General features: G+C 40.5%; 88 protein-coding genes and 2 tRNA genes (2 of these 90 running past the window's edge). 51 read left to right on the forward strand and 39 right to left on the reverse strand.

Going from position 1 to position 115,343, the window contains the following annotated elements:
* The 8 genes in view from AWN68_RS02715 to AWN68_RS02750 are tightly spaced (at most 6 nt apart) and all read right to left on the reverse strand, a layout consistent with a single transcriptional unit that may run on beyond the window.
* Nucleotides 1–985, reverse strand: partial view of an aldose epimerase family protein gene (locus AWN68_RS02715; RefSeq protein WP_068411098.1) — the 5' portion only. It extends 98 nt beyond the left edge of the window; the window shows 985 of its 1,083 coding nt (coding positions 1–985); its start codon is at nt 983–985; its stop codon lies beyond the left edge, outside the window.
* Nucleotides 979–4,356 (reverse strand): glycoside hydrolase family 2 TIM barrel-domain containing protein, encoded by a 3,378-nt coding sequence (locus AWN68_RS02720; RefSeq protein ID WP_068411100.1) that lies wholly within the window; start codon nt 4,354–4,356, stop codon nt 979–981. Before AWN68_RS02720 ends, AWN68_RS02715 begins: the two co-directional genes overlap by 7 nt.
* Nucleotides 4,353–6,716 (reverse strand): glycoside hydrolase family 95 protein, encoded by a 2,364-nt coding sequence (locus AWN68_RS02725; protein WP_089082086.1) that lies wholly within the window; start codon nt 6,714–6,716, stop codon nt 4,353–4,355. Before AWN68_RS02725 ends, AWN68_RS02720 begins: the two co-directional genes overlap by 4 nt.
* A 1-nt stretch (nt 6,717) precedes the next feature.
* Nucleotides 6,718–8,175, reverse strand: coding sequence for an alpha-L-fucosidase (locus AWN68_RS02730; RefSeq protein WP_068411103.1), 1,458 nt, complete (start codon nt 8,173–8,175; stop codon nt 6,718–6,720).
* A 6-nt stretch (nt 8,176–8,181) separates the two neighbouring features.
* Complete coding sequence (locus AWN68_RS02735) at nt 8,182–9,012, reverse strand: amidohydrolase family protein (RefSeq protein WP_068411105.1); 831 nt, start codon at nt 9,010–9,012, stop codon at nt 8,182–8,184.
* The gene (locus tag AWN68_RS02740) at nt 9,009–9,863 is read right to left on the reverse strand and encodes a fumarylacetoacetate hydrolase family protein (RefSeq protein ID WP_068411108.1); all 855 of its coding nucleotides are present in this window, start codon (nt 9,861–9,863) and stop codon (nt 9,009–9,011) included. The genes AWN68_RS02735 and AWN68_RS02740 overlap by 4 nt, the downstream gene beginning before the upstream one ends.
* Nucleotides 9,864–10,640: an SDR family NAD(P)-dependent oxidoreductase gene (locus tag AWN68_RS02745; RefSeq protein ID WP_068411110.1), complete on the reverse strand. Its 777-nt coding sequence runs from the start codon at nt 10,638–10,640 to the stop codon at nt 9,864–9,866.
* A complete protein-coding gene (locus AWN68_RS02750) occupies nt 10,627–11,946 on the reverse strand; it encodes an L-fuconate dehydratase (protein ID WP_068411112.1) in 1,320 nt (439 codons plus the stop codon). Before AWN68_RS02750 ends, AWN68_RS02745 begins: the two co-directional genes overlap by 14 nt.
* A 135-nt stretch (nt 11,947–12,081) precedes the next feature.
* Between AWN68_RS02750 and AWN68_RS02755 the strand changes: the two genes are divergently transcribed.
* The 5 genes from AWN68_RS02755 (at nt 12,082) to AWN68_RS02775 (ending at nt 15,575) form a co-directional block, all read left to right on the forward strand.
* The gene (locus AWN68_RS02755; protein ID WP_157716046.1) at nt 12,082–12,957 is read left to right on the forward strand and encodes an AraC family transcriptional regulator; all 876 of its coding nucleotides are present in this window, start codon (nt 12,082–12,084) and stop codon (nt 12,955–12,957) included.
* A 45-nt stretch (nt 12,958–13,002) separates the two neighbouring features.
* Complete coding sequence (locus AWN68_RS02760) at nt 13,003–13,491, forward strand: OsmC family protein (RefSeq protein ID WP_068411115.1); 489 nt, start codon at nt 13,003–13,005, stop codon at nt 13,489–13,491.
* A 370-nt stretch (nt 13,492–13,861) separates the two neighbouring features.
* Nucleotides 13,862–14,434 carry a hypothetical protein gene (locus AWN68_RS02765; protein WP_068411117.1) on the forward strand — a complete coding sequence of 191 codons (573 nt, stop codon included), beginning with the start codon at nt 13,862–13,864 and terminating at the stop codon, nt 14,432–14,434.
* 21 nt (nt 14,435–14,455) lie between these two features.
* A complete protein-coding gene (locus AWN68_RS02770; RefSeq protein ID WP_068411119.1) occupies nt 14,456–14,995 on the forward strand; it encodes a hypothetical protein in 540 nt (179 codons plus the stop codon).
* A gap of 13 nt (nt 14,996–15,008) precedes the next feature.
* Nucleotides 15,009–15,575 (forward strand): hypothetical protein, encoded by a 567-nt coding sequence (locus tag AWN68_RS02775; RefSeq protein ID WP_157716047.1) that lies wholly within the window; start codon nt 15,009–15,011, stop codon nt 15,573–15,575.
* A 52-nt stretch (nt 15,576–15,627) separates the two neighbouring features.
* On the opposite strand, the gene AWN68_RS02780 is transcribed toward AWN68_RS02775, so the two are convergent.
* From AWN68_RS02780 to AWN68_RS02790, 3 genes are all read right to left on the reverse strand, one after another.
* Nucleotides 15,628–17,172: a family 20 glycosylhydrolase gene (locus tag AWN68_RS02780; protein WP_068411125.1), complete on the reverse strand. Its 1,545-nt coding sequence runs from the start codon at nt 17,170–17,172 to the stop codon at nt 15,628–15,630.
* 153 nt (nt 17,173–17,325) lie between these two features.
* A tRNA-Leu gene (locus AWN68_RS02785) sits at nt 17,326–17,409 on the reverse strand.
* 338 nt (nt 17,410–17,747) lie between these two features.
* Nucleotides 17,748–17,820 (reverse strand) — tRNA-Gly (locus tag AWN68_RS02790).
* Between the two features lie 237 nt (nt 17,821–18,057).
* Between AWN68_RS02790 and AWN68_RS02795 the strand changes: the two genes are divergently transcribed.
* A complete protein-coding gene (locus AWN68_RS02795; RefSeq protein ID WP_068411128.1) occupies nt 18,058–20,421 on the forward strand; it encodes an ABC transporter permease in 2,364 nt (787 codons plus the stop codon).
* 55 nt (nt 20,422–20,476) lie between these two features.
* Here the strand turns inward: AWN68_RS02795 and AWN68_RS02800 are convergent, their stop codons facing one another.
* A complete protein-coding gene (locus AWN68_RS02800) occupies nt 20,477–20,929 on the reverse strand; it encodes a hypothetical protein (RefSeq protein ID WP_068411129.1) in 453 nt (150 codons plus the stop codon).
* A gap of 138 nt (nt 20,930–21,067) precedes the next feature.
* Between AWN68_RS02800 and AWN68_RS02805 the strand changes: the two genes are divergently transcribed.
* The 4 genes from AWN68_RS02805 to AWN68_RS02820 all read left to right on the forward strand — a co-directional run bounded on the left by AWN68_RS02805 (nt 21,068) and on the right by AWN68_RS02820 (nt 26,096).
* On the forward strand, nt 21,068–21,856 hold the full coding sequence (locus AWN68_RS02805; RefSeq protein ID WP_172796022.1) for a PepSY-like domain-containing protein: 789 nt from the start codon (nt 21,068–21,070) through the stop codon (nt 21,854–21,856).
* Between the two features lie 65 nt (nt 21,857–21,921).
* Nucleotides 21,922–22,458, forward strand: coding sequence for an RNA polymerase sigma factor (locus AWN68_RS02810; protein WP_068411134.1), 537 nt, complete (start codon nt 21,922–21,924; stop codon nt 22,456–22,458).
* A 10-nt stretch (nt 22,459–22,468) separates the two neighbouring features.
* Entirely contained in the window at nt 22,469–23,335 is an 867-nt protein-coding gene (locus tag AWN68_RS02815) for a FecR family protein (protein ID WP_068411137.1), read from the forward strand.
* 67 nt (nt 23,336–23,402) lie between these two features.
* Nucleotides 23,403–26,096, forward strand: a complete 2,694-nt coding sequence (locus AWN68_RS02820) for a carboxypeptidase-like regulatory domain-containing protein (protein WP_084362735.1) — start codon at nt 23,403–23,405, stop codon at nt 26,094–26,096.
* Nucleotides 26,097–26,100: 4 nt separating this feature from the next.
* Here AWN68_RS02820 and AWN68_RS02825 read toward each other — a convergent pair whose 3' ends face one another.
* From AWN68_RS02825 to AWN68_RS02840, 4 genes are all read right to left on the reverse strand, one after another.
* Nucleotides 26,101–26,634: an RNA methyltransferase gene (locus tag AWN68_RS02825; RefSeq protein ID WP_068411145.1), complete on the reverse strand. Its 534-nt coding sequence runs from the start codon at nt 26,632–26,634 to the stop codon at nt 26,101–26,103.
* A 106-nt stretch (nt 26,635–26,740) separates the two neighbouring features.
* On the reverse strand, nt 26,741–27,358 hold the full coding sequence (locus AWN68_RS02830; RefSeq protein ID WP_084362736.1) for a porin family protein: 618 nt from the start codon (nt 27,356–27,358) through the stop codon (nt 26,741–26,743).
* Between the two features lie 99 nt (nt 27,359–27,457).
* Nucleotides 27,458–28,381, reverse strand: coding sequence for a Cbp1 family collagen-binding glycoprotein adhesin (locus AWN68_RS02835; protein WP_068411151.1), 924 nt, complete (start codon nt 28,379–28,381; stop codon nt 27,458–27,460).
* 184 nt (nt 28,382–28,565) lie between these two features.
* Nucleotides 28,566–29,921, reverse strand: a complete 1,356-nt coding sequence (locus AWN68_RS02840) for a sigma-54-dependent transcriptional regulator (protein ID WP_068411152.1) — start codon at nt 29,919–29,921, stop codon at nt 28,566–28,568.
* Between the two features lie 682 nt (nt 29,922–30,603).
* On the opposite strand from AWN68_RS02840, the gene AWN68_RS02845 reads away from it, so the two are divergent.
* Nucleotides 30,604–33,003 (forward strand): ABC transporter permease, encoded by a 2,400-nt coding sequence (locus AWN68_RS02845; protein WP_068411153.1) that lies wholly within the window; start codon nt 30,604–30,606, stop codon nt 33,001–33,003.
* Between the two features lie 2 nt (nt 33,004–33,005).
* Here the strand turns inward: AWN68_RS02845 and AWN68_RS02850 are convergent, their stop codons facing one another.
* The 7 genes from AWN68_RS02850 to AWN68_RS02880 form a co-directional block, all read right to left on the reverse strand.
* Nucleotides 33,006–34,883: a hybrid sensor histidine kinase/response regulator gene (locus AWN68_RS02850; RefSeq protein WP_068411155.1), complete on the reverse strand. Its 1,878-nt coding sequence runs from the start codon at nt 34,881–34,883 to the stop codon at nt 33,006–33,008.
* Nucleotides 34,884–35,360: a Rab family GTPase gene (locus AWN68_RS02855; protein ID WP_068411158.1), complete on the reverse strand. Its 477-nt coding sequence runs from the start codon at nt 35,358–35,360 to the stop codon at nt 34,884–34,886.
* A complete protein-coding gene (locus AWN68_RS02860; protein WP_068411161.1) occupies nt 35,353–36,189 on the reverse strand; it encodes a hypothetical protein in 837 nt (278 codons plus the stop codon). The genes AWN68_RS02855 and AWN68_RS02860 overlap by 8 nt, the downstream gene beginning before the upstream one ends.
* Before the next feature lie 10 nt (nt 36,190–36,199).
* A complete protein-coding gene (locus tag AWN68_RS02865) occupies nt 36,200–36,550 on the reverse strand; it encodes a hypothetical protein (protein ID WP_068411164.1) in 351 nt (116 codons plus the stop codon).
* A gap of 3 nt (nt 36,551–36,553) precedes the next feature.
* The gene (locus tag AWN68_RS19105; protein WP_068411165.1) at nt 36,554–37,183 is read right to left on the reverse strand and encodes a peptidoglycan-binding domain-containing protein; all 630 of its coding nucleotides are present in this window, start codon (nt 37,181–37,183) and stop codon (nt 36,554–36,556) included.
* 189 nt (nt 37,184–37,372) lie between these two features.
* Nucleotides 37,373–40,066 (reverse strand): carboxypeptidase-like regulatory domain-containing protein, encoded by a 2,694-nt coding sequence (locus tag AWN68_RS02875; protein ID WP_068411166.1) that lies wholly within the window; start codon nt 40,064–40,066, stop codon nt 37,373–37,375.
* A 33-nt stretch (nt 40,067–40,099) separates the two neighbouring features.
* Nucleotides 40,100–40,945, reverse strand: coding sequence for a GLPGLI family protein (locus tag AWN68_RS02880; RefSeq protein WP_068411168.1), 846 nt, complete (start codon nt 40,943–40,945; stop codon nt 40,100–40,102).
* A gap of 117 nt (nt 40,946–41,062) precedes the next feature.
* Between AWN68_RS02880 and AWN68_RS02885 the strand changes: the two genes are divergently transcribed.
* Both AWN68_RS02885 and AWN68_RS02890 read left to right on the forward strand, forming a co-directional pair.
* Nucleotides 41,063–42,568: a sensor histidine kinase gene (locus AWN68_RS02885; RefSeq protein WP_068411169.1), complete on the forward strand. Its 1,506-nt coding sequence runs from the start codon at nt 41,063–41,065 to the stop codon at nt 42,566–42,568.
* Nucleotides 42,565–43,245: a response regulator transcription factor gene (locus AWN68_RS02890; RefSeq protein ID WP_068411170.1), complete on the forward strand. Its 681-nt coding sequence runs from the start codon at nt 42,565–42,567 to the stop codon at nt 43,243–43,245. Before AWN68_RS02885 ends, AWN68_RS02890 begins: the two co-directional genes overlap by 4 nt.
* Before the next feature lie 201 nt (nt 43,246–43,446).
* On the opposite strand, the gene AWN68_RS02895 is transcribed toward AWN68_RS02890, so the two are convergent.
* Both AWN68_RS02895 and AWN68_RS02900 read right to left on the reverse strand, forming a co-directional pair.
* Nucleotides 43,447–46,005 (reverse strand): M56 family metallopeptidase, encoded by a 2,559-nt coding sequence (locus AWN68_RS02895; RefSeq protein ID WP_068411171.1) that lies wholly within the window; start codon nt 46,003–46,005, stop codon nt 43,447–43,449.
* A complete protein-coding gene (locus tag AWN68_RS02900; protein ID WP_068411174.1) occupies nt 46,002–46,379 on the reverse strand; it encodes a BlaI/MecI/CopY family transcriptional regulator in 378 nt (125 codons plus the stop codon). The genes AWN68_RS02895 and AWN68_RS02900 overlap by 4 nt, the downstream gene beginning before the upstream one ends.
* Before the next feature lie 281 nt (nt 46,380–46,660).
* Between AWN68_RS02900 and AWN68_RS02905 the strand changes: the two genes are divergently transcribed.
* The gene (locus AWN68_RS02905) at nt 46,661–49,132 is read left to right on the forward strand and encodes a S9 family peptidase (protein WP_068411176.1); all 2,472 of its coding nucleotides are present in this window, start codon (nt 46,661–46,663) and stop codon (nt 49,130–49,132) included.
* A 127-nt stretch (nt 49,133–49,259) separates the two neighbouring features.
* Here the strand turns inward: AWN68_RS02905 and AWN68_RS02910 are convergent, their stop codons facing one another.
* A complete protein-coding gene (locus AWN68_RS02910; protein WP_068411178.1) occupies nt 49,260–50,309 on the reverse strand; it encodes a PA0069 family radical SAM protein in 1,050 nt (349 codons plus the stop codon).
* Between the two features lie 175 nt (nt 50,310–50,484).
* Between AWN68_RS02910 and AWN68_RS02915 the strand changes: the two genes are divergently transcribed.
* Together AWN68_RS02915 and AWN68_RS02920 are read left to right on the forward strand one after the other, a co-directional pair.
* A complete protein-coding gene (locus AWN68_RS02915; protein WP_068411181.1) occupies nt 50,485–51,669 on the forward strand; it encodes a hypothetical protein in 1,185 nt (394 codons plus the stop codon).
* A 135-nt stretch (nt 51,670–51,804) separates the two neighbouring features.
* Complete coding sequence (locus AWN68_RS02920; protein ID WP_157716048.1) at nt 51,805–52,845, forward strand: hypothetical protein; 1,041 nt, start codon at nt 51,805–51,807, stop codon at nt 52,843–52,845.
* 4 nt (nt 52,846–52,849) lie between these two features.
* On the opposite strand, the gene AWN68_RS02925 is transcribed toward AWN68_RS02920, so the two are convergent.
* Together AWN68_RS02925 and glpK are read right to left on the reverse strand one after the other, a co-directional pair.
* Nucleotides 52,850–54,496, reverse strand: a complete 1,647-nt coding sequence (locus AWN68_RS02925; RefSeq protein ID WP_068411186.1) for a glycerol-3-phosphate dehydrogenase/oxidase — start codon at nt 54,494–54,496, stop codon at nt 52,850–52,852.
* Nucleotides 54,497–54,500: 4 nt separating this feature from the next.
* Complete coding sequence (gene glpK, locus AWN68_RS02930; protein WP_068411187.1) at nt 54,501–55,991, reverse strand: glycerol kinase GlpK; 1,491 nt, start codon at nt 55,989–55,991, stop codon at nt 54,501–54,503.
* Nucleotides 55,992–56,191: 200 nt separating this feature from the next.
* Here glpK and AWN68_RS02935 point away from each other — a divergent pair, with 200 nt between their 5' ends.
* The 5 genes from AWN68_RS02935 to AWN68_RS02955 all read left to right on the forward strand — a co-directional run bounded on the left by AWN68_RS02935 (nt 56,192) and on the right by AWN68_RS02955 (nt 66,991).
* The gene (locus AWN68_RS02935) at nt 56,192–57,508 is read left to right on the forward strand and encodes a deoxyguanosinetriphosphate triphosphohydrolase (RefSeq protein ID WP_068411188.1); all 1,317 of its coding nucleotides are present in this window, start codon (nt 56,192–56,194) and stop codon (nt 57,506–57,508) included.
* An 89-nt stretch (nt 57,509–57,597) separates the two neighbouring features.
* Complete coding sequence (locus AWN68_RS02940) at nt 57,598–60,039, forward strand: efflux RND transporter permease subunit (RefSeq protein WP_068411191.1); 2,442 nt, start codon at nt 57,598–57,600, stop codon at nt 60,037–60,039.
* A gap of 38 nt (nt 60,040–60,077) precedes the next feature.
* Complete coding sequence (ileS, locus tag AWN68_RS02945) at nt 60,078–63,383, forward strand: isoleucine--tRNA ligase (protein WP_068411193.1); 3,306 nt, start codon at nt 60,078–60,080, stop codon at nt 63,381–63,383.
* On the forward strand, nt 63,383–64,003 hold the full coding sequence (locus AWN68_RS02950; protein WP_068411196.1) for a lipoprotein signal peptidase: 621 nt from the start codon (nt 63,383–63,385) through the stop codon (nt 64,001–64,003). The genes ileS and AWN68_RS02950 overlap by 1 nt, the downstream gene beginning before the upstream one ends.
* A gap of 135 nt (nt 64,004–64,138) precedes the next feature.
* Nucleotides 64,139–66,991 carry a M16 family metallopeptidase gene (locus tag AWN68_RS02955; protein ID WP_068411199.1) on the forward strand — a complete coding sequence of 951 codons (2,853 nt, stop codon included), beginning with the start codon at nt 64,139–64,141 and terminating at the stop codon, nt 66,989–66,991.
* Between the two features lie 94 nt (nt 66,992–67,085).
* On the opposite strand, the gene AWN68_RS02960 is transcribed toward AWN68_RS02955, so the two are convergent.
* Together AWN68_RS02960 and AWN68_RS02965 are read right to left on the reverse strand one after the other, a co-directional pair.
* Nucleotides 67,086–68,099 (reverse strand): NHL repeat-containing protein, encoded by a 1,014-nt coding sequence (locus AWN68_RS02960; RefSeq protein WP_068411202.1) that lies wholly within the window; start codon nt 68,097–68,099, stop codon nt 67,086–67,088.
* Nucleotides 68,100–68,165: 66 nt separating this feature from the next.
* Nucleotides 68,166–68,483 (reverse strand): DUF721 domain-containing protein, encoded by a 318-nt coding sequence (locus AWN68_RS02965; RefSeq protein WP_068411205.1) that lies wholly within the window; start codon nt 68,481–68,483, stop codon nt 68,166–68,168.
* A 93-nt stretch (nt 68,484–68,576) separates the two neighbouring features.
* Between AWN68_RS02965 and AWN68_RS02970 the strand changes: the two genes are divergently transcribed.
* Nucleotides 68,577–69,359, forward strand: a complete 783-nt coding sequence (locus AWN68_RS02970) for a hypothetical protein (RefSeq protein WP_068411208.1) — start codon at nt 68,577–68,579, stop codon at nt 69,357–69,359.
* Here AWN68_RS02970 and hemW read toward each other — a convergent pair.
* Nucleotides 69,333–70,472, reverse strand: coding sequence for a radical SAM family heme chaperone HemW (hemW, locus tag AWN68_RS02975; RefSeq protein ID WP_068411210.1), 1,140 nt, complete (start codon nt 70,470–70,472; stop codon nt 69,333–69,335). The two genes, AWN68_RS02970 and hemW, sit on opposite strands and share 27 nt — an antisense overlap.
* Before the next feature lie 32 nt (nt 70,473–70,504).
* Between hemW and AWN68_RS02980 the strand changes: the two genes are divergently transcribed.
* The 8 genes from AWN68_RS02980 (at nt 70,505) to AWN68_RS03015 (ending at nt 79,670) form a co-directional block, all read left to right on the forward strand.
* The gene (locus AWN68_RS02980) at nt 70,505–72,256 is read left to right on the forward strand and encodes a BamA/TamA family outer membrane protein (RefSeq protein WP_068411213.1); all 1,752 of its coding nucleotides are present in this window, start codon (nt 70,505–70,507) and stop codon (nt 72,254–72,256) included.
* A 6-nt stretch (nt 72,257–72,262) separates the two neighbouring features.
* Nucleotides 72,263–72,970, forward strand: coding sequence for a DUF4271 domain-containing protein (locus AWN68_RS02985; protein ID WP_068411216.1), 708 nt, complete (start codon nt 72,263–72,265; stop codon nt 72,968–72,970).
* Nucleotides 72,971–72,985: 15 nt separating this feature from the next.
* Nucleotides 72,986–73,765, forward strand: coding sequence for a uroporphyrinogen-III synthase (locus tag AWN68_RS02990; RefSeq protein WP_068411219.1), 780 nt, complete (start codon nt 72,986–72,988; stop codon nt 73,763–73,765).
* Nucleotides 73,766–73,854: 89 nt separating this feature from the next.
* Nucleotides 73,855–74,820, forward strand: coding sequence for a PorP/SprF family type IX secretion system membrane protein (locus AWN68_RS02995; protein ID WP_068411221.1), 966 nt, complete (start codon nt 73,855–73,857; stop codon nt 74,818–74,820).
* Between the two features lie 149 nt (nt 74,821–74,969).
* Nucleotides 74,970–76,232, forward strand: a complete 1,263-nt coding sequence (locus AWN68_RS03000) for an SUMF1/EgtB/PvdO family nonheme iron enzyme (RefSeq protein WP_157716049.1) — start codon at nt 74,970–74,972, stop codon at nt 76,230–76,232.
* Between the two features lie 82 nt (nt 76,233–76,314).
* Nucleotides 76,315–77,085: a type IX secretion system motor protein PorL/GldL gene (gene porL, locus AWN68_RS03005; RefSeq protein WP_245657924.1), complete on the forward strand. Its 771-nt coding sequence runs from the start codon at nt 76,315–76,317 to the stop codon at nt 77,083–77,085.
* Nucleotides 77,086–77,096: 11 nt separating this feature from the next.
* Nucleotides 77,097–78,701 (forward strand): type IX secretion system motor protein PorM/GldM, encoded by a 1,605-nt coding sequence (gene porM, locus AWN68_RS03010; RefSeq protein WP_068411224.1) that lies wholly within the window; start codon nt 77,097–77,099, stop codon nt 78,699–78,701.
* A gap of 6 nt (nt 78,702–78,707) precedes the next feature.
* Entirely contained in the window at nt 78,708–79,670 is a 963-nt protein-coding gene (locus AWN68_RS03015) for a hypothetical protein (protein ID WP_157716050.1), read from the forward strand.
* A 36-nt stretch (nt 79,671–79,706) separates the two neighbouring features.
* On the opposite strand, the gene uvrC is transcribed toward AWN68_RS03015, so the two are convergent.
* From uvrC to porW, 3 genes are read right to left on the reverse strand one after another with little or no spacing between them, the layout of a single operon-like run.
* Nucleotides 79,707–81,512: an excinuclease ABC subunit UvrC gene (uvrC, locus tag AWN68_RS03020; RefSeq protein ID WP_068411228.1), complete on the reverse strand. Its 1,806-nt coding sequence runs from the start codon at nt 81,510–81,512 to the stop codon at nt 79,707–79,709.
* A gap of 8 nt (nt 81,513–81,520) precedes the next feature.
* Nucleotides 81,521–83,848 carry a transglycosylase domain-containing protein gene (locus AWN68_RS03025; protein ID WP_068411229.1) on the reverse strand — a complete coding sequence of 776 codons (2,328 nt, stop codon included), beginning with the start codon at nt 83,846–83,848 and terminating at the stop codon, nt 81,521–81,523.
* A 2-nt stretch (nt 83,849–83,850) separates the two neighbouring features.
* Nucleotides 83,851–86,421 (reverse strand): type IX secretion system periplasmic lipoprotein PorW/SprE, encoded by a 2,571-nt coding sequence (gene porW, locus AWN68_RS03030; protein ID WP_157716051.1) that lies wholly within the window; start codon nt 86,419–86,421, stop codon nt 83,851–83,853.
* Between the two features lie 105 nt (nt 86,422–86,526).
* Here porW and AWN68_RS03035 point away from each other — a divergent pair, with 105 nt between their 5' ends.
* Both AWN68_RS03035 and AWN68_RS03040 read left to right on the forward strand, forming a co-directional pair.
* Nucleotides 86,527–87,384: a M23 family metallopeptidase gene (locus AWN68_RS03035; RefSeq protein ID WP_245657925.1), complete on the forward strand. Its 858-nt coding sequence runs from the start codon at nt 86,527–86,529 to the stop codon at nt 87,382–87,384.
* Between the two features lie 27 nt (nt 87,385–87,411).
* Nucleotides 87,412–87,837, forward strand: coding sequence for a bactofilin family protein (locus AWN68_RS03040; RefSeq protein WP_068411234.1), 426 nt, complete (start codon nt 87,412–87,414; stop codon nt 87,835–87,837).
* Nucleotides 87,838–87,840: 3 nt separating this feature from the next.
* Here AWN68_RS03040 and AWN68_RS03045 read toward each other — a convergent pair whose 3' ends face one another.
* Together AWN68_RS03045 and AWN68_RS03050 are read right to left on the reverse strand one after the other, a co-directional pair.
* Nucleotides 87,841–89,028, reverse strand: coding sequence for a 6-bladed beta-propeller (locus AWN68_RS03045; protein ID WP_068411237.1), 1,188 nt, complete (start codon nt 89,026–89,028; stop codon nt 87,841–87,843).
* 60 nt (nt 89,029–89,088) lie between these two features.
* On the reverse strand, nt 89,089–90,252 hold the full coding sequence (locus AWN68_RS03050; RefSeq protein ID WP_068411239.1) for a DUF4221 family protein: 1,164 nt from the start codon (nt 90,250–90,252) through the stop codon (nt 89,089–89,091).
* Between the two features lie 192 nt (nt 90,253–90,444).
* Here AWN68_RS03050 and AWN68_RS19275 point away from each other — a divergent pair, with 192 nt between their 5' ends.
* From AWN68_RS19275 to AWN68_RS03100, 10 genes are all read left to right on the forward strand, one after another.
* The gene (locus AWN68_RS19275; protein WP_068411242.1) at nt 90,445–90,651 is read left to right on the forward strand and encodes an AtpZ/AtpI family protein; all 207 of its coding nucleotides are present in this window, start codon (nt 90,445–90,447) and stop codon (nt 90,649–90,651) included.
* A 37-nt stretch (nt 90,652–90,688) separates the two neighbouring features.
* On the forward strand, nt 90,689–91,072 hold the full coding sequence (locus tag AWN68_RS03060; protein ID WP_157716052.1) for a hypothetical protein: 384 nt from the start codon (nt 90,689–90,691) through the stop codon (nt 91,070–91,072).
* Between the two features lie 12 nt (nt 91,073–91,084).
* Nucleotides 91,085–92,122, forward strand: a complete 1,038-nt coding sequence (gene atpB, locus AWN68_RS03065; RefSeq protein WP_245657926.1) for a F0F1 ATP synthase subunit A — start codon at nt 91,085–91,087, stop codon at nt 92,120–92,122.
* A gap of 35 nt (nt 92,123–92,157) precedes the next feature.
* Nucleotides 92,158–92,418 (forward strand): ATP synthase F0 subunit C, encoded by a 261-nt coding sequence (gene atpE / locus AWN68_RS03070; protein ID WP_068411247.1) that lies wholly within the window; start codon nt 92,158–92,160, stop codon nt 92,416–92,418.
* A 74-nt stretch (nt 92,419–92,492) separates the two neighbouring features.
* The gene (atpF, locus tag AWN68_RS03075) at nt 92,493–92,987 is read left to right on the forward strand and encodes a F0F1 ATP synthase subunit B (protein WP_068411248.1); all 495 of its coding nucleotides are present in this window, start codon (nt 92,493–92,495) and stop codon (nt 92,985–92,987) included.
* Between the two features lie 6 nt (nt 92,988–92,993).
* The gene (gene atpH / locus AWN68_RS03080; RefSeq protein ID WP_068411249.1) at nt 92,994–93,551 is read left to right on the forward strand and encodes an ATP synthase F1 subunit delta; all 558 of its coding nucleotides are present in this window, start codon (nt 92,994–92,996) and stop codon (nt 93,549–93,551) included.
* Between the two features lie 27 nt (nt 93,552–93,578).
* Nucleotides 93,579–95,153 (forward strand): F0F1 ATP synthase subunit alpha, encoded by a 1,575-nt coding sequence (gene atpA, locus AWN68_RS03085; RefSeq protein ID WP_068411252.1) that lies wholly within the window; start codon nt 93,579–93,581, stop codon nt 95,151–95,153.
* A 25-nt stretch (nt 95,154–95,178) separates the two neighbouring features.
* Entirely contained in the window at nt 95,179–96,054 is an 876-nt protein-coding gene (gene atpG / locus AWN68_RS03090) for an ATP synthase F1 subunit gamma (protein ID WP_068411255.1), read from the forward strand.
* A gap of 99 nt (nt 96,055–96,153) precedes the next feature.
* Complete coding sequence (locus tag AWN68_RS03095) at nt 96,154–96,993, forward strand: hypothetical protein (RefSeq protein ID WP_068411258.1); 840 nt, start codon at nt 96,154–96,156, stop codon at nt 96,991–96,993.
* Nucleotides 96,990–97,613, forward strand: a complete 624-nt coding sequence (locus tag AWN68_RS03100) for a class I SAM-dependent methyltransferase (protein WP_068411260.1) — start codon at nt 96,990–96,992, stop codon at nt 97,611–97,613. Before AWN68_RS03095 ends, AWN68_RS03100 begins: the two co-directional genes overlap by 4 nt.
* Here the strand turns inward: AWN68_RS03100 and AWN68_RS03105 are convergent.
* Nucleotides 97,600–103,143 (reverse strand): beta strand repeat-containing protein, encoded by a 5,544-nt coding sequence (locus AWN68_RS03105; protein WP_157716053.1) that lies wholly within the window; start codon nt 103,141–103,143, stop codon nt 97,600–97,602. The genes AWN68_RS03100 and AWN68_RS03105 overlap by 14 nt on opposite strands.
* A 359-nt stretch (nt 103,144–103,502) precedes the next feature.
* Here AWN68_RS03105 and AWN68_RS03110 point away from each other — a divergent pair, with 359 nt between their 5' ends.
* The 8 genes from AWN68_RS03110 to rodA all read left to right on the forward strand — a co-directional run bounded on the left by AWN68_RS03110 (nt 103,503) and on the right by rodA (nt 112,076).
* A complete protein-coding gene (locus AWN68_RS03110; protein ID WP_245657928.1) occupies nt 103,503–104,309 on the forward strand; it encodes a geranylgeranylglycerol-phosphate geranylgeranyltransferase in 807 nt (268 codons plus the stop codon).
* Nucleotides 104,306–104,884 carry a phosphoribosylglycinamide formyltransferase gene (gene purN, locus AWN68_RS03115; RefSeq protein ID WP_068411266.1) on the forward strand — a complete coding sequence of 193 codons (579 nt, stop codon included), beginning with the start codon at nt 104,306–104,308 and terminating at the stop codon, nt 104,882–104,884. The genes AWN68_RS03110 and purN overlap by 4 nt, the downstream gene beginning before the upstream one ends.
* Before the next feature lie 38 nt (nt 104,885–104,922).
* Nucleotides 104,923–106,452 (forward strand): bifunctional phosphoribosylaminoimidazolecarboxamide formyltransferase/IMP cyclohydrolase, encoded by a 1,530-nt coding sequence (purH, locus tag AWN68_RS03120; RefSeq protein ID WP_068411269.1) that lies wholly within the window; start codon nt 104,923–104,925, stop codon nt 106,450–106,452.
* Between the two features lie 78 nt (nt 106,453–106,530).
* Entirely contained in the window at nt 106,531–107,559 is a 1,029-nt protein-coding gene (locus AWN68_RS03125; RefSeq protein WP_068411272.1) for a rod shape-determining protein, read from the forward strand.
* A 6-nt stretch (nt 107,560–107,565) separates the two neighbouring features.
* Entirely contained in the window at nt 107,566–108,420 is an 855-nt protein-coding gene (gene mreC / locus AWN68_RS03130) for a rod shape-determining protein MreC (protein ID WP_068411273.1), read from the forward strand.
* A complete protein-coding gene (mreD, locus tag AWN68_RS03135) occupies nt 108,413–108,928 on the forward strand; it encodes a rod shape-determining protein MreD (protein WP_068411274.1) in 516 nt (171 codons plus the stop codon). Before mreC ends, mreD begins: the two co-directional genes overlap by 8 nt.
* 59 nt (nt 108,929–108,987) lie before the next feature.
* Entirely contained in the window at nt 108,988–110,808 is a 1,821-nt protein-coding gene (locus AWN68_RS03140; protein WP_317038911.1) for a penicillin-binding transpeptidase domain-containing protein, read from the forward strand.
* On the forward strand, nt 110,805–112,076 hold the full coding sequence (rodA, locus tag AWN68_RS03145; RefSeq protein ID WP_068411276.1) for a rod shape-determining protein RodA: 1,272 nt from the start codon (nt 110,805–110,807) through the stop codon (nt 112,074–112,076). The genes AWN68_RS03140 and rodA overlap by 4 nt, the downstream gene beginning before the upstream one ends.
* A gap of 10 nt (nt 112,077–112,086) precedes the next feature.
* On the opposite strand, the gene AWN68_RS03150 is transcribed toward rodA, so the two are convergent.
* The gene (locus tag AWN68_RS03150; RefSeq protein ID WP_068411278.1) at nt 112,087–113,589 is read right to left on the reverse strand and encodes a TlpA family protein disulfide reductase; all 1,503 of its coding nucleotides are present in this window, start codon (nt 113,587–113,589) and stop codon (nt 112,087–112,089) included.
* A gap of 164 nt (nt 113,590–113,753) precedes the next feature.
* Here AWN68_RS03150 and AWN68_RS03155 point away from each other — a divergent pair, with 164 nt between their 5' ends.
* A complete protein-coding gene (locus AWN68_RS03155) occupies nt 113,754–114,917 on the forward strand; it encodes a hypothetical protein (protein ID WP_068411280.1) in 1,164 nt (387 codons plus the stop codon).
* A gap of 79 nt (nt 114,918–114,996) precedes the next feature.
* On the opposite strand, the gene AWN68_RS03160 is transcribed toward AWN68_RS03155, so the two are convergent.
* Nucleotides 114,997–115,343, reverse strand: the 3' portion of a protein-coding gene (locus AWN68_RS03160) for an amidohydrolase family protein (RefSeq protein WP_068411286.1). Its footprint extends 463 nt past the window's final position; the window shows 347 of its 810 coding nt (coding positions 464–810); its start codon lies off the right edge, out of view — the gene reads right to left on this strand; its stop codon occupies nt 114,997–114,999.

Raw genomic sequence — 115,343 nt, forward strand, 5'->3', positions numbered from 1 at the left:
AGGGGAATGCAGGCTGATTTGGAGTATCTCCGAAGTGCTGCATTTCTAGAGCCACTCCTTTTTTCGGTCCAATGGGCATTCCATTTCTGCCCAATACATTGGGTAAATAATTTCCAGAATACAGGTGGGCAGCTACTTCGGTAGTAGAAATTTCTAACAGCCTTTTGCTTTTGGGCTCATAAAGGGAGGCCGCTTTTATCAACGAATTTCCTGCTTGCAGAAAAAAGGAATGGTCGTAGCCGCCCGCCAATTTTAGCTGCGGGTCTTGATCTGCAATGTCTTTGCCGATGGCTTTGAAGCAACTAAAATCGAAGGGTGTTTCACTTACTTCTTCTAATGTTCCTTGCGGCACAAGCTCAGACTTCATTGGGGCGAAACTTTTGGAATTGATCATCAGCAGGTGATCTAAAATCTCTTCTTTGGCAAAACCAGAAAGGTTGAAATAGGAGTGAGAGGTAAGGTTGATAATGGTTTTCTGATCCGACTTTGCGCTGAAGTCCAGCCTTAATTCACTCTCATTGTTCCAAGTATAAATTAGGCTCACCTCAAGGTTTCCCGGATAACCTTCTTCACCATCTGGAGAGAAGTACGAAAGTGTCAAACGTTCAAAACCTTTGCTGCTTTCTGTTTTACTTTTCCAGACTTTTTTATCGAATCCGTTTGCGCCACCATGCAGGTGATTTCCTTTTTCGTTTTTTGAAAGCTGAATGGTTTTTCCATCCATTTCAAACTTGCCTTCATGAATTCTAGAAGCGTATCGCCCAACGATTGCGCCTAGGTAAGCAGGGTCGTTTTCGTATGCTTCCAGCCGATCATAGGCCAGCACAACATTATCAATTTTTCCAAGACTATCGAGCACATTGATTTCAACAATTCGGGCCCCAAAATCAGTAATGCATACGGAGTGTCCCTGATTGTTGTACAGGTAAAACAGCGTGGATTCTTCTCCGTTTTTGGTGCGGCCAAAAGGTTTACTTTCTACCATCCTAACCCTTGCTCCATTAAGCTTTTACTTTTTCTAATCGCGGCTTCCTTGCTATACTTTGAAAAGGGGAAAAGGTAAAAACCATAGCTCAGTTTTTCATCCGCTTTAATGCGATATTTTTCTTGTGGCATAGCTCCCCAGCTATCATCTCCAGCCACTCCGCGCTGACCCATGTCAATGTTCAATTGCACCAAATCTTTTTCCTTGATGTCGTTGATGTGCTTGCTTGGATTAGCAGGCGAAGCACCTTCCAACTGAAATTCTGGATCGATTTTATCGTTTGCACTATAGGCCAATCCTTCTGTTAAATCAAAATCTTCATTGGGCATGTGCAATGCTGAAAAACCAAGGGATTGATCCGTATAGTCTGTTACAATCATTAAACCCTGACCTTCATTATTGCTCAATGTGGCCCAACGCACATCTGTTTTGTAGCCGTTTTCCTGTGGCCGAACGTAAGGCACATATTGTTCTGAAACGGTAGAGGAATATACATCCACAAAGGCCGAAGCTTTCCGGTCTTGGTAGTTTTCCCAAGGGCCACGGCCATAATAATCAAGGTTGTTATATGCTTTCGGCAGTTGCATGCGCATGCCCATTCTAGGCATGTCGGCTTTGTATTCCGTTGGCTCTATTTCATTAGAAATATGGATCAGCCCATTGCCGCTAATGGTGTAAAAGCTCTTATAATGGGTATTGACGCCAGGTAACACATAAGTGATTTGAAGTTGAATTACATTTTTCTCTAATTCATAAATCTTTGTTTCAATTACTTTAGAAAACAGAGAAGCTTTCTTCCATTCTATATTTCTGTTCTGCATTCTATTGCCCAAATCATTGTCGGTTGGAGCACGCCAAAAATTAGGTTTTGGGCCTTGGCCATCTTTCAGCAATTCATTGCCTTCGAAAACATAAGAAGTGATTTGACCTTGATTTTTATCGAAAACCACTTTCACAATGTCATTCTGAATCGTGATGGTTTGGCCTTGTTCTTTATAATTCAGTGGGTTTCCATCACCTCTTGGTGCGGTTTCTAGAGGTGTATATTTCCCCTCTAAGAATAACTGCTCATGGGCTACTTCGAAACCTTTGGGAAGCAGTCCCCAATCTGTTTTTGTAGTGGCACTGATTTCAACAAAGTATTCTGTTTTAGGTTGATAATCTATTCCCGATAAAGGAATTCGGATCAGTTTTCCCGTATGCGTTTCCACAGATATTTCCTCCAAAGCAATGGTTTTTAATACCCTGCCATCCGCTTTGATTTTCGCTTCAAGATTGAATTGATTGAGGTCGGTGAAGTCATAAAGGTTTTCCACCAAAACTCTCAATTCATCATGTCGGTTAATGCCTTGGTCTTTGAAATTGATGTACTCATGCGCCTTTTTTACTTCGTATAAAGCAGGTTGAGGCGTACGGTCTGGAAACACAATTCCATTGTTCAAGAAGGTATTATCCGTTGGCATGTTTTCGCCATAATCGCCTCCATAGGCATAAAATCGTTCTCCCTTTTCGTTGGTTTTCCAAATGGACTGATCTACCCAATCCCAAATAAAACCACCTTGTAGGTTGTCGTATTTCTCGATGGTGTCCCAATAATCCTGGAAATTACCGGTGCTATTTCCCATGGCGTGGGCATACTCACTTGGAATATAAGGGCGGTCGGTTTTGCTTTGGCCTACTTGCTCGAAGCGCGCTGGTGACGGATATTGGGGAACGATAATGTCCGTGTTCCAATCCATATCATAAAGGCTGCCATCGTAATCTTTGTAAGGGCGCTCATACTGAATCGGACGTTTGGTTTTGTCTAAGGCTTTCATGGCCTTGTAGCCTGCGTAAAAGTTGATGCCATTTCCAGCTTCATTGCCCATGGACCAAATGACCACAGACGGATGGTTTTTATCGCGGGCAACCATGCGCAACATTCTATCCACATGGGCCTTTTCCCAATTCTCCTTTTTGGCCAAGGAGTATTGTCCATAATACATACCATGCGATTCGATATTGGCTTCGTCTACCACATAAATTCCGTGCTCATCGCAGAGTTCGTAAAAGCGCCTGCCTCTTGGGTAATGACTCAAGCGCACCGCATTGATATTATTTTCCTTCCACAAGCGAATGTCTTTCATGATCATTTCTTCGCTCATGACATGACCTGTTTCTGGGTCATTTTCTTGGGTGTTCACTCCCTTCAAAGTAATTCGCTGGCCGTTCACTAAAAGTAAACCCTGCTTAATTTCTACACTTCTAAAACCAATTTTTCGGGAAGTAGCTTCAAGCGTTTTTCCTTTTGAGTCTTCTACTTTTAGTAGCAATGTGTATAAGTTCGGATGCTCTGCACTCCATTGTTTTACTTGGTTGATGGTGGCTTGAAAGTGATGGCTGACTTCCGCGTTTGCTGCTACTGAAAGTGTTTCGGATGAACTTTTTATTTCCTTGCCTTCCGCTGTGATAAGCTTATAACTGAGCTTGAATTTCTGGGACTTCGTACCATGGTTTTTCAAATCAACAGTTAAGTCGAATGCTCCATTTTTGTAAGCACCGTCTAAAATGGATACCACTTCGAAATCCTTGATTCTAAGTTTCGGTTGTGCGTAGAGATAGACGCTGCGTTCAATTCCACTGATGCGCCAAAAATCTTGACCTTCTAAATAAGCGCCATCCGTCCAGCGATAGATTTGTAGGGCGATGGTGTTTTTTCCTGGTTTTACGAATTTGGTTACATCAAATTCTGCTGGCAACTTGCTGCCTTGAGAATAGCCAACGTATTCTCCATTAATCCAGAGAAAGCCGCCAGATTTCATCGCTCCGATGTGCAGAAAAATTTGTTTTCCATCCCAGTCTTTGTCCAAATCGAAATCTCTTCTGTAGGATCCTACTGGGTTATAGTCATGAGGAACTTTACCCGGGTCGGCAGGGTAAACGCGATCCACAAATTTCATTTCCTCAGAAACGGGAGCTTTGTAATCGGCAAAATCGTATTGATGGTTTACATAAATCGGCACTCCGAAACCTTCCACTTCCCAGTTGGCAGGGACTTTAATGTTATCCCAATTGTCAACGCTTTCCGAAGGATTCATAAAAGTGAGCGGCCTGTCTTTTGGCATACGCACCCAGTTAAATTTCCATGTGCCATCTAGCGATTGATAGAATTTGGCCTCTGTGGCTTTTTTGTTTAGCGCATCAGCTTCCGAAGTATATGAGGTGAATGAAGCGTGTGCAGGCGTTTTGTTTTCACTTATGATCTGCTCATTCTCGATGTATTTCCATATTTCGTCTACCCCATTTTGAAATTGGGCGTGGCTTTGTTCAGCAGAGGTCACCCATAAAACTAGTGTGAGGAGGAGGGCGGTGAACTTAGCTGGTTTGTTCATGGAGTTGTCGTTTTTAGTTGTGCGTTGAGGTAATAAGTTTTTCCAGCTTGCATTTCGATTGTTTTTGAAGTGCCCTGATATGCAAATTGATAATTCCCTGAATTTGCAGGTATTACTTTGGCCATGTCAAGTACGCCATCTTTCCATGATAAGTCAATGGTCAGGTTGCCCCTGGCTTTAAGTCCTTTTATATTTCCTGTGGCCCAAGTTTTGGGTAAAGCTGGCAACAGATTAATTTCGTCTGTGTGCGATTGAAGCAGGGCTTCGGCTACACCTGCGGTGAAACCAAAATTACCATCAATTTGGAAAGGAGGGTGCATGTCGAATAAGTTCGGCACAATGGATTTTTGCAAATGAAGTGTCACGTGCTTGTCTACTTCCTCAGCATCCAGAAGTCGAGCGGAAAGGTTGATTAACCAAGCCCTGCTCCAGCCCGTGCCTGCGCCTCCGTTGGCCAATCGGTATTCAGTAGACTTTCGGGCGGCTTTAAAGAGTTCGGGAGTTTTCGAGGTAATGGTGTTTCCCGGATAAATGGCATACAAATGCGACATGTGTCTGTGCCCTTTTTCGGGTTCTTCATAAGGCCGATCCCATTCCAAAATTCGACCATCAGGTCCAATCACGGTCCCCGATCTTAGGTTCGCCAGTTTCTCTTTTACTTCTTTCGTAAAGTCATCTTCAATGCCTAAGTCTTTTGCGGCAGCCAATGCATTGGTGAATACTTCGGCAATAATTTGCTGGTCGATGGCAGTGCCCAAAACAGTGGCCGCAGATTTTCCATCGGCAGCGGTATATGAGTTTTCAGGTGACGTGGAAGGTGCCGAAATCCATTTTCCATCTCGCGGATCTTCCATCAGCCAATCCAAGTAGAATAAGGCAGAAGCCTTAATCGCAGGATAGGCCCGGTCTTTTAAAAACGCCTTGTCTTGGGTGAATTGATAGTGATCCCAGAAGTGCTGTGTCAGCCAACCGCCTCCGCCAATCCAGGCACCCCAGTAGGGCGTTTCTGCGCGCATCCATGCTGGCGCCCAAAAGTCTGTAGCTTGGTGCGCCACAAAACCACGCATGTTGTATTGTTCTTTTGCAGTAATTTTTCCACGTTCGATGAGCCGTTCTGTGAAATCAAAAAGGGGGTCATGCATTTCGCTTAGGTTGGTGACTTCCGCAGGCCAATAGTTCATTTGCAGGTTGATGTTCAAATGATAATCTGCATTCCAAGGGGCTTGAATATGTTCATTCCAAAGGCCTTGAAGGTTGGCGGCATTGGTGCCTTGGCGCGAACTTGCAATCAGCAAATACCTTCCGATTTGGAATTGTTTGGCCACAAAATCTAGGTCCTTTGCCCCAGCTTTAATTCGATCGAGGCGTTCATTAATAGGAATACTGTCCAGTTCGTGGCCACCTAAATCGAACTCAACTCTTTTGAAAAGGCTTTGGTAGTCGGTTACATGGGCTTTAAGAATTTCTTGGAATGAAGTGTTCGAAAGTTGCTGAAGGTCTTGCTCGTTTTTCGTTTCAAAGTCATTCTGGTAATAAGAGGTAGCTGCAACAATGTAAATCGTGGCTTTTTTGACTCCGCTTAATTTTAGTTTTCCTTCTGAAGACGTGATTGTTCCTCTTTCGTTTTCTACTTTCAAACGGGTCTGAAATTTCACACCATAGTCGATGGGTTTTGGTTCCGAAAAGTGCTTGCCTTTGTATTGGGTCACCATGCCGTCCATTTGAATTTCATTTTCCTTTGGGGTGGAAATTGAAACGGTTGGATGTCCATTGTCATCGGGCCTGCTCAATCGAAGGTCTAGATTCAAGCCTGCTTCGTCTGTGGTTTCAAGCTCCAAAACCATGGCATTGTGTGGTTCACTGGCAAACATGCGCTCCGTAAATTTTCCGGTTTTCGTATTATAGCTGACGGTTACTAAAGCGGAATCTAAGTCTAGCTGACGGTGATAGTTGGAAACTTCTCTTTCTTCGAAATCAATGAATAAGTCGCCCATGGTTTGGTGCGAACGAACGATACTTTTATGCGAAAAAGAACCGACCCAAGCTTTGTCGGCTTCATGCACTTTTCCAGCAACCAAAAGCCCTCTTACTTTTTCCAAATCCGCTGGCGTTCCTTGCGCATCTCCCCAATCGGGGGCACCTGGCCACATGGAGTCTTCATTCAATTGAATACGTTCGTGAAGGGGATCACCAAACACCATGGCGCCCATTCTTCCATTGCCAATGGGTAAGGCTTCTTTTGACCAATCTGTTGCGGGCGTATTATACCAGAGGACGTTTCGGGTTTCTTCTTTTGGAGAAGTGCCACAGGCGGAAATTAGTGCCAGCGCAAATAGAATTGATAGAGCCTTTTTCATCATGTTAGTGCTTTACCTTCTCAATTTTGAGCACCCAAGCATCTGAAGCCGGTGGGTTTTTTCTTAGGCTTTCAGGAATAATCACTTCAAAACCATTTCCAACCGCCTCCCATTTCAGGTTTACTTTTGAACCCAACATGGTTACTTTGGTTCCCTTTTCTGGTTGTATTGTGGATAACCATATTTTGGCTGGAGGTTGATTTTCGTTGTCCTCGGGCAGGTAAGCTGCATAAACAACTTTGGTATGTCTGTTTTGTGTCAAGGCTACTTTACCTTCTTTATAAGGTGCAATAGGTCGAGTTTCATAAATGGCCTCACTATTTACGTCCATCCATTGGCCAATACCTTCCAATAATTCATAAGCACCTTCATCAAATTCACCTAGAGGAGAAGGGGCAATATTGAGTAATAGGTTTCCTCCTTTCGAAACAATATCCAGTAGCATATGCACAGCTTTTCGGGTTGAAATGTAGGTTGGTTTTTTGATCCAAGACCAGCTTCCGCCAGCAATCATTGGCGATTCCCATGGGTAAGGAATCATGTGTTCAGGAATTCGGTTTTCTGGGGTTATGTAGTTTTGATAAGGCCCTTCCACTGCTCGGTCAACAACAATAGTTCCTGGCTGCTTTGCTCTTACTTCCTCTACTAACCTTGGCATGTCGATGTCCTGATTCTGAAGATTGACCTGCTTAAAATCCTTTTTCACTTTGTAAGCGAGAATTTCCTCATTGGTATAGGGCTGCACCCAACCGCCATCGAACCAGAGAATATCCACTTTGCCATAATCGCTCATAAGCTCGTTTACTTGGCCATGGGTGAAGTCTTTGAATTTTTCCCAACGATCGGGATAGGTATTTACATTGTAGTTTACGTTTCGATCTGGGGTCGCAAAATTCTTCCACCAATAATAGGGCGAGTGCCAATCAGGTTTAGAAAAATAGGCGCCAATCATAAAGTCTTCAGTTCTGAAGGCGTCAAAAATCTCCTTTGTGATATTGGCTTTTGGGTTGGTGTGAAATGGCGTTTTAGGGTCGGTGATTTTGTAATCCGTGAACTTCGAATCGAACATAGTAAAGCCATCGTGGTGTTTGGTAGTGAATACCATGTATTTCATCCCTGCGCGCTTGGCCGCTTCTGCCCATTTACTTGGGTCGAAGTTTACGGGATTGAAAGTCGTTTGTAGATTTTCATATTCCTGCTTATACAATTCATAATTGTCGTGTGGCCTTGTGCACCATGGCTCGTCTTCGGCACAAATGGACCAAGATTCTACAATGCCCCATTGGCTGTAAGTTCCCCAGTGCATCAACAAACCAAATTTAATGTCTTGCCATTGCTCTAATTTTTCTAAAACTAAAGGGTCAGTCTCTGGAAAGTACTTCTGCTTTTCTTCTTGTGCGTCTGTTAAAAAAGGAAGCGTCAGTAAGAAGGTAAGAACAAATCGTAGGCTTGACTTTTTCATGATTCATCAATTTAGGGTGTAAAATTTTGCCGCATTAATCCCCCAAAACTTGGCCTTGTCTACCTCTGAAAAATCTTTGAGGTACTCTTCCATTAAAACGCAGGTGGTGGTATAATTTCCAGCCAATTTACATACGGGCCAGTCGGAGCCGAACATAAGTCGATCTGTTCCGAAGGCCTCAAAAGCTATGTCTAAATAAGGTCTTATGTCTTCCATTTTCCAATTGTGCCAATTGGCTTCGGTGACTAAACCAGAGACTTTGCAAAACACATTCGGTGCTTTGGCCAGCGCCTGAATTTGTTCTTTCCATGGCGAAAATACTTGTTCTTTGATTTGAGGTTTGGCCAAATGGTCAATAACAAAGGGTTGCTCTGGAAACTGTTTTACCAGCTCCAGAGCAGTACCCAAGTGTTTAGGAAAGATCAGAATATCATAGGTAAGTCGGTATTTAGAAAGAAAGGAAATACCTCTTTTAAAATCATTTTGGAGCATAAAATGCTCGTCTGGTTCGGCCTGAACAATGTGTCTGAGGCCTTTAAGTTTTTCATTTGTGGCGAAGTGAGCTAAGCGATCCTCTGCATTTGCGGCTCGCAAATCTATCCAGCCCACTACTCCCTTGATGAAGGAATTGGATTGTGCCAACTGAAGTAAAAAATTGGTTTCTTCTTCGGATTGATCGGCTTGTACAGTTATACAGCCGTCAATTCCATTGTTGTCCATTTCTTCTTTCAACTCTGATGGAAGAAAATCGCGCATCAGTACAGACATAGAGTTATCTATCCAGGAGTCTCTTACCGGATTGTACTGCCAAAAGTGCTGATGCGCATCGATTTTCATCCGTACTTGATCACATTTTGTTTTGCCACTCCAAGTCCGTCAACGCCCAATTCCATCACATCTCCTTCAACAAGGTACTTTTGCGGATTAAGCCCCAGACCTACTCCAAAAGGAGTTCCGGTAGAAATAATATCCCCGGGTAAAAGCGTCATGAATTGGCTGATATAGCTCACCAATTTTGGAATCTTGAAAACCATATCCGATGTATTGCTGTCTTGCATGGTTTTGCCATTCAATTTCAACCAAAGGTTAAGGTTACTAGGGTCACTTATTTCGTCTCGGGTGGCCAACCAAGGACCAAGGGGAGCGAAGGTATCGTTGCTCTTTCCTTTTACCCATTGCCCTTGCCTTTCCAATTGAAATTCTCTCTCACTGATGTCGTTGTGCAGTACATAGCCTGCGATATATTCTAGCGCATTTTCTTCTTCTATATAAGAGGCTTTTTTACCAATGACCACAGCAAGCTCTACTTCCCAATCAGTTTTCTGGCTTCCTTTTGGAATAATTACATCGTCATCTGGGCCACAAATAGCAGTAGTAGACTTGAAGAAAAGCACGGGTTCCGTTGGCAATTGCATCCCACTTTCTTTTGCATGCTTGGCATAGTTCAATCCCACACAAACGATTTTAGAAGGCCTGCAAAGGGGAGGGCCAAGACGTTCGCTTTCAGGAATTCTTGGACAGTTGTCAATATTTTTTGACAGCCAAGTGATCAATCTTTTGATGCCGTCTGTTTCAAAAAAGGCCTCATTATAGTCTTCTCCAAAGCCAGTTACATTAAGCCTTTGACCATTTTTATTGATGATTCCGGGTTTTTCTTCTCCGGCTTTTCCAAATCGAATTAACTTCATTTATGTGTTGAGTTTTATGAATCCCCCATCAATTGGGTAGTCTGTTCCTGTAATAAATCCCGCCTCATCTGAACATAAGAACAAGGCTAAGTTCGCTATTTCTTCGGGCTGTCCCATTCGACCAATGGGTTGCGTTGCCGAAAGCTTTTCGAACATTTCTTTTTCTTCTCCCGGATAATTCTTGGCGATAAAACCGTCCACAAATGGCGTATGCACTCTTCCTGGCGATATGCAATTGCAACGAATACCTTCCTTCACGTAGTCTTTGGCTACAGAAAGTGTCATGGTGAGTACGGCTCCTTTGCTCATTGAATAGGCAAAGCGATCGGCAATACCGACAGCCGAAGCCACCGAGGCCATGTTCAGAATAACACCGCCCGATTTCTTCATGTATGGGACGCAGGCCAACATACCGTTGTAAACCCCCTTTACATTGACAGCATAAATTCGATCCAAATCCGCTTCTGTTGTGCCTTCCAAATTACCCACATGGGCAATGCCCGCATTATTCACCAGAATATCTATTGTGTGATTTTCTGCAATCGCATCAATCACCTTTTTTACTTCGGTTTGATTAGACACATCGCAAGCATGGCTTTGGGCAGTTCCACCAGCAGCTTCAATTTCAAGTACTACTTCATTGGCCGCCTCTTTATTTAAATCCAGCACCTGAACATTGGCTTTCGCTTCTGCAAAAACTAAAGCGATGGCTCTCCCAATGCCGCTGCCTGCCCCAGTAATGATGGCGTTTTTTCCTTGAAGACTAAACTTGCTCATAATTCATTTCTTTGACCCAATAACTACCATTTGGGTAGGAATAGGTGTTGATGGATTCGGTTTTCATGGTAATGCTATAGCCAACTTCTTCAGGCACAGTATAAGCCGCATTTTTGATGATTACTGGAGATTCGAAGTGTTCGTGGAGGTGATCTACATATTCTATTACTCGGCCTTCGGTACTTCCACTAATACAGATAAAGTCGATCATGGACAAGTGCTGAACGTACTCGCAAAGCCCCACACCGCCCGCATGGGGACAAACTTTCACCCCAAATTTTGCAGCCATTAAGTACACTGCCAGTACTTCGTTTACCCCTCCTAAGCGACAGCTATCAATCTGGCAATAATCAATGGCTTCGGCTTGTAAAAACTGTTTGAACATTACTCTGTTTTGGCAATGTTCTCCCGTAGCCACGCGGATTGGCGCAACGGTTTGTCTGATTTTTTTATGACCCAAAATATCATCGGGATTGGTGGGTTCTTCGATCCAAAGTGGATTGAATTGCTTGAGTCCATCCATCCATTCAATGGCTTGGTCTACTTCCCATTTTTGGTTGGCGTCCATCATTAGGAATCTGTCTTCGCCAATTTCTTCACGAATGATGGTGGCCCTGCGGATATCGTCTTGAAGATTGCTGCCTACTTTCATCTTCACATGGGTCCAACCTTCGGCAATGGCTTCTCGGCAAAGTCGTCTAATTTTTTCATCGGAATAACCCAACCAGCCCGCGGAGGTGGTATAGGCAGGATAACCGTTTTGTTTCAAATGAGCAATGCGTTCTGCTTTACTCGACTCTTTCTGCTTTAGCATTTCCAATGCTTCTTGAGGCGTAATGGCATCTGTGATATAAGTAAAGTCAATGCAGTTCACGAGCTCTTCTGCCGACATATCGCTGACCAATTGCCAAAGTGGTTTGCCTTCTTTCTTCGCCCATAAATCCCAAATAGCATTCACTACGGCTCCTAAAGAAATGTGCATTACTCCTTTTTCTGGCCCTAACCAGCGTAGCTGACTATCTCCATTAAGGCTATGCCAAAAGGCACCCATGTTTGAGGTGATTTCGGAAAGCTTTTTACCGATGATCATGGGCATATAAGCCCGAATGGCCTGAACGCAAATGTCATTTCCGCGGCCAATGGTAAAGGTTAAACCGTGGCCTTCGAGATGGGGAATGGTGGTTTTTAGAATGAGGTAGGCTGCTGAATAATCGGGGTCGGGATTCATGGCATCAGAGCCATCCAGCGTTTTGCTGGTTGGGAAGCGGATGTCCTTCACTTCATAGCCTATAATCTCACAATCCATATGGAAGGCAGTCTATTTGAGTCTAGAGCAATTTCTTCAATTTATTGAGCTTTGACTACGTTTAGGTATTCCAGTACTAACACTATGTTTGCATTGAATGGTGTGATTAACTTTATTGTAGATAAATAAATGTCGGTGAAAGCAACATTACTTAAACGTCATACCGCCCCAGATCATTCTTTTGCTATTGCGAAACATGATTTCCCCTATTTTCTTAAAGTATGGCATTATCATACTGCCCTCGAATTGGTGCACATTGTGAGAAGCGAAGGAACTCGTTTTGTAGGCGATAATATTGATCGTTTTAAGGCAGGAGAATTAATTCTGTTGGGCAGTAATTTGCCACATATGTATCAAAACGATGAAGCTTATTTTAAGGAAGGTTCATCACTGAGGGCTGAAGCACTGGCCATTCATTTTGACCCTTCATTCCTTAAAACTTCTTTGGTGGATGTTCCAGAGTTTCGCGAAATCCATCAATTATTTGAGCGTGCTAAACTGGGGTTGAAGTTTTCAAAGGAGACTACAGGAAAAGTGAGGCCATTAATTTTAGAGTTGAGTGCATTGAATGATTTGGATCGAATGATCCACTTTTTGAGCGTGCTTAGTTTGCTGTCCAAAGATAAATCTGCCCAAACCATTGCCAGTCCAGGCTTTGTAAATCACTTTGAAAAAACGGAAGGTTCCAAACTAGAAAAGGTTTATGATTATGTGATGAACAATTTTCAGGAAGGGATTGAGGTAAATCATATTGCGGACTTGGTGAGCATGAATAAGTCTTCGTTTTGCAGGTATTTTAAGCAGACTACACAAAGAACATTCACCGAATTTTTGAATGAAGTACGGATCGGTTTTGCTTGCAAAATGCTGATGGAAAAACAAATGAGCATCCTTGAAATCAGTTACCATTCTGGTTATAATAACATCTCACATTTCAATCGGCAGTTTCGAAAAAAGATGCAGCTATCGCCTACAGAATATATTTATCAGAGAAAGAGCAAATTTATCTAAGTCCGTGTAAATTGGGTTGATTTTTAACCACCATCAGATAGAACTATGTCGAAGAATCACAGCTACAATGTTAAAGTAGAATGGACTGGAAATAAAGGAACTGGGACGAGTTCTTATAGAGATTACGAAAGAAGCCATATAATTCATGTGGAGGGAAAAGAAGCTATTCTTGGCTCATCAGATCCCGCTTTCCGAGGAGACAAAACAAAACACAATCCCGAAGACATGCTTGTGGCTTCTGTTTCTGCTTGTCATATGTTAGTGTATTTGCACTTATGTGCGGATGCTGGAATTACAGTTGTGAACTATTATGATAATGCTTCGGGTACGATGGAAGAAACGCCAAATGGCGGAGGCCGATTTACTGAAGTAATGCTTATCCCCGTGGTTACGATTTTGGAAGCTGCCATGGTAACCAAAGCCAATGAATTACACCATAAGGCCAATGAACTTTGCTTCATTGCCAATTCATGCAATTTCCCCATTCGTCATAACCCGACTTGCGAAGTAAGGGCTAAAAAATATTCAGAATAATTATAAATAACGATCTAGATGACCATCGAGCCTTTCTGATTGTTTCGTAGTCTTTCTTGAAGAAATGGTTGATAACCGACCGAGATTTTATGTGGTTTTCATAGACTAAGGCTAAAAGCATAACCTAGTTTTTTGGAAGTGAAACATACATTTTTTGAAATTTCTCTACCTGTATTAATACATAAAATAGGAGCCAAACTTCTTCATTTTTTAACCTGATAATCTGTTTGATGAAGTCTAATTTGGTTTACTTATCAATAAAAAAATAGTGCGCTTTTTACTGTAAACATGATTAAAGTCATATAGTGAAATTTGGAAGCGGTGAGTTAATTGCGCTATTTTATGGCATAGCGTTAGTAATCAGATAATTATGATTTTTAAAAATTCTATTAAATCAATACTCCTATTATCCTTGTTTTTTATTTACTCCTGTGATTCTGCAGGGGGTGCTGATGAAGAAGAGCCTGAGTTTAATAAAGAAGGAACGGAGGTTACCTCTAATGTGACTGGTGTGAGATTAACAAAGTATGGGCCTGAATACCAGAGTATGACCAACTCACCAGGTATAGATTTTTCTCTTTTACAAGATAGTGGTACACTAGCTTGGCTAAACGTTGACAGTGGAATTGGAAATGCAAAACTTGCCAAGTTGGTTGGTACCTTTGATTATTCCTTTTTTCAAGCGGAACCTACAAAAGACTTAAATAGAGGTAGTGATGATGCTATTTGGTGGGACGATTCGGCACTGTACGGAGGAGCAGTAAATGGAAAGAATTACTGTCTCGTAGATGCGGATTATGATGGAACTTTTGAAACCATGCTATTGGTATACCTGAATGTTCAAGATCTAGAAAGCTCTTATTTTATAGGTAAAGCTGTAAAAACAGACGGTACCGATTTATCATTTTCCATGGCGAAACAAGTGCTAGATCAACTTAATTAGACAACAAGGAATTTTATTTTTATGAAGAAGCACCTATTTACCCTAGTTATTTTTTGCTTTATCGCATTACTTTTCCACAGCTGTGGTAGTGATGGAGATGATGAAAAACCTACTGTTGAAGAGTATACTATAACTACCTATGGCCCGGGTATTAGGTTTATTGACCCCCCTATGCCAAGTATAAGTATTGAAGCTCCATTTAGCGATACCCCTAGCTTTGCTGAAATATTTCTAGGTTTCCCACAGCAGTTTGGCGTGATGAATTCAACACAAGCATTTTTTCAATCTGCCCCTACTGAAGCACTTACTATTGATACCGATTACCCTGATCATTCATTTTGGCTATTGAATAGAACAGAATTGCAGAATGGAGCAGTAACTGGCTTGAATTACATTTTCATTGACCAAGATGGCAACGGAATATTGGAGACAGCTTACCTGTTGCGCTTGGATGCTACCGCGCCTAGAGATGATCAAAAGACTTACTTGATTGGAAAAGTAGTCAAGAATGATGGAACCGCTATCACATTTGCTAAAGCCAAGGAATTGTTAGACAATTAGAAAAAGACAGATTATGAAACTTAGGTATATAATTACAATGCTCCTTGCTATGCTCGTTATCCAAGGCTGTTCATCAGCCGATGATTCTGACCCTACAGCTGATGGCATTCGTACTCAAGATATTACGACAAGCAATAATGGATATACATTAGTCCATTTCCGTTCCGAAAGGCAAAGCGTTGACCTTGACAATCCAGCGGAGAGCATTCATCTCTCAAAACTCTCTGACGACTATTATTTTTCAGCTAATCCGACAAAACTGGGTATTGACCAAACAGGGCAAGCATTTTTTCAGACTGAGCCCAACTCAAGCATTAGCCTTAGGGTTGATATGCCTTGGAATGCACTTTGGTTAGACGCCTCTGGAGCTCTTCAAAGTGGTGCTGTGAATGGATTGAATTATGTCTTTTTTGATGATAATCAGGATGAGGTTTTTGAAACAATCTTTATGCTTCGGTTAAATGCTTCAGAAGCTGAAACAGCTTCTAAAACCTATATTGCCGCTAAGGTGGTGAAAGAAGACGGTTCAGCGATTGACTTTGCTACAGGTAAGACCTTGTTAAATACCCTTGAAAAGTAACCATCAAGTTCAACCGAGGAGACCTAAAATATGGAGCCTCAATAATTATAAATTAACGATCGGGCCTGTCATCTACATAATTGTGGCCATGCAAGAGACTGTCTTGTTTGGTGTTTCCAGTTAATTTGGAAAGCAACTCATCTGTGGCGTCCAAGCGAGACATAAATGTTGGGAAGTCTACTTGGTATTCAACGTTCCAAATTCGCTCATTCATCACTGGCAAACGTTTTCTCAAACTCATAAATTCGCTTTGCTCTGCCTGCTCCCAAGCACACATTTGAGCACCGAGAATTAGGTTGGAACCGTTCGTTTGAATGGGGTCGAAAGAAGGCGCTTTTGGAAACCAGTTTTCCCAACGGGAAACATTCCAGTTGTAAATAGTTTCCGGCTCCCATTTCTTGCGATTGACCACATATAGCGGTTTCCAAGAAGTGTTGACCACGGTGTAGCCATCTTCAATTAAATCATTGGGCAAATACCTGTTGGTTTCGAACTCATAGACAATAATGTCTTTTGGAATCTCCACTTTACCTTCTTTTCTAAAGCCTTCCCAAACCGCCATTTGCTTGCCGTGCTTTTTTACGATGTCATTCATTCGCACAATAAAATGACGATATAAATCATGCACATCGTCACCGAGGTCGTTGGTTTTCATGTACTCTTGAACATGTGGATCATTATCCAATTTATGGAAGATGGCTTCGTCTCCTCCAATATGAATTATAGGAGTTGATTTGAAAATGGGGATAATCTCGGCTAGAATTTCTTCCAAAGCGGTATAGACTTCTTCCTTGCCCATGTTAATGGTCCACGGGTTTTCTTTAATATCCTTGATTCCGAAAAGCTCGGGATATGCTTCAACAATAGAACTAGCATGACCAGGAATATCAATTTCAGGAATAATGGTTACGCCACGTTCTTGCGCATAAGCCTCTAACATTTCCAATTCTTCAAAAGTATAATGCCTGTCGGGGGTAGAAAGCTTAGGGTATTTTTTTGAAGGCAATGTATAGGACTGATAGTCGGTAAAGTGGAGGTGCAAGTAATTGGATTTGTAAAACGAGCTCATGTTGATAAGCTCTTTAATGCTTTCTACAGAATGCCACTGACGGGCCAGGTCAATCATCAAACCTCGGTAGCCAGAATCTGGACGGTCTTCCATATTGAGGATTGGAAAACTTAATTTTCCTTCATCAACAAAAGCCAATTGAAGCAGGCTATTGCGTGCCATCGCCAGAGCTTGGTAAGAACCCCCAGTAACGTTGATTTCCTTATCAATTTTAATCTGGTAGCTGTCTTTTTCCTGCTGACCATCTATAGTGAAGGTAATGTCTGCTGAATTTTTGCTTTCGGCTATTTCAACTTTAAAATCGGTCAAGGCCAATAGTTCTGCTTGAAAGATTTTCGCTAAGGGGGCTAGTGCTTCTTCTACAAAGATTGTGCTCTGTTCTGAAAGCCGAACGGCCTGAGCCGAGACAGAGATTTGCTTAGGAATAGGTACCAGGTTGATGGTATTGCTGTGGTCGAACGTTTCTGTCGTACTGTTACAGGATTGAAGAAATAAGATGGAAAGGACTAAGAGTACTGTTTTTTTCATGGTTGGTCGATTGAAGGAAAGCTCGGGTGTAGGATAATGTGAACACTACATCAAAGTTACTTTGCCTGAAATTAAGGATTCTTCGGTTACCGTCTAATGACTTATTATGTGTGGGGTAGAAAACAAAAAGCCCCGACATGTCAGGGCTTTTTGTACCAGAGGCGGGACTTGAACCCGCACGCTCAGAAGAGCACAAGATTTTAAGTCTTGCGTGTCTACCAGTTCCACCACTCCGGCCTCGTCTTCCATAGCCTTAGCCTAGGAAGGCATCGTCTTCCATAGCTTTCGCTATAAAGACTTTGACTATCAGATAGTCAAGTTTTTTGGTAGTCTTTAAAACCTATCGGCTCTAAAGTAAAAAAGCGCGATCATGATCACGCTTTGATATTTTTGAGTGAAAAGACGATCCCGATACTTTAGGATAAATCTTGCGACTCATTATGTAAAGACGAAAGTCTTTACATAATGAGCGGGAGACGGTCCCGAAACTTCGGGACGAACCGCAACCAAACCTTGGCATGGTGCAATTATTGTCTACTCATAAATAAAAGCACCAACGTGTCTTTAATATTATGAGCGGGAGACGGGATTCGAACCCGCGACCCCGACCTTGGCAAGGTCGTGCTCTACCAGCTGAGCTACTCTCGCTTATTTCAGTACTTATTTTCCGCCCTTGTGGCGAATTGGAGTGCAAATTTAACTAAGGGCTTTAAATATGCAATACGTTTTGTGAAAAAATAAATGTATTTCTACTTCTGCTTATCAATCAGTGCTTTGAGACACCCCACAACCGCTAATACGTGCAACCTTAGTTAATTTTTTGCATCTGTGGAGTAATGAATAATAAATAAGCTCGTCTGATAAGTAACTCAAATCAACAAAACCATGGTCAAGAACATCTTCATCACCGCGCTGCGTGTCTTTTGGAAAGAACGCGGCTATGCTATTTTAAACATTTCAGGGCTCACCGTTGGCATTGCCACAAGCCTAATGCTGTTCCTTTATATTCAAGATGAAAAGTCGGTCGATCATTTTCATAAGGACATAGACCGAATCTATCAAGTAATGGAACATCAGCGTTATTCTGGTGGCTATGTACTTACCACAACAGCAAACCCTGGCCCACTAAAAGAAGCTTTTAAGGCCGAAATGCCTGAAGTGGAATACATCACTCAACTGGTCTGGCAGGAGGAGCGTCTATTTATTGTAAACGACCAATCCTATAAATCACAAGGCAGGGTGGCCAGCGAAGACTTTTTCCAGGTTTTCGACTTTCCCTTTATTGAAGGGAGTCAAGAAAATAGCTTGACCGCACCAGATGTCGCCTACATTTCTGAATCCTTGGCGGAACGTATGTTTAAGACCACCGCGGTTTTAGATAAAATGGTTAGCATCAACGGTTGGGGTGAATATAAAATTGGAGGTGTGTTTAAAGACCCGCCCGTCAACTCAACCCTCGACTTTGAATTTGTACTGCCCATTGAACCTTGGCTTGTCCACAATGAATGGCTGGAAGATTGGGGGAATAATGGCATTAGAGATTATGTCAAGCTTCATGAAGGAGTTGATGCTCAGGCCTTCAACATAAAAATTAAAGACTTTATAAAAACGAAGAATGAGGGTTCTGTCGTAGACCTCTTTGTTCAGAATTTAGGAGAACAATACCTGCACGGAAGATACAAAGATGGAATTCAAGCAGGTGGAAGAATTACCTATGTGAGGTTGTTTGGCTATGTGGCCGTATTTATACTGGTCATTGCCTGTATCAATTTCATGAACTTGGCTACGGCACGTTCTTCAAAAAGAGCCAAAGAAGTAGGCGTAAAGAAAGCAGTGGGTTCTACCCGAGGTCAGCTGATAGCTCAGTTTATGGGAGAATCTGTAATTATGGCTTTGGCCTCCACATTACTGGCGGGTTTGGTGATTATGCTCTTGTTACCCTCCCTTAATGACTTTACCGATAAAGCGATGGCCTTCTCCCTTTTAGATGTGAATAACCTGCTGTTGATTATTGGAATAGCCTTGGTGGTGGGTGTTTTGGCAGGCAGCTACCCTTCCGTTTTTCTTTCGTCCTTTTCGCCAATCAAAGTATTGCGAGGCAGTTTCCGTTCTTCGGGTTGGACCAATGGGATACGAAAAGGCTTGGTGGTTTTTCAATTTCTGATTTCCATTTTCTTGATCATCAGTAGCATGGCCGTTCACAAGCAGATTTCTTATGTAAAGAATATCAACCTCGGTTATAATAAAGAGAACGTGATCTATATTCCTATGGAAGGAGAACTTCAGAACGAAAGTAAGATTGAGCTTTTCAAGGCTAAAATGCTGGAAAATCCGAACATTTTGAATGTATCTACGGCCAGCAATACTCCTATCAATATTGGTAGCTCTACTTCTGGCGGTTTTTCTTGGGAAGGAAAAGACCCTGAAAGCGAAGTGCTATTTACAGTATTGCAGGTGAGCACCGGTTTTATTGAAACCTTGGGAATGGAAATGAAAGAAGGCCGTTCTTTTGACCCTAATTTGGTGAGCGATACGCTCAATGTGGTCATCAATGAGCAGACGGCCAAAAACATGAACATTGAAAGCCCATTGAATCAGCCCATCACTTTTTGGGACAGACAAGGCAAGGTGGTTGGCATCGTAAAGGACTTCCATTTTGCTTCGCTGCACAATAAAATTGACCCCTTGGTGATCAGTTTAAGGCCAGAGTCATCGAGTGTAATGTTTATGAAAACCACTACCGAAAACACCAAAGCCACTTTAGATTATGTAGAAGAGGTGTTTAAAGAAGTGAATGGTCAGTATCCGTTTGAGTACCAGTTTTTAGATGAGCAATACGAAAACCTCTATCGCAGAGAATCCGATATTGGTACTTTGGCCAATATTTTCACCCTGATTGCCGTATTTATTTCACTTTTAGGACTCTTTGGTTTGGCTTCTTTTGCCGCAGAGCAGCGCATCAAGGAAATAGGGATTCGCAAAGTGTTGGGCGCTGGAATTTCTAATTTGATAATGCTCTTGGCCAAGAACTTCCTGCTGTTGGTGCTTTTGGGCTTTGGAATTGCCGTGCCATTGTCCTACTTCTTCTTGTCGGATTTCCTCTCGGCCTTCGAGTATCAAGCAACCATTGGTGTAGGCGTATATGTTTTTGCTGGCTGTGCATCTGTGCTCATTGCTTTGCTTACGGTAAGCTATCATTCATTCCGTGCTGCGGCAGCCAATCCAGTGAAGAGCTTGAAGTATGAGTAAGTAAATTATGAGCTTGTTTCGGTTTTCGTTAATGCAGAGCCGGAACAAGCTTAAATTATTCCTTCACAGGCGCATAAGGATTAATCTCCCTCAGCTTTTCTTCCAAAGCGCGAAGGTCTTTAATGCGTAACCAGCTAATGCGCAGTTTGTGCTTTTGCAGCTTATCATCTTTGTCCAACAGGTTCATACCAATGTGGAGGTGATCGGTTTCGTAATAACTATCAAAGTTGTACTTGGTCACCAAAATTGAATTTTCCTTTTTCGAAAATAATTTTCTTGTGCTGATGGCAATCCCTCCTTCCGTTTCCATTGCAGTAACATACAACGGCCAATTCACCAGGCTAGATAAAAAACCAAAAATAGGCGCAAAGGCCACCAATAAGATCAAACTGGGCAGGTCTGGGCGGATAATGTATTTGTATACAAAGATGAAAACCGCAAAAAGCAGGTAGAAATACAGTAAGTATTTAAAACGGTTCACTTTTCCTTTGTTGCTAATCTGCTTCATAGTAGATGGTTTTTCGAAGGGTGAATTTAATCAAAAATGAGATATATGAATTTTATTTTCTGACCGAGGCAACGGTTTTGGCAACTCACTCCGTATGGGCTTCAGAATCAATAAATGTTTCACATAACTCAAAAGAAAATGTTAAAGAAAATCTTAATCATGTCGTTTTCCTTGGCGCTCATCACAGCTTGCCAAGACGATGAAATATCAAGTGACATTAGTGATGTAACCGTAACGGAAATTAATACAGAGAGTTTGCCAAGTTCTGTACAGACTTACATCAATGAAAATTTTGTGGGCGAAGTAGCTACTTCGGCTTTTAAGGTGACGAGTTCGGAAGCTACCAATTTCGAAGTGTTTTTAACCAATAGTATGAACTTGGTTTTTTCGCAAAACGGAGACCTAGAAGAGTTTGGTGAAGACGTATCTCAGGTGGATTGTGCTGGCCGTCCGCAACGCAGAGGAAAGCATCAGAGGAAAGGGGATCGACCTGAAGGCGATAGGCCGACTCAGTTGGAAGTGGCCGATTTACCAACCTCAGCTGCAGATTATTTAACGACCAATTACCCTGACAGCACCGTGCTAAAAGTGATGTTTATTGATAATGCAGACATTAGTCAATACCATGTTTTGGTCAAAGAAGTGGGCGTAGTGGTTTTCGATGTGGATGGAAATTTCGTAGAACTGAAAGAACGTCAAGAAAAGAACTGCAGACGTTTTGAGAAAGTTGAAATTGAAGATTTAGCGGAAGCAATTAGAACTTATATCACCAATAACTACCCTGACAATGAAGTGTTAGGCGCTAGAACTGGAGAAAGAAATGGAGCTACTGAAATTCACGTTTTAGTGAAAGAGGTTGGCGCTTTGATATTCGATGCAGACGGAAATTTCGTTGAGTTGAAAACGTGTGGGATGAAAAGGGGCTAAGCTCCGTTTCATAATTGAGGGCCGGAAATCGAAAGATTTCCGGTATCTTTTTGCAACCAAACAAAATGACAGAGAACATAATACAGCTTATTGAAGGATGTAAATCCAATGACAGGGCCGCCCAAGCAGCACTGTATAAGCAATATTATGGCTACGCAATGAGCATCTGTATGCCTTATTCAAAAACCAGAGATGAAGCAGAAGAAATTGCCCACGATGGTTTTCTGAAAGTCTTTACCAACATCGAAAAGTATGATATAGACTTTGGCTTTAAAGGGTGGATCAGACGCATATTTATCAACGCTGCGATTGATTACTTTAGAAGTAACAAAAAACACTACGATCAGGATGATATTGATGAGGCCAGAGGTGTAGAAAGTTTTGAAGACAACATTATCGATCAACTTTCAGCTCAGGAAATTGTGCTCCTAGTTCAGGGCTTGCCCCCAGCTTACAAAATGGTGTTTAACCTCTATGTAATGGAAGGCTACAAGCATCATGAAATTGCAACACAATTGGGGATTAACGAAGGCACATCGAAATCCAATTTGGCGAAAGCCAGGAATAAACTAAAGCTAGCATTAAGCCGCCAGGCATCTTAATAGCAGGATTATGGAAAACTTTGACAAGAAAATAGAAAATAAACTGTCCTCATATCAACATGAAGAACTGCCTAGTGATGCTTCTGCAAAACGCATGTTTGAAATGCTGGATGAAGTGCTTCCGCAGGAAACCAAGGTGGTGCCTTTACAGGAAGTGAAGCCAGCAAAATCGGTTTCTAGTTTCTTTTTAAAAGTGGCCGCTTCCATTGCTATTTTACTCACTGCTGGCTATGCTTTTTATACTTTCAATGAGGTAGAAATAAGCGTAGGAAATACGGCTCAAAAGGAAGTGATCTTGCCAGATGGATCCATCGTGACGATGAATTCTGGCTCTCAAATTCAGTACAACAAATTACTTTGGAAATTGAAGCGTGAATTGAGTCTTGAAGGAGAAGCCTTTTTTGAGGTTGAAAAAGGAGAAAAGTTTGTGGTGAACTCAACTTTGGGAAGAACTCAAGTATTAGGTACCAGCTTTAATATTTATGCCCGAGGAAAGAAATACGAAGTGAAATGCAGCACGGGAAAAGTATTGGTAAGCTCTAATCGCACTAATGAAGAAGTAATTCTTTTGCCGGGTGAGGGGGTGGTGCTTAAAGAAGAGATACTTCGACCTTTTGAATACAATATGGAAGAAAATGACGATTGGCGCCAAGGCGAATTTTACTTCGATCAGGCATTTTTTGACATTGTGATTGCCGAATTGGAAAGACAATATGGCGTTACTGTAAGCTACCCTGATCGCTATAAAAAGGAAAGATATACAGGCTATTTCAATAACAAAGATTTGGCCATGGCCTTGAAAATGGTGAGCGAGGCAATGGGCCTAGAAGCCAAGCAAAAAGGTAAAAACATTGAAATGATACCTTTAAAAGAATAGGCTTATGTTTGCTTAGCACAACAAGCAAAAGCATCCACCTTGCGAGGTGAAATGATTACAACCTTCTATGAGAAATCGATTTATAGTCATCGTTTTTATCAGCTGTACATTGCCAAACCTTCTGTTTGGCAATGGTGATGTTGTGATCAATGAACAATTTAAAAATGCACCCCTTAAAGAGGTTTTAAGAACGCTAAGGGACAATTATCAATTGAAAATTGCCTTTACCGACAAGTTCGTTCGCGATATTGAAATCAATGCATCGATTAATAACCTCAATGTTTACGACACATTCTCCAAGGTTTTAGAAGGCACAGATCTCACCTTTGAATTGGTTTCTGCCAACACGGTAATCATCAAAAGAAAGAAGACTGAGTTGGTAGAAGTGGCCAGTACTTTTGAGTTAACAGCGGTGGTGAGTGATGCCATTTCTGGAGAGGAATTGCCCTATGCATACGTTTGGGTAAATAGTCGTCAGCAAAATATAATGGCCAATGTTGAAGGCTACTTCTCCATCCCCTCAGTGAATGAACAGACCCAACTGAACATTTCCTATTTAGGCTATAATGACACCCTATTGACGATAAGTGATGATTATAGAAATAGAAGATTGCAAATTAAACTTCAACCCAACTATGTTGAATTAGAAGATGTCTTGGTGGAATCGGAAAAGGAAACGAACGATTTTAAAAGCGAAGAACAGGCAGGTAAATTCACTATGAATCCTGCCATTGCTCAAAAAACGCCATCGGTGGGAGAAGAAGATGTCTTCAGAACTTTACAATTGCTGCCGGGGGTAAATGCCACCAATGAGGCTTCTTCGGGGCTCAGTATCAATGGCGGAACCTCAAATCAAAACCTCGTACTCTTCGATGGTTTTACGGTATATCATGTAGATCATTTCTTTGGGTACTTTAGCGCATTTAACCCTTTGGCCATTAAATCGCTTCGGCTGTATAAAGGCGGCTTCGAATCCAAATATGGCGGCAGGGTATCCAGCGTGGTTGATATTTCCGGAAAAGATGGTAACCGCAATAAAACAAGTGGTTCTTTAGGAGTCAATTTGTTAAGTGTAAACACGTCTTTAGAAGTGCCACTTTCAGATAATGGAGCAACCTTATTCTTTTCAGGAAGGCGGTCTTACACCGACATTTGGAGTTCCTCTTTGTTTGAAAACATCTTCTCTATTTTTGAAAGCAGTATTACCGAAGACCAAGATGCACAGATTCCAGGAGCAGTACGAAGCATAAGAAGTGAGCTCATTCCTGACTTTTATTATACCGATCTCAACCTAAAAATTTCGACAAGAATTAGCCCTAAAAATCACTTGTCGTTTAGTTTTTACGATAGCAACGATATTCTGAATTACACTGAAACTTCCCAAACTAGATATAGGGATACACTTCGTGTGGACACCGATAAATTGGGAATTATTAAATGGGGGAATGTGGGCACTTCGTTGAACCTTTCACGCCTATGGAACACAAGCCATTACTCCAGCTTATTACTTTCTTATTCCAACTATGAAAGCACCTATAACGAAAGAGCGACCAGTAAAAGCGTGTCAAGAACCGAAGGCGAATTTGAGTCAAGCACCAAACAAGATCAAGTGAATAGTATCGAAGATGTTTCTTTAAAGTTCGATCATGAATGGGACATTAACAGTTCCAGTAAAATCGAAACGGGAGTCATGGTCTCCCTATATAATAATGAATTTAGGTACGAAGCGGACGACTCGGTATTGGTGGATAATTCGATGAATCAGGCATCGCTACTTGCTCATTACATCCAAGGCTCATTCTACCTCAACCCAAGCTTTTCCTTCACCCCTGGCCTTCGTACGAGCTACCTTTCAACCACCCAAAAGGTTTATTTGGAACCAAGGCTGTCATTTCTTTATCAACTCAATAGCAGCTTCCAATTGAAAGGAGCTACGGGTTTATACAATCAGTTCATTAATCAGTCGAATACGAAGAATGTGCTTGAAGGTAGTCGTGATTTCTGGATTTTGGCCAACGATAAAACCGTTCCTGTTCAGCATGCTTGGCATGGCCTTTTAAGTTTGGAATACAATAAAGGCGGGCACGTATTCTCTGTCAGTTATTTCAGAAAAGAGTTTGACGGTTTACTGGAATACGCTTTTAAAAACGGAAGCCTAATTACTCAGTTCGATGATGAAAGAAGGGTTTTTGATGAGGGAAAAGGAACCTCCAAGGGTCTTGAATTTATGGTAAAACGTGATTTCGGGAAGTTAAGCAGCTGGTTGTCTTATACGCTATCCGAGGTTAAATATACCTTTCCCAGACTCAATCGGGGGAAAAGCTATTTTGCCGATCATGACCAACGCCACGAACTGAATTGGTATGGCACTTATACTTATAAGAATTTCGAATTTTCAGCCACTTGGGTATATGGTTCAGGAAAACCGTACAGTACATTCGATGGTATAGAAACAAGAAAGCCTTCAGACGATAGAGGCCCTACCATAGGCAAATTAAATTTCACAGAAAAAAATGGGGAGCGTCTTCCAGAATACCATCGCCTTGATGTGAGTGCAAAGTATCGATTTCAATTAGGCTTAGGCAGTGCGTATGTTGCTTTGAGCATTTTCAATCTGTATGATCGCGAAAATGTGTTCGACACCAAAGTGTCGGTGATTGCGCCAGCCGATTCAAGAAATCGAAGAAATCCAATCATCAGTTCAACAAATGTAGCCTTGATGGGAATCACCCCAAACCTATCTTTTGGAATTGAGTTTTGATTGCTTAACCGAACTTGATTTTACTCGTCAAGTCCCATAACACCACGCCAATACTGACCGAAATGTTTAGGGAATGCTTCGTGCCAAACTGAGGAATTTCCAAACAAGCATCAGCGGCTTCAATCACTTCGTCTTCCACCCCAAAAACCTCGTTGCCAAAAACTAAAGCATACTTTTGGTCTTTTTCAATTTTGAAATTCTCTAGTGAAGTGCTGTTATCTGCTTGTTCTACCGCCAGCACTTTGTATCCCTTTTGCTGTAAGTTTTTACAAAGTGTCGTGGTGTTTTCTGCGTGTTCCCAATCCACAGATTCCGTAGCGCCTAAGGCTGTTTTATTGATTTCTCTATGGGGAGGTTGGGCGGTAATACCGCAGAGGTAGACCTTTTCGATGGCGAAAGCATCGGAAGTACGAAAGGCCGAACCGACATTGTTCATGCTGCGGACGTTATCTAGAATAAGCACGAGGGGAAGCTTCTCAGTGGTTTTGAATTCTTCCAGTGTCAGTCTATCGAGTTCGTCATTCTTGAGTTTTCGCATGCCCAAAATTAAAAAAAGTATCGCTCTTATCACCGATACTTTTTAGGCATAAAAAAAGAGTAGAGTCCTAAGACCCTACCCTACACATATGGCTTTCAAAGAACCATCAAAAATGAAAGCCGATATAGACTGTTAATGCCGAATTTTTTGCTTCGCTCGTGGCTTCTCCAGCGAACGATCCTGATTTACCGATTTCTCGGAAACCGTAGTTATACCTTACTCCCAAAATACCTCCGTCAAAGTCGTAACCTAAACCTCCAACCGCACCATAATCTATGGTATTGAAGTCGTCTCGGTCTAGTTCTTGGATACTGTTGATGGAACCGTCTCCATCTACATCTTTGATTTTAACTCCAGCCAAGAAGCCTACATAAGGTCCGGCATGAAGGTTAAGCTTGCCCAAGTTGGCGCTAAGCATAACAGGCATTTTGATATAATTAAGGTTGTATTTGTATTTACCACTTCCTGAAAGGAAGTTGTTGTACTGCACTGCAGCTCCTTTTTGAGCGTATAGGAATTCGTGTTGAATGCCTAAGAAATCTGTGATTTTAATGCGGTTATAAATACCAATGTTTAAACCGACTTTGGCGTTTTCGTCATCCACATCATCTACATATAGATTTGAAATATTGGCGCCAACAGTAAAACCTGTTTGGGCCTTTGCCGCTGATGCTATTAGCAACATCATTAGAGCAATTATGTATAGTTTATTTGTCGTTTTCATGGTTCTAGATTTTTCGTAAGTTTTTATATGCTTAGCTTTTTAAAGTAGGCTCCTGTTATAGGAGCCTACTTTCTTGCTATTACTCAGTTGAGGAGGGTACTAGCTTTTTGTTGATATCACCAAGTATTTAGATACTTGCCAAAACTTTTTAGGGTCGGTGATCTCTAAGTATTTGATGTTTGCTTCATTTTCATCTTGCACGATTACATAAGAATCGGCAGGGTGTTCAGTAACAAGCTCTACCTTATTTGCTTCGATTGGGAGTTTAGAAAACTCACGAATATCAATTTCGATATATTCTTTGCTATCTGCTGATTCATTTAAATCGATGCTTCTACCAATCCAAAGGAAACCTCCTTCTTTAGAAACTAAACCTCTTTCTTTTAGGTCTTTGAAACTACCCACTGCATAGTGAACAGTGTTCAAATCGTCATTTACAGAAGTCAGTAATTCGATTTCTTGATCTTTAGTGTTGATCTCTCTTACCTGAGTGGCTGTTATCACTTGAATTGAATCATATCTCCCAGCGATCATATTGATTTGCTCGTCCTTTCTAAGTACTTCACTTCTCAAATCGGCAATCATCGTGCTTCGTTGTTCCAAATCATCAGTCAACTGATTGATTCTTTTTTGGAAAGCAGTAAGCTTCAGGTCTGTGTTTCTCAACTTACCTTTTAAGTCATCTATAGTCTGGTTAGACTGTGCAACCAAATTATCGATCAATGCAAGTTCTTTTAGAAGCTTGTCCTTGTTATTGGCGTTATCACCTGACTGTGCGTTGGCAATAAGGTTTTCTTTTTCCACAATCGTTGCAACCTGATCTTCCACCTGACTAAGCATGTTTAATACTTCATTAAAGGCGGAGTCTCTTGATGCAATCTCGCTTTGCATTTCCTTAATAGAAACGGTTTGCTCTTCGATTACTTTTTCTTTTTCACCACTACTGCAAGACGCCAGACCTACAGTGGCGAACGCTGCTAGCGCCAAAAGCGCTTTGCTTGTTTTTGAATTTTGAATTTTCATGGCTACTGATTTATATGTGTTAATACTTATTTTCTCTTGTGGTTGGTGTTATGCCAAAACAAGACCACAATGAGAATTTCTCGTAAATCACTGTTAATCAGGATAATGAAAAGTAAGCAAACAAAAAATGCTCTACTTTCGAGAGCATTTTTGTCAAAATGAATAAAATCTGAAATGTTTTCTGTTAGGCCGTCTCCTCAATTTCTTTGAGCATTCGGTAGATGGTAGATTGGCCGATATCTAATTTCTGGGCAACAAGCTTAATGTCGTTGTCATAGTTCTTTAAATACAACTGAATGATTCGCTGGTTGTATTCTTTTAGGCTCATTTCTTCGCCAGACATTTCAGCAATCACATCTTTAGTGCCGAAGGTGATATCATCGGGGTGGATTGTTTCTCCTTCAGACATTACCACCGCGAGTTCCACCACAGATTTCAGCTCTCTAATATTTCCAGGAAAACCGTAACCCAATAGTTTTTTGGCAGCATCGGATGAAAGGACTTTTTTAGGCAACCCATTCTCTTTACAGAATTCATCGATAAAGTACTTGGCCAGAACAATGACATCTTTTCCGCGCTCGCGCAAAGGAGGGAGATGGATGGTTAATCCAAAAAGGCGATAATATAAATCTTCTCTAAAATTGCCAGCTTTAACTTCATCTAGTAAATCGCGATGGGTAGCGGCAACAATTCTGCAGTTGATTTTTACAACGTCTGTTCCCCCAACTCGGATAATTTCTTTTTCCTGAAGGGCCCTTAATATTTTGGCCTGAAGGGTTTTGTCCATCTCACCCATTTCATCCAAAAAGAGCGTTCCGCCATTGGCTTGCTCAAACTTTCCAATGTGGCGATTGGCCGCACCGGTAAACGCTCCTTTTTCATGACCGAAGAGTTCACTTTCTGCCAATTCCTTTGGAATGGCGCTCATGTTTACGGCTATAAACGGACTTTCTTTCTTTTCAGAATTATAATGAACTGCCTTTGCCACTAGTTCTTTTCCTGTACCCGTTTCTCCGTTAATGATCACTGAGATATTGGTAATGGTGGCTTTCTTAATGAGTCCAAAAACTTTTTTTAGTGGTTCACTTTGTCCTATAATGGAGCTTTGGAAATCATATTTCTTTTCAACTTCCGATTGTAAGGTCTCTATTCTTTCTTGCAGAGATGAATGCTCACGAATGTGCTTGATTACATTATGGAGCCTGTCCTTAATGTCTTTGGTTTTGGTAATGTAATCGTAAGCGCCACTTTTTAGCAGCTCCACAGCGGTGTCTATTTCGTTTTGTTCGGAAATGACAATGACCTTAATTTCAGGGGCAACTTCCTTTATCTTTTTCAAAAGCTCCTCGCCATTGGTATCGGGAAGACGATAATCCAATGTAATTACTTGTGGTTTTTCTTTGAGGGCGTCCATCAAGGATTTGCCATCTTCAAAGGCCACCACACGATAATCGGGGTTTAACTCAAGGGTATAAACGATAAGTTTTCGGTACCATTCATCATCTTCAACTACGAAAATGGTAAAAGAGGTTTTATTCATGTGACCAATTTACAAAATGAAATTAAGCTTGCGTGTTCAATTTTATTTTTCGCTTAAGAGATACTTTTTAAACTCAGAAAAGCTATCGGTTGTTTGTTCTCTATTCTTTTGAGTTGTATGGTCTCATCCTAAATAAGTAAACATCATTTAACATCCAAAATGAAGCATAAAAAAACCCGAGGTTAACTACTCCTCGGGTTACTAAACAAATAAACTACTAACTTAATGAAGATGATCACACGTTTGTGATCGAATTCTTTGAAACCTGAGGGTTACTACGTCTCATTGATTTCTAATACAAAGATCGTTTTTTTAAGAGAAAGGTTGTGTTTCTTAAATTAATTTAACGTTAATTAACTGGTTGGTTCATGTCCTATTTGAGAGGTACTATACTACTTTGAACCAATTCGATCCCGTGTTATTGTGTTTATTGGCTTAAATCGGTGTTTTAATCTTTTCACTCTGCTAGAGTTTCCTTTTCCAATACCAGAAAAGCTCATCACAAGTTTTCTCAAAATGTGTTAATTTGTTCGCTTGTCTGAATTACAAGTGCATTTCGGGGCGACCCTATTGACAGATCTTTAGGGTTGACATAAAGGGGCGGTAATAAGAAAATGATCCCAATCGCTTTTTAACTTAGCTTTTAGTTGTAGATTTATTCAACAGGTCAAAACAACAAACAATGAACGTTATCAATTTAAAATTCACACTCCGCTTTTTGTGGAGAAATAAGTTCTTTACGCTTCTAAATCTTCTTGGACTCACACTTGGTATTACAGCCTCCATCTGGCTGATGCTTTATTTAAAGAATGAGTTGTCTTATGATCAATACCACGAAAATGCAGACAGGGTTTATCGCTTTAGCCACCTTATAAAGGCGCCTGGGGTTGAATTCAATACTGCCTTTTCTGCCAACGAGTTATCTCCAATGTTGGCAGAAGAGTTTCCAGAAATTGAGACTTATGCTAGGTTTAGCCCTGCAAATACAAGGGAGATTACTTTCCAAAATGAAACCTTTAGAGAGCGGGATATTTTCTATACAGATCCCGATGCAACAAAAATATTCACTTTAGATTTTGAAGAAGGAAATGTTAAATCTGCCCTAGCGGAGCCCCTTTCTGTTATTATTTCGAAAGATATTAGCCAGAGACTTTTTGGTAATGGTTCAGCAATAAATAAAATTATAGAAATTGATGGAAGGAATGTCAAAGTCACGGGTGTATTCAAGAATCAACCTGAAAACACACACTTTAAATTCCAAGTGCTGATATCTGGAGTAGCACAAAGGGAGTTTGCTTTTCAAGATGGAGTATTTAATTCTGAGGCACTATGGAACCCTGACTGCGCCAACTATATTTTGATGAAGCCTGGTTTTGACAAGGCTAAGTTTCTTGAAAAATTTAAAGCGTTTAATGAAAAATACTACATGCCTTTCGGCAGAGTTGTTAGTGGAGAGCACTTTTTACGCATTCAAAAATTGGCAGACATCCATTATGATACGGTTAAAATTGAAGATGATTTTCCAAAAGGAAATTCAAATAACCTAGTCGTTTTTACCATCATTGGGTTGTCTATTCTTTTTTTGGCTTGCATCAACTATATCAATTTATCAACGGCCCGTGCTGGACTTCGTGCTAGAGAAATTGGGATTAGAAAAGTGTTGGGCTCGGATTCACTAAGTCTTAAAATGGCGCTGCTTTTTGAGTCTGTTGTTCAGGTTTCTGTGGCCCTAATCTTAAGTATAATTACGGCTTGGTTGCTTATTGAGTATTCGGGTTTTCAAGCATTGCTGGGCGTTAGCTTTTCCTTCAACTTATTTGCTCAGCCAGATCTGATAGGTTTAATTCTCTTACTAGTAATCTGCACTGGTTTGATTTCAGGGCTGTACCCAGCGCTGTATTTGGCCAAAATAAAACCTGTGAAAGCCCTAAAAGGCAATTGGGTTGCAAGCAGAAGTGGCAACTGGGTTAGAAGGGGTTTAGTGCTTTTCCAGTTTGTAATTTCAATTGGCGTTCTCACGGGTACTTTGCTGATGAAAGACCAACTAAACTTCTTACAGAATAAAGAGCTGGGATATGATAAGGACCAAATTCTAGTCATCAACAGCCAGGATAGTTTAGCGCAGACCAAGTTTAAGGTTTTGAAGGAAGTGTTTGAGCAGAACCCACAAATAGAAGCAGTAAGTTCTTCCAATTTTTTACCGGGCACCAATGTCGGTCAAACTGTTTTCATGGTAGAAAAAGATGGAGAAATGCAACAACAGGAATTTAAAACACTGCAAGGCGATGCGAACTATCTGGAGACTTTTGGAATGACCTTGAAGGAAGGTAGATTTTACCGAGGAGACGAGACTAGGGGCAATGCGTATTTTGTGGTGAATGAAACAGCGGCAAGAATGCTTGGCTGGGAGAGCGCAATTGATAAAAGGATGGGCTTCTTTCATCAAGAAGAGTTTGGGAGAGTAATTGGAGTGGTAAATGATTTCAATTTTTTCTCCCTGCATAACCCTATTGAACCTTTGGTAATTGTGTTTAATAATCAACCAGGTAGCCGCCTAATCGTAAGGTTTAGACAAGGCAATGAAGAGAAATTAATAGCGGGGATAAAAAGTATTTGGGAGGAAACCATCCCAAATTATCCGCTCGATTACTCTTTCTTGAACCAAAGTTTACGAGACCAATATGAAGCGGACAAAAATCAAAACACTTTGATTACTTCAATGTCAATTCTCTGCATTTTTGTTTCTTTAATAGGGCTCTCAGGGCTGTCTGCTTTTAATGTGAGTCAACGCAGAAAAGAGATTGGGATTAGGAAAGTGCTTGGCGCCATGACGCGCCAAATTATACACATCATTTTCTCTGATACACTCAAAATTATTGTGTTGGCAGGTGTAATTTCTGCACCTATTTCATTTTGGGTCATCAGTAAGTGGGCAGAAAACTTTGCTTATCAAGCTCCTGTAAGTTTCTTTTCCATGGTGATTTCTGTGGTCGTAGCGATTCTCTTGACTTTGAGCATTGTCAGTATTATTGTATGGTTTACCTCTCGAAAAAATCCAACAGAAACCCTGAGGTATGAATGAGGCTAAGCGTATGTTTTCAAGTCATTTAAAGCGAAGGCCATTCCAGTATTGAACTCATGAATTAGAGATTTGGTGCTGTCTTCTATTTGACTAGCTATCATTAATTCATGGATTTCTTTTCTGCTCTGACTCAAAAAAGGGATGCCCAAGTAGTCAACACTTGGACGAATTTTGTGTAGTACTTTTCTGACTTCGACCCAGTCTGATTGAGCGACTTTCTCATTGAAGGCATTCATTTCTAAAGGAAGATTCAGAAGAACAACTTCAATCATATCTTTCAGAAAGCTTTGGTCTCCCTGAACTGTGCGTTCTAGCACGCTCAGGTCAATTTTAAATTTACTCTTTAAAGACAAAACTTGAATGATGTTTTGTTCAAGAAACGTGAGGTCAACGGGTTTTTGCAATAGCCGCCAGTTGCTCAGCATTTCTAGAGGGCTGGGTTCTTCAAACTGGCTTCCACTTACAAAGATGAAAGGCACAAAATCATTTACACTCCTTATTTGATGAATCACCTGAATTCCACTTATGCCTTTAAATTGAATATCAGAAATAACAATGTCGAAATCGTTATTTGTTAAATTTTCAATCAGCCCTTCGCCCGAAGATACCACAGTGAGTTCTGCTTTTCTAGACTCTAAAAAAGCAGCAATTACAGCTTGGCTTACAGGGTCGTCTTCCCCAAAAAGAATTTTAAAACCAGAAAGTGATGCACTAGACCTTGGCTTTTCATTCGTTTTCTCCTCCGTTTTGCCTTGATCAAAAGCGAGATCGAAGCTCATGGTTGTGCCCTTCTGTGGTTGGCTAGTTATTTGTAGTTTTCCACCAAAAGCCTCAATAAGTTTTATTGCAATACTTAAGCCCAGCCCTGTTCCACCAAAAATTCGATTAGTGCTTTGGTCGGCTTGAGAGTAGGGCTCTAATACAGAGTTAATCTGTTCTTGGGTCATGCCAATGCCCGTATCGGTTAATTGAAAATGTATTTTTAATTGATTGTTTTCGAGCCCTATTGGCTTTACTGCTAATGCTACGCTGCCGTTTGAGGTAAACTTTAGGCTATTTCCTATTAGGTTATACAATACTTGACTCAAGCGTGTAAGATCACTTTTGAGCATGATCGTTTCTTTGGAAATGTCAAGTTTTATTTGGGTGTTTTTCCTTTCGGCTTCAAACTCAAAACCAGCAATAATATTTGAAATGCATTCTGTTAGATTGAAATCTATATTCTCAAAACGCAGTTTACCTGCTTCAATTTTAGAGATGTCGAGAATGTCGTTGATGATGGAATTGAGGTGATCGGAAGTGGACTTCAGAGAAGGTAGGTAGTTATCCAGCTTGGAGTTGTCTGACTGAATTAAGCTAACCAAGCCAGAAATGCTATTCAGTGGAGTTCTTACCTCATGACTTACATTTGCAAAAAACTGATTTTTGAAATTTTGTATTCTCTTTAGTTCTTCGTTTTGAAAACCAAGAAGTTGATTCTCCATTTCCGATACTTTATTTTGAAGTAAAGCTATTTCCTCATTGATGGCGCTATTATTTCGGCTTTGTTGATTTAATAGAATTCTTTGGTAGTCACTTGTTTTGTCAAGAATCACGAGTTGGGTTTGTCCGTTTTCCAACTTATCGAAGGTAAGGCTAAAGAGTCCTTGGCGTTGCTCTTCCCACTCTACTTCTGGAAATGCATGGCGCTCGCCAGTAGCCATAGTTTCGAATACTTCTTGTAGACTTTGAATGAAAATGAACTGATCAAAAATTGACCTGTTTTTGTCAGTTTTTAGCAGAGTATCACAGCTTTCAAATATTTTTCCAGCTTCATCAAAAATGGCTACCTGAATTTTTGAGGCGATCTGCTGAAGTTTAATTTGGTCGAGCTTATCCATTTATAGCATGGCTTTAGAGAGGTCAATAAAGGCATCTTCTACATACTCTCCCGTTTTAGCACTTGTGGTTTTAAAGGGGAAGTCGATGGTTTCAGTGATAGAGCTGAGCTCTTCTTCTGAAAGTAAGTCCTTTTTATTTCCTAAAACTTGAATGGGTGCGTTGGGCAGTAGCGTTTTCAGGTATTCTACTTGACCAGAGAGGTTTTCGTAGGTTGAAGGGCGTGTGAGGTCAAATACATAAATGATTCCGTGTGAGCCCAATTTATAGCTTTTTGAAACGCTATTTTGTTCTGTTTCACCTGCGATATCCCAAATGAGTAATGTCATTTGATGCCCATCGAATTCAACTACTTTCTTATCGATTTTTACCCCAATGGTAGTAAGATATTTCTCTGAGAATTTGCTGTAGACGAACTGTTGGACAAGGGAGGTTTTTCCTACTCCAAAGTGCCCAACAAGGATTACTTTCTTATTCATGCTTGTCAAAGTTATCAAAGTATTCCTCTAATCCAGAGGTAATGCTCTCCTGCTTCACTTCGTCATCTCCGTCTTTTGCCTTTTTAAGCACTTTTTCGGCAAAGTCTAACAGGGTGTCGTCTAGCTTGTCTCGGAAAGCCATACTCATTCCTCCTGAAGTAACTACGGCTATAAAAAATGACTTGAAGTTTTTGATCACTATTTTATAATTGTCGTAGTCAATGCTGTCTAACTCTTGAGTTTCTCCTTTAAAGGCATCTTCTACAAAAGTCTTAATGGCCGTAAGCATAGCGGCAATCATGTCTTGGTCCACCGAATGGTTTTTAGAGAAGCTTCCTAGGAGCATTCCCGATTGTTTTTCGACAATAAAGATCTCTTCGATTTTTGGTTCAATGAGTTTAGAAATGATTAGATCTTTTTGTGGGGTGCCTGTAAACCAAGCTTTGATTCGCATTTTCCATGCTTCCCAAGAAAAAGCTAGTTTCATTTGCTCATCTACTTTTTCGGAGAGCTTTTCTATTTCACTAGTAATGTACTTTTTGATCATTCGACCTAAAATAGGGTAGAGGGCTTCTACCACTTCATCTTGTGACTCGCTGATTTGTTTACGGATAGACTCAGTAATTTGAGGACCAAATAATTCTGGAAATTTAGCTCTCAGGTCTTCGCGCTCATTGTCCAGAATAGGCTGTATTTTTTCTTGCAGTCTATTTCTAGAATTCAACTGATCATCGAGGTCATTTAGCTTTTGGGCAAACTCTTCCCTTTCCTCCCAGTCTTTCTCCAGGAGGATTTCTCTAAGTTTATCAAAAGCCAAGCCTTTGCTCATGAATGCTTACTTATTCAGCGATTTGTTTACCCATTTCTTGAAGCAGGGCTCCGAGTAGTTTTCTGTTAACCTTTTTGTTATCGAGGTCAGTAACAGCTTCATCCATATCTGATCTAAGTTGGGTCACCTTCTTATTCATGTCGGTTCTTAACTCGTTGATGATGTTGTTGAGCTGATCGCGTGTGTCGTTAAGTTCACTCTCTATTTCATTTCGGGTTCGCTTGATCAACGTCTTCATTTCGTTGAATTCTGCATCGTACTGCTGCATGCTTTCACCAAAAATCAACTGTTTTACTGCATCAATTTTTGGGTCGCCTGAAGAAATGGATTGTTTCTTCTCTTCTTCTTTTTCCTTAGCCATGATTTATTTAATTAAAGCTTTAAGTGTTTTTTCGTCCACTTCGCCCGAAGGGAAGAGATTATTGTTTTCTTGAAAAGTCTTAAGTCTGTTGGTGGTAATTAAGCTGAATATTCCGTCTTGAGGAATACTATCTGCATTAGTATTGAGCAACTTTTGTAGCTCCCAAACGGCCGCACCTTTTGCCCCCATTTTAAGGTCCAGCAAATGTAAATTTCGTTCGAACTTAATATCTTCTGGTCTGAGGTTTTGCTCAAAGTACACTTGTACTTCATCGTTGCTATAGCCTTGTGATTTTAGCTTTGCCGAAAGCTCGAGTTTCGTTTCGAGCATCTTTGTCGTGGCGATCATTTCATTATAAACAGCAGTAGCTCGAGTGGACTCAAAGTCTTCATTATTGATGAATCGAACATCTATTTGATCATTTCTCCACAATGAGCGGGCATAAGCCCCCACCTCTAATGCGGTTTTGTAGTATTCTTTAAGTGCCGTGCGATTGTAAAAATCCGTGTCGATTTTTTCACTTAGCTCATAGTCGTAGGTCGATGGCGGGTTGAACCTTCGATCTTTCAAATACTGAACTGCGATATAGGCAACAACACCTATGAGTATTACAATAACTAGAAGACGCTTCATGACTGTATTGATTAAAAAAACTCAGTTATAAAAATAGCAGAAATTATTGGTCGGTTAACACATTTGAGAGTGATAAAACCATAAGAAATCGAGAAAAGTACCAAACCTGGAACGGGATTGGTATGAACGAGACAAAAAAATGCCGCCCAAATTGAGCGGCATTAGAATGATCTAGTATGCTGTATTTTGTTATAAATCGTAGTTGACTGAGAACAAGAAGTAACGCTTTTGAATGAAGTATTCGTAAGTGCTAATCAAACTTTCCGAAAAGGAATCTCTTCTTATTCCAGTAGTGTTCAGTAAGTTCATGGCTGTGGTTTTAAACTCCCATTTGCTCCCTTCCTTTCGGTAACTCAATTTGGCATTGAGCAGGTCATAGGTGCTTGTTGTTCCGTTCGAAGTGTTTTTATAAGTGTTAAACTCATAGTCGGAGTCGAAGCGGAAGTCTTTTAAGAAACGCAGGATCAAACGAGCAGTAGGTTTATGGTTTTCAAACTTACTACTGGTACTGTTGGCTGTGTAATTATTGAATGACACTTCGTATCCGAAATTAAATTCTAACGCCTTTAATACCGTGGTAGAAAGTCCAGCCTTATAACCTTGCTGAAAACTTACATTCTCATTGGCAAGATCACTAATTTGGTTATTCGTTACCGAGCGAGACCAGTTGCCCGAGAGGCTTACGCGGTAATGATCAAAGCGTTTATCAATACTGGCATTTCCCGATAGGTTTTCATTGGCCAAATCAATGTTCGTAGGAGTGTTTACCCTTTCCAAACCACTAAAATCTATAATGTTGGTGATGTCGTCATAGCGCTTTTGGTAGCTTACTCCACCCGAAACGTTTAGGAAATTATACATGTTGAAGTTGAAATAGTTAAGGCGCAAATTGTGATACCAACTATTGTCTAACACCGGGTTTCCCGCAAATAGTGAGTTGTAGCTTCTCACAATAATGCCTTTGGCTGCATTCTGAATATCGGTAAAGCTGGCAGACACATCATAATTTAGGTTCAAAGAATGTGAGTTTCTGAAATTATATTTTGCGTTTATCGAAGGAAGTAAAAGCGTTTTGTCAAAACCTTCGGCACTTCCGTTTTGCTGATTTTCGATATTATACTGATGCAAGTTGAGTCCTGGGTTCAACACCAATTTTCCAAATTTCACTTTGTAATACAGACCAAAGTAGTAGTCGCTAAAAGTGTAATCTACCAAGTTATTCAAGTCGGGATCGTTGAACTCATTTGTGCTACCATTGTCAAGTTTTTCCATAATGCTTGAGCTCAAATCCTGACTGGTTTGGTTCACACCAAGTTTAAAATTGATGTGGTTTGTGTTGTTCAGAATTCTATAATAGTTAATGGCTGCTTCGGCTTGCTCGGTGTTTATATTTTTAAGTTGAAGCAAGTTATAAGGGCTGTTACCCGTCATCGGAATGATTGCCGAAAAGGGCCTTTGTGTTGTAGACAAGTCATAATTTGGATCTTGCTTTTGGCTCTTATATGTGACTTCGGCCGAAAAAACGTTCTTCTCATCTGGCGCATAGAATGTCCTCAATTGCTGCTCAATAGAGAACGGTTGCTGTGTGCTCATACTATTGATGTCATTGGAAGTATTATTGAAAAATGAATTTTGAAGGTCTGAGTTTTCAATATTAGAAAGACGAGAGAACACATTGTAATCCAATTGCAAGCTTGCGTTTGGCGAATAGGTAATGCCTAATTTAAACAGGCCAGAAGTACTCTGAACATTCGATTCAGAAGTGAGGGTTTCTGTTTCTCCTGATTGCAAAACATACTGACGCTCCGAAATGCTACCCAATGTGTTGTCCACTTTAGAGCCGATGGCAAAACCCGAAAATCTGATTTTGCTGTTAGGTGTGTAATTGAAATTGAGCGCGCCCAATTGGTTGTTCAGCTCCTTCGCGCTATTCCTTTCTGCCATTGGAATTCCAAGTTGGTCGGAGCTTATACGGAAGTTTGAACCCGATCGGCCTGCTAAACTGGCCAAGCCCCCACTAAACCTAAAGTAGTCGCTCATGCTAAAGGCCAAGTCGCCTACATTGTTGGCATCACCAATAAAATTGATGTTCGTTTTCTTATCGTAATAGAAAACGTTGGCGTGTGCTTTATACCTTTCTTCTGGGCCTACAGCGAGTTCCAAATCGCCAAAAACCATGTTCTTCATGTCCTCTTTGAGTTGTATATTCAATGCCAGTTGCTCGCTGTTATTCACTCCGCTTAATGGGCCAACATCATTGAAATTCTGCAGCACCTGAACCTTGTCTACCGCTTTGGCAGGCAGGTTTTTTGTGGCCAATTTGGTGTCGCCTTCAAAGAATTCTTTGCCATCCACCAGTAGTTTGTCCACTTTTTTACCCTGTACTTTTACTTGACCGTCTTCATCTACTTCAAAACCGGGTAAATCTTTGAGCACATCTTCCAGTTTTCGCTCGTTGCCCTGCGTGAACACATCGGCTTTATAGGTAATGGTGTCGCCTTGAATGAGAATGGGCATTTCGGTCACCACTTCAAACGATCCTAAACTTCTTTCGTCATTATTCAACTGAATTGAAACGGGTAACGCTTGGGTGTCTTTGGCGGTGAAATACCTTTCAAAAGGAACGAAGCCAATAAAACTGACTTTGAGCTGATAGACTTTTCCGCCTTCTAGCAGTAATCTAAACTGACCTTGTTTGTTAGTCACCCCAAACGAAGCAATCGTTTTTTTGGTGGTGTCCATGGCCATTACGTTGGCAAATTCAAGAGGCAAGCCTAATGAATCTCTTACCTCTCCAAGGTAAACTACTTTCTGTTGGGCCTGCGCTTGCTGTATTGCTCCACATAGAAATGTGAGCAGAAAAATAAAGGCTATTCTTTTCATGTTGTGAGTTTTTGACCTTTGGGTTCGAAAAAATTAATTGCCGCCTATTTTGATTGTAAAGCTTTTGCCATCTCCGTTGCTACCTTGGCTGTATTTCTCCATCATCTCTTTGGTTTTTTCGTCTCGAATAACCTTTAATTCTTCTGGAGTTACTTTTTTACCTTTTGATGGTTTCTTGATTTTTACACCCTCTTCTGGGTTTAGGACTACTTTGGTGCAGAGGTAGGTAATTTTACCATCAGAGATTTCCATGATTAAACCGGGCAAGCCCCAAAAATCATCCGGCCCTTGTGATACTGGGATTTCAGGCGTGAACCAAGCTTCAATATTAATGGTATCAGAAGTTACTTTAGATTCTTTATCGTCATTGTCGAATGAAATGACTGTGCGCTCTACTATTTCGGAGAATATGGCTTTTTGGGCAGTGTAGTTACCAATTTTCTTGGTTTCGTTGGTCAATTGCCATTCTCGGTTTTTTAGTTCACTCTCAACTAAAAAAGGCTTACTAAACACTTCCGTTTCATTTAGAAAAAGATTGTCTGCCGTATTTTTGTACTTAGTGCCTGAATTAGAAGATATTCTCATCACCACACCCCCAGCTGCCGCTGCGGGCGCCCCTTCAAGACTTTCTACTTCCGCCCAGGTAGATTCTGTTAAGTTGAATTTCAACTCATATTCTTTTTGCATTTGCTTTTTCAGGCTTTCCTGAAGTTGCTTTTCCATTTCTGGCGACATACCATCTCCTTTAATACTCATATTACCCATTTTACGGGCCGACTGATATGTAGCAATTCCTTGAAAATTCTGAGCATTTAGGGTGAGTGTTCCTGCTGTTAGAATGCCCAATAAGAGCATGACTGTTTTTTTGAGCTTTTTCATTTTTGATCTGTTTTATGGAATACAAACAAACTTATATTCATGCAAACAGATAGTTAACCAGTGTTAACGAGTGTTAACCTTTGATGCTCAGGCATTACGAATGCGTATATTTGAACTGTGAAAAAACGCAAGTTCAAGGCTATAATCTATCTGATTTCCTTTACGGTACTTGTTACTGTGGGCATTCAGGTGTATAGAAATGTTCAGAATTATAACCTGAACAAGCAGCGTTTTATCAACGATGTGCAAGTAGCCTTAGACAACGGAGTGGAGGGTTATTTTTCTTCTTTGGCCAAGAACTTCGTATACCTCGATAGAAACGATAGTGGCGCTTTTGATGCCAGTGAAATCAAAGCGTTTTTTCAGCATAATATTGAAGGAAAGACAAGCGATTCTCTCTCGAAGTTTGAATTTTCAACCAAAAGCAGTGCTATTTCAGATACATCTATTGGGGGAGTAACAATTCGAAGCACGGGCAAAGGAGACTCAAGAATTCGCATACTTGGTGGTACAAAACTTAATAATGCTGCCTCCATTAACAGCATTCAGGTTTTTAAAGACACCGTTCGATCATCGAGGCTAAATGAGTTAGAAGCGTTCACTACTAGAGTAATGATTTCAATGGTGCAAGATTCCATTGATTTTGAAAACTTAACTAAGTATGTAAAGAAGGAATTGGGTCGAAAGAAAATAGACATTGATTTCGCCTTTGCCTCTTTACAAAATAATGAGATTGTTGAACGCTCGAGGGCATTTAGCGATGACGAGTTTTCGCTTTCTACCCTTTCAAAGGCCAGTTATTTACCTAAAAAGGAGTTAAAGATGTATTTTGATAATGCCTCTTTAATTATTCTGAAAAGGGGAATGGTGGATTTATTGATTTCAATGCTCATATCAGTTTCTGTGATTGGTTCGCTGTTATACCTCTATAGAATCATCAATCAGCAAAAACAGTTGGCAGAAATTAAGAACGACCTCATCAGCAATATCACCCACGAATTTAAAACCCCAATCGCCACGGTAACATCGGCCCTTGAAGCCATCGCCAATTTCAATAAGCAAAACGATCCGGAAAAAACGGCCAAATACTTAGACATGTCGAACGACCAGTTGAAGAAACTCAACCTGATGGTGGAGAAGCTGCTGGAAACGGCCACGCTTGATAGCGATGAATTGAGTTTGAGGAAAGAGCCTGTGAATTTAACACAGCTACTTTTTACTATGATTGAGAAGTATAAAATGCTAGCGGGCGAAAAAGGGCTTTCTTTTGTGGCACCTACTGTGGATGTAATTATTGAAGCTGATCCTTTTCACTTGGAAAATGCGCTCTCCAATTTGGTCGACAATGCCTTAAAGTATGGCGGAAGTGAAGTTCAGGTAATTTTGACGAAGTTAGGCAACCGTGCGCAGGTAATAGTGCAGGACAATGGCGGTTTTATAGAGAAGAGCCAAAAGGAAAGGGTGTTTGACAAATTCTACCGAATCCCTACCGGTAATCAACACGATGTAAAAGGTTTTGGGATTGGCCTTTATTATACCCGAAAGATAATTGAGAAACACGGAGGGTCGATTGACTTAGTCTTGAAACCCCAATTAACCAGTTTTGAAGTGGCTTTTTCATGACGGAAAAAATAAAAATATTGCTGGCCGAAGATGAAACGGCATTGGGCACCATCATTAAGGAAAGCCTAGAAACCCGTGGTTTCGATGTACTTTTTTGTACCAACGGAGAACAAGCCTTAAATACTTACCGCGCTGAAAAACCAGAATTATTGGTGTTAGACGTGATGATGCCTAAGAAGGACGGCTTTACGCTCGTCAAAGAAATTAGGGCTGAAAACGATAAAATTCCTGTCATTTTCCTCACCTCTAAATCCAGAACTGAAGATGTGGTGGAGGGCTTTGGCTTGGGCGGAAATGACTATTTGAAAAAGCCCTTTAGCATGGAAGAACTGATCGTTCGTATTCATGCGCTTTTAGACCGAAAGAGAAAACGGGAATCATCGGAGGAAGTCAGTATTGGTAAATACCGCTTCAATCTTTCTAAACAAAAATTGGGTTTGGGCGAGAAGGAACAGACCTTAACCCACCGCGAGGCGCAACTGCTTTTTCACTTGAGCGAAAACAGAAATGCAGTTACCGACAGAAGTTTGATTCTCACTCAACTTTGGGGCAATGACGACTTTTTTAATGCACGAAGCATGGACGTTTTCATTACCAAACTCCGCAAAAAATTAAGCGAAGATGAAACCGTAGAAATCCTGAATGTTCGGGGGTATGGCTATAAGCTGGTGTGTTGAAAAAATGTTCTCAAATCCTCCCCCTTTTTTGAAAAGGGGGTTGGGGGATTAGATGATTTCAGCAAAGAGTTCTAATGTTTCGTTGCAATCCTCCCAGCCTCCTTCACTAAGGAGGAGAAATTTGTGCTAGTGTTAACTAGTAGTTCTTTTGAATACCTCCTACCTCAGACTAACTTTCATAGAAAGACAAATCATGGAGATTTACTTCGTCACTATTCTAATTAAGGCATCATAACCCTTCAGCTTACGCTTTTTGTGGTAGTCAAACATCTTATCGTTTTTGATGATTTGAATACTTTTTACATTCATTAAATCAAGTGCTTTAATCTGATCATCAGTCATGTCAGGTTTTAACTCCCCATCGATTTCTAGGATAGCGTTGTCTTCTTTAAGCCTTTTTATAGTAAAGTTGGTCCTTTGAGAGTTGTCTGTTTTGTCATCAAAATTCACAGTAGAAAAATCAAGCACACGGATACTCAAAGGTGAGCGCATTGTAATACCTGAGGTTGCTTTTTCATATCCGTTTTTAGTCTCAATAATTATTAATCCAGATACCGGAGTAGGAATATCTGGGTATTGCTTGAGGACTGCAGTCTGGCCTTTTATTACTGATATATTCTCAACCTGATTGGGGTCAAGGGTACTTATAATACCACTTTCTCTTAATTTGCCATCAACCATATAGCGGACGGTAGAGGTGTCTTGTGCTTCCTGTACAGTGCCTTTCGATAGTTTTATCAACTTGACCTTTATTTCCTTGTGCTCTTTTTCATCATAAACGGGATAGTCTTCTATTATTTCTGAAACTCTAAGGCCTACCAGTTTATACTGGCTCATTTCTTCTTCGCCTAGAATCTTGCCCATGTACTGATAACGTATTTTGGGAGCCGAAAAATTGATGGAACTATTCATTTCTTCCAAATACTGATTTACTTCTTTTTCATACTTGCTGAGATTGCTTGAATAAGAATTTAGTGTTCTCCAGTGTTCACGTAATTCGTCCAGTTGTTTCTTGTATTGGTTGACAATGGCAGTATCAGTTTTTCCAGAGGCTTTCATCTGTTTCTCCAATTCCTTCAACTCTACCTGAATTTGTGGAATCTCTCGCTCCACCTTTCTTGTTTCAGCGCGAATGCGAGCTATATTCACTTCCTCCTGCTCTTGAATCTCCTTTTCCTTCTTTACCCACTCAATGATTTCTTGCTGACTTACCTCAGCCTTTTCAACCTCTGAAACCTTAATTACTTCTTCCACTTCTCTAAGGGCTTTTTGGGCACGAACAATTTCCTGATCGGCCTGAGTTTTTGCAGCGCGTTCGGCTTCCGTTTCAGTCTGCGCACTGTTTTCTAACTTCGCTCTCTCAATCATTAACTCTTCAAGTTGAGCCCTCCTCAGAGCTACTTCAATTTTTCTGTTTTTGACATTCACCATTTCGGCTAGTTCCCGGAGCTCTTCTTGGGTCCTCTGGTTCTCGTTAGAGAACTTATGGATCTGTTCGTAAGCGGCTTTATAGGCTTCAAACTCTTCGCCTGTGATCTCGGTTTTGTCATTCAAAAACATGGTGACAGTACCCGAAGCATCGGTTTTTACCGTCACTTTAGAGTCTTGCTTCAATAATTCCAGAATGGCTTTCCTCACCTTGGTAGTGTCTTGAGGCGCTGGCATTTGCATCAAGTTTTCGATGTTGTCTTCTTCCAAGTCAGCCATGGTGGGTTTGTCTTCTTGGCTTGCATTCTGACTCATAAGCACAAAGCTCAACACTAGAATTCCCAAAGACATAAAACCACCGAGCCAGTTCATTTGGGGCTTATGATCTACAATGCGTTTTACCCTGCTCAGCAATTGATTCTTCTTTCCCGCAAAGGCCAAAGCAGGTTGAAATTTATGACCTTGATATTCAGAGGCATTGGTGAGTGCTTTGATCAATGTCAGCTTTTTACCCAATTGGTTTAAGGCGATATCATCACAGTGGAATTCCCTTTCGGCATCGAGTTGTGTTTTGAGCCACCAAAAAGCGGGGTGGAAAAAGTAAACCACTTGCAACAAGTTGATAACTATGTTGATAAGAAAATCTTTTCGTTTGATATGGGCCAATTCGTGCACTAAAATGGCCTCAATTTCATCGGTAGGAAGGGCTTGGATGAGCCCCATTGGGAAAATGATGACAGGCTTAATCACCCCCATGACCAATGGAGAAGAAACCCTTTCTGATTGCTTTAAAAGCACTTTTCCCTTTATTTTCAAGGACTCACAAAGGGTACTCATTTTCTCTAACCAGACGGCATCCGTAATTAGACTTGCTCCTGATTTTAAACGATTTAGAAAATAGAAACCTCCTAACATTCTGACTGTGAATAAGAAGGCGCCCATAAGCCAAATCACTAAGGCCAAATTGGCATTCTGTGACGTCAATGCTTTCCATTTTGCTAAAACTGTAGGAGAAACAACCGCCTGCTCTACTGGTGTGGAGGTTTCATTGAGCTCTAATGAAAATACGGAGGGGCTTTCGAAATCGAGCGCACTATTAAGGGTTGAAGTTGCCACTCCATTATCTAAATGCCCCAAAAAAGTAGTGACCGAAAGTAGGGGTAAGATGAGAATAGCGGCAAGTACTACGGCATAACGTTTTGCAGGCGAAGCTTTCTTCATAAGAAGCAAAACAACAAAACTGATGATCAGCACTATGGCTCCCTGCCAAAGCGAATCGAATAGGGTTAAGCCCAAGGCTTCGGCCCATTGTGGGTTGATGAATCCTTTCATTTTTGCTCTCCTTCAAGTTGTTCAATGAGTTTTTTGATTTCTTCGAGCTCGGCTTTTGAGGTTTTTCCTTGCCCCAATGCCTGCATGACCAATTGCGAGGCGGAACCGCTAAAAGCGGCATCTACTAATTTATTGAGTAAAGTATGCTGTACATTTTTTTGTTCAATGGCTGGATTGTACACGTGGGTGCGTGACGATTCGTCTCTAGTGACAATCCCTTTCTGCGCCATAATTTGCATCAGTTTTAAAGTAGTGGTGTAACCCGTTTCCTTTTCCTGACTGAGTATTTCATTGACTACCCTAACTGTACTTGGGCCTTTTTCCCAAAGCACTCTGAGTATGTCTAATTCCGATTCGGTGGGTTTATGTGTCATGTTACTTCCGTTTTGTCTTTAAATCTTTACCTCTGCTGAAGTAGATGTTTCTAATCTACGACAAGTTTCGTATCAAACATATACGAACGAATTCGTAAATGCAAATTATCATACGAATATTTTCGTAGACTAATCAAGGGACTTGCCTAAGGTCATATGATTTCTGCCGAAAATGTGAAATCCCTTTCCTCTCATCAGGTTTTTAGAACAATTATATTATCTATCTGTATTTAGCATGAAAGGAATGCTTAATTTCATTAACCATTAAAACTACCAAAGAGATGAAACTACTGAAGAATTTAAAACGATTCGCTGGTCTTTTGGTCTTGGTGATGCTATTGAACTTCGGTTCGATACAAGCCCAAGATGCCAATATGGGCTACCAAAGGCCTCCAGAAGAAATTGCCAAACTGATTGACGCTCCATCAACGCCATCGGTGAGTATTGATTCCAAAGCAACATGGATGTTGTTGATGGAAAGACCAGGTTATCCTTCCATTGAAGAGGTAGCTGCGCCAGAACTTAGAATTGGTGGAACAAGAATTAATCCTGCCACAAATGGACCAAGCCGCCAGAGCTTTATGACAGGCTTGAGCTTAAAGAACATTTCTTCAGGCCAGGAATTTCAGTTTTCGGGAATGCCAAGCAAGCCTCAAATTGGCAACGTAAGCTGGTCGATGGACGAAAGTAAAATTGCTTTTACCAATACTACCGAAAGCGGAATTGAGCTTTGGGTGGCAGATGTAAACAGTAAGTCAGCTAAAAAATTGACGGGTGAAATCATCAACAATGCCTACGTAGGCGCATTTGAATGGATGCCAGATAATAACTCCTTATTGGCCAGCACGGTGGTAGACAACCGTGGCCCTCAGCCGAAAAGACCTTTGGCTCCGACCGGACCAGTACTTCAAGAAACTTCAGGTGCGCTTGCTGCTTCAAGAACCTATCAGGATTTACTTGAAAATCCTTATGATGAAATGCTTTTCGAATACTATACCATGGTTCAGTTGAGGAAAATTGACATGAATGGAAATAGTCAAAAAATAGGGCAACCCGATATTATTAAGTCGGTGAATATTTCACCTGATGGCCAATACATGTTGGTACAAACCATTCAGAAACCTTTTTCTTATTTGGTGCCTGCTTCTCGTTTTCCTTTTCAATACGAAGTATGGAGCAATACAGGAAGCTTGGTAAAAGTAATGGCCAAAATTGATTTGGATGAAGTTCGTCCGAATGGTTTTGACGCCACAAGATTAGGCGCGAGAAGCATGAATTGGAGAGCAGACAAGCCTAATACTTTATACTGGGCAGTGGCCAACGATGGTGGCGACCCAAATAAAGAAGTAAAAGAGCGTGACATTGTTTACATGCAAAACGCTCCGTTCAACGGTAACCCAACCAAGCTTTTGGGCACTAGCTTACGCTACTCTGGTATTCAGTGGGGCGATGAGAATCGTGCCATATTAAATGAAGGCTGGTGGGCGCAACGTTTAGACAGAGCTACTTTGATTGATCCTTCTAAACCGAACACTCCTGGTCAGGTGTTGATTGATCGTGCGACCACCGATCGTTATAACGACCCTGGAAACCCAGTGATGACGAAAAATCAATATGGTTGGAATGTGCTTTTATTTGACAAAGACAATTTGTTTATGCGCAGCACGGGTGGTTCGCCAGAAGGGGACAGACCCTTCTTGAGCAAATTCAACATGAAAACCAAAAAGGCGGAAATCCTTTTCAGATCCGAAGCGCCTTATTATGAAAGAGTAACCGACCTGCTTTCTAAAAAAGGAGACTTGATAATCACCATGCGTGAGTCGGAGAAAGAGCCGCCAAACTATTACATCCGTGACTTGAAAAAAGGCACGATGAAGGCGATCACCGAATTCCCTCATCCGCAGCCTTCATTAATGAATATTAACAAGGAGATTGTAAAGTACCAGAGAAAAGATGGCGTCAATCTAAGTGCCACTTTATATACCCCTGCGGGTTATGATAAAGACAGAGATGGCCGTTTGCCCGTAATTATGTGGGCTTACCCAATTGAGTACAAATCGGTAGAAACGGCTTCTCAAATTAGAGGTACACCTTATTCGTTTACCAGAGTAAGTTCAGGTTCTCCATTATTTTGGGTGCTTCGTGGGTATGCTGTAATGGATGGCACTGAGTTCCCGATTATTGGAGAAGGTGAAAATGAGCCGAACGACACTTTCGTAGAGCAATTGGTGATGAATGCCGAGGCAGCGATTGACAAAGCAGTAGAAATGGGTGTGGGCGACCGTAATAAGTTTGCCGTGGGGGGTCATTCTTATGGTGCCTTTATGACGGCCAACCTTTTGGCGCATTCCGATTTATTTGCAGCCGGGATTGCCCGAAGTGGTGCTTACAATAGAACGTTGACGCCTTTCGGTTTCCAAAGAGAGGAACGTACTTATTGGGAAGATCCAGACCTTTACAACACCATGTCGCCATTTATGAATGCCGATAAAGTGAATGAGCCATTGCTTTTGATTCACGGTGAGGCCGACAATAACTCGGGTACTTTCCCAATCCAGAGTATTCGTTTTTACAATGCCATTAAAGGCCACGGAGGCACCTCTCGTTTGGTCATGTTACCACACGAAAGCCATGGTTATAGAGCCAAAGAATCGATTATGCATATGCTTTGGGAAATGGATACTTGGATGGAAACGCACGTAAAAAATGCGAAAACTAAACCAGAGAATGCTGCCATCAATAGTAAGAAGTAATTGATCCGTTCATACCGAAACAACGAACCGCACTTGAAAGAGTGCGGTTTTTTTGTTTCGGGTTTACAGTTATAAAATTCGATATATTTATTAGAGTCAGTCACATTTATTACTGATATTATATGCTTTAAAACAACCCCATTTGCCCTTTGTTGGTTTTTACAAATAAGTCGGTGCGAAGCTTAGGCCTTGGCTCCGTATTTTGAAAGTATTTGGCTTTAGAAAGCTCAAACAGTCGGTTGATGGATTGCACCATTAAACCCTCGCCTCGCATTTTGGTGCTGTAACGACTGTCGTTTAGCTTGCCTCCGTGCGCCTCTTTTATTTGGTTCAGAATTTTGCTTGCCCTGTCGGGAAAAGCTTCTTGCACCCAATGTTCAAACACTTGGCCAATGGCGCCATTTAACCGAACCATGGTATAGCTGGCGCTTCGTGCTCCAGCCTCAGAGGCGGCTTTCATAATGTCAGGAATTTCATGATCGTTCAGGCCGGGAATAATAGGGCCAATCATAATGTTTACGGGCACGTCACGCTTGGTCAGCGTTTCAATGGCCTTCAATTTTCTAGCAGCCGAAGCCGTTCTAGGTTCAAGTTTTCTTCTTACCGATTCATCCAAAGTGGTGAGGCTGAAATAAACACTAATCAGGTTGAGATCGGCCAAAGGCCCAATAATATCGAGGTCGCGGGTGATGGTGACGTTCTTGGTAATAATGCCCACAGGGTGTTTGTACTTGAGAAAAACAGCCAGCAGCTTTCGGGTAATTTCGAGCTTCTGCTCCAAAGGTTGATAGCAATCGGTATTGCCAGAAAGCACGATGGTAGAAGGCTGCCAATTGGGGTTTTGCAAATGTTTTTCCAACAACTGAGGCGCGGACTCTTTGTACATGATCACTTTTTCAAAATCTAGCCCGGCATTATAACCCCAGTATTCATGACTGTTTCGGGCATAACAGTAAATGCAGCCATGCTCACAACCTTGATAAGGGTTGAGGGAATAGGTCATGCCCACATCAGGGCTTTCTACTTTGTTGACAATGGTTTTTGGGAAGATGGGGATGTATTTGGTGTTTGGGTTTTGGCCATCAAACTCATCGATTGCTTCTAGGTGTTCTTGCACATATTCGTGCATCAAGAACCTGTTCTTCACCTGCTTTTGAGCGCCTCTTCCCTTAATCATTAATCTAGTATTTTTAGTTTTACTAAAAATACTAGATTTCAACCAAATATTATAGCTAATAGATTGAGTATTTCTTTTGAAGTGTTATTGTTTTGGGCAGCGCTACTGCTGTGTGGTTTTTGTTTTCTGGGCTATTAATTTATATTTTAGAACATAAAATTATACTTAAGCTATAATGAAACCCCGATCTCAGGTATTCTCAATTTTTAGTTTCCTTCTGCTGGTTTTATTGACGGTCTCCTGTGGTACTTCAAAAGAGGTTTCTGATGATAATGTCAAATCCTACATTACCCAGATAGTCGATTCCGTTATGGTCAATCGACTTTCAACACTTCAACTATTAGACTACAACGTTGACACGAAGGAATTTTTAGTAGGTGATCTACAAACCGATGAAGTATTGATAGTCAACGAAAATGGTGATTTGGTTTTGTCATTCAATCCACATGTTGAAAGCCCAGCCTATGTTGGTGATTATGATTTCGGTTGGAGTTTTTACGGAAATGATGGATTGGTTTGTCATAGCCACTATTATTTATATCAGTTCGATAAAAAGGGAAACAAGCTTGCCAAAATACCTTACCCTGTAGAAATAAGAAGGCTTTGGTGGTTAGATAGAGATCCAACTATGGTGGACAGTTATACTATAAATGACAGCACTGAAGTGCTTGCTTTTATCACTGAGCCTGCTGGGCCTCCCTATAACTCTCAGGCCTTTCAAGATTCGACTGTTATGCTTTACCGTATGAATTTTGAAACTGGAGAGGCTACTCCCGTAATGGAAAAACAGCCTGAAAGTGTATATCGGACTTTAGGTAAATTTGTAGACCGCGGCTTTCCTTATGTAACTAAAATCAAAAATGATCGCTTTGCTCAGGTCTATAGCATTGACTCCATGCTTTACATTTTTGATGTGGCGAATAACAACTTAGTAAACGCGATACCGCTACCAAAAGCTTTTCAACCGGAGTATGAAACGATTGAGTTTGGAGAAAAAGGAGAGCCAGATATATTTAGAATTAATTCCTATGTGGTCTCCACTGGTGATAACATTATGGTTTCTGTAATGGGGAAAGTTCCAGAGTCGATCATAAGAGAAATATATAAAAAGGTAGATATGCTGTCTGAATCGCAGGATTATAAGGATGCAGTAAAAAAGTACATGACGAATAACCATTTACTCTTTGACGAAAACCGCTATTTGGGCGAGGTGAAATGGACTGCTGGAAATGTGGGTTATCAAAAAATCAGTAGCCCCGATGGATACTTCTGGGTTCAGCGCAGGTATGATGACGAACGTGACTACCAGACCTTTTTGAAAGTAAAAATTGTAGAAGACACCAATTCAGAAAAACCCTAACCAAAGATTTGTATGCTTAAGTACTCAAAAACCCTTCAACTTCTTCTCTTTACATGCTGCCTTATAACAATGGTGGCTTGCAATGGCAATAAAGAAAATTCAGAAAGCAAAATTGGAAACTTCAAAACCGAAATTGTGGACTCCTTAGTAATTAACCGACTCTCAATGGTTGAATTGCTAGATTATCAAAGTACTACAGGAGAACTTCTATTTGCAGATGTTCAATCGGGTGATTACTTGGTTATGGACAAAGACGGTAAGGTTCTTTCATCTTTTAACCCCCATATAGAAGGACCAAACTATATGGGCAATTCTAGTTATGGCTGGAGCTTCTATGGTAAAGATGAGCTGGTGGCTTTTGGTAGGCCCTATTTTTATCGTTTTTCGAAAGCCGGCAAAATAATGGGGCGATACGAAGTACCAATAGAAACAGGAGGAGGAGTTTATCTAGATTTTTCTCAAGAACGCATAAGGGCTTTCGAAACTCAACGTGGAACAGAAGTGTTGGCCTTGGTTTTGGAAGTTTCTGGAAAGGAAGGGAACAATCAAAACTATCAGGATTCTACTGATGCGGTTTTCAGAATGAATTTTGAGACGGGTGAAACCACTACGGTAATGCATAAAGCCCCCGACAATGTTTATCGTACTGCTGGAGAGTACATCGACTGGGGTTACCCTTCTTTTACACTATTATCGGGCAGCACTTTTGCTTTCAGCCACCGAAGTGATAATTACCTTTATATTTTTGATGCCGAAAAAAACGAGTACCTCAATAAAATGGAAATTCCAGACGAGTTTTTGCCCAAGTATAAAGCGGTAGCCTTTGGTAGCAAAGATGACCCAGAGCTGTTAAGGGTAAATGCAAAAGTGTTTACTATTGGGGATAAAATTTTGCTCCTTAGTGTGGCACGAATACCCAATGCTGTGATGGAAGAGTTGCAACGAATTCCTAATTTTTATGAGTCACAAGAGTTAGATGCGGCAGTAAAAAAATATATAAAGACTGATTTTCTGCTGTTCGATCAACAGCAGTTTTTAGGAAAAGTAGAATGGGATATTAACCTTAATGAGGCTTTACCCAAAGGCACAGAAAATGATTTTCTTTGGCTGAAAAGAACTTATAAAGATGAGCGTGACTACCAGACTTTTTTAAAGGTGAAGATTGTGAAAGAATGATTTTCTACCCAAAAACAGAAACCTCTTGAATGGCTTTTTCCATGGCTTCTTTTTCTGAAAGCGTTTTTTCCACAGACCAGCCAAAGTGATTTTGGAAGTCTTTAAGTATGGCATCGAGCGTAGGTTTGATGCTGTGGATATCGAAATACAAACGGCCCGTTCTGCGGATATAGAAATCTTGAATTGAAAAGACCATTTCATTTTCTAGGCAATACCTCAATTCTGAACGAATCAATTTAAGATGGAGTGCTTTGTTGTCAAAAGCATTCATGCCTTCAATAATTTCGTCTGTTACTTTTCCGTAATTGCTCACCAAATAACCAGCATAGTACTTTTCGAGGCCAATGACCTCTAGTTGTTCACGAATAGATTTTCTGTATTTCTTTACTGCTTTGGCATTTTTAAAAGCGCCATTATCCAAATCAATATGGATGGTTTTGGTTTCTACAATGGGCATATCTTCTTCTTTGTGAAGGCGATCATACAAGCGATCGACTACCTTTTCAGCCATTTTTCTATAGCCCGTAAGTTTGCCACCAGCAATAGAAATCAAGCCAGTTTCCGATTCGAAGATTTCATCTTTGCGCGAAATTTCTGAAGCAGACTTTCCGTCTTCATGTATAAGTGGCCTTACTCCAGCCCAGCTCGACTCTACATCTTTGGCCTTCAGGTTTAGCTTTGGAAATGCATGGTTAGTGCCCTTGATTAAGTATTCTACATCCGCTTTTGTGGTCAAAATTTTATCCTTATCGCCAAAGTAGTCGGTGTCGGTAGTGCCTATATAAGTGATTTTTCCTCGGGGAATGGCAAAGACCATTCGCTTGTCAGGGAAATCGAAATAAATGGCCTGCTTGAGTGGGAATTTACTGTGAGGCAATACAATGTGTACGCCTTTGGTGAGGTGGAGGTGTTTGCTGGTTAAAGAATGGTTTTTCGTTCTCAGTTCATCTACCCAAGGGCCAGCGGCACTGATGGTGGACTTGGCCTTGATCTCCATTTTTTCACCCGAAATAAAGTCAGTAGCGAAAACTCCAGCTACTTTTCCTTCCTTATAAATGAATTCATCGGCCTGCACATAATTAAGGCAGTGTGCTCCAAATCTGGAGGCGGTTTTGATAATTTCAATCGTTAGGCGGGCATCATCGGTTCGGTATTCCGCATAAATGCCACCGCCTTCCACATTTTCTTCGCTTAAAAGCGGTTCCTTTTCCAAGGTCTCTTCAATGTCCAACATTTTGCGTTGGTCCACTTTTTCTACACCCGCCAAAACATCGTAGACCATCAAACCTATACTGGTCATGAGCTTTCCGAAAGTGCCATCCTTAATGAGCGGCAACAACATTTTTTCTGAAGTCACCAAGTTGGGAATCAGCTTGTGCAAGGTGGCGCGTTCTCTGCCCACTTCGCGTACTAGGGCAATTTCAAACTGCTTGAGGTAGCGCAAGCCGCCATGAATCAGCTTGGTGGATTTACTGCTGGTGCCTGATGCGAAATCGTTCTTTTCAACCAACACGGTTTTAAGTCCTCTTGAAGCTGCATCGAGGGCAATACCTGCCCCCGTAATGCCTCCACCAATGATCAATAGATCATAGTGCTGCGTTTTTGCAGTATCGGTTAGTGCTTTTCGGTTGGTGGAAGAGAGGAAGTTCATAATGCTAATTTTCTACCCAGTCCATAGATCTTTTCACCGCCTTTTGCCAAGTGGCGTAGAGTTTTTCCCTGAGCTTGGCATCCATTTCTGGCTCAAATTCGTGCTCAATAATTCTGTTTTTGATGATGTCTTCTTGTTTCCAAAAACCCACTGAAATTCCAGCCAAGTAAGCGGCACCTTGTGCAGTGGATTCAATGACTTCTGGTCGTTCTACCCCAACGCCAAGAATATCGGCTTGAAACTGCATCAGGTAATTATTGGCTGCAGCACCACCGTCTACTTTCAATTCTTTCAATTTAAGACCCGCATCTTTCTGCATGGCTTGTAAAATATCACGGGTTTGAAAAGCCAGAGAATCCAACGTGGCCTTGGTAATGTGTTCTTTGCCAGTGTCGCGGGTAAGTCCGAAAATCGCGCCTCGTGCATACATGTCCCAATATGGAGCACCCAAGCCCGCAAAGGCTGGCACTACCACCACTTCATGGCTGTCTTTTAGCTTTTCCGAAATCGCTTCGGAATCGCTTGAATTCTCAATGACTTCTAGTCCATCGCGCAGCCATTGCACAGCTGCACCTGCTACAAAAACACTTCCTTCTAAAGCATAATATACTTTATCATCAATGCCCCAGGCAATGGTGCTGAGCAATCCGTTAAAGGAATGCTGAAGTTCTTCGCCCGTGTTCATCAACATAAAACAGCCAGTGCCATAGGTGTTTTTCGCCATGCCGGGTTCAAAGCAAGCTTGGCCAAAAAGGGCTGCTTGTTGGTCGCCCGCAATGCCAGCGATAGGAATTTCTACACCGTCAAGTTCATAAGTGCCGAAATCTCCGCAGCTTGGTCGGGCTTCAGGAAGCATAGATTTTGGAACGTCAAGCGCCTTTAAAAGCTTGTTGTCCCACTTCACGGTTTTGATGTTAAAGAGCAAAGTGCGGGAAGCATTGCTGTAATCGGTGGCGTGTACTTTTCTATTGGTCAGGTTCCAAACCAACCAAGTGTCTATCGTTCCGAAGAGTAAATCACCTGCTTCGGCACTTGCTTTTGCGCCTTCGACATTGTCTAAAATCCATTTGATTTTGGTGCCCGAAAAATAGGAGTCGATTACCAAACCTGTGTTTTCTCTAAGGTAAGCTTCAATACCCGTGTGCTTTAGATCTTCGCAAATGCTGGCTGTCCGTTTGTCTTGCCAAACAATGGCGTTGTAAATCGGCTTGCCCGTGTTTTTGTCCCAAACCACTGTCGTTTCCCGTTGGTTGGTAATGCCTATGGCTGCTACTTCTTCGCCTTTGATTTTGTTCTTTTTAATAAGGTTGGAAAGGGTTTCCATTTGGCTAGAAAGAATCTCCATGGGGTCATGCTCTACCCATCCTGGTTTAGGGAAAATCTGAGAAAACTCTTGTTGTGCAATGTCAATAATTTGCCCTTTTTGATCGAAAAGCACCGAACGAGAACTCGTGGTGCCTTGGTCTAATGCGATGATGTATTTCTTTTCGCCCATGGTTTTAGATGGATTTTGCTTTAAATGAAAAAATGACTTGACCTCCTATAATATTAGCGACTATTGAGCGGAAAGCCTAGAGCGGAAAATCAATTCTATTATTTGAATGGAATGAACTTTTATTGCTGCTTCTGACTGTATATTTGACTCAAGTCTTTTTTACCTTTCCTGTTAAACCCTCAATACTTAGCTTTACCGCGATGAATTGGTTACAACTTCTTTCTTTAGATACTCCTGATGTTCAGCAAAACCAGACGAGAACGGTTTTCGATCGTGATTTTGATCGGATTATCTTTTCTCATCCGTTCCGGAAATTGCAGGATAAAACGCAGGTACACCCCTTGCCAGAGCAGGATTTTGTACACACCCGATTGACGCACAGCTTGGAAGTGTCTAGCGTGGGCCGCTCTTTAGGAAGATTGGTGGGCAGTAAGCTCATAGAGAAGTACGACTTTCTTCAGCATAAAGTAAGTGCACATGATTTTGGCGCCATTGTGGCTGCTGCTTCTTTAGCGCATGACATTGGAAATCCGCCTTTTGGACATTCAGGTGAATCTTCCATTTCAGATTATTTTAAAAATGCGGAAGCGGAATTAAAGCCAGAAGTAAATGATGCCGAATGGTCTGACTTGATCAATTTTGAAGGAAATGCACAAGGGTTTAGACTCCTGAACCGACCGGGTTATCAGGGATTAAAATTGTCTTCAGCAACTTTAGCTGCCTTTACAAAATACCCGCGCCCCTCATTGGTAGAAAAGCAAGAAAAGGCAAGAAGAAGCCAGAAGAAATTTGGCTTTTACGATACAGAAAGAACCGTTTTTCAAGCCTTAGGAAAAGAACTTGGCCTTGAAGTTTTAGGAACGGATCAGTTTTGTCGTCATCCGCTGGCATTTTTAGTGGAGGCTGCCGATGACATTTGCTACCATATTATAGATTTAGAAGACGGCTGTAATTTGGGCTTGGTCACTTATGAGCAAACGGTCGAATTACTTGCCAATGTCATTGGCGATAAATTTCAACCCGAAAAATTAGAGGCCATTCATAGTCTGAAGGAGCGAATTGGAGTGCTTCGTGCCTTGGCAATTGGTCAGCTGATTCAGGAATGCGGTGATTTATTTATGGAACACGAAGAAAAGCTTTTGACCGCAGAATTCGATATTTCTTTGGCCGATGAAATTCCTTCAAAAGATGCCATGGCCGAAATCATAAACGTTTCGGTTGCAAAAATCTACCGCAGTCGTGGGGTAGTTGAAACGGAAGCCGCAGGTTATCGCGTGTTGAATGGACTGCTAGAAGTGCTGGTGCCTGCAACTTTGGCGGGCTTTAAAAAGAACCTTTCTGCAAAAGATAAAACGTACTTTAGGTTATTGCCCACCGAAACCCAAGCTGAGGTGAAAGAAGCTCCTTCAGCATATTTAGCCTTAAGGGCCGTGCTCGATTATGTGGCTGGAATGACCGACTCTAACGCCTTGAATTTGTACCGAAAAATTATGGGCATTTCCCTACCGGGCCGATAGCCCAAATAACCTTTCTGTTTATAGGATAAAATGGTGAGAATCAATTTACTGAGAAGGGATTTCTATTACCTTTGTGATCTTTGAAAAAAATGTGGTCTAAACTTCCTCATATCGTTCTGAAATACAGGCTCGGCCTGATGATTCTCTTGCTCCTTTTTACGGTGTTCATGGGCTATATGGCGCGTGATGTAAAAATGGCATTTAACTTCAATACTGCCGTTCCCGAAACAGACGAGAATTATAAGTATTTCCAAGATTTTAAAAAGAACTTCGGTGAGGATGGAAATATCTTGGTGCTTGGGGTGAAGGACAGCAGTCTTTATGAGCTCGACAACTTCCTCAAGTATGAGGCGCTAAACAAAAAATTACAAAACGTAGAAGGAATCACCAACGTGATTTCGTTGGCTACGCTTCAGAATATTACCAAAAATCAAGACAATCGGAGTTTTGAACTTTCCCCTTTAATCAAGCAAAGCCCTACCTCACAGGTGGAGTTAGACTCCTTGATGGCCGTGGCCTTAAACCTAAAGTTTTACAGCGGTCAGTTGATGAATGTTAAGAATGGCGCTACGTTGATTCTGATCACGATGGACAGGGAGGTGCTCAATTCTAAACTTCGGAACGATGTTGTGGCCGAGATCCAAGGGATTGGAAAGCAGTTTACTTTGGACTCTGGAATCGAGCTTCATTATTCGGGAATGCCGTTTGTGCGGACCATCATGCAAGAAATGACGGCCAGAGAGCTCAAGTTGTTCATTGTGCTATCCATTGCTATAACGGCCCTTATTCTCTTCCTATTCTTCAGGTCATGGACAGCGGTGGTTTTTCCACTCATTGTCATTGGAGTAGTGGTGACATGGGTAATGGGAACCCTCGGAATTCTTCAGTATAACATCAATGTACTTACGGGTTTAATACCATCAATTATTATTGTTATTGGTATTCCCAATTCGATTTACCTACTGAATAAATACCATCAGGACTTTGCCAAGCATGGCAATAAAATGAAGGCGCTTAGCCTGATGATCAGAAAAATTGGCTTGGTAACTTTCATTACCAACTTCACCACCGCCATTGGTTTCTTGGTTTTGGTGACAACAGACATCACCCTCTTGAAGGAGTTCGGTTTAGTGGCTGGAATCAACATCTTGGCCACTTTTGTGGTGAGTATGGTGCTTATCCCTGGCATCTTCTCCTACCTACCAGCCCCTAAGCCAGCACAGCTGAAGCACCTTGATTTTAAAATGACTGGGCGTATGCTCACTTTGCTCGACTTGCTAGTGCACAGACACCGTTACCGTGTTTTCATAATCACTTTTGTGGTAGTTGGAGTGTCGCTTTATGGAGTTTCGAAACTTTATTCGGTGGCTTACATGGTGGATGATATTCCAGAAGAATCTAAGCTTAAGCAAGACCTTTACTTTTTTGAAGAGAACTTCAATGGAGTAATGCCGCTTGAAATTATTATTGATTTCGGAAAGCCGAGATCATCGCTCAATGCTAGGAACCTACGTAAGGTAGAGCGTTTGGAAATAGGCCTAGATTCTATCGACTTCGTTTCACAACCTATTTCCATTGTGAGTTTCGCAAAGGCCATTCGACAAGCGTATTATAATGGTGATGCCAACCGATACAGTCTTCCGAGCCCAAGTGATAGGAATGCAATCCTGAATTATTTGAGCAATCAGAAGGATAATGATGGGCTGCTGAACAGCTTTGTAGATACCACAGGTCAGGTGTTAAGAGTTTCTCTAAAAATATGGGACTTGGGCTCTGTTAAGATGGATTCGCTGATTACCCAAGTAGTGGAGCCAAGAATTGAGGAAGTGTTTGGGGATGATGATGAGGTCCATACCAGCGTAACGGGATCGACCTTATTGTTTGTAAAAGGCAATAAATTCTTGATCGAAAACCTTCAAATGTCACTGCTACTGGCTTTCGCAATTATTGCAATTATCATGGCAATCCTCTTTGCTAACTTGCGAATGATTATCATTTCTATGGTGCCCAACTTAATTCCATTGGTGCTTACCGCAGGAATCATGGGCTTTTTTGGAATTCCATTAAAGCCGAGTACTGCCCTAATTTTCAGTATTGCCTTTGGTATTTCAGTAGATGATTCTATTCACTTCTTGGCCAAGTACCGTCAAGAGTTGTTTGCGAATAAGTTCTTTGTGCCTATCGCCATCAGTAACAGTATAAAAGAAACGGGGTCTAGTATGCTCTATACTTCCATCGTGTTGTTCTTCGGTTTTGTAATTTTCGTGTTCTCCGATTTTGGAGGAACTGTAGCTTTAGGTTTACTAACCTCGCTTACTTTGCTTTTTGCAATGCTGACCAACCTCACTGTATTGCCAGCACTATTGATGGTTTTTGATAGCGGTAAACGAAATTTGAACTCTCACCCTCTCATTGAGCATTATGAGTTCTATATTGAAGACGAAGACGAAGAAATTGATACTCAAAGTTTATTGATTAAGAGTAACGACCCGTTTGTTGGTTCAACGGACAAAGAGAATAAAGATTCCTAAAAGCCATTTTCGGCTTAGCCCATAAAACAAGGAGTAAAGTGAAAAAGTACAACGAATACAAAAACCCGAATTATGCCGAAATAGGAGAGCAAATGCTCCAGTTCTGGAAAGAGAACGGCATATTCGAAAAGTCAGTAGACACCAGAGAAGGGCAACCTTCTTTTACCTTTTATGAGGGGCCTCCATCTGCGAATGGAACGCCTGGTATTCACCACGTAATGGCGCGAACGGTGAAGGATATTTTCTGCCGTTACAAAACGCAAAAAGGCTTTCAGGTAAAAAGAAAAGGCGGTTGGGATACCCACGGTCTTCCTGTTGAACTTCAGGTAGAAAAGGAATTAGGCATTACCAAAGAAGACATCGGCAAAAAGATTTCGGTTGAAGAATACAACCAGAAATGTCGTGAGGCGGTAATGAAATTCAAAGATGAGTGGGATGATCTTACCGAGAAAATGGGCTATTGGGTAGATTTAGAAAACCCATACATCACTTTCGAAACCAATTATATTGAAACGCTTTGGTCGCTTTTAAAACGACTTTACGATAAAGACCTTATTTATAAAGGCTACACCATTCAGCCTTATTCTCCTGCAGCAGGTACTGGTCTTAGTTCGCACGAACTGAACCAACCAGGCACTTATCAAGATGTGAAAGACACATCGATGACGGCCATGTTTAAGGTAGAAGGTACTGAAAACGACTTCTTCTTGGCCTGGACAACAACGCCTTGGACATTGCCTGCCAACAACGGTTTGGCCGTTGGCGCTGGTATTGAATACGTAAAGGTGAAGACCTTCAACCAATATACTTTTGAGCCAATCAATGTGATTTTGGCGAAAGATAGAGTGTCGTCATTCTTCAGTGAAAAGGCGAAAGAAATTAAGCTCGAAGACTATAAAGCGGGCGATAAGGTTATTCCTTATGAAGTGGTTGAAAGCTTCAAAGGCCGTGACATCGCTGGCAAGAGCTACGAGCAATTGATGCCTTACATTCCGTTGGAAAAACCAGCTTTCACTATAGTGATCGCTGATTTTGTGACTACGGAAGATGGTACAGGTATCGTGCATATTTCAAAAACATTTGGCGCAGACGATTACCGTGTTTCGGTAATGAATGACATGCCGGGCGTTTTTGTAAAAGACGAAGAAGGCAAAGATGTCCCTATTGTGGACAAGCAAGGAAAGTACGTGAAAGAGATCACGGATTTTGCTGGCATGTACGTGAAGAACGAATACTATTCCGATGCCGACCGTCCTGAAAAGTCCCTCGATGTTTTGATTTCGATCAGGCTCAAAGAAGAAAACAGGGCCTTTAAAGTAGAAAAATACGAACACTCTTATCCGCATTGTTGGAGAACCGATAAGCCGATTTTATACTATCCATTGGATTCTTGGTTCATCAAAACCACGGCTTATAAAGATCAACTCGTAGCACTGAACAAGACTATTAACTGGAAACCCGCTTCAACGGGTGAAGGGCGCTTTGGTAACTGGTTAGAAAACCTAGTGGATTGGAACTTGAGTCGTTCGCGCTATTGGGGAACTCCATTGCCAATTTGGGTGTCAGAAGATAAAAAAGAACAGATCTGTATCGGCTCATTGGCCGAATTGAAAGCGGAAGTAGAGAAATCAATTGCTGCTGGTTTTATGACCGAAAGCATTGGCGAAGGCTTCGATTTACACCGCCCTTATGTGGATGATGTGTACTTGGTGAGTGAAACAGGTCAGAAAATGATCAGAGAAGCTGACCTTATTGATGTTTGGTTCGATTCGGGTGCCATGCCTTATGCGCAGTGGCATTATCCGTTTGAGAACAAAGAAATTTTCGAATCGAATTTCCCAGCAGACTTTATTGCAGAAGGCGTAGACCAAACCCGTGGTTGGTTCTTTACGCTTCATGCTTTAGCAGTAATGCTCGAAGGCAAAGTGGCTTTCAAAAATGTAATTGCCAACGGTTTGGTGCTTGACAAGAACGGCAATAAAATGTCGAAGCGATTGGGCAATGCCGTGAACCCGTTTGAAACCATCAATAATTTTGGCCCAGATGCCACACGTTGGTACATGATTTCAAATGCCAACCCTTGGGACAACCTCAAATTCAATATTGAAGGCGTAGGCGAAGTGCAGAGAAGGTTCTTCGGAACGCTTCAAAACACCTATGCTTTCTTTGCGCTTTATGCCAATTTAGATGGTTTCACTTTCGAGGATGCTGAAATTCCTTTGAACGAAAGACCAGAAAGTGACCGTTGGATCTTATCTCGATTGAACAGTTTAATCAAAGAAGTAGACCAATCTTATAACGATTACGAACCAACCCGCGCTTCACGTGCGATCATGGATTTTGTGACCGATGAAGTAAGTAACTGGTACGTGCGCTTGAACAGAAAACGTTTCTGGAAAGGCGATTACGATCAAGGTAAAAAAGCGGCTTACCAAACTTTGTACACTTGCTTGATGAGTGTGGCGAAATTGGCGGCTCCGGTTGCTCCATTCTACATGGATCGTTTATATCAGGATTTGAATGCGGTGTCTGGAAAGGAAACTTTCGAATCGGTACACCTTTCTGATTTCCCTGTGGCTGATGAAGCTTGCATTAATGCGGACTTAGAGGCTCAAATGATTTTGGCGCAAACCATTTCTTCGTTGACGCATTCTATTCGTAAGAAGGAAAAAATCAAAGTGCGTCAGCCTTTAACCAAAGTGATGGTGCCGGTGTTAGACGAAAAAACCAAGCAATACATTGAGGCGGTTCAAGACTTGATCATGACCGAAGTCAATGTAAAGGCGGTAGAATATATTGATGATGCTTCGGGCATTTTAGTAAAGAAAGTAAAACCGAACTTCCGCACCTTGGGTAAAAAATTCGGTCCTCAAATGAAAATGGTGGCTGCTGCCATTGGCCAATGGACAAAGACCGAAATTGCCGAAATTGAAAAGAACGGATCGATAAATATTTTGCTGGAAGGCGAACCTGCTTCACTTTTGTTGGAAGATGTAGAAATCTCTAGCGAAGATATTCCGGGCTGGTCAGTGGCTTCTGAAGGCAAGGTAACTGTGGCGCTAGACATCTTGATTACAGATGAACTTCGTGCCGAGGGTATTGCCCGTGATTTCGTGAACCGAATTCAGAATTTGCGCAAAGACATGGGACTTGATGTTCAGGACAAGATCAACATTCAAGTGGCCAAGAACGAAGCTTTGATCAACGAGGCTTTGGCAGCTAACGCGAACTACGTTTGTGAAGAAACGCAGGCATTGAGCTTGACCACAGTGGACTCGCTTTCAGAGGCGCAAACTGTTGAAATTGACGAGTGGACGCTTGAAGTGAAAATAGCAGTGGGCTAATGACTGCACAGTTCAGGCACTATAAATACTTTCTCCTCACTTTGGCGGTAATCGCCATAGACCAGACGGTGAAACTTCTGGTACATTTTAAAATGGTCTTCGGCCAAAGTGGGGAAATTAAAGTCTTTGGTGACTGGTTCAAACTGCACTATATATTAAACGAAGGCATGGCTTTTGGCCTTCGCTTTGGCTCTGAATGGGGAAAGTTAGGGCTTACCGCTTTCCGAATGGTCGCGATGACTTTCATTGCCATTTACCTTTACAAACTGGCCAAGAAGAATCTAAAACCTGGTTTACTCTGGACGATCGCACTCATTTTAGGGGGCGCTATGGGCAATGTAATCGACAGTATTTTTTACGGAGTTTACTTAAATAACGCACCTTACGATGCCGTTACACCTTGGTTTCATGGCAAAGTGGTAGATATGTTTTACCTCGATGTTTGGGAGGGATATATTGCAGATTGGGTTCCTCTTTGGGGTGGCAAATACATAGCGCTTTGGCCAATTTTCAACGTGGCCGATGTTTGCATTTTCTTGGGTATCGCCCTACTCCTTATTTTTCAAAAACGGTTTTTTAATCGTCCTGCAACCATCCAAAAGGAGATCACTATTGAATAGACAGTTATTGTCCTTATTATAGTCACGCCTCACTTAATCACTTAACTTTTTTTAATAGTAAATAAATGTAGAATCATTTATTATATTAATTATAATTTATACATTTAACTAATCGAATAGTTTTAATAATCAAATATGACAAACCGACTTCTAAAACTCAGTATTTGGGCAGTGCTATTGCTCGTCCTTCCATTATCGTCATTTGCTTTTCAAGAGCTTGAAAAGGATCCGTCTGTTAAGATAGGAAAGCTGGAAAATGGCTTCACTTATTATTTAAGACAGAATGCCAAACCTGAAAATCGTGTTGAATTTAGATTGGCCGTAAATGCGGGGTCAATTTTAGAAGATGACGACCAGCAAGGGTTGGCTCATTTTACGGAACATATGCTGTTCAACGGCACAAAAAACTTCGAGAAAAATGAATTGATCAGTTTTCTTCAGAAAATGGGTCTTGAGTTCGGTGGCGACTTGAACGCCTATACTAGTTTTGACGAAACGGTATACTTTCTACCCATTCCAACAGAAGACAAAGAGAATATAGATAAAGCCTTGACGGTATTGAGTGACTGGGCGCACAATGCTACTTTCGACAACACTGAAATAGATAAAGAAAGAGGTGTTGTCATGGAAGAGTGGAGGCTTGGCCGAGGTGCAGCGCAAAGAATGAGAGAAGAAACTTGGCCAGTGGTGCTTCAAGGGTCTAGGTATGCCGAGCGACTGCCGATTGGCAAGGAGACCGTATTAGAGAACTTTAAATATGAGGCGGCCAAGAGGTTTTATGCAGATTGGTACCGACCAGATTTAATGGCAATTATTGCTGTTGGTGATTTTGATCCTGCCGAAATGGAAGTGAAAATCAAAGAATATTTTGGTGCTATTAAGAACCCTAAAAAGCCAAAGGAGAGAAAATATTATGATTTACCTCCGTTTAAAGGAACCCGTATTGCCGTGGCAACAGATGACGAAGCCACTGGAAGTTCAATTGCCGTGGGCTTTATTACACCAGGAACTCATAAGCCAGAAAATACGCTAGATGATTTCAGGAAAAGTATTTTGAGTGGTTTATATGGTCAAATGATCAATCAAAGATTAAGAGAAAAAATTCAATCAGAAAACCCACCTTACTTATTCAGCTTTAGTGGATATGGAGCTTCATTAGGCAAGTACAAAAAGGAGTACAGCATTGTTATCAATGTAAAGGATGACATGTTCAAAGAAGGGCTTAAAGCTGCCATGGTGGAAAATGAGAGGGTGAGAAGATATGGTTTTACTGGTGGAGAGCTTGAAAGAGTAAAAGCGCTATACCTTAATGCATATGATAGAATGGCCAAGGAGGCAGATAAAGCCCAATCGGGTAGCCTTGTTAATACTTATGTTCAGCATTTCTTGAATGGAGGAACCTTGTTGAGCGAAAAGCAAATGTTGGATCTCATGAATCAGGTGCTCCCAACCATTAAAGTAGAAGAAATCAACGAGTTAGTGAAAGGCTGGATTACAGAGGACAACCAAACCATTGTCATCACGGCCAAAACAGATCAAGAAGCCAATATCCCGTCTGAAAACGAATTGAAAGCAATTATGACAGACGTGCGTACTGATCAATCGATTGAACCATATGCGGAAGAAAAACTAGCATCGGCTTTAATGACCTCTGCACCTAAAGCTGGAAAGATTACGAGCGAAACTACCAATGAAGCTACGGGTATTACCACACTTATTTTATCAAATGGAGCTACAGTGTATTTGAAACCTACAGATTTCAAGAACGATGAAGTACGGATGAGTGCGTATAGCGAAGGTGGTGCTTCTCTTTATTCTGCTGATGAATTTATGAATGTTACCAATGCCAGTCAGATTGTGGGTGAATTGGGGCTTGGAGAATTTAGCCAAGTTGATTTAGGCAAATTTATGACAGGGAAAACCGCATCCGTAGGCGCAAGCATTGGTCAATACGAAGAGAGTATGTCTGGCTTTTCGAGCTTAAAAGATCTAGAGACATTTTTCCAAATGGTGCATTTAAAGTTTACCTCCGTTCGGAACGATGAACAAGCGTTTAAAAGCTGGGTCACCAGGATGAAGACACTTTATGCCAATTTTGGTTCTAGCCCAGACATAAAGTATCAAATAGAATCAATGAAGGTTATGTATGGAGATAACCCTTGGGCAAGAGGACTACCTTCTGCGGAGGAAATGGATCAAATTTCGCTGAAAAGAGTGACAGAGATTTATCAAGAGCGCTTTGCCGATGCCAGTGATTTCAATTTTGTATTCGTAGGGAATATAGATATGAAGGCCTTTAAGCCTTTGTTAGAGCAATACATAGCTAGCTTGCCAGCATCGAATAAAAAGGAATCTAGTAAAGATTTAAACCTACAGCCTTTACCAGGAGTAATCACCCAAAACGTGTATGCTGGAGTAGACGACAAAAGTGTGGTTACCATTACTTTGAGTGGAGACTATGAGTATACTTTAGAAAACAATGGGCTCATGAGTACTGCCGCCAGTGTTTTGACCAATAAAATGATTGAAACACTAAGGGAAGAATTGGGTGGAGTTTATGGTGTTAATGCTCAGGCTTCACTGAGTAATACTCCAACAGAACGCTTCACTTTTACGATTTCATTTCCTTGTAAACCTGATAATGCCGAGGCCTTAGCAGAAGCGGCCATGAAGGAATTGGAGAAACTCAAAAATGGTGAATTTACAGATGAAGACATGCAGAAAGTGATTACTGCACGTATGCAGAATTATGATGAGCAAATTAAAACAAACGCCTATTGGCAGGGTATGATAAAAAGCTATTCAAAATCTGGAGATGGTTTTGAAGAAATCTTAAATTCAAATGAACGGGCTAAGGCTATTACAAAAGAACAGGTGGTTGGGGCTGTAAATCAGTATTTAACAGGCGAGAATATTATTCGAATCATTAAGCTTCCTGATGGGTATAAAGGTGATGCAAACCTGAAACAGGAGATCAAGAAAAATTAAAGAATCTGAAGTTGAATAGAAGGGGCCGGCATAATGTCGGCCTTTTCGCTTTTAAAAAAGAAGACTTGCTCCAGAATAATGTTACACTTTGATCTTACTGCCCGCTAATACTGAAAGACTCTATATTACCATTTACATTTTCAAAAGTGACCAGTTTTTTGCCTCCATCAAATACTTTAAAAGTCAGATAGGTTCCGTCTATGGGAAGTTGAATTTCTTGACTGAGCTTCCATTCCTTGTCTTGCTTCTCAAAAACGAGAATCGTATTGAATAGCGTTCTGTTGCTGTCCTTTTTTGATTGTTGAGGAATTAACATATAAAGTTTTCCTTCCAATAACTGAGCATCCTGAACAAATACACGGCCAGTGGCGCGCATCTTAATATTTCCGTTGCCGCTTATTTTTACTCCGCTTTTACGCTCCTGTGCTAACATGTCACTGAATATTTTGAGTACGCTCAAGTCCTGTGAATGGAGTAGGTTTCCAGCTAGGTCGAATGTTTGGATCAGAGGCTGGTTCTCTCCATAAATACTATAAATAACTTTCCCATCGGATAATATATGACTCCCCATCGTAACAGCTTTGGCCATTTCACCCATCCCCGATTCTTCTTTTTCATGGGTTAAGCTGTATTGGTGAACAGTAACCAAAGGCTCCATTAGATCAGAGTAATAGAGCTTGTCTTCAATCAGAAGGGTTTTATGATGCGTCACAACTTTCTTGAAAGGCAAACTCTCTTTGACTTCTCCTGTAAACCTGTTGAAGGGTAAGATTTTTTGAGCCAAATCAAAAACTAGAATATTGCTGTCTCCCTCAATGAGCAATTGCTGAGGCTGACTCAGTTCTTTTGGGCCAGGGCCCTCTTTTCCATAACTATCGACATAATTAAGGTTTTGATCCGTTGCGAACACTTTGAATAAACCAATGTCAAGAAAATAAAAGAGCTTATCGTCAATTACGATGTCACTAATCTTTGCGATGAATTGGCCATTACTGAATTCATTAATAGACTTGATTTTCTGCGCGTCTATTTTTTGATTTTGCCCTTGACTGTTGAAGAAGCTGAAGAATAGGATGAGAGTGGAGGTGAATTTAACAATGTTCTTCATACAATTGAAAGTTGAATTTATAGAATATTCAACTTCAATATAGAGCTTATTCTTAATAAGAGGCTGTTAAAGCAACACTACATCATTCACGATAGGACTTCCGAATTCTTTGGCCAGCAAAACCAAAATCTTGTTTTTGGACATGTTGAGTTCGTGGCGTAACGGGGCAGAGGTGAGGTGAACGTAAAGTTTTTTGTCCTTAATATAAATCTTGCTGGTGCGTTTGGCAATGGCCACGCCCATTACTTGTTCCCAAGAATTGATCAGGTTGGTTTCGTGAAATTTCTGCTCAATGTTGAATGACTTCAACATATCTTTCACCGCATCACCAATGCTTTCAGGTTGACTCTTTCTAGAGGCTCTACTATTATATCTCTCGCTCACTTTTTCCCAATTCAGACATCAAAAGTACGGGTTCATCTGATCAGATTTGCCATAAATGTTAAATTAGTCAATATTTATATCAAATTCAGAATCATGTTCATTAGAAAGCTTTTTAAGATTGGGGACAAGTTGAAATGGCTCAGTTTGGAGCTTTTGGTAGTTTTCATTGGAGTGTACCTTGCTTTCCTATTTAATGCCTATAGCGAAAACAAAAAGATTTCCTCAGAAAATGAAAAGGTATTGACGAGTTTAAAAAAAGAAACTGAAGAATTCAGATTAAGCTTTCCTCTTCAGGCCCAAGGAATGTTAGCCAATGTACGAAAGTGGCAAGCGGCTTATGATTCTGGTAATGTGGTAGAATACTATGATTGGCGATTTTTGGAACCCCAATACAACGATCAGGTGATAGAATATGCCATTGCTTTAAAGGGTTCTGAGATTGTGGATTTCGAATTATATGAAGCGCTGCTACAACTCAATCGTGAAATCAAACAGCTAGAACATGCTGAAAAATTGATGACAGAAACCAGCAATAGGTTCAATAATATTCCTTCAGACTTAAGTCGTAATTCAGACCTTTATAAAGCATATAAGGCTCAAAACTTATTCCACTTTTATAAATTCATTAACTACAGCCGTGACCGATGGTCAAACTTGTTAGCGGTTAGCAAAAAATCGCAAACCGTTGTTGATTTGATCAATCAGCGGCTTTCTACAGAAAAAAGGTTGGCAATAGAAGTGGATATACTCAAAAGGTTTTATCCGGCACTAGATGGTGATACTACATTTATTAGGAAAATTTTCAAAGAGTCTTTCCCTGATTTTCCTGAGGATAAATTTGAATTCGAGCTACGAAAACTCATCATAAACGAATAAATCAGAAGCTATTTTATCGGCCAGAAGCTTTCCGTTATTGGTGAGCGTAATACAACCTTCTTCTACCTGAATCATGCCTTTATAGTCGATTCGCATAAGGTAATCTTCGTGCATTTTTAATAAATCAACTTTGTGTTTCTTTTGTAGCCACTCGGTATCACAACCCCATTTAGTTCTTAGGCTGGTAAGGATGTATTCGTTGATCTGATCTTCTTTGGTCAGAATGATTTTCTCGAAAGGAATTACCCCTTCGGCTATTCCCTTGATGTATTTGGCGTTGTTCGAAACATTGGCTTGCTTAAAATGCCCGTTAAATGAATGTGCCGAAGGGCCTATACCTAAATATTTTTCCTGTTTCCAGTAATTACCGTTGTGCTGCGATTCGTAACCAGGCTGGGCAAAATTTGAAATTTCGTATTGTTCAAAGCCGTAGCGGTCGAGTGTTTCGGTCAGTATCTCAAACTGTTGTGCAGCGTATTCTTCTTCTACATCCTTCATTTTACCTTTCGAAACCAAATGACCGAAGGCGGTTTTAGGTTCTATGGTCAGGCAATAGGAAGAAATGTGTTCGGGACGCATGTGGATTACTTTCATTAAATCCCGCTCCCAAATGTCATGGTTGTGATGAGGCAAGGCGTAAATCAAATCCACGCTGATGTTTTCAAAACCAGCCTCTCTGGCATTATAGAAACACATTTCTGCCTCTTGAGCCGTATGTTGGCGGTTCATCCATTTTAAATGCGGTTCATGAAAAGACTGAATTCCCATGCTCAATCGGTTGATACCAGCAGCATAAACAGATTTCAGTTGGTCAAAATCTAAGTCGTCTGGGTTAGCTTCGAGCGTAATTTCGGGATTGCTGGCCAGGCTGAAGGTGTGCTGAATCTGTTTCATGATTCTTTTCAGCTGATCTTCATTCATCAACGAAGGAGTACCCCCGCCAAAATAGATGGTATTTATGGCTTCACCATTCAAATAATCGGCTTGTATTTCTAGTTCTTTACAAATGGCATTCACCATGCTGTCCATTTGCCCAACAGATTGGGTAAAATGGAAATCGCAATAATGACAAGCCTTTTTGCAAAAGGGGATATGAATATATAATCCGGCCAAAGAATCGTTAATTTGAAGCTTAAATTCGCAGAATGCCCAAGATATACTTAAAGTATATTTATTGCTTATTCCTTTATGGTTTTTTATGCCTTTCTGTTCAGGCGCAGGAAAAGTATGTGCTAAGAATTGAGACTTCTGCGGAAGAACAATTGGTGCTTCGAAAATACAACTACCCAACAGAACATGTCGATTCTTTGCGCGCTGAAATGGCCGTTCGGCAGCTGATCAAGACGCTGCATTCCGATGGGTATCTGTTAGCGAGAACCGTTTCTCGCTCCAAAGTAAATAACGAGCTCAGGCTTCAAGTTTTAGTTGGAGGAAAGTTTACTTGGTTGAAGCTGTCTTCTGGCAATGTGGAGAATTCACTTTTGCGAAGGAGTGGGCACAAGCAGACGCAATTCGAAGAGAAGCCATTTCGGTTCAATCAAGTAGCGCGGATGGAAAAATCGCTTTTGTCTTTTGCAGAAAGAAATGGCTATCCCTTTGCAAGCTTAAAGTTAGATTCACTTCGAATAGAAGAAAACCAAATTGGCGCTTCGCTGAACCTAGATTTAGGGCCGCTGATTCTTTTCGACAGCCTTGATATTAAAAGTGATTTTGCCCTTAAGGCACGTTTTCTAGGAAACTATTTAGGGATTGTTCAGGGTAGCCCTTACGACCAAAGAAAGATTGATTATTTGGGGCAACGCTTACGCAACTTACCTTACCTCAGGCTAAGTGAGGCTTCCTCCTTAACGTTTCAGAATTCTGAAGCCACGGTACATTTAAAAGTTCAGAAAAGGCCAGTCAACCAGATTGATGGTATAATAGGATTCCTTCCTAATTCTAATAAGTCAAATGGACTTTTGATTACAGGTCAGGTAGATATTGATCTGCTGAACCCTTTTGGATCTGGGAAGAAGATTGGACTGCATTGGCAGAAATTGAGCGAAGAAACTCAGAACTTAAACCTGCTATATGCACACCCCAATGTTTTGGGGAGTCCGCTTAATTTTGATTTTGCTTTCGATTTTTTAAAGCAAGACACGCTTTTTACCAAACGAATATTTGACCTGAAAATTGGTTATAACCTTAGCGGAAATAGCTTTCTGAATGCCTTTTCAAGTAGTGAAGGCACTAACTTAATTGGGACCCCAAAAATCACAAACAATGAACTACCGGCTGTGGTAGATTTTGATTTAACCTCATACGGTTTGGGCTTTGATTGGAATAACTTTGATGATCCCTTTTTGATATCGAAGGGTACAGGACTAAGCCTTAGGGCTTCCACCGGAAACAAGAAAATTAGTCGGAATGTTGGCTTGCCCTCAGCCGTTTACCAGGGGGTTGACCTTAAAACACTTCAGTATACTTTTGACCTCAATTTTCAGAATTATTTAAGGCTGAAGAACAACTTTGTTTTGGTGAATAAATTGAGGGGAGGATTGAAAGCCAATGACCAGCTTTTTAGAAACGATGCCTTTAGGCTAGGAGGCCTTAAAACAATTAGGGGCTTTAACGAAAACTTCTTTTTTTCGACTAAATATGCATTAGCCACACTAGAAGGTAGGTTGTTATTTGATGAAAGTTCATATTTGTTACTGTTTTCGGACTTGGCCTATTTGCGAGGAGAATTTAAAACATCTCCGACATCAGATTGGGCTTTGGGTTTGGGGGCAGGTTTGAGTTTTGCTACTTCATCGGGCGTTTTTAATTTTATTTATGCCCTAGGAAGCTCGCAGAGCACTGGGCATTTTAATTTCAATCAATCTAAAATACACTTTGGTTATATCGCCAGATTTTAAGTGAATATGATCTACACACAATTGGTTAGGGCTGAAAGTAGAGATGCATTTATTGTTATTGCAATTATTTTGCTTTGTACCTATGCCGTGTCTAGGGCTGCTTTCCCAAAAGTGTTTTCGGGTATTGTTGCTCCAAATAAACTCTTTGGCTTTAGAGTGAGAGAGGATTTGGGAAGTAACTTAAGGCCATTCAGTTCAGAACACCTTTATTTCACGGCCTTAAGTTCTTTGTCATTGTCCTTTGTTGTCCTGTTCATAGCGAATGGCCTTTGGAGGGAAAACGGCTTACCAGAAATATTCATTGTCAATCATTTTGGAGTTGCCATTCTTCAATGGCTGGGTCTTTTTGTGGTACTTAATGTGCTGGTGTATGTTAAGTTTCTGTTGATTTTAAGTTTCGGATTGCTCTTTGATTTGCGCTCCATAATCGCTCGTCACTTTGTTGATATGGTGAATGCTACACTGGTTTTTTTTCTATTTGTGCTTCTATTTTTAGTTATAATAAGCTTCTCTTCTGTCGTGTTTCCAAAAAATCTCATTCAGCTTACATTGGCTGTATCTATTATCTTTTTCTATTATCGGGGGTTTTTAATCTATATGAGAATGCTCAACGACAGGCCTCATAGCAAGTTGTTTATATTTTCGTACATTTGCGCCACGGAACTGACCCCGCTCACAATTGGGTTGGTTCTAATAATAAACAGCCACATCTAGAAGAAGAAGTAGGGTATGTCTAATAGCACACAAGAGGATAGGCTTAAACAAGTAAAGAGCATCCTAGTATCTCAACCAAAGCCATCTGATGATAAATCACCTTATTACGTTTTAGCGAATAAGTATAACATCAAAATTGATTTCAGGCCTTTTATTCAGGTTGATCCAATCAATGTTAAGGATTTCAGAAAGCAGAAGGTAGATATACTTAAACATACAGCCGTTATTTTCACGAGCAGAAATGCCGTTGATCATTTTTTTAGGCTTTGTAAAGAACTTAAAGTTGAAGTGCCTGCCGACATGAAATATTTCTGTATTTCAGAGCAGACGGCTAATTACCTTCAAAAATATATTGTCGTTAGAAAAAGAAAGATTTTTACTGGATCACGAACGGCACAAGATTTAATTGAGATTCTTAAAAAGCACAAAAACGAAAAATACGTTTTTCCTTGCTCTAACATCCGTAAGGAAGACATTCCTGTCTTTTTAGAAGAGAGTAACTATCATTTCACAGAAGCCATTATATACGAGACCGTAGCAAGCGATCTATCGGATTTGGATGACGTTTTATATGATATTATCGCTTTTTATAGCCCTAGTGGAATAAACTCATTGTTTGTAAACTTCCCAGGATTTAAGCAGAACGACACGAGAATAGCTGTTTTTGGCCCAACAACCGCCCAAGCTGCAAAAGATGCTGGTCTGATTAGTGACATTGAAGCTCCTTTGCCCAATGCTCCTTCTATGACTGGTGCTCTTGAGCTCTACATAAAAAAGGCAAATAACTTAGATTGATTTATATCAACGCTAAGGGAAGAATCCACTTATCTTGTAATATATTCGACTCGAGTGAATAATTCGGCTAAATTTGTCGTTACGAGATTATGAATAGAACTTTTAGTTTTTCATTGGTTCTTCTACTGGTTGTCACCTTTCAGGCAAAAGCTCAGCAAGATGCTCAGTTTACCCAGTACATGTTCAATCAGTTGTATTACAACCCGGCCTTTGCGGGGCCTTCTGATGGAGCAACTTTAACTGCGATCCACAGATCACAATGGTTTGGCTATGATGGTACAGTAAATCAAGGAGGAGCCCCAAGCACACAATTGATCAGTTACAACTCAAGCTTACCTCAGATAAGGGCTGGGTTTGGGATATATTTGAGTAACGACAAATTAGGCCCCACCAACAACTTACAAGTACAAACAGCACTATCTAGAAACTTGAATTTACCTAATGGGGGAATACTTACCGTAGGATTAAATTTAGGTCTCTTTTCAAACTCTATTGATTATGATAAGGTAGTGGTGGTAGACCCCTCTGATCCAATTTTTAACGCTGCGGGAAAAGAAGGGCAAATTCGACCCGATTTAGGACTGGGGGTCCTCTATAGAAAAGGAGGTTTTTTTGGTGGTTTGAGTTCAAATCACTTATTTCAACCGAGATTTGACTTTGGAGAAAGCCAAGTTTCCAACCAATTGAATAGACATTTCTATTTGACAGCGGGTTATGATTATTCATTTACCCCTCAAATAACTATCACACCATCTGTTTTACTAAAATCTGTAAGTTTGAATACTTATAACGTAGAAGTGAGCGTTATTGGCGAGTACAATAACAATCTCAGGGCTGGTTTGGCTTATAGACAATCAGAGTCGGCCTCCCTAATAGTTGGGTACAAAATATTAAGTGATCGTTCGTTAACGCTGGCTTATGCCTTTGATTTTGTTGTAGGAAATCAAAGTAGCAAGAAACCGACATCACAGGAGTTAATGTTAATCTATAATTTTAAGTCTTCTCCAAGAATTGGAGGGCAGAGAATTATAAGAACTCCTAGGTTTAGGTACTAAGTGAACGGTTTACCTAAGTTAAGATTTTGATAATTTTCAGCCATAGACTGGATTAATGAATAGAAAACACTATTTTTCGCGCTTTATTTAATTGATTGGCAATAAGATAAACAAGCGGTCAGTTAAGTAAAAACAAGAATTAGCTATCAATGAGGAGAATATACGCTGGGTTTGCGATTTTAATGGTTGTCTCTGTATCTACTGGATGCTCTATGTTTAAGGGCTTCTTAGGAGGTGGAGGCTCGAGTAAGGTAGAACAAATGAATGCTAGTGGGCAGTTAATGGGAGTACCCGATCGAGAGGGGTGGATCCAAGAAACACCCTACGGAATGGTTCAGATTCCAGGGAGTACTTTTTTCATGGGGCAAGCCGATGAAGATGTTGCTGCATCTCAAATAAATTTCAACAGACAAATCACCGTCAGTTCATTTCTGATGGATTCAGAAGAAATTTCGAATAATGAGTATCGTCAGTTTTTGAACTTTATCGATACCATTTCCCAAGATCCTAACGAGCAGTACTGGACTCAGCAAGTAAAACAAGATGTTACTCCAAACCCAAATGTTTGGGATACTGAGTTTGCCTATCATATGGGTGATAAAATGACCCAATACTACTTTAGTCATCAAGCATTTGATAACTATCCAGTAGTAGGTATTAGCTGGGAGTCTGCAGCAAAATTTGCTGAGTGGAGAACTGAGCACTTTAACATCGGACGTGAGGATGATTACTTTGGCACAGGTGGTGGTGGTCTTTTCGGAGGTAGAAAGAATAAGAACGCAGATCCTGCTGATGTTCAAGGTTTAGGTGGCGGCCCAGGTCAATTGGGAGCACAGCCTCAAGTGAATCAAGGGCAAGGAAATCAAACCAATACTACTTTTAAAAGCACACTTCCTGTTGAAGCGCGTTACCCTAATTTCAGACTTCCAACCGAAGCAGAATGGGAATATGCTGCTCGAGGAGGACGTGAAATCATTAAGTACCCTTGGGGTGGGCCATATACTAAGAATAAAAGCGGTTGCTTCTTGGCCAACTTTAAACCTGGTCGTGGCAACTATGATGATGATGGGTACGCATATACTTCTCCAGTTAATTCGTTCCTTCCAAATTCATTCAACTTATATAACATGGCAGGTAATGTTGCCGAGTGGTGTCTAGATGATTTTTCACCTATATACAATCCTTTGGTTTGGGATTTGAATCCCCTATTCCTTTATAAAGAAAATGAAACAAGCAATCCGCACTATGGTAAGAAAGTAGTAAGGGGTGGGGCTTGGAATGATATATCTTATTACCTGCAAACAGGAACACGAACTTACGAATACAGAGATGTAGAATCTGCTAGTATTGGTTTCAGATGTGCGATGGATTACTTAGGCCGTTCAGGCGATGACTTCGGAACCAATTATTAACCAAATTTAACCAAATAACTTCAACCTTATCCAGACACGTATGGCTAACAAATCATTTTCAGAGAAATTTTATAGCGACATAATGCCCAAAATATATGGGCTAGGAGCTGCAGTGGTAATTATAGGAGCCCTATTCAAATTAGAAGGCTGGGCGTTTGCCAGCGAAATGCTAATTGTGGGTTTGGGTACAGAAGCATTGATTTTTGCTTTTAGTGCTTTTGAACCAAAGTCAACAGATTACACACAAAAATTATATGAGGCCAACTCAATCGGAGCCGACTCCAGTGCTCAAAGTGGCAAGGACGAGGTAAGCCTTGGTAAAATTTTGAAAGAAGCTGCAGTAAGTAAGGAAAGTCTCAAACAATTTGGTGAAGGAATGACCGCCCTAGCTGCCAATGCGAAAGGTATGTCAGATATGTCTAATGCTGTTTCGGCCACAAATACTTATGCTGATAGTGCGAAGAAAGCATCTGAAAGCTTAGGTAAAATTAATCAAAGCACAACAGCGACAGCCACAGCAATGGCGCAAATGGCCGAATCTGCAAAAGGAGCTGGAGAAATTCAGGCTCAATTGAAAACTTCGGTAGGTTCTTACCAAACACAGCTTCAAAATGCAGCAACTCAGCTAGACGCTTTGAACAAAGTTTACAAAGAAGAATTGAACGATTCACAGTCGCACGTGAAAGCAATTAAAACCTTCTATGCAAATATTGATACTGCCTTAGCAGGAGTGTCTGCTGCAACAAAAGAAGCAGAAGAATTTAAAGCTCAAATGGGCAAGCTAAATACCAATGTGAATTCACTTAACAAAGTGTATGGCGCAATGTTGTCAGCAATGAAATCATCAAATTAAACTGATCTATTATGGCAGGAGGTAAAGAAACCCCAAGGCAGAAGATGATTGGTATGATGTATCTCGTACTGACAGCTCTTTTGGCCTTACAGATTAAAGACGAAGTTCTCGAAAAGTTTGTATTGATGGAAGCAGGCTTGGAAACTTCAAACCAAGTGTATGCAACAAGTAATGCACAAGTTTTAACGAGTATTGACAAGGCAGCTAGAGATCAAGGAAGTAAAGATACTGATGTAGCGGTGGTGAATGCTGCAAAAGAAGTTCGCCAAAAGACCACGGATATTGTGCAGTACCTAGCTGAGATCAAGGAAGAGGTTGGCTTGGCAACGGCCGGAAACGATAAGGATGCGGTTTATAAGCGAAGCACTTTAAAGAAATATGAAGAGCCCTCCAATTATCTTGTGGAGCAGAAGAAAGCCGATGAGATGAAAGTTCGTTTAGATACCTATAATGACGAGATGAAATCAGTTTTATCTCAAATTGGTATCAACAAAAATTGGTCATCATTGGCGCTAGATGCTAGCGAAATAGATTTCTATAAGGATAATACAGAGGTGAAAGGGAAAGACTTTGCAAACCTCAACTTTTACAAAACACCTTTGGCTGCGGTTTTAGCACAACTGACCTTCTATGAGAACCAAATTTACGCCCGTGAATCGGAAGCATTAGGTTTACTAGGCGGTAGAGTTGGAGCAACAGCCGTAAAAGGATTTGACCAAATTACAGGTACTGTTTTACCCGTTTCAAACGTGGTTACTGCAGGTACTGAATTTGAAGCTGAACTTTTCTTAACTGCTTCCAACTCAGCACTAGAGCCTACTATGACTTATAATGGGTCAAAACTAACAGTTGAAAACGGAAGGGGTAAAATCAAGTTCAGAGCATCTGCAAATAACTATGTAGATAACATTTCTAAGCAGAAATTTGAAGCAGAAATTACATACAACGATGGGGGAGAGATTAAGACCATTCCTATCGTACATGAGTTTATGGTAGCTGAGCCAGTAATTCAGTTTGAATCAGAGGCCATTCAAAACCTTTATCAGAACTCTGCTAACGTTTTACAAGTGAATGTTCCTTCTTTAGGGCCTGCTTACAGCCCTAGTTTTACAGTGCAAGGCGCAGAACAACGTGAAGGTTCCAAAAGGGGAGAGTTAGTAGTAATTCCAACAATAGGCACTAGAAATGTGGTTATTGGCGTTAGTAGTGGAGGAGCCAAAATTGGTGATAAGACTTTTACTGTAAAGTCTATACCAAGACCTAGGTTTGTGGTTAAAGTTGACGATAAAGTCTATAATGCTGAAAAGGGTTACAGTGGTATTCCAAATAAAGTAAGCTTAGTATTAGAGCCTGATCCAGATTTTCTGAAGAACTACCCTGATGACGCTCGATTCTTTGTATCAAAGGGTAAGATAATTTTGATTAAGAATAATCGTGAGAGTGGTACTATTAATATAACCGCAGCACAAACTGATTTCGAATTGACGGCATTTAAATCTAACATGAGGGCTGGTGATAGGATTAGGGTTATTGTAGAAGAATATACGCGCTTGAACTTTGCCAATAAGAATGAAGTGGTGAAGTATAGCGATGCACAAGAAATAAATATTAATTAATTAATTATGAGAACTCTCTCAGCAATTTGTTTTTTACTCTTAGTGAGTGCCAGTAGTTTTGGTCAGGCCAATTCTAATGGAGCCGCACCGATTGATAGTGTACAAAACTCAAGAAGGTATAATATTAATTCTGTTAGGCCAATCCGAAATGAGGATGTAATGTTCAGCATTAGGGTATGGTCAAAAATGGATATGAGAGAGAAGTCTAATGAAGGTTGGAATTCCAGTCATTCTAAAATTGTTGAGATCATTTTCGAAGGCATAGACCTGTGGTATAACTCTGCTGAAGGAGAAGGAATTGCTCCTTATAATCCTTTAACGCAAGGTTATGAAGCTTCAGATTTACTCTCTGATAGAAATGCATATACGGACAGGGTGATCATTGATGGAACCAAGGGTGAAGATGCTACTTTGGATGAAGTAGAGCGCTGGAGAACTGAAGCCATTACTCGTGGGGTAGAGCCTGAGCAATACGTACAACAGAAAAGGCAAGAAAAACTGGCCCCTGACAGCATTCCAAAGGGCCAAATTGCCATGTTGGAAATTGAGGAAGATTTGATGTTTGACAGAAATAGATCTCTGCCGATTTGGGACATTCAGTCTGTAAAGGTAGTGGCGCAATCGGATATCGCTGGTGGTATTGAAAAGGAAATGGTAAGAATCAAATACAAAGACTTGGTTGCCTATTTAGATAAGGTTTATAGTGAAAGCTTTGCCAATAAGGAGTCCAATGTAAGGGCATTTTGGTTTAACCCCCGTAACCCTCGAAACTATGGGATTAGCTTGAGTAATGCGTTTGATATGCGATTGTTTAGTTCCAATATCATCAAGTTCTCAAACCCAAGTGATGTGGCCATGGAGCAATTCTTTGAATCTCAAATTGGAGCAGGAAAGAGAAGTTTGATGGAAATTTCAAGGGATTTCAGGTATCAGCTATTAGAAACAATGCATAACCTTTGGGAATACTAAAAAAGGTTAGAAGTAATTATAAATGAGGAAGGAGGCTTATGCCTCCTTTTTTTGTTGGAAAAAAATCTGAATACGCCTTGCCCGACTCTCTCCGGCTATCGCAGACAGTTCTTCGAAACTCGCCTTTTCGATTCCACTCATGGTGCGAAACTCTTTGAGCAACTTGTCCACAGTAAATCTTCCAATCCCTTTCACATTCTCAAGCTCAAAGTTGAAACTATTTTTGCTTCGTAAATCACGATGGAACGTGATGGCAAAGCGGTGGGCTTCATCTCTCAGTTTTTGGATCAACCTCAACGACTCTGACTTTTTATCAATGTGGAGCGGGAATGAATCCTCTGGAAAATAGATTTCCTCTAGCCTTTTGGCAATTCCAATAATGGGGATTTGTCCATAAATACCCAAGGTTTTCAAGGCTTCGCAAGAAGCACTTAGTTGGCCCTTGCCTCCATCGATTACGATGAGCTTTGGCAATGGCTGATTTTCTTCCAGCAAACGCTTATATCGCCTGCCTACAACTTCTGTCATTGAAGCAAAATCATCTGGGCCAACCACTGTTTTGATTTTGAAATGGCGGTAGTCTTTTTTCGATGGACGTCCCATTTTGAAACACACCATTGAGGCAACAGGGTTGGTTCCTTGAATGTTTGAGTTATCAAAGCATTCGATATGGACGGGCAATTCCTTCAATTGAAGGTCTTTTTGCAGCTGCTTTAAGACCCTGTTTCCTTTGTCCTTTACATTGTCCAACGACTGGTATTTTTCTTTTTTCGCGAACAGTGAATTCTTCAATGAAAGTTCTACCAATTTGCGCTTGTCTCCAATTTGCGGAACAACGGGTTGGAATGTGTCAGAACCTAAATCCAATTCCTTATTGGTCAATATTTCCTTAGTGATGCTCTGGTAACGATCTCGCATATCGACCAATAGGAGCGACAGAATTTCTTCGTCTGTTTCGTTGAGCTTTTTCTTAATCTCATTTGTTTTTGACAGGTTGATCATTCCATTTTTAATGCGGATGTAATTGACAAAGGCGTATTTTTCATCAGAAACAATCGTGAACACATCTACGTCCGTAAGTTTTGGACTTACTATGATGGACTTGGAATGGAAGTCATCTACCAACTCCAGCTTTTCTTTAAACTCTTGTGCCTTTTCAAACTGTAATTGCTCAGCCGCTTCGTGCATTCGTTCTTTGAAGTAACTTTTAGGTAGCCCCAAGTTTCCTTTCAAAATGTTCAATGCCTGATCAACATCTTTGAGGTAATCTTCTTCGCTTTGAAAAGCTTCGCAGGGTCCCTGACAATTGCCCAAGTGGTATTCTAAGCATACTTTGAACTTCCCCTTCGCGATATTCTCTTTAGATAAGTCGTAGCGGCAAGTACGCAAAGTGAACAAGCTATTGATCAGTTTGAGTACATTGTTCATGGCCCTTACATTGGTGAAAGGCCCGAAATATCTACCGAGGGATGGAATCAGTTTACGCGTACTGTAAACCCTAGGAAAGCGTTCATTGGAAACACAGAGGTAAGGAAATGTCTTATCATCCTTCAGTAGAATGTTGTACTTAGGCTGGTTCTGCTTAATCAGGTTATTTTCTAGCAACAGTGCATCAAACTCGGAATTGACGAGCACAATTTCGATGCTTACAATTTCGCTAACCATACGACTGGTCTTCTTACTGTGCTGTGCTGATTTATTGAAATAACTCGACACCCTCTTTTTTAGAGATTTTGCCTTCCCCACATAGATGAGCGTATCCTCAGCATTGTAATACCGATAGACGCCCGGGTTGTCGGGTAATTTTAAAATTTCTTGGGGTGAAAAGCGGGTCGCCTCCATTGACCTGTTTAGTAGATTTCGGGATCATAAATCGTAGAACCAGATGTGCTATCCTGTGGTACGAGTATGTCTTGAAACTTCTGGCAGTCGATCTCCATATCAAGGTTAACTGGACGCACAAAAAGTCCTTTCTGGAGGTTAATGGTAGTGTCCTTGTAGACCTTTTCAAAGAAGCGACCTACAATTGGAAGTGCAGTCCATGCGCCCTGCCCTTGAGCCCAGTTTTGGAAGTGGATCGCTCGGTCATCTCCGCCTACCCAAGCACCAGCTACTAAGTCTTTGGTTACAGCCATAAACCAACCATCAGAACCATTCTGCGTTGTACCTGTTTTAGAGCCAATTGAGTTTTCAGTTTGGTTATAATCTGTAATTTTGTATTCTCTCCAAAGCCTAGCACCAGAACCGTTGGTGGTGGTTTCCTGTAACATATTTAGCATTACGTAGGCCACATCTTCACTAATGGCTCTTTTCTTTTCAGGTACTTTACTCCAGATTATATTGCCAAAGCGGTCTTCAATTTTGGTAACATAATGGGCTTCAATGTGTGTTCCTTTATTCGCAAATGTGCCAAAAGCCGAAACCATTTCTTTTACCGAAACATCTACCGTACCAAGCGCTATAGAATAATATGGCCCTATTTCCGATTCAACCCCTAATCTTCCTGCCATTTTAGAAACGTTATCGGGTTTTACAATGTCCATTACCCTAGCCGATATGGAGTTTACGGATTTTGCCATGGCGGTTTTCATGGTCATCTTTTCACCAGTAAAAACATTATCGGAATTCTGAGGGGCCCAAGGGTTCGATTGGCCTGGAATTGGAATCGTAATCGGTTGATCTACAAACTCATAACAAGGAGAGAATCCTTTTTCAACGGCCGTAGTATATAAAAACGGCTTAAATAATGAGCCTGCTTGCCTTTTTCCCAATCTTACATGATCAAATTTAAAGTATTCATAATCAATTCCTCCCACCCAAGCTTTAATTTGCCCGTTATGCGGATCGGCTGCCATAAAACCTGCTTGCAAAAAGTGTTTGTAATACTTCAGTGAGTCCATTGGGCTCATAAGTGTATCAATATCTCCCTTCCAAGAGAATACTTTCATCGGAACTTTCTTATTCAAATAGTAATCTATTGAGTCCGAACCAGCACCATATTCTTTCTCCAAGCTTCTATATCTTTGGGTTCTGGATAACGGTTCTCCCTCAATAAAACCTTTAATGACTCGACCTTGATCATCAATCCAAGGCTCGCGCATTTTTCCGTTGCCGTCTTTTAATGAGTTGAAGAAATTGGCTTGAACTTGACGCATGGTGCTATCTACTGCTTGTTCGGCATAGCGCTGCATTCTGCTGTCAATGGTGGTGTATATTTTCAGGCCATCGGCAAATAAATCGTAACCTAAATCTCTGGCAATTACAATAAGGTCTTTCTGTACCTCTGCTCTAAAATACTGGCCTGGACCAAAGTTTTGATCTTGGGCATTATAATCAAGAACAATGTCTTGAGGGGCTAAGGTATCATAAGCTGCTTTGTCGAGGTATCCGTACTCCACCATTTGGTTCATTACCACATTCCTTCTCGACTTTGAGTTTTCTGGATTTCTTAAAGGATTATAACGAGTAACTGCTTTTTGAAGACCCACAAGTACTGCTGCTTCTTCTACATTGAGTTGTTTTGGCTTTTTGTTGAAGAAACTCTCAGCGGCAGACTGAATTCCAAAAGTGTTGTTTCCAAAACTCACTTGGTTGAAATACATAGCCATCAGTTCGTCTTTGGTATATGACCTCTCCAATCGAACGGCTAAAATCCACTCCTTGGTTTTATAAATAAGTTGGTCTAACAAACCATTAATGCCTTCTAACTTTCCTTTTTCATCTTCTTCAATAACACGTGTATCAAATAAGTTTTTAGCCAACTGTTGAGTTACCGTACTTCCTCCTCCTTGTGGGTTGAAGGTAATCACCCCGAAAGCCGCCCTCAACATACTGCGTAGGTCAATTCCTGAATGGTTGTTGAAGCGAATATCTTCGGTAGCTTTTAGCGCATTGATCAAGTTAGGACCCAGTTGGTCATAGGTAACTGGCTTCCGGTTATCTCTATAATAAGCACCAAGAATTTCATCATCGGCACTAAAAAGCAATGAGCTTAGATTTTGCTCCGGGTTTTCTAGTTGGCTATAACTGGGGAGTTCTCCAAATAATTGGCCTGTATTGCTGCTTACCGCCCAGATGTATACCGGGAAGCCCACAAAAACTAAAACGAAGCCCACCCAAAGGAGTATCGTTAATTTTTTGAATATTTTTTTGTCACCTTTCTTCTCTTCCTTGGCCATGTCTATTGATAGAATGTATTATGAAATCTGAGGTAAGCCTCTAACTCTTTGGTTTGAAAGAGCATCTGAAAGTTATCTCGTGATATTGCAAAATTATTAAAATTTGAATCGACTTCTATTGTGAAGTTTGTTAAAGCTTTTTTGAAGGCTCTATGATAAGCCTCGACCGTTTTTTTGTCTTCAAAAGAATTGATAAACACAATGCCCAGCTTTTTACTCTCATCAAACTCCAATTGTCCCACGCTTAGTTTTAAATGAGAGAATGAATTTTTATTGAAATTCTCAATTGCAGCTTTTAAATCAGTAGTCTTTGTTACCTCACTGTTATATACAATCGCTAAAAGGTGAAGTTGTTTAAGGTCTTCGCTGTATTCAAAGTCATCACTCCTTACGATGGTTTCCTTTATTGGGTTAACTGCTATCAACAGGTCCTTGGCGTAATTGGTCAAACGGCCTTCTGGGTATTTGGATACAAAGGTTTTTAGGGCTTCTTCATACGAAAATAAGTTTTCCGTTTTGGCTTTTAATATGGCCGAAAGCAATTCTACAGTGGGTAGAAAGTCAACATCTTCAAAGGATTGTAAAGCACCCCGTAAAATCTGATCTGATTTTACATACTCTCCATTTTCATAGGCTTCATAAGCAGAGGCATATACTTTTTGCAATGCTTTGTTGCGTGCTTCCTTTTCAGCCAAGTAATTTGGGTTGATCAGTGTTTTGGCAATCAACGATTCAGGGAAAGCGTCAATGATTTGTTGCTTATAACCTTCGGCTTGGTTTGCATCAGTTTCAAGGTAAAGTGTATACAATGCATAAAGAGCCTCGAGTTTATACCCTGTATCAGGGTATTTTTGGACAAGCGTTTTGTAACTGGTTGCTGCCTTGGTGTCTTTTTCCAGTCCAAACCTATATACAGCACCTAACTTAAAATAAGCTTCCTGAATTTCTAAGTGCAGTTGGTCCTTTGCGTCTGGTGTGGTAGGAATAGTAGCCAGTAGTTCTTTTTTCTTTGCTGCCCTTCCTTCATCGGCTGGCGCGGCTTCTTCTGGTTTTTCAGTTGCGTCATCCGTAATACCGACTTCGGTCGATGTTTCCGTAGTGGAAGAAGCCTCTTTTGAAGAACGCCTCCAGTTGTCTTCTAGTTTTCTATTGCCCCAACGTCTTTGAAATTCTATTGTTCCAAGCTCTACTGCCGCATCGTTGTAGTAATACCAATCACTTGAAGACGTAGTCGAAGTAAAACCACCTCCGCTAGAAGGGGAGATAACGGAGCCTGTTGAAACTGCATTTTGTCTTTCTTCTTTCTCACGTGCTTTAGCCTCTTTTTCTTGTTGGTTCAAGTAGTTATCAAGGAAAGCATCTAATGATATCGCTGGTAGTTCTGCCAAAGAAAGCAGACTGTCATTCACCTGAATGGTTTTGAGCTGGGTTACAAAATTGTTGAGTACTTCTTTTCGTTTTACATGGATTGGGTAACCATCAATATCAGACGGCATTATGGAAACCGCACTGTCATAATAATTGCTGGACAGTTCGAATTTCTCATAGATATCAAAATAGAGCTGACCAATCCTTAAATAAGAAAGTGATTGCTGTCGGGGCGAAGGCTCTTCAACCGCTACCGCTTGCAAGTAGTTGCCAATGGCCAGGTCATAATGGGTCTGCTTCTTTTCGAATTCACCCATTTCGTAATAGATCTTGCCTTGGTACTCTTTGTTTTTCCCATCCTTTAAAAGCTGAGCGTAAAACTTTCTCACCCTTTCTATTTCTGCTGTGCCATTTACTTGACTTACCTGCTGCATATTCAGCTTTGCATGGAAAGTAAGGTCATAGGGTGGAGTGCCTTCGAGAGAGGCTTTATAGTATTTATAGGCTTCGGTATTTTGACCCTTTTCTTGTTCTATTTGGCCTAGAATAAAGTTGATTCTAGACTTAGTATCTTTTTTGGTAATCACTTCCGCCACCTCTTTGAGGTTCGTGGCCATGGCTTCATAGTCTTGCTCACGTTGATAGTAATACGCCAACATCACCTTATAATTGGCCATGTTTTCATCATTCAACTCCTCCGTTTCTAAGTAATTAGAAACCTCTTTGGCTTTATCCTTATCGCCAGCATCCATGTAGGTTTGCATTAAGGCAATCAGCGAGGCATGCCTTGTTGGATCGTCTTCGCTGGTTTGATTAATATACTGAAGGGTTTCAATAGCAAACTGAAACTCGGCCCTGAGGTGACGAATTTTACCAATAATCAGATAATTATCATCCGTCCAGTCGCTTGTTCCGTACCACTCAATAACTTGAGAAGCTTTTTTAAATGCATCGTCTAGTTTAGCCTTGTTGCTCTTTATGATACTTGAATCAATATCAGGATAGATTTTTAGTACTTGATCGTAATTATACTGGTATGAATCTTCAATTTGCTGGTTGACTTCATTTAAATATTGGTCAGCATAGAAGTATCCGTTGTACCGAGCGTTCATGTTCTGATACCCTTTGGAATTGCAGCCTATGAAGAGCGAAGTAATGGCCAGCAGACCAAAAAATCTGGCGATATGTAAAAATCTAAATCTCAAAATCTCGTTTACCCGATTAAGGAACGAAATTAAATCTTAATTAATACAAATAAAGGAAGTGGATTATCTATTAATCTATATTTTTGTTTCCCTTAGAAAATAACCGTGGCGAAGAATAAAAAAACACTCTCGAACTGGTTGAATAACAGGCATATCCTGATTATTCAGAATGAGGAAGACTTTTCTCATAAGGCGACCTACAATTTTACTTATGCAAGGATCGTCTTTTTTAGTCTTCTCGCATTAATTATAGTTTTTGTAATTAGTTTTTATCTTGTAAATACGCTTTTGGCCCAGTGGTTTGATCCTACGCATGCCGAAAGAGAAACCAGAAAGGATTTGGTAACCATGAGCCTATCGCTGGATTCATTGGCCACAGAACTAGAAAATAGAGATCTCTTTATTCAGAGCATGAAGCGCGTTTTGGATGGGGATCAAGCAATCGAAAATGAAGAGCTTGCAGAAACAAGTTCTGAATCAGTTCAGCTTACAAGGGATCCTAATTCTCAAGAAATTGACTCACTCTTTAAATCTGAATTTGAAACAGGAGGTGATTTTCTTCTAGGTCGAAATATGGATAACATGGAGTTGAGGCAGACCTATTTATTTTCACCTATCAGTGGTTATGTTTCTCAATCTTTCGACCCAAGAAACGAGCATTTTGGAATTGATGTGGTTTCAAAGAAAGACGAACCAGTAAAATGCATAGCGGACGGAACCGTCATATTTGCCTCATGGACACAAGATGCTGGTAATGTGATAGCCGTTCAGCACAAAGAAAATTTGATTTCAGTTTACAAACATAATTCTGCCCTCACTAAAGAAGTTGGCAATTTCATTAGTGCAGGTGAAATTTTGGCCATCATCGGAAATACTGGGGAGTTGACAAATGGCCCACATTTGCATTTTGAACTTTGGTATAATGGAAGTGCTGTGAATCCTGAAGATTTCATCGTATTTTAGACCCTCCCAACTCAACTATTATATAATATGTTTACATCTAAGGAAGAAAAGAGAGCTACCGAAGAACAAAGCAATACCAGTAATATTATTGGTAAAGACACGACACTCGAAGGCAGTATAGAGTCTATCGGTAATATAAGAATCGAGGGCAAAATATTTGGTCACGCCAAAGCTAAAGCCAAATTGGTGATGGGCGTAGACGCCATACTGGATGGTAATGTAACGGCCCGTACGGCTGAAATTGCCGGAACGATTAAAGGCAACATTGAAATTTCCGAATTGCTCATATTAAAGCCCACCGCAGTAATCAATGGTGATATACTCACCAACAAATTGGTAGTAGAGCCTGGTGCTACTTTTAATGGAGGCTGTAAAATGGGGCATTTAGCCAAAGAAATTGAAATTGGTAAGCCATTAAGTCAGACCAGAGAAGCAGCGATTAAAAGGGCTTAGTTTTTATTTCCATTCATCACTATTTTTAAAGGAAAGCCATAATAGTGCTGCGCTTTTATTGGCAGAAATATCTGTGCTGGCCGACTTGTAAGAAAGAACCCCTTCTGGTAAATCTTGGATGAAACCGTCAATCTTATCAGCTTCGATCGTAAACACTAGCTTGTCTCCAAGCCATTTTAAGGGAACGAAAGTCCTATCTTCTAAAATGCCTTGGTTTGAAGTGAGCTTCTGATACTTTCCGTTTTTTCTGTCAATGAGTATGGAATGAAAGCTTCCGAACTGCTCAAAGCGCAAGAAAATGTAGTTTTCGCCTACAGTATTCTTCATCCTGATTACTTTTTCGCCACTGTCTTTCACTTGCTTAGCAAGTGCTTTGTCCCCATAATAGTCTTCGTTGTCCCAAACCCAATCCTCGCCCAAATCAATTGTAAATAACGAATCGAAACTTTGTGTTACCCTATTCCATTGAAACATAGTATTATTCATTGGGTCTTGGTATAGGATGGTTTCGCTGTAAGGCTCAAAGTTATTTGGCCCCCAATTCGTTCTGAAAGGCTCAGGGGTCTCATAGGGTAATAAGCCAGACTCATACTCTAGTTCATTGTTTAGAACCACAATATTAATTGCTTCTTTTTCTTCATATAATCGATCACTGGTATCAAAAAAGAAATGATTGTTAAATGAATAAAGACCCGTTGTTGGGTAGTTAATGGGGACGGTTTTAACAAAATCAGCATCCGGATTATAATAATTTACTCGTCTGTTTTGAGCATCATAGACGGCTAACTGTTGTCCGTCTAACCAAGAATACCATAGTGCATGATAATCCTGAGCGGAGTCTCCCATTCTTTTAAAGTTTCGTATCAAGTTTCCATGGGAGTCAAAAAGGTGAATATCCCCATACCCGAAGGTTGACACTACTATGCTCTTGTCCCAAATATTGAAAAAGCGAATGAGCGGCAGTTCAGTATCTTTAGTTTGCTCAAGAAGGAGTAATTCTGCCGTATCGATTATGCCGTAAATAGGAACTGCTTCGCTATGCGCTTCTATGTTGTAACTGGCATAAGCCTCATTGGTCGATTCAGAAATAGACAATGCTTCCTTAATAGACGATGCTTCCTTATGGCCATTGCAGGCGGTGATTAGCAGCACAATCAGCACGAAATAAAGGAATTTGAAATTATAAATCATTAGTCCGCGGCATTTACACAAAGCTTTTGAAAATGGATTCTTATTTGTTTTTCAAACGGATTACCGTTCTACAATATCATAAATGTCAAAAGTCAAGTGATCTTCATCGTCTGTGTCAACCAAAACATAGATTCCGTTTTTTTGAAAAAAAACAAAGGACTCAACCATTCGGTTATTTTTCAATTCGCCTTTTACATTTAGCTCGTCATCACCTATTACAAACACTTTGTCAAAGGTTGTTGTATCTCCAAATGGATTATTAATGTCAATTTCATTTTCGTTCATTCCAGAATACCCAGCCCTTAAAAACACTTTTCTATATGGGTCATAATATATTTGCCCGTACCGCCCTTGACCGAAATAATACTTGCCACTTGTTTCCATATCCATAGCTATTTGGATAGATGCTATCGGAACAATTGGCTTTACTATTTTACTTCCAAAGTACTTACTAATAAAACTACCGTCCGGCTTTCGAATCTGAACGTAGGGGTCGATGGGGTAGCTATATGCCCTGTACTTTTCGTTTTCCGCCCTATGGTAGCGTAACTGCTCCAACATCCACATTTCACCTTTGTAGGCGGTAGGTAGAGGGCTATGTTTTTTCTTAACCTCTAGTGTTTTTAATGAGAAGTCAAACTCTAGAGAATCAGGCAGGTTAATAAGCTTTATATAAGGTGTTTGGGCAACTGAACTGAAATTGAATCCGGTGCTCGTTCTAAAAGCCCAACCCCTAGTCATTCCATAAGGTGCCGTTTTCCCTTCTTTGCCAAAATTATATTTGAAAACGACATCCTTCTTGTTATTAACAATCGTTATCTGGAGTGTACTGCGAGAGTAGAACATAATGGAGTCTCCCAAAAACTCATACTCAATTGTACTGTCGAATTTACCTAATCCATTAGGGCCTTGCTCAGGGAACTGCTGAATTGAATCGTAGGTTTGGGTCTTTAAGTTGTAATAATAAATACTATTGTTAAAGTGATTGAGAAAAGTGAAGTAGTCAGTTCCTTTCTTATTATAAGCTTGAAAGGCAACGGGCTTGTTTGATGACATAGAGTCCAAAGGAATTTTAAGCATCCCTGTTTTTATGGCCTCAACGGTAAAATCAGCATCTGGTATATCGAAGGTGGCAGGCTGTTTATCACCATTGCATGAGACTAAAAATAAGGCAAAAAAAACGGCAGTAAAAAAGGAGAAATAGTTTTTATGAAATTTATTCATAGTGCTAAAAATAATCAACGATTTCTTTAGTTCAAACAACTGTAGCATTACTTTTTATGTAACGCTATTTCAGGACGGGACATGTTATTAAAAAAAGAGCCGTAGATAAGTTTCAACCATTTGGTCTTGTGTTGGTTCTATATTACAAGACTGATGTAACAGAAGCAGAAATCCTCTATATTCGATTTTACTATGGCGCTTAAAAAAACTAATACATATCTCAAATACTCGCAACTGGGCATTCAAATGTTTGTGACTATTGGCCTATGCGGCTGGTTAGGGTTTAAAATGGATGAATGGTGGAACAGTGGTAAATCACTTTACATTATTATCATGATCTTCATTGGGGCATTCGGAGCCTTTTATATGTTATTTAAATCTTTACCGAAAGACAACTAAGCCAATTCTTTGGCCTAAATTTGTGGCCATGCAAAAGTTGAATAAACAAATTGCCCAAACTTTAATATTTTCTGGGGTGATTGCAGCCTTAGTTTTGGGGCTACAACAAATCGAAGGTTCTGAAAGCTTTATTCATGCCCAAATCTGGCCGATTCTTATTTTCTCGGCTGTACTGGGGTTGATTATTGTTGGAATGAGCCACTGGGGAGTTAAAAACTTAGACCCACAGAGTCGCACTAATCTTTTTTTAGGAACCACAGTTTTAAGGCTAATATTCAGCATGGTCTTTATAGGCATCGTTCTTTTTAGGGGAGTTGAAGATCAAATAATATGGGTGGCGGATTTTTTCGTGGTCTATTTATTCTATCTAGTGTTTGAAATATATACCATTCTGTCTAACTTGCGCCAAATTTCAGGATAGGGGTTAAAAACCATGATGAGACTACCAAAGATGAATACTTCCAAAATACTGATGATTAGCCTCTTAATGGCTCTTTTTAGTGTTTCAGGTTTAAATAATTTGAGAGCCTCTAGCGATAGCGATGGAGAGGAGAAAGCGGCAGGTGGCACTGATTTTATCATGCACCACATTACTGACGCCCACGAATGGCATTTAATTACCTTAGGTCATACCCACGTTACCATTCCTCTACCCGTAATTATTTATGATTACGAAGAGGGTATCAAAGTTCACATGTCATCTGCCTTTGTGGATGCAGATCACAATCCAATTGAAGTAGATGGTTACATGCTAGAGCACGGAAAGCTTCACTCTACCAACCAAGCCGAATTCATGGATTTATCGATTACCAAAAACGTAGCATCACTTATTATAAGTATTGTTGTTCTATCGTTGGTTTTCATTACCGTAGCAAAGCGCTACAAAAAAGGTGTTTCAGCGCCAAAAGGTATTCAGTCGTTTTTTGAGCCTATCATCGTTTTCGTAAGAGACGATATCGCTAAAACTAATATTGGTCATAAATATGAGCGCTTTATGCCTTATTTATTGACCCTATTTTTCTTCATTCTTTTCAACAACTTATTGGGCTTAACGCCAGGTGCAGCTAACCTTACGGGTAATATTGCTGTCACCATGACTTTGGCCTTGATCACATTCATCATTACCAATGTGAATGGAAGAAAAGCTTATTGGATGCACATTTTGTGGACACCAGGCGTTCCGCTTCCTGTTCGCCCAGTAATCCTTATTGTAGAAATTATCGGAATTTTCACTAAGCCTATTTCATTGATGCTTCGTTTGTTTGCTAGTATTACAGCTGGTCACATCGTTGTGTTGAGTATTGTAGGTTTGGGCTTTATACTTCAAAGTGTTGCAGTTGGTGTGGTGGGAACACTATTCTCTACTGTCATTTTGATCATTGAAATTGTAGTTGCCTTAATTCAGGCCTACGTGTTTACCTTGTTCTCATCTATGTACATCGGCCAAGCCGTTGATGATGGACATCATTAATTAGAATCTTTGTTTCATATATTAATAGACAAATTATGTTCGCTATTTTATTAACTGCTGGTTATGCCCTTATGGGAGCTGGTATTGGTGCTGGTCTTGTTGCAATAGGCGCAGGTCTTGGTATTGGAAAAATTGGTGCTTCTGCTATGGAAGGTATGGCTAGACAACCTGAAGCTGCTGGTAAATTGCAGTCAGGGATGTTGATCATCGCTGCCCTTATTGAAGTAATCGCCTTGTTTGGTGTAGTAGTGTGTTTCTTGTTGGCTAACAACGCTGATATCACTGGTGCTCTTTAATTTAGGTAATTGAATTAATGAATTCAGGCTTGTGCGTTAGGCACAGCCTGAGTTTAATTTTAACAAAAAGCGATATGGATTTATTACTACCAGATTCAGGATTATTAATCTACCAATTGGTAGGCTTTGTCATTCTATTATTTGTTTTGGGCAAATTTGCTTGGAAACCAATTTTAGCTGGCTTAAAAGAAAGAGAAGAAACTATCGAGAGCGCATTACTTGCTGCTGAACAAGCAAAAAATGAAATGCAGGCGCTTCAGGCAGATAATGAAAAACTATTAAAAGAGGCAAGAGCTGAAAGAGATAGTATTTTAAAAGAAGCTCTTACTGTGGCATCTACGATTAAAGAAGAAGCCAAAACAGAAACTTCTAAGATCACTGCTAGAATGATTGAAGATGCTAAAGCAGTAATCGAAAATGAGAAAAAAGCGGCTTTAACCGATGTGAAGGTTTTAGTAGCTCGTCTTTCTCTAGAGATAACAGAAAAGCTGTTAAGAAAAGAATTGGCCGATCAGAGTGCTCAAAAAGAGCTCATCGATGGCCTTGTAAAAGATTTGAACCTTAATTAGGTATAAATGTCTGTATACAGAATTGCTTCCCGTTATGCCAAATCACTGCTTGAACTAGCAGATGAGAAAGGTATGTTGGAAGACGTGAACAAAGACATGCTGCTATTTTCTCAAATGATTGAGGAAAACAGGGACTTTTTACTTTTGTTAAAAAGCCCGGTAGTGCCGCATGACAAGAAATTGACCATACTCAACCAAGTATTTGAAGGTAAAGTGAACAGCCTTACTTTGAGTATATTCAAAATTCTTGCAAAGAAACATCGTGAACAATATCTTCCTGCAATTGCAACAGAGTTCCACCATCAGTACAACGTTAAAAAAGGAATAGCAGAGGCTACGGTCACTACTACCTTCCCTATTGACGCTGGTTTGAGAGCAGAATTTGAGGCAGTAGTAACGAAGATTTCTGGCAAAAAAGTAGAACTGACTGAAAAGGTAGAGAAAGACCTTATTGGTGGGTTTATTTTGAAAGTTGGAGACCGTCAAATTGACGATTCAATCAATTCTAGATTGAAAGCATTGAAATTAGAATTTAGCAAAAACCCTTACGTAAAGGAGTTTTAAATAATTAACACATAACTGTATCATAACATGGCAGATGTAAGACCTGATGAGGTTTCAGCAATTTTAAGAGAGCAACTCTCTAACTTTAAATCAGAAGCTGAATTAGAAGAAGTAGGTACTGTATTGCAAGTAGGTGATGGTGTAGCCAGAATCTATGGCTTGTCTAAAGCGCAATCAGGAGAACTTCTTGAATTTGAAAACGGACTGAAGGCCCTAGTATTGAACCTTGAAGAGGACAATGTAGGAGCTGTATTACTTGGTGAATCAGCTGAAATCAAAGAAGGCGATACTGTTAAAAGAACAGGTAAGATCGCATCCATCAATGTAGGTGAAGGAATGGTTGGCCGTGTGGTTGACACCCTGGGTACTCCAATTGATGGTAAAGGACCTATTTCTGGCGAAACGTTTGAAATGCCATTGGAGAGAAAAGCTCCTGGGGTAATCTACAGACAGCCAGTAACAGAACCTCTTCAAACAGGTATCAAAGCGATTGACGCAATGATTCCAATCGGAAGAGGCCAAAGAGAGTTAGTAATTGGTGACCGTCAGACAGGTAAAACTGCTGTAGTTATCGATACTATTCTTAACCAAAGAGAATTCTACGAAAAAGGAGAGCCTGTATTTTGTATCTATGTTGCCATAGGTCAAAAGGCATCTACTGTAGCAGGAGTAGTAGCAGCCCTTGAAAAAGGTGGTGCAATGGATTACACTGTTGTGGTATTGGCCGGTGCTTCTGATCCTGCTCCAATGCAGTTCTTCTCGCCAATGGCGGGTGCTGCTATCGGTGAGTACTTCAGAGATACAGGAAGACCAGCTTTGGTAATTTATGATGATTTGTCTAAGCAAGCAGTAGCCTATCGTGAAGTTTCTCTTCTTTTGAGAAGACCTCCAGGACGTGAAGCTTATCCAGGTGACGTATTCTATTTGCACTCTAGACTTCTGGAAAGAGCTGCAAAAATTAACGATAACGATGATATTGCACAGGCAATGAACGACCTTCCTCCTTCTTTAGTAGGGAAAGTAAAAGGTGGTGGTTCTTTAACAGCCCTTCCAATTATCGAAACTCAAGCAGGTGACGTTTCTGCTTATATTCCAACCAACGTAATTTCAATTACAGACGGACAGATTTTCTTGGAAACTAACCTTTTCAACTCTGGTGTACGTCCTGCAATTAACGTAGGTATCTCTGTATCAAGAGTAGGAGGTAACGCTCAAATCAAATCAATGAAGAAAGTTTCTGGAACCTTGAAGCTTGACCAAGCTCAGTTCCGTGAATTGGAAGCTTTTGCAAAGTTCGGTTCTGATTTGGATGCATCTACTAAACTTACCATTGATAGAGGTAGAAGAAACCAAGAAATTCTTAAGCAAGCGCAGTTCTCTCCATCACCAGTAGAAGAGCAAGTGGCAATTATCTATGCTTCTGTAAAAGGTCTTTTAGATAAAGTGCCAGTTGAAAAAGTGAGAGAGTTTGAGAAGGAATTCTTAACAATCATGAGAACTTCTGAAAGAGCAGCACTCGATTTATTGAAAGCAGGTAAGCTAGACGAAGCTGCTACTTCAGCAATCGAAAAGACTGTAAAAGACTTAGCAAGTAGGTATTAATTTCATTAAGCCTAAATCGTAATAGATGGCGAATTTAAAGGAAGTAAAGGAAAGAATTAAGTCGGTATCTTCTACTCAGCAGATCACCAGGGCCATGAAAATGGTTGCTGCTGCCAAGTTGAGAAGAGCTCAGGATAAGATCATTCAATTGAGACCTTATTCAGAGAAACTATCGGCCATTCTTGCCAATGTATCTGCTGGTAACAGCGATGAGTCCATGACAACTTACGCGCAAGAGCGTGAAGTTAAAAATGTACTTATCGTTCCTGTGACCTCTGATAGAGGACTTTGTGGAGCATTCAACTCAAATATCAACAAAGCATTAAATGTAGTAGTAAAAGCCCATGAGGGTGCGACTATTCACGTGATGCCAATTGGTAAAAAAGCGTTCGATATGTCCAAAAAGCAGAAATTCACTAATGTGACTGCTTATTGGGATATGTTCTCTAAGCTGAGCTTTGAAACCGCTCGTGAGGCAGCTGAATTTGCGATGAATGGTTATGAGGAGGGTAGATACGACAAAGTTGTATTGATCTACAACGAGTTCAAAAACGTAGCAACTCAAATCATTAGAAGCGAGCAATTGCTTCCAATCGTTCAGACAGAGCAAGACAGTGCAGCTTCTACTTCAGGTACTGACTATATTTTTGAGCCTTCAAAGGATTTTATCGTTGAAGACTTGATTCCGAAATCGTTGAAAATTCAGTTTTACAAGGCCATATTAGACTCTAATGCTTCTGAGCATGGCGCTCGAATGACGGCCATGGGCAAAGCAACAGATAACGCTGGTGACTTGTTGAAAGAACTGAAATTGATGTACAACAGAACACGTCAGGCAGCCATTACCAAAGAGATCCTAGAGATTGTTGGTGGAGCAGAAGCTTTAGCTGCAGATAAATAGAAATTCAATTGTAATAAGTAGAGAAAGCCCTTTTGAGAAATCAGAGGGCTTTTTTGTTTGCTTCTGGTTCGTAACTTTCCATACATTTGATCCATTGCTATGAGAAAGCTTTTGATCCTTATTCAGAACCTTAGCCTTGACGTTACGGCAGGGGCTATAATTTGTAGCCTGTATATAGCCAGATTGTTCGGTGTTACCCTCGAAAACTCGATGCTCATCGGTTTGGGTGTAGCTATCTGGCTCATCTATACCATAGATCATCTTTTTGATGCTAAGAAGGGGAGTGGAAACTCAACTAACCAGCGCCATACTTTTCACCAGAAATACTTTAGGCCAATTGCCTTTGTTGCGTTGATCGTTTTTCTCATTGGAGTATTTAATCTGTACTATTTGCCTTGGGTTACTACCAAGCTAGGCTTAATACTGGCGCTATTGGTTTTGATTTACATTGGCTCTTTACACCTACTTAAGCTCAGCAAGACATGGCATAAGGAATTGTTAGCCGCCATAATCTACAGCTTTGGAATTTTCGTTGCCCCCCTTAGCTTATTGGAACACTGGGATGTTTTCGTGTTCTATGTTTTCGTGGTGTTTTTTCTCATTGTCATTACCAACCTACTTATATTCCCTATGTTCGAACATGAGAATGATAAAAATGGCGATAATCAATCTATCGTGACGCTCTACGGGCAAAGGTTTGTTAGAAAAATGGCTACCGTTATTCTGGCTAATAATGTGTTGTTGATCGTTTGCGGAATGGTTTACCTCAACCCTGTTATGACTGGAGTTCGTTGGTTAAGCTCTGAGTATATTTTGTTTATGATGACTTTGGCTTTGGCTGTGCTTCTAATGTTCCCAAGCTTTTTTCAAGCTAAAGATCGTTACAGGCTGGTGGGAGATGGTATTTTCTTTTTCCCTTTGATTTACCTTTTGCTGTGAAGAACAATTTCAACCTTATCGCCCCAGTATATGATGGCTTGGTCAAAGTGATTTTTGGGTCAAAGCTGAAACAGATTCAGGCTCAATTTCTACCCCTAATTCCTGAGAATGCCGGTGTTTTGATCATGGGCGGAGGTACTGGATGGATTATCAACGAACTGTTCAATACGGGCTTTAAAGGAAGGCTTACTTATGTAGAGGCCTCTGAAAAAATGATTTTCCTATCCAAGAGGAACTGTGAATTCAGTGACTCAATAGACTTTATACATGGCGAAGAAAGTGATCTTCCTGTTGATAGAAAGTATGATGTGATCATCACCAATTTCTTTCTGGATGTATTTTCCAAAACAAGATTGGACCAAGTAATAACAATCCTTTCTGAAAAACTCAATGAGGGAGGAGGGTTGTGGATCTGCTCAGATTTTTACGATACGGGTAAAACGAGCCATCGTTTTTTACTCTGGCTTATGCTCTCCTTTTTTCGAATTACTACACAACTAGAGTCCAAGCAACTTATCGATTTTCATCCTAAGCTTGAAAAGGAGGGCTATTTACGAAAACAGCATTTTCAAATGATGAATGGCCTTGTTTTCTCTTCTATATATACTAACGCACGATAAACTTAAAGCTTTGTCGCTTGCTAGTGAACTTGTCAGCGATAACGACCATATGGAGTCCTTTACCTAGTCCTGAGGTTTCCAGTTTTATCCTTCCACTTTGAGGCTTAAGTATTACCGATTGGCTGCTGATCAAGCCCCCTGCGCTTGAGATTATTTGAACAAGCACTTCACTCTCCGCTTCAACACTGTATGCTAAGGTGATTAGTTCTCCTTGGCTTACAGGGTTAGGGAATACATTGAAGGTTTGAGAGATGATCGCCTTTTCAATAAATATTCTTTTGATTTCCGAAACGGTAGAGGTTCCATTAAAGTCCGTTTGTCTCAGTCGATAAAAGTTATTACCAGATTTGGGCGCTATGTCCACGAAGAAATAATTATTGACCTCTTCACTATTGCCAGCCCCCACTAGTGTATGTATACTTTGAAAGTCCTCCATATTTGAACCCCTTTCAATGGTATAATATGCATTGTTGTATTCGGCTGCAGTGCTCCAGTCTAACCTAACGTAGTCCTCATTGGTTTTTTGAGCATCGAAAGATAACAGTGTAATCGGCAATGAAGTGGCTTGTAAGGAGCCTAAAGTGAAGTATTGCTTATCATTTAGGTTGACGGCAAAGGTCACCGTTTTGTTGGTCGCATTAATTGATGTTGGGGATACTAAAGTAACACCCGAAGTAAAGTTGCCATCGCTATCAAGCATTAACCTCACCTGATTCAGGTTGTTTGTACCAATACCAGTAGGTCCTGTTACTGCTGCTAAATCGAATGTTAAGTTCACGGTTCCTACCGTTCCTGTTTCTTGAACATACCATTCTCTGAATAATCTACCGCTCACTTGAGAAGAATTGTATTCAGTGTTTCCGTCTGCCTTTGTGCCTTCTTTTGCTACATTGTTATTTCCCCAAATCAAGAATGAGTTATCTGCAGAGAAAGCACCTGCCATTTCCATGGTCACTATAGCATCATCATTTTCACTTTTTGATTTCCATTGCTGAAAACATGAGGCATCATCACGACCAATTCCAGCAATGTCATTATTGTAAACAGATTGCTCTGACCAATCCCAAGTAATGGTTCCGGCAGAAGACAAATAATCTTCAGAAGCTGTACCTCCAGCATTTCTTGTGATTCCGTATTTGATCGCCAAATAGGACTCTACTTTTTGTTTTTCGTTCTCCGTTAGGTCATCAGAGAACACTAATACTTCAGCAATTCTACCGTTGAATTGCGAGGCCACATTTGGGTCATCATGGTTTCCAACTCCGAATGAGCCTGGACCGGTTAATGAAGTGTTGGTAGAGGCTGAAGACCCCACAATGAGCGAATTTATGTAAAGCTGAATAGCGCTTGCAGATGTAGATTTTATTCTTGTAGCGGTTGCGATAAATGGTTCAAAGTTATTATACACTGGCCCAGAAGCACTTCGAACGTTGAGGGTTGAGTTAGCTGAAGCATTTACGTGCACTCTTCCTTCAGAAATTCCCAGCCCATAATCATTATTACCCCCAGAATCACCACCTCCGATAATAGCAGGAGCATCTTCAAAATTGGTAGTAGACCCACCTGCCTGACCTGTTTCAAAAACTGCAATCAATGTGAAATCTTCTGAAACATTATTCCCCCCAGAGGTTTTCATGAATGAAGCATTTGTAGAATTAGGGTCACTTATACTGATCGCTGGGTTAAAGTTAATCTGATTCGTTTGATATTTAGGCTCCACCGGTACACCACCACCTAAATTGGTTTCTGAGGCATTTCTGCCAATTGTACTCTGATCTGCCCATGTATTTAAGTCCGTATTATTAGTTGTGCTTCCCGTGCCAGCATCTGCTTTTAACCATAAAGCCAAATCTGTTTTTATACCACCAGGTCCGCAAGTTTCACGCGCTGTACCTAAAGTAAAGTAATTGCCATTGGCAAAATTGACGTTATTAAAGGTGATCACATTTCCATTGAATGTTCCTCCCGAAATGGTTGAACCGCTGGCCATTGTTGCACTAGAGGATACTATTAATTGGAAGTTTGCAGGATTTGATGAATATCCTAATCCTGTGAGGTCAAAGGAAACAGAGGTGTTTCCAATCGTACCTGATTTGGCTACCCTCCATTTTCTCGTCATTCTTTGAGTTACGTTACCTGGCAAATCACTTGCACTCGCTCCTGACTGCAATGCGCTACCTGCATCTCTACCCCATACTAAGAACGAATTGTCTACAGAGAAACTATTAGGGTTCGAAACGTTGTCTGTATAAATCCCACCATTCCCAATGGTTACAATGGAACCCGAATTCGCACTTTTAGATTGTTTTTGTTGTAAGCAAGAGCCATCGTCTCTGCCTATTCCAGCAATGTCTTTATTATAAGTTGAGTTAGTCGTGGCATTCCAAATAACACTACTCGCAGAGTTTACATAGTTTTGAGCCGAATTCTGACTTAGTGTAATTCCGTATTTAATGGCTAAGTAAGACTGTATTCTTGCATGTTCTGCATCAGACGGACGTGCTGAAAATGAGATTACTTCAGCAATTTGGCCATCAAAATTATCGTTAGTGAAGGTGTTGGCATCTAAGTTTCCACCAATACGATAAGCTACATTGGTAGAAGTAAGTAAGTTACCATCACTCAAGTTTACTTGGTTGCGACCATTCACAAAAATCTCGGTACTGTTATTTGCTGCATTGTTTTTCACCCCAAACATCATGGTGGTATTATTGGCAATTGTGCCATAAGCGGCTTGTGATGTCGCTCTTCTATAACGTGTACCTGATCCTCCAATAGCATGAGTAATGATTTCGTCATTAAAAGCTCCTGTTACACTTCCCAAAGCCAAGCTGCCAAACTGATTTGAAGCGCTTCCTGGCACAGTAAATTCCATTATACTTTCTTGAGCCGAGGCAGAAGTATAGGCAAGATCTGTATTAATGACCATGTAGTAGGCGGCAGAATTAAAGCCTGCTATACCTGACATTTCTTCGGTGTTACTGTCATCAAAATTAAGGGCGGGATTATAGTTTATAGAATTGCTCTCGTAGTTTGGTTCATCACCCGAAGCAGCCGAAGCGCTGTTGCTACCTGCTTGGTCGGCCCATGTAATTACATTGCTTCCATTTGTAGTAGAGCTTGGCCCAACATCAGCCTTGAGCCATAAGGTTAGGTTTGTACTTACATCGCCAGGAGCACAATCAATGAAGGCCGTACCGATAGTGAAATATTCTCCATTGGCTAGATTTACATTGCTAAATGTGAGTGTACTTCCTACTAATACACCCCCTGTAATCACCGTGGCAGAAGAAAAATCACCATCTGAGCTATTTCCTGCCACAAGCAAACTGTAGTCAGAGGCTACAGGACTGCCTGAAACGCTTAATTTAGAAACATCAAATGCTATGGAGTTATTTCCAGTTTCACCTGTTTCGCCCGCACGCCACACTCTCTTTATGCGTTTAGAAATCAAGGGAGGAACGTCCGCAGTTTCTGTATCCGTTACAGCGGTTCCATCATTACCCCAAATCAACCACGAATCGTTTGAAGAAAAACTTCCCCCATGGTTGATTGTTACCACGGAATTGTTGTTTTCACTTCTTGATTTTTGTTGCTCAAAAGCGGAGTTATCATCTCTTCCTATTCCGGCAATGTCCTTATTGTACTCTAAAAATCCACCAATTGAAGCTGCTGAGGTTGTATTAAAAATTACCGAGCCGGCAGAGTTTGTATAATTGATTGGAGTTGATTGATCTAGCGTAATGCCATATTTGATCGCCAAATAGCTTTCAATCTTATTGCGCTGTATAAGTGGAAAGGCGCTAGGTTCATTACAATAGATAAGTTCTGAGATTTCTCCGTAAAATGAGTTTCCACTGTTGTTTGAGCCATCATCAAACTTTATATTACCATCAGATCCACCAAACTGAATTCCTCCAGTGTGTCGATAGAGTATACCAACGTTTCCGAATGACCCGAAACTCTGTCCGTTGAGATATGTGGTGATTGTACCAGTCCCTGATGAATTTCCATTTTCCTCTAATGTCACAATGTACTCAGTATTCATGTTTACTGCAGTACTTACTGTGGTTACGTTTCCGTTGTTATTCCATGGTGCCCCAGGCCCGTCATTTGGAGTGTTCCATGCTGTAAGGTGGAGGTTACCGTTACGGATATAAATATTTATACCTCGTGAATTCCCTCCTTGTTTGTACAGTACCTGTCTTGTATTGATGTCACTTGCACTTGTGCGAAATGCTAGGTTAATTCCCTTTTTGGTGTAGGACGTGGCCGTATTGAAACCGTCATTATTTGATATATCTAGGCTGTTGTTGCCATTCCCAAAATCAGCCGTAGGGTTAAAGTTAATATGGCTTGAAGTACTTCTATACACCACCGTTCCAGTATTTGAGGTGGCGTCATTATCACCTATCCACTGGTCTTGCCAGTCGGTTATGGTGCTACCATCTGTGGCAGTAGTAACTCCTACGTTGGCTTTTAACCAAGTAGTTAGGGCTGCTTTATAACCGCCAGGCCCTACAGCTGGCGAAAGACAATTGTCTGATGAAACAGCCGCGGCTACTCCAGCCACTAAGTCAAGGCCAGAAACAGATGAAAGTGTGGTGGTCGGAAAAGTACTAATGTCGGTTAAATCAATTCCAGGATTTGATTCATTTGTATCGGAAGCGAAAATTGAATAGCCATAAACAACTTGATTGGCTGCAACACCCAACTCTGTGAAAGAAACAGCAACGCCCTTAATGGCCTGAGCCGCTTGGTTAGCCATCGTGCCAATATTAAGTAATGGTAAAGGGTTTTGACCTACCACCTGCCTTCTTAAAATCAAATAGTTATTGAAGGTTTGTCCTGTTCCGGTCCAATCAGAGGCTTCGATAAGTACAGTTGATGAATATCCATTTGGATCACCGTTACTGTCTAACGAAGTAATCGCTGCCACACGAATATTGTCATTACCCCCTCTTTCTAAAACAGGGAAAACAGCATTGTCGGGTTCGCAGGTTGCAACACCAGTATACCAAATGATATCCACTCGTTCAATCTGAGCCTGTATAGCGTCTCCCGCCAAATCATCTTCGTTTACTAAAATGTTATCATAACCCGCATTAATATTTCCAATTTGATAAATAAGGTCGGCATCGGATACAGCCCTTGGGTCTAAGTCTAATTGATTAGGAGTAGTGCTTGTATTGATTTGATTTAAGGTATACCAAATGTTTACGAATTTACTTCCATCGGTTCGCCTTATGGCTAAGGTGTCTGGAGCCAAAAAATTGCTATAAGTATTACCGCCAACAACATAACTCGTCACTGTAATGTCATTTCCTGTACCGTTACGCACAGTATAAACCGTACTGTTGTTAAGGCTATTACTCGCGTCAGCGGGAGCGGTTTGATTATATTGAGAATCTGGGGCAGCTGTAGAGCTTACATTAATGGCAGTAATTGGGGATTGCCCAAAGAGTATTTGGTTTGAGCATACGATCAAACACAAAACAAGAAATCTTTTGACCAGTTTTAGTATTAACACGACACGTTTGGTTAAATACAGCATAAATAAACTCTCACTTTCCTATGGCTATTAAATGGTTAAGGCTAGAGCCTTAAGTAATTCAATTAACTTAGGAAAAACAGTGCCAAGAATTTATTCCTTGCTCGCTTTGCAAAAATGATGTTTTTTTTATTATAAAACAGTAATAATTTTAAGCAAGCTTTTTTTTTGAAACTAGATTCCCAGGTTGGGATAATGGCTGTTGCGGCTTTCTTTTAAAAATTTCAGACGGATTCATTTTTTTTAGGTAGATGAACTAGTGTACCTTTATATCGTATTAAGAATAAATGTCGATTTCTGCAATGAAAAGCCACTTTTCTGTTTTCAAGTACCTCAAAATGATCAGGGGCCTAAACCTCTTGATTGTAGCGTTGACACAATACTTCACCGCTATATTTTTGCTTAGAGAAGGGCTTAATTGGGTGTTGTTAAGTGATGAAAAATTCTTTTTGCTAGTACTCTCTACGGTTATTATTACGAGTGCGGGCTATCTCATTAATGATTATTACGATGTTAAAATAGATTATGTGAACAGACCTAACCGTGTAATTGTAGGTAAAACCTTAAAAAGAAGACGGATTATTATTGCCCACACTGTTTTGAACTTTATAGGAATAGGTATTGGATTCTATATCTCTCCTATTATTGGTATTATTAATTTTGTAGCAGCTTTTCTACTTTGGCTTTATTCCAATCAATTAAAGAGGCTTCCCTTCATCGGGAATTTTACAATTGCCATTCTCACTGGAGTCACCTTGTTTTTAGTGGGACAATATTTCCAAGAGCGAGAATATTTGATTTTATGTTATGCGATCTTTGCGGGTTTTATAACGCTTATCAGAGAGATTATTAAAGATATGGAAGACCTCAAAGGCGATGAAAGGTTTGGCTGTAAAACCCTCCCAATCGTTTTGGGAATTGCCAAAACCAAGAAGATCATTTATGGAATCATTTTGGTCTTTTGTATAGTGGTTTTTTTATTGATGAGTACTGTGAACATTGTTTTCCCGATCACTCTTTCAGTTGTTATGATTTTCCTCATCTTTGAGCTTTTAAAAGCGGATAAGATAAAGGATTACGGTAGACTCAGTACATTTTGTAAAGTTATTATGCTGATTGGTGTGATCAGTATGGTTTGGATATGATAAAAAAAAGAATAGCAGTTTTTGCCTCAGGCAGTGGAACCAATGCCCAAAAGATTTTTGAATACTTTGAGAATCACGAGGAGGTAGAAGTGGTGTTGCTTTTGTGCAACAAGAAAATCGCTGGAGTTTTAGAGAGGGCTAGAAACTTTAGTATTCCAACCTTTACTTTTTCTCGCAAAGAGTTTTATGAAACCCAATTGGTGTTAAATGCGCTACGCGAGCATCAAGTTGATGTAATTGTATTGGCTGGTTTTATGTGGTTGGTTCCCGAATACTTGGTCCAAGCTTTTTCTGATAAGATTGTAAATATTCATCCAGCCTTGTTGCCAAAATTTGGCGGCAAGGGAATGTATGGAATGCATGTGCACGAAGCCGTAAAGGCTGCTGGAGAAAAAGAGACAGGTATTACCATTCACTTGGTGAATCAACAATATGATGAAGGCTCTATTCTAGCCCAATTTTCATGTAATCTTTCAACAAATGACGCTCCTGAGGAAATTGCTAGGAAGGTTCAAGTGCTGGAACATGAAAATTATGCAAAAGTGATTGAGAATCTAGTTCTTAATAAGTTCTAAAATGCCTAGTTTTGCGACTTAATTAAAAGCCAACCTAGATGTCGCAGGTTAAGATCAAATCCGCATTAATTTCTGTTTTTCATAAAGACAACTTAGCCCCAATCGTAAAGAAACTAGGAGCTTTAGGTGTTCAGATTTACTCAACAGGAGGTACACAAACTTTTATCGAAGAATTGGGAGTGCCAGTAACGGCTGTTGAAGACCTTACGAGCTACCCATCAATTTTTGGAGGCCGAGTAAAAACGCTTCACCCAAAGGTGTTTGGTGGAATCTTGCACAGAAGGGATAATGCGGGTGATTTAGAGCAGGCGAAAGAATTTGAAATCCCTTCTATTGATTTGGTGATCGTTGATCTGTATCCTTTCGAAGCAACCGTAGCTTCAGGTGCACCCGAACAAGATATTATTGAAAAGATTGATATCGGTGGGATTTCATTAATTAGAGCGGCAGCAAAAAATTTCAAAGATGTGGTAATTGTTTCTACTAGAGACCAATACCCTACTTTAGAAAAGCTACTTGAAGACAAAAATGGTAGCACAGATCTAGCCGATAGAAAAGCCTTCGCAGCACAAGCCTTTGATGTGTCGTCTCATTATGACACAGCAATTTTCAATTACTTCAATCAAGATGAAGCGATTGAAAGATTTAAAGTGAGCCAAGCCGAAGGTCAAACGCTACGCTACGGAGAAAACCCGCATCAAAAAGGGCAATTCTTCGGTCCGCTAGATGAGCTTTTCGAAAAGCTGAACGGTAAAGAGCTTTCCTATAACAACCTGGTGGATGTAGATGCAGCGGTAAGTTTGATCGAAGAATTTTCTAACCATGAAAAGGCATTTGCCATTTTAAAACACACCAATGCTTGTGGCGTTGCCATTGGCGATTCTATAAAAGAGGCTTACTTAAAAGCTTTTGCAGCCGATACCGTGAGTGCTTTTGGTGGTGTGTTAATTAGCAATCAACCGATTGACTTAGCTACTGCTGAGGAATTGAATTCACTTTTCTTTGAAGTATTGATTGCCCCTGCTTTCGATGCCGATGCTTTGGACTTGTTGAAAGGCAAAAAGAACAGAATTTTATTGGTTAAGAAACAGTCCCTAAATACTAAAAAGCAGTTTAAAAGTTTGCTGAATGGTGTTATTGTTCAGGATAGAGATTTGGTCACCGATCAGATTTCTGGCTTTAAGCAAGTGACAAAGAAAGCCACCTCTGATGCCGAAAATTTAGCGCTGGCCTTTGCGAGCAAAATTTGCAAACACACCAAGTCGAACACAATTATTCTAGCCAAAGAAGGCCAAATGCTTTCTAGCGGTGTGGGTCAAACCTCAAGGGTGGATGCTTTGAAACAAGCTATTGAAAAAGCCAAAGCTTTTGGCTTCGACTTAAATGGAGCCGTAATGGCTTCGGATGCTTTCTTTCCGTTCCCTGATTGTGTAGAAATCGCAAAGGGTGAAGGGATTGTTGCCGTGATTCAACCAGGGGGGTCAATTAAAGATGATCTTTCAATTGAATATTGTGACAAAAACAGCATGGCGATGGTGTTTACGGGCACTCGTCATTTTAAACATTAAAAGAATTTTTCAAACCCTAGATAATTGCGAGTAATTCGTAACTTTCAAGGATATAAAATATAGGAGACAAGACTTGATATGGGCTTTTTCGACTTTCTGACAAGTGACATTGCAATTGACTTGGGTACAGCAAATACCCTCATCATACATAAAGATAAAATCGTTGTAGACGAACCGTCTATTATTGCCATTGACCGAAACACAAATAAGGTGTTGGCCATTGGTAGAGACGCGATGAACATGCATGAAAAAACGCATGAAAACATAAAAACCATTCGCCCTTTGAAGGACGGTGTAATTGCCGATTTTGAGGCTGCCGAACTGATGATCAAAGGAATGATCAAAATGATTGACTTAAAGCGAAGAAGCTTTATGCCGTCATCGCACCGAATGGTAATTTGTATTCCTTCTGGAATTACCGAAGTAGAAAAAAGAGCTGTTCGAGATTCAGCCGAACATGCGAACGCTAAAGAAGTATACATGATTTACGAACCAATTGCTGCGGCCATTGGTACAGGAATTAAGATTGATGAGCCGATGGGCTCAATGATTGTAGATATTGGGGGTGGGACAACCGAGATTGCGGTAATCGCCCTTTCTGGAATTGTTTGCGACCAATCCATCAGAGTAGCAGGAGATACCTTTACCAAGGATATTCTTGACTACATGAGAAGACAACATAACCTTTTGATTGGAGAGCGATCTGCAGAAAAGGTAAAAATAGCCATTGGATCGGCCTTGACAGAATTGGACGATGCGCCAGACGATTACGAAATCCGAGGCCGTGATTTAATGACGGGCATTCCGAAGGTGATTAAAATTTCATACTCTGAAATTGCTTTCGCACTAGATAAATCAGTTTCTAAAATTGAAGAGGCTGTGTTGAAAGCCCTTGAAATTTCACCGCCAGAGCTTTCTGCCGACATTTATGACCGTGGGATTCACCTAACAGGTGGTGGTGCAATGCTTAAAGGCTTGGATAGACGTTTGGCTTTGAAAACCAAACTCCCAATCCATATTGCAGACGATCCGTTAAGGGCGGTGGTACGTGGAACAGGTGAGGCCTTGAAAAACATTGATCGATATAGAGCGGTGTTAATGACTTGATAATGAATGGGTCAGTTATTCTCTTTTCTTTATAAGTACCGAGCCTTTTTTACATTTCTGACTCTGGAGTTGCTATGTATTTGGATGATTGTTCGAAACAACAATTACCAAAGGGTAGCATATTTCAGTGCGGCTTCTGGTTTTGTTGGAAACATCAATGAAAGGACGAATAATATCAGCGACTACTTCAGCCTGAAAAAAGTGAACAGTGACTTAGCGGAAGAGAACGCTATGTTAAGAACGCTTCTCTTAAGAGTAACAGAAACTTCGATAGATTCCCTTAAAGCTTTTGACATTGATACCGATACTACTGACGCTATCCATTATAAATTAATTGCAGCCGAAATAGTAGACAATTCTATCCGCCTAAGCCATAACTTCTTTAAAATAAATAAAGGAAGCAAAGAAGGAATTAAACCTGGGATGGGTGTGATTAGCCAGAAAGGTGTGGTTGGTAAAATTAGAACAGTTTCTAAAAACTATTCTAGCGGTATTTCGCTACTAAATTCAAGGAACCAAGTTTCTGCCAAAATTAAGAACTCCAACAGAACAGCTACTATCCAGTGGGATGGTGACGGCCGTAATCCTAGAATAGCAAAACTCCTTTACATTACTAGAGAAGATGATGTCAATGTTGGAGACACTGTTGTGACTTCTAGCTTTAATGCGGTTTACCCTAAAGACATCATGATAGGAACTGTGGTCAGTGTTAAGCCTGACCAAAATCAGCGTGATTTGGAAATTGAAGTAGCCTTAAGTGTTGACTTTGGAACCTTGGCTTATGTCTATGTCATTGAAAATATATATAAGGAGGAAGAGGATTCGGTTTCTATCAACAACCCCATAGATTTTAATGAGTAGAAACCTGATCATATTGACTTTTACCGCAATAGTACTGATGCTCTTTCAGGTGCTAATTCTAAAATACTTTGTGCTTTTTGGTGTTGGTTTTTGCTTTCTGTATCTCATGTTTTTGCTTTTTCTGCCTTTAGAAATTGGCTTTGCTTCGGCCATGGTGATTGGCTTAATCGCTGGCCTAATCGTAGACTTATTTTATAACACACTAGGCATCCATGCCTTCGCATGCGTTCTAATCATGTTCTTTCGTCCTTATTGGATGAAATGGAGCAAACCCAGAAGTGGTTACGAAATCAATGACTTACCTATGATTACCAATTATGGGCTTAGCTGGTTCGTAATATATGCGCTACCGCTCATCTTTATTCACACCCTCACCGTATTCTTAATTGAATCAGGAGGAAATCAGTTAATGGGCTTATCAATTCTCAAATCTGTTGTTACAACCCTCATTTCACTGGTTTTTATGATCGCTATTCAGTATCTTTTTTACTCTAAGGCGAAGCGGTAATGTGGGACAACAGAAAGTATATAATACAGGGTTCTTTTATTTTGATTGGATTAGTTTTTTTGATCAAGCTGTTTGCCATTCAAGTATTAGATAAAGATTATAGAACCAAGGCAGAGCGAAACATCATTCAGCCTATTGTCCAATATCCTTTCAGAGGCCTTATTTACGACAGAAACAAAGAGCTCATCGTCTATAATGAGCCAGTCTATGACCTTATGGTCGTTCCCAAAGATGTTTCTATTGGCGATACCACGGAATTTTGTGAGTTGCTGGGAATAGAAAAGGAGGTTTTTTTAGAGAATATGAAAACGGCCAGATCTTACTCTAGGGTAAAACCATCGGTATTTCTAAAGAAAATATCTCATGAGGAATACGGTCGTATTCAAGACTTGCTGTATAATTTCAGCGGATTTTTTGTAAACCCAAGAACAGTAAGGGGTTATGCTAGTCCAATTTTGGCGAACGAACTCGGCTATACGGGTGAAATTAGCAGGCGCCAATTGGACAGGGACACGACTGGCTATTATAGGTCTGGTGATAATATTGGTATCACGGGACTAGAAGAGCAATACGAAAGATTGCTAAGTGGCAAAAGAGGCGTAAGCTATAAACAAGTGAACGTTAGAGGAATTGAGAAGGGCTCCTTCAAGGATGGTGCGCTCGATACCGTTTCTGTACCTGGCACAAACTTGATTACCACTTTCGACCTAGAACTACAGACTTATGCGGAGAGGTTATTGGCGGGCAAAACAGGCAGTATTGTCGCGATTGACCCTTCCACAGGGGAAATATTGGTTATGGCGACCGCCCCTACTTATGAGCCAAAGATGCTTTCAGGCAGGGAGTTTGGTAAAAACTTTAGTCAAATAGCCTTAGATAGCTCAAAGCTATTATTTAACAGGGCACATATGGCCACCTACCCTGCGGGCTCGGTATTTAAAACAGTACAGGCGCTAATCGCTTTAGATGAGGGTGTAATTAAGGCCGATGAACAGATTTTTGTCAACCTGAATGGGATTGGAGATCATGCTCCTGCAGGCTACTATGATGTGGCTCGAGGAATTGAAAAGTCTTCGAATAACTACTTTCTTGAAGTGATGAGGAGGGTGGTAAATCAGAAAAAAGACCCAAGTATTTTTACCGATTCTCGAATAGGTTTGGCCATATGGGCCGAGGCAGTAAAGAAGTTCGGTTTTGGTGCTCCACTTGGAATAGATATTCCTGGTGAGGCTTCTGGCTTGGTGCCTGATGTAGCTTATTATGATAAGATCTATAAAAACAAAGATTGGGCTTATAGTACCATTCAATCCTTGTCAATAGGCCAAGGAGAGATTTTAGTAACGCCTCTACAAGTGGCTAACCTAGCAGCCATTATTGCCAACAGAGGCCATTATATTCAACCACATTTAGTAAAAGGTTTTGAAAAGGAAGGAGTGGTTACTTTAAAACAATTTGAAAAGAACTTCACAGGAAAGGGAACTGATTACTATCCTGCCATTATTGATGGTATGAAACGCTCCGCTCAGGGTACTCCTAGAGCACCAATTAGGGGCATTACGATTGCCAGTAAAACGGGAACAGCTGAGAATGGCGCTAAGGATGAGACTCTAGACCACTCCGTATTTATGGCTTTTGCTCCAGTGGAGAATCCAAAAATTGCCATTGCGGTTTATATTGAAAATGCAGGTTGGGGCGGACGAGCAGCAGCGACTACTGCCAGCTTAATTATGGAAATGTATCTGAAAGGATACATTGAAAAGGATTATAGAAATAGAGAGGAATATGTGCTTAAGGGTGACTTCTTAGATGAAGAGCAGAAGAGGGAAATAGAAAGAAAGAAACTCGAAAAGGCTAGAAAGAATGCCTTATTGCAGAATTGAGAAGAAGAGACTCCATATTAAAAAACCTGGATTGGCCCATCGTTTTCCTGTACATCATTCTTGTGGTGATGGGCTGGTTCAATATTTTCGCATCAGTTTATGATCCTGAAACTGCCTTTAATATTTTCGATATAAGTCTAAGTTCAGGCCGACAACTTTTATTCATTGGTGGTTCGGTTATCCTCATTGTCGTCATTCTCTTGCTGGATTTTCGTATCTACGAATCTTTTGCGCCTTATCTCTATATTCTATTTATGCTTTTGCTGATGGCCGTTTTGGTCTTTGGAGCTAAAATTAACGGAGCAAGGGCTTGGTTCGACTTGGGAATTTTTCGCTTACAACCTTCAGAATTTACCAAATTGGCTACGGCTCTTTTGCTGGCCAGTTATGTTTCCAATAATAATGTGAAACTCACAGAATTCAAGCATCAGCTGATCGCACTGTTCATTATCTTCTTACCAGTTGGATTCATTATGCTCCAACCAGATTTGGGTTCTTCCTTGATCTTCTTTGCTTTTGTTCTTCCTCTTTTTAGAGAAGGACTTCCAGCCATTTACTTGATTGTGGCAGGGGCTTTTGCAATAGTTGGTGTGCTGACGCTCTTACTTTCCCTTAAGATTATCATAATCATTGCACTCATTGTGGGTATCATTTGGGTGGTGGTTACATCACGGTCCGTTTCCAATATCGTAATTACCTCGCTGTTGATTCTTATGAGTGTTGGTTTCTCATATGGCTTCGGTTATGCTTTTGAAAACTTGGTGCCGAAATACCAGAAGGACAGAATCCTCGTCATCTTCGATTCCAACTCAGTAGATCCTTTAGGGGCGGGTTATAATTTAAATCAATCCAAAATTGCCATTGGCTCAGGAGGCTTCTCTGGCAAAGGTTTTTTAGAAGGAACACAAACCAAATACGGTTACGTACCAGAACAAAGTACCGACTTTATTTTTAGCACCTTGGCCGAAGAGCACGGTTGGCTCGGAAGCTTTGTGGTGATTGCTTTGTTCGTTGTTTTGATGATCAGAATCACTGCAATTGCCGAAAGGCAGAAGTTTAAATTTGCACGGTTTTATGGTTACGCTGTAGCTTCTATTATCTTCTTCCACTTCACCATCAATATCGCCATGACCATTGGCTTATTCCCTGTAGTGGGTATTCCGCTGCCGTTCTTTAGCTATGGAGGTTCATCCCTTTGGTCATTCACCATAATGCTCTTTGTACTCCTTAAAATGGACATGCACAGAACTCAGGTGCTTTCGAGGTGATTAAATCCTATTAGTCCTGTGCATAGATATACTTTTCCAACAAAGTTTTAATGGACGGATCTTTTGGCCCGGGTGCATCGGCTTCCACTAATTTTCCGTGGGTATCAAAAATCAGGTACCTAGGGATGCTTTGGATTTTCAGGTTTTTAACCCAATCTGAATTTTTGTGATTTAAAGACAGGTAATTGTTTTCCAGATCACTTAAATCATATCGTTCAACGGCCTTTTTCCAATCACTTTGGTCGTTGTCAGACGAGAGATACACAAAGATGATATTCTGACCAGCGTATTCTTCACGTAGTTTTTCAGCATAAGGCATGGCCTCAATACAAGGTGAACACCAACTGGCCCAATAATCCACGTAAATCACTTTGCCTTTGTTCTTGATTAGAATGTCTTGAAACCTAATTACACTACCATCCTCTTTTAACAGGTTCAACCCAACTTTCTCGTTTACTTGCTTTTCATAACCCAAAAGGAATTGCTCAGTAAACTCTTCTAAAAAAGTAGAGTCCTTGTAAGTCATCATGTATTCATTCAGGTAATCGGATATTTCTCCGTACGGCTCCTTATATTCCACCATTTGGTACAAGGATCTTTCTCTAGCTATTTTTAGTAATTCTCCTTCGGGAATGTGGTTTGGAAGTCTGTCGTATGCCTCTTTGAAATTGATGTATTCCATTGATCTACTCCGATCAGTTTTACCTTCTAGTACTATCTGTATGATGAAATTTTGAAAATAACCCAAGCCGAAACGACTGTTAATTATAGACTCATCTGTGAACATAGTAGAAGCAAAAGCCCTGTCTTTGATTTCTTGACTTTTTGTCCAACGCAGAAGGCTCATTAGCCTATAAAAGGCCTTTCTTTTTTCTAAGTCTAGTTTAAGCTCATTCCAGTCACTCGATCCAGAAGTCCCTTCTTGCGTGATTCGTTGTTCCGAAAGCTTATTTAAAAGGCCTTCAACAAGTAAATTAAAGGAGTCAGGGTTGGTGTCGAGTAGGGCCTTGTTTAGTGTCATAGGAAGCCCAAGATTTATTCTTTCAAAATCAGCTTTGATTTCTAATGGCTTAAACTCGCTGTTTGTGGATATATATAAATTGTAGAGCGAATCAAGGTAGGCCTGGCTTGTGCCTGATTCTGAAATGCTTTTCCTTCCGCCAATCAATTGAAATGCTTCTCCACTTTTTGGCAGCCGAATACTGATTGAATCCCCTTTAGTCACATAAAGTGTATCGCTATAAATGCTCTTATGGCTAATAAGTATTACCTCGGGCTGATAGATTGGAATCGTGAGGGTGTCCTTGCCTTCTTTAGTATAATAGTCTGCTTCAAGGCTATCGGACATGCTCCTATAAAACCTAATTCTGATTGGCGAGTCACTATTGTTGTCAATAAAAAAAGTGACTTCATTTTTTTCTGGAGCTTGAATTTCCTCAATAATTGTTTTTTGTCCGCAACCAAAAGCTAAAAGCGTAATTACTAATATATAAGCAAAAGCATTCTTTTTCATTTTAAATTACCTTTCATGATAGCTGTAATTTAAAACTAAAAATTAAGTTTTCAAGAAGATTGATTTTTAGAATAAATGTGTCAACAGCAAATTGCTTTTCGTGATTATAATCGATAACTAGAGTCGTAGTTGTTTTTTAATAAAAGAGGCCTAATCTTATAGAGATGAAGTACACATTGTTTACCGCTATTTCCGTGTTTTTATTTTTTTCCTGTTCAGATGAGAGAGAGGTTATTAGCGAACTGAGTTACGAGTTTGTTCTTGACGATTCGGTTAAGCTAAATATTGGTCTTGAGCCACAGTTTGTCAGTAAAAAAGCAGAGGCTAATGTTTTCCTTGCCTATACTCGAATTAACTCAACTTTTCAGATTTTTAACCAGTCAGGCAAATTGCTTCATAGTTTTAATAGAATTGGGGAAGATGCGGAGAGCTACAACAAAAATGTTTACGGAGCAGGCATTAGAGATGGTAAACTTTATATCCAAGATATTTCAAAAGTACATGCCTACGATTTAGGTGGGAATCATTTATGGTCTCAGAATTACAATAACCGTATTCCAAATACGGTGGGGGGAAATATTCGTGGGGAGTTTCAAATGCTTAACGATTCGATATGGGTGAATCCTCTTATTTTTAGCGGTGTTGTATCGTTCAGTAAACAGAAGTTAGCGATTTTAGACACGCTTAATACTGTTGAGCTTTTTCAGCTGGGAGGTAAGGCTAATCGAAGTTCAGTAAAGGTTGATGAATTTAGCTTTGAAGAAGAGAGTATGTACCTTGGAAATTTAATTTACCCAAATTTTTTGCCTGTGATTGAAGCTACCAAAAATGGTCTTTGGGTAGCATACCCCTATGAATTAGTACTTCACTTTTATGAATATGAACAAGGAGTAAGACATCACAAAGCTTATAATATTCAATTAGATAGATTCAAAGACCCCAAAGGCGCTGAGGAGAGTGAGTTAATTGACCCAATGAACAAAATAAGCCCTCGCTTGATTGGCCTGAATAGTCAGATATTAAAGCTGTATGCAATGGAAGCCGACAAGCTCTTTATTCTTTATAAAACCGGAATTCCTAATAAGCGAAGATTCGAGGAAAGCTTGGTTCCGTTTTATGACGAATCTAAATTCTTTGGCGCTATTTTTCAAGACGGGAAAATCGTTTCATCTGCCATAGAAATTCCTAGAGGTGGTTTTCAGTATAAGAATGAAGATAGATATGTATACCTAGGAGATGATAAGTGGATGTTTTTGCAGGAAAATATGACTGAGAAAGATTATTATACAGGATACATTTACAGATTAAAACCAGTCAACCCTCTCTAGCCAGTGAAAATACGAAGGAGAATAAGTTCTTAATATCAATTTGGCCTGCGTTTGCTCCCTTCTATGAACAGAGTCATTTCTATAACTTGCTCACATCAATATCAAATAGCTTGGCAGCGTTTTTCCAGAGAATAAGCTCCTTCTTTTCTTGAGGCAAATCCAATTGATCCATAAACTTTAGGTAGGATTTCATATTGCAAATAGGCCAATCGGTGCCATAAAGTAAGTATTGAGGCTCACCAGCATACAGGATCATTTCTTCGATTTGAGCTTTCATGTATTTCTCGAACTTCTCTGAGAAATCGCCCAAAACCAAACCTGAGATATCCGCATGTACATTCTTGTTCTTATAAACTACTTCCATGCAGTCCTTAATCCACGGATTACCTACATGGCAAATTACAATCTTCATGTCTGGATTGTCCA

Source organism: Roseivirga echinicomitans, assembly GCF_001592935.1.
Classification (GTDB): domain Bacteria; phylum Bacteroidota; class Bacteroidia; order Cytophagales; family Cyclobacteriaceae; genus Roseivirga; species Roseivirga echinicomitans.

Bases quoted from the DNA above. Each gene is read 5' to 3' on its own strand.
- AWN68_RS02780 (WP_068411125.1), bottom strand. From the start codon at position 17,172: ATGAAAAAAACAGTACTCTTAGTCCTTTCCATCTTATTTCTTCAATCC.
- AWN68_RS02805 (WP_172796022.1), top strand. From the start codon at position 21,068: ATGTTAAAGAAAATCTTAATCATGTCGTTTTCCTTGGCGCTCATCACA.
- AWN68_RS02900 (WP_068411174.1), bottom strand. From the start codon at position 46,379: ATGACACATAAACCCACCGAATCGGAATTAGACATACTCAGAGTGCTT.
- uvrC (WP_068411228.1), bottom strand. From the start codon at position 81,512: ATGGAGGCGACCCGCTTTTCACCCCAAGAAATTTTAAAATTACCCGAC.
- AWN68_RS02985 (WP_068411216.1), top strand. From the start codon at position 72,263: ATGATCTACACACAATTGGTTAGGGCTGAAAGTAGAGATGCATTTATT.
- AWN68_RS02770 (WP_068411119.1), top strand. From the start codon at position 14,456: ATGAAGAAGCACCTATTTACCCTAGTTATTTTTTGCTTTATCGCATTA.
- porM (WP_068411224.1), top strand. From the start codon at position 77,097: ATGGCAGGAGGTAAAGAAACCCCAAGGCAGAAGATGATTGGTATGATG.
- AWN68_RS19275 (WP_068411242.1), top strand. From the start codon at position 90,445: ATGGCGCTTAAAAAAACTAATACATATCTCAAATACTCGCAACTGGGC.
- AWN68_RS02745 (WP_068411110.1), bottom strand. From the start codon at position 10,640: ATGAGCAAGTTTAGTCTTCAAGGAAAAAACGCCATCATTACTGGGGCA.
- AWN68_RS02750 (WP_068411112.1), bottom strand. From the start codon at position 11,946: ATGGATTGTGAGATTATAGGCTATGAAGTGAAGGACATCCGCTTCCCA.
- AWN68_RS03110 (WP_245657928.1), top strand. From the start codon at position 103,503: ATGATCAGGGGCCTAAACCTCTTGATTGTAGCGTTGACACAATACTTC.
- AWN68_RS03050 (WP_068411239.1), bottom strand. From the start codon at position 90,252: ATGAATAAATTTCATAAAAACTATTTCTCCTTTTTTACTGCCGTTTTT.
- AWN68_RS03015 (WP_157716050.1), top strand. From the start codon at position 78,708: ATGAGAACTCTCTCAGCAATTTGTTTTTTACTCTTAGTGAGTGCCAGT.
- AWN68_RS02960 (WP_068411202.1), bottom strand. From the start codon at position 68,099: ATGAAGAACATTGTTAAATTCACCTCCACTCTCATCCTATTCTTCAGC.
- mreD (WP_068411274.1), top strand. From the start codon at position 108,413: ATGAGTAGAAACCTGATCATATTGACTTTTACCGCAATAGTACTGATG.
- AWN68_RS02910 (WP_068411178.1), bottom strand. From the start codon at position 50,309: ATGATTAAGGGAAGAGGCGCTCAAAAGCAGGTGAAGAACAGGTTCTTG.
- AWN68_RS02795 (WP_068411128.1), top strand. From the start codon at position 18,058: ATGGTCAAGAACATCTTCATCACCGCGCTGCGTGTCTTTTGGAAAGAA.
- AWN68_RS03155 (WP_068411280.1), top strand. From the start codon at position 113,754: ATGAAGTACACATTGTTTACCGCTATTTCCGTGTTTTTATTTTTTTCC.
- AWN68_RS02940 (WP_068411191.1), top strand. From the start codon at position 57,598: ATGTGGTCTAAACTTCCTCATATCGTTCTGAAATACAGGCTCGGCCTG.
- AWN68_RS02855 (WP_068411158.1), bottom strand. From the start codon at position 35,360: ATGAATAAGAAAGTAATCCTTGTTGGGCACTTTGGAGTAGGAAAAACC.
- AWN68_RS02820 (WP_084362735.1), top strand. From the start codon at position 23,403: ATGAGAAATCGATTTATAGTCATCGTTTTTATCAGCTGTACATTGCCA.
- AWN68_RS02995 (WP_068411221.1), top strand. From the start codon at position 73,855: ATGAATAGAACTTTTAGTTTTTCATTGGTTCTTCTACTGGTTGTCACC.
- AWN68_RS03150 (WP_068411278.1), bottom strand. From the start codon at position 113,589: ATGAAAAAGAATGCTTTTGCTTATATATTAGTAATTACGCTTTTAGCT.
- AWN68_RS02850 (WP_068411155.1), bottom strand. From the start codon at position 34,883: ATGGATAAGCTCGACCAAATTAAACTTCAGCAGATCGCCTCAAAAATT.
- AWN68_RS02980 (WP_068411213.1), top strand. From the start codon at position 70,505: ATGCCCAAGATATACTTAAAGTATATTTATTGCTTATTCCTTTATGGT.
- AWN68_RS02845 (WP_068411153.1), top strand. From the start codon at position 30,604: ATGAACGTTATCAATTTAAAATTCACACTCCGCTTTTTGTGGAGAAAT.
- AWN68_RS02830 (WP_084362736.1), bottom strand. From the start codon at position 27,358: ATGAAAACGACAAATAAACTATACATAATTGCTCTAATGATGTTGCTA.
- AWN68_RS02730 (WP_068411103.1), bottom strand. From the start codon at position 8,175: ATGAAAAAGTCAAGCCTACGATTTGTTCTTACCTTCTTACTGACGCTT.
- atpF (WP_068411248.1), top strand. From the start codon at position 92,493: ATGGATTTATTACTACCAGATTCAGGATTATTAATCTACCAATTGGTA.
- AWN68_RS02915 (WP_068411181.1), top strand. From the start codon at position 50,485: ATGAAACCCCGATCTCAGGTATTCTCAATTTTTAGTTTCCTTCTGCTG.
- AWN68_RS02740 (WP_068411108.1), bottom strand. From the start codon at position 9,863: ATGAAGTTAATTCGATTTGGAAAAGCCGGAGAAGAAAAACCCGGAATC.
- glpK (WP_068411187.1), bottom strand. From the start codon at position 55,991: ATGGGCGAAAAGAAATACATCATCGCATTAGACCAAGGCACCACGAGT.
- atpE (WP_068411247.1), top strand. From the start codon at position 92,158: ATGTTCGCTATTTTATTAACTGCTGGTTATGCCCTTATGGGAGCTGGT.
- AWN68_RS02735 (WP_068411105.1), bottom strand. From the start codon at position 9,012: ATGAAAATCGATGCGCATCAGCACTTTTGGCAGTACAATCCGGTAAGA.
- AWN68_RS03095 (WP_068411258.1), top strand. From the start codon at position 96,154: ATGAGAAAGCTTTTGATCCTTATTCAGAACCTTAGCCTTGACGTTACG.
- atpH (WP_068411249.1), top strand. From the start codon at position 92,994: ATGTCTGTATACAGAATTGCTTCCCGTTATGCCAAATCACTGCTTGAA.
- AWN68_RS02775 (WP_157716047.1), top strand. From the start codon at position 15,009: ATGAAACTTAGGTATATAATTACAATGCTCCTTGCTATGCTCGTTATC.
- AWN68_RS03000 (WP_157716049.1), top strand. From the start codon at position 74,970: ATGAGGAGAATATACGCTGGGTTTGCGATTTTAATGGTTGTCTCTGTA.
- AWN68_RS02760 (WP_068411115.1), top strand. From the start codon at position 13,003: ATGTCGAAGAATCACAGCTACAATGTTAAAGTAGAATGGACTGGAAAT.
- AWN68_RS03045 (WP_068411237.1), bottom strand. From the start codon at position 89,028: ATGATTTATAATTTCAAATTCCTTTATTTCGTGCTGATTGTGCTGCTA.
- AWN68_RS02840 (WP_068411152.1), bottom strand. From the start codon at position 29,921: ATGAATAAAACCTCTTTTACCATTTTCGTAGTTGAAGATGATGAATGG.
- AWN68_RS02765 (WP_068411117.1), top strand. From the start codon at position 13,862: ATGATTTTTAAAAATTCTATTAAATCAATACTCCTATTATCCTTGTTT.
- atpG (WP_068411255.1), top strand. From the start codon at position 95,179: ATGGCGAATTTAAAGGAAGTAAAGGAAAGAATTAAGTCGGTATCTTCT.
- AWN68_RS03025 (WP_068411229.1), bottom strand. From the start codon at position 83,848: ATGGCCAAGGAAGAGAAGAAAGGTGACAAAAAAATATTCAAAAAATTA.
- mreC (WP_068411273.1), top strand. From the start codon at position 107,566: ATGGGTCAGTTATTCTCTTTTCTTTATAAGTACCGAGCCTTTTTTACA.
- AWN68_RS03125 (WP_068411272.1), top strand. From the start codon at position 106,531: ATGGGCTTTTTCGACTTTCTGACAAGTGACATTGCAATTGACTTGGGT.
- AWN68_RS02890 (WP_068411170.1), top strand. From the start codon at position 42,565: ATGACGGAAAAAATAAAAATATTGCTGGCCGAAGATGAAACGGCATTG.
- AWN68_RS03040 (WP_068411234.1), top strand. From the start codon at position 87,412: ATGTTTACATCTAAGGAAGAAAAGAGAGCTACCGAAGAACAAAGCAAT.
- porL (WP_245657924.1), top strand. From the start codon at position 76,315: ATGCCCAAAATATATGGGCTAGGAGCTGCAGTGGTAATTATAGGAGCC.
- AWN68_RS02835 (WP_068411151.1), bottom strand. From the start codon at position 28,381: ATGAAAATTCAAAATTCAAAAACAAGCAAAGCGCTTTTGGCGCTAGCA.
- AWN68_RS02880 (WP_068411168.1), bottom strand. From the start codon at position 40,945: ATGAAAAAGCTCAAAAAAACAGTCATGCTCTTATTGGGCATTCTAACA.
- AWN68_RS02865 (WP_068411164.1), bottom strand. From the start codon at position 36,550: ATGGCTAAGGAAAAAGAAGAAGAGAAGAAACAATCCATTTCTTCAGGC.
- AWN68_RS19105 (WP_068411165.1), bottom strand. From the start codon at position 37,183: ATGAAGCGTCTTCTAGTTATTGTAATACTCATAGGTGTTGTTGCCTAT.
- AWN68_RS02725 (WP_089082086.1), bottom strand. From the start codon at position 6,716: ATGATGAAAAAGGCTCTATCAATTCTATTTGCGCTGGCACTAATTTCC.
- AWN68_RS02895 (WP_068411171.1), bottom strand. From the start codon at position 46,005: ATGAAAGGATTCATCAACCCACAATGGGCCGAAGCCTTGGGCTTAACC.
- AWN68_RS02800 (WP_068411129.1), bottom strand. From the start codon at position 20,929: ATGAAGCAGATTAGCAACAAAGGAAAAGTGAACCGTTTTAAATACTTA.
- AWN68_RS02925 (WP_068411186.1), bottom strand. From the start codon at position 54,496: ATGAACTTCCTCTCTTCCACCAACCGAAAAGCACTAACCGATACTGCA.
- AWN68_RS02905 (WP_068411176.1), top strand. From the start codon at position 46,661: ATGAAACTACTGAAGAATTTAAAACGATTCGCTGGTCTTTTGGTCTTG.
- AWN68_RS02810 (WP_068411134.1), top strand. From the start codon at position 21,922: ATGACAGAGAACATAATACAGCTTATTGAAGGATGTAAATCCAATGAC.
- AWN68_RS02970 (WP_068411208.1), top strand. From the start codon at position 68,577: ATGTTCATTAGAAAGCTTTTTAAGATTGGGGACAAGTTGAAATGGCTC.
- AWN68_RS02990 (WP_068411219.1), top strand. From the start codon at position 72,986: ATGTCTAATAGCACACAAGAGGATAGGCTTAAACAAGTAAAGAGCATC.
- atpB (WP_245657926.1), top strand. From the start codon at position 91,085: ATGATGAGACTACCAAAGATGAATACTTCCAAAATACTGATGATTAGC.
- purH (WP_068411269.1), top strand. From the start codon at position 104,923: ATGTCGCAGGTTAAGATCAAATCCGCATTAATTTCTGTTTTTCATAAA.
- AWN68_RS02955 (WP_068411199.1), top strand. From the start codon at position 64,139: ATGACAAACCGACTTCTAAAACTCAGTATTTGGGCAGTGCTATTGCTC.
- AWN68_RS02875 (WP_068411166.1), bottom strand. From the start codon at position 40,066: ATGAAAAGAATAGCCTTTATTTTTCTGCTCACATTTCTATGTGGAGCA.
- AWN68_RS02815 (WP_068411137.1), top strand. From the start codon at position 22,469: ATGGAAAACTTTGACAAGAAAATAGAAAATAAACTGTCCTCATATCAA.
- AWN68_RS02950 (WP_068411196.1), top strand. From the start codon at position 63,383: ATGACTGCACAGTTCAGGCACTATAAATACTTTCTCCTCACTTTGGCG.
- AWN68_RS02825 (WP_068411145.1), bottom strand. From the start codon at position 26,634: ATGCGAAAACTCAAGAATGACGAACTCGATAGACTGACACTGGAAGAA.
- AWN68_RS02720 (WP_068411100.1), bottom strand. From the start codon at position 4,356: ATGAACAAACCAGCTAAGTTCACCGCCCTCCTCCTCACACTAGTTTTA.
- AWN68_RS02860 (WP_068411161.1), bottom strand. From the start codon at position 36,189: ATGAGCAAAGGCTTGGCTTTTGATAAACTTAGAGAAATCCTCCTGGAG.
- AWN68_RS02935 (WP_068411188.1), top strand. From the start codon at position 56,192: ATGAATTGGTTACAACTTCTTTCTTTAGATACTCCTGATGTTCAGCAA.
- purN (WP_068411266.1), top strand. From the start codon at position 104,306: ATGATAAAAAAAAGAATAGCAGTTTTTGCCTCAGGCAGTGGAACCAAT.
- atpA (WP_068411252.1), top strand. From the start codon at position 93,579: ATGGCAGATGTAAGACCTGATGAGGTTTCAGCAATTTTAAGAGAGCAA.